Source organism: Saccharopolyspora spinosa NRRL 18395, assembly GCF_000194155.1.
GTDB lineage: Bacteria > Actinomycetota > Actinomycetes > Mycobacteriales > Pseudonocardiaceae > Saccharopolyspora > Saccharopolyspora spinosa.
Genome location: NZ_GL877878.1, coordinates 2,357,246 through 2,467,681, shown reverse-complemented (window position 1 = coordinate 2,467,681; position 110,436 = coordinate 2,357,246). Strand labels below are relative to the sequence as shown.

Genomic DNA, 110,436 nt, shown 5'->3' with positions numbered 1-110,436 from the left:
CACCTGCTCGCGCATTGCTGCGTTGCGCGCCTCCAGCTCGGCTTTTCGGCCTTCTGAATTGGTCATTTCGGCCCTCCTGGGATGATCCGCCGAACGCTAGCAACATCGGCCGTTCGGCGGAACACGAACGTGTGGGCCCCTGATTTCGGATCGCTCCGCGTTCCGTCACACACCACACCGGGCCGTCGGCAGCCCGCTCCGTAGACTGAGGCGAGCTATGCATCGCGGCGGAGCCAGGCAGCCAGCCGGCCCCAGCGTGCGAATGAACCGACCGGCACGACAAGTGAGGTGGAACGGTGACGCTGCTGGGGTCCGTGCACAGTCCGGCCGACGTCAAGCGACTTAAGCACGCTGAGCTGGTGCAACTGGCCTCGGAGATCAGGCACTTCCTGATCGAGAAGGTGTCCCGCACCGGTGGGCATCTGGGACCGAATCTTGGCGCGGTTGAGCTGACCCTGGCCGTCCACCGGGTGTTCGACTCGCCACAGGACGCCATTGTGTTCGACACCGGTCACCAGGCGTACGTACACAAGATCATCACCGGTCGGCAGGACGGCTTCGACCGGCTGCGCAAGCGCGATGGCCTCTCCGGCTACCCGTCGCGCACCGAGAGTGACCACGACCTGGTGGAGAACAGCCACGCCTCGACGGCGCTGTCCTACGCCGACGGCCTGGCCCGGTCCTTCCAGCTCAGCGGCGAGTCGCGGCACGCGGTGGCGGTCGTCGGCGACGGCGCGCTCACCGGCGGCATGTGCTGGGAGGCGCTGAACAACATCGCCGCCGACCAGGAGCGCCCGGTGGTGATCCTGGTCAACGACAACGGCCGGTCCTACTCGCCGACGATCGGCGGCCTCGCCGAGCATCTCGCCGCGCTGCGCTTGAACCCCAGTTACGAGAAGGCGCTGGAGAGCGGCCGCCGCACGCTGCGCAACCTCCCGGTGGTCGGGCGCTCGCTCTACACCGGCCTGCACGCGGCCAAGAGCGGCATCAAGGACGCGATTAGCCCGCAGGTGATGTTCTCCGATCTCGGCATCAAGTACCTGGGCCCGGTCGACGGCCACGACCTGCGCGCGATGGAGCACGCGCTGCAGATGGCCAAGTCCTTCGGCGGCCCGGTGATCGTGCACGCGGTGACCCGCAAGGGCAACGGGTTCGCCCCGGCCGAGAACGACCAGGCCGAGCAGATGCACCAGGTCAAGGTGATCGACCCGGAGACGGGGCTGCCGACCAAGCCGGCCCCGAAGAGCTGGACCGACGTCTACGCCGAGGAGCTGGTGCGAATCGGAGCCGAGCGCCCGGACGTGGTGGCCATCACCGCCGCGATGCTCGGCCCGACCGGGCTGAAGAAGTTCGGCGAGGCCTACCCCGACCGCTGCATCGACGTGGGCATCGCCGAACAGCACGGCATGACTTCGGCGGCGGGGCTGGCGATGGGCGGCTTGCACCCGGTGTTCGCGGTGTACTCGACGTTCCTGAACCGCGCGTTCGACCAGCTGCTGATGGACGTGGCGCTGCACAAGCAGCCGGTCACGGTGACCCTGGACCGCTCCGGGATCACCGGCGACGACGGAGCCAGCCACAACGGCATGTGGGACCTGTCGATCCTCGGCCTGATCCCGGGTATCCAGGTCGCAGCGCCGCGCGACGCGGTGACGCTGCGCGAGGAGCTGCGCGAGGCGGTCGCCGTCGACGACGGGCCGACCGTGGTCCGGTTCTCCAAGGGCTCGGTGATCGAGGAGGTCCCGGCCGTGGAGCGGGTCGGCGGGGTGGACGTGCTGCGCCGCGCGACCGCCGGTGAGAGCAACGACGTGCTGCTCGTCGCGGTTGGTGCGTTCGCGGAGGTGGCGGTGGCCGCGGCGGAGCGGCTCTCGGCGCAGGGCATCGGGGTCACCGTGGTCGATCCGCGCTGGGTGGTGCCGGTGCCGGGGCAGATCGTCGAGCTGGCCGAGCAGCACCGTCTGGTGGTCACTCTGGAGGACTGCGGGCGGCACGGCGGCTTCGGCTGGGCGCTGGCGGCGGCGCTGCGCGACGCGGAGCTGGACGACGTACCGATGCGCGATCTGGCGGTGCCGAACCAGTTCCTGACCCACAAGTCGCGCGACGAGGTGCTTTCCGAGCTGGGGCTGACCGAGCAGGGCATCGCCCGGCGCATCACCGAGTGGGTCGCCAACCAGCGCGGGTCCCGCGTGTCGCTGCGTGTCGCGGCCGACAACGAGCGCCCGGAAGCGGCGAACGGCTGACGCCGAAGAGTCGAAGGTCCGATTTCCATTGAAATCGCACCCGGTCGGTGTGTCGGGTGCCCGACATGCCGGAGCCTGTGGATAACACGCCGTGATTTCCATTGAAGTTGCGGCCTGGCTGCTGTGGCAGGGTGAACGTGTGCGAATCCTGGTCGTCGAGGACGAGAAGCCGTTGGCCGATGCGATAGTTCGCGGATTGCGCCGGGAAGGCATGGCCGTGGACGTCGCCTACGACGGCGAAAGCGGCCAGGAGAAGGCATCGATCACCCGGTACGACGTGCTGGTGCTCGACCGGGACCTGCCGGGCATGTCCGGTGACGAGCTGTGCAGTCGGCTGGTGTCCTCCGGCGAGCTGACCCGGGTGCTGATGCTCACCGCCAGCGGCGCGGTCGAGGACCGCGTCGCCGGGCTGTCCCTGGGAGCCGACGACTACCTGGCCAAGCCGTTCGCGTTCGCGGAGCTGATCGCCCGGGTCCGGGCGCTGGGGCGTCGCGCCACTCCGGCGCAACCGCCGCTGCTGACCGCGCTGGAGTTGGCGCTGGATTCCGCGCGGCGCACCGTGCACCGCGGGGACGGCGAGGTCGAGCTGACCCGCAAGGAGTTCGGCGTGCTTGAGGTGCTGCTGTCGGCAGGCGGCGCCGTGGTCAGCTCCGAGGAACTGCTGGAACGGGTGTGGGACGAGAACGCCGACCCGTTCACCACGACGGTGCGGGTCACGATGATGACGCTGCGCAAGAAGCTGGGGGAGCCGAGCATCATCGAAACCGTGGTCGGTTCCGGCTACCGGGTGCCGTCGGCCAGCCGCGCCGAGCACGCCCGGGACTGAGCCGATGTGCGGGGCCGCCCGATCGATCACCCGCCGCGGTCCGGGCCTGCGATGGCGGCTCACCCTGCTGGCGACGGCGCTGGTCGCCGCGGTCAGCGGGCTGTTGCTGTGGCTGGGATGGGTGCTGGTCGGCAACGTGGTGGCCGCAGTGCCCCGGTTGCCTGCGGGAACACCGGTCCGGGTGCACGGCGTGGATGTGCCTGCGGAACTGCTCGGCGAGGCGTTGCGCGACTCCGCACGGCAGCAGGTCCTGCTGATCGGCGGGTTCGCCTTCGTCGCCGTGGTGCTGGCGGCCGCGCTGCTGGCGTGGACGGTGACCGGCCGGGTGCTGCGACCGCTGCACGACGTGACCGATGCCGCGCGCCGGTTGTCCGCCGAGTCCTTGGACGAACGGATCGAGTTGACCGGTCCGCGCGACGAGGTCGCCCAGCTGGCCGACACCTTCGACGCGATGCTCGACCGGCTGCAAGCGGCGTTCGACTCGCAGCGCAGGTTCGTCGCCAACGCGAGTCACGAGCTGCGCACGCCGTTGTCGGTGATCCGCACGGAGCTCGACGTCACGCTGTCGGACCCCGACGCCGACGAGGCGGAGCTGCGCCGGATGGCCGATGTGGTCCGGGAGGCGACGGCGCGCGCGGAGCGGCTGGTGGAGGCCCTGCTCCTGTTGGCCCGCACCGAAGGTGCGGAGTTGGCGGTGCGGGAGCCGGTGGACCTCACTGGGCTCGTGGGCCGCGCTCTGCGCGCGGTGGAGCACGAGGCGCGGCAGCGCGGACTGCGCATCAAGTGTTGTGCGGAACCGGCGTTCGCCGTCGGCGATCCGGCGCTGCTGGAGCGCGTCGCGGGCAACCTGCTGGAGAACGCGGTGCGGCACAACATCGACGGTGGTTGGGTGGAGATCAGCGCCAGCAGTGATCCACAGTGGACAACCCTGCGGGTGGCGTCGTCGGGGCCGAGAATCCCGGCGGAACAAGTGGAATCCCTCTTCGAGCCGTTCCGCCGCGCAGGAGTCCAACGAACGGCCCGGAACGGAGCGGGCCTGGGCCTGTCGATCGTCCAAGCAGCGGCGAAGGCCCACCACGGTCGAGTCCGGGCGGAATCCCTTCCAGCCGGAGGCCTCTCGGTGACGATCCAACTCCCCGCCGCGCCGTGACCTGGATGACATGTAGAACATTGATGTTCTACACTCTCGTCATGAGCGAGGTGCCCGTCCGCATGCTGAACCAGGAGACGTCGAGTGTCCTGGCCAGAGTCAAGCGCGGCGAGGAAATCGACATCACCGAGCGCGGTGCCATCATCGCCAGGATCATTCCTGCGCATCCCCACCCTCTCGGCGAGCTGATCGCTTCTGGGAAGTTCCGCCCGCCGACTCTGGAGGGGTCTATGCCTCGGCCACTCGGCCCTGTTCGAACTGACGTGGACGCGGGCGCGCTCATCCGTGAGCTACGGGATGCGGAGCGCTACTAGTGATCTACCTCGACAGCGCTGCGCTCATCAAGCTGGTAAGGCGAGAACGAGAAAGCGACGCTCTGGCGGATTGGTTGGAGCAACAGCCGAATGTACCGCTGGTCGCATCTGCGCTCGTCGAGGTGGAGGTTCCGCGGGCACTACGACGGTACGAGCCGAACTTGCTCAGCGCCGTCCCCGCCGTTCTGAAGAGGATCGGCGTCTACGACATTGACGACGTGGTACGAGCTACGGCCGCTGCGTACCAAGACGTCCTGTTGTGTTCAATCGACGCGATTCACCTTGCGACGGCACATGCGATCTTCGGTTCGCACCTGACGGCATTCGTGACCTACGACCATCGTCTCCACAAGGCGGCTGAAGATGTTGGATTGCCAGTCGCACAACCAGGAACGGTTTGAACGACGCGAAAGCTGTGACCCGCCCGGAACGGAGCGGGCTTGGGCCTGTCGCCAGTCCAAGCAGCGGCGATGGCCCGCCACAGCCGAGTCTGGGTGGAACCCGTCCCAATCGGCGGCCTGGTCGTAGCAGTCCAACTCCCTTCACACAGCTCTTCCTGACACTGCCGATGTTCGTGGCCGCGGCGACCGCGTCCGCTCATCATGGCAAACGCACGGACTGGACTTCACGCACGCGAGAGGGGCGGTAGCGTTGTCGCAGCCCCGCCCCTCTCGCACGTGATCAGGCCTGGACGGAGGCCACTCCCGGGGCGAGGAAGCGCTTGCCGGTGACCTTCTCCGCGATGCCCGCGCGGTCCAGGTACGGCGTGATGCCGCCCAGCCAGAACGGCCAGCCCGCGCCGAGGAGCATGCACAGGTCGATGTCCTGCGCCTCCGCGACCACGCCCTCGTCGAGCATGATCCGGATCTCCTCGGCCAGCGCGTTCAGCGCCCGCTCGCGGACCTGCTCGGACGTCGAGGGCTTGTCGCCCTGCGCCCACAGCGCCGCGACCTCGGGGTCCACGACCTGCCCGCCCGACGCCCGGCCGCCGCCCTCCACGGAGGCGCTTCGCTCCGCTGACTCTTTGGACTCGTCGGTGATCCACACCGCGGTCTTGCGAGCGTCGACGAACCGCTGCATGTTGCCGCTGAGCCCGAACCGGTCCGGGTAGGCCGCGTGCATCGTTTCGTTGACGTGCTGGGCGACCGCCGGGCCGACCAGCTGCAGGAGCACCATCGGGGTCATGGGCAGGCCCAGCGGCTCCAGCGCGTTGTCGGCCACGTCGAACGGCGTGCCCTCGTCGATGGCCGCGATGACCTCGCCCATGAACCTGGTCAGCAGCCGGTTCACCACGAACGCAGGCGCGTCCTTGACCAGCACGCACGACTTCTTCAGCTGCTTGCCGATCTTGAACGCGGTCGCCAGCGCGGCATCGTCGGTCTGCTCGCCGCGCACCACCTCCAGCAGCGGCAGCACCGCGACCGGGTTGAAGAAGTGGAAGCCGACTACCCGCTCCGGGTTCTTCAGCTTCGAACCCATCTCGGTGATCGACAGCGACGAGGTGTTGGTGGCCAGGATCGCCTCGGGGGAGACGTGCTCCTCCAGCTCGGCGAACACCTGCTGCTTGACCGACATCTCCTCGAAGACGGCTTCGATGACGAAGTCGGCATCGGCGAACGCCTTCTTGTCCGGCGAGCCGGTGACCAGCGCCTTGAGCCGGTTCACCGCGTCCGGCGACAGGCGGCCCTTGGCGGCGAGCTTGTCGATCTCGCCGTGGATGTAGCCCACGCCGCGGTCGATGCGCTCCTGGTCGACGTCGGTGATCACCACCGGCACCTCCAGGCGGCGCACGAACAGCAGCGCCAGCTGACCGGCCATCAGCCCGGCGCCGACCACGCCGACCTTGGTGACGTTGCGCGCCAACGACTTGTCGGGCGCCCCGGCGGGCCGCTTGGCGCGCTTCTGGGTCAGGTCGAAGGAGTAGAGCCCGGAGCGCAGCTCGTCGGACATCAGCGCGTCGGTCAGCGCCTCGGTCTCGGCGGCGTAGCCCGCGTCGAGGTCGTTGCCCCGGGCCAGCTCGATCAGTTCGACTGCCTTGGTCACCGCAGGGGAGGCGCCTTGGGTGCGGGACTCGACGATGTCCTTGGCGCGGGCGACGGCGTCGTCCCAGGCCTTGCCGCGGTCGATCTCCCGGCGGGTCACGGCCTGCTCGCCGTTGACCACCCGGACCGCCCAGCGCACGGACTCCTCCAGGAAGTCCGGGCTCTCCAGCAGCTCGTCGAAGATGCCCAGCTGACGGGCCTTCGTAGGGTTGAGCATCCGGTTCTGGCTGAGCGCGTTCTCGATGGTCACCGTCACCGCGGCGTCCGGCCCGATCAGGTTCGGCAGCAGCTGGGTGCCGCCCCAGCCCGGGAACAGGCCCAGGAAGCACTCCGGGAACGCGATCGCGCCCGCGTTCGCCGACACCGTCCGGTAGTGGCAGGACAGCGCCAGCTCCAGGCCGCCGCCGAGCGTCGCGCCGTTGACGAACGCGAAGGTCGGGATCCTCGACTCGGTGAGCCGGCGGTACACGTCGTGCCCGGCCTGGGCGATCTGGTGGGCGTGCTCCCGCTCGGTGATCCGCCCGATGCCGGAAAGGTCCGCGCCCACGGCGAACACGAACGGCTTGCCGGTGACCGCGATGGCCGCGGGTTCGGCGGCGAACGCCTCGTCCAGCGCGTTGTTCAGGCTGGCCAGGCCACCCGGGCCGAAGGTGGACGGCCGGGTGTGGTCGTGGTCGTTGTCGATGGTGATCAGCGCCAGCTTGCCGGCCAGGCCGGGCACGTCGACGAGCCTGGTGAACGCCTTGGTCACCACTTCGTCGGGGAACAGCGTCGCGAAATCCGTCGTCACCGCGCGCCTCCTGCGTTGTAGTTCGGGTTCTCCCAGATGACCGTTCCGCCCATGCCGAAGCCGATGCACATGGTCGTGATGCCGTAGCGCACCTCGGGGTGCTCGGCGAAGTGCCGGGACAGCTGGATCATCAGCCGCACACCGGAGGACGCCAGCGGGTGGCCGCAGGCGATCGCGCCGCCCCACGGGTTGACCCGCGGATCGTCGTCGGCGATGCCGAAGTGCTCCAGGAACGCCAGCACCTGCACCGCGAAGGCCTCGTTGATCTCGAAGAGGCCGATGTCGTCGATGGTCAGCCCGGCGCGCTGTAGCGCCCGCTCCGTGGCGGGCACCGGCCCGACGCCCATCACCTCCGGCTCCACGCCGGCGAAGGCGTAGCCGACCAGCCGCATCCCGACCGGCAGGCCGAGCTCGGCGGCGGTGTCCGCGTCGGCCAGCAGGCAGCCCGTCGCGCCGTCGTTGAGGCCTGCCGCGTTGCCCGGGGTGACCCGGCCGTGCGGCCGGAACGGCGTCCTCAGGCCGCTCAGCGCTTCGACCGTGGTGCCCGGGCGCGGCGGCTCGTCGGCGGTGGCCAGGCCCCAGCCCCGCTTGGAGCGGGTGGACACCGCGACCAGGTCAGGCGTGATCTTCCCGGCCCGCAGCGCCTCGTCGTAGCGCTGCTGGCTGAGGGCCGCGTAGGCGTCGGTGCGCTTCTTGGTCAGCGTCGGGAACCGGTCGTGCAGGTTCTCCGCGGTCGAGCCCATGATCAGCGCCGACGGGTCGACGACCTTGTCGGAGACGAAGCGCGGGTTGGGGTCGATGCCCTCGCCCATCGGGTGGTTGCCCATGTGCTCGACCCCGCCGGCGATCGCCACGTCGTAGGCGCCGAAGGCGATGCCGCTGGACACGGTGGTCACCGCCGTCATGGCGCCGGCGCACATCCGGTCGATGGCGAAGCCGGGGACCGACTTGGGCAGCCCGGCCAGCAGCGCCGCGCTGCGGCCGATGGTCAGACCCTGGTCGCCGATCTGGGTGGTGGCGGCGATGGCGACCTCGTCGATGCGCTCCGCAGGCAGTTCCGGGTGCCGCCGCAGCAGCTCCCGGATGACCTTGACGACCATGTCGTCGGCGCGGGTCTGGGCGTACTGGCCCTTCGAACCGGCCTTGCCGAACGGCGTGCGTACGCCGTCGACGAAGACCACGTCCCGAACCGCTTGGCGGCTGCGGCTGTCGGCGGGTACCGACGCAGGTGCGGCCACGGCGTGCTCCTCACTGGCTTGGTGGATGATGCCGACCGGATCAAACGGTCTCTACCGGCGGTAGCCGCACTCTAGCGCTTATTACCCACCGGTAACCACACGGGTAGACCGTGTCGGCTGTCTCACATCCTGATCAGCGCCGCCGTCGGTGGCCACTTCTAGGCTGACCCCGTGCTGTACGTGCCTTCGGCGGTGGCACCGGACTTGGCTTCGGACCTCGTGACCGGTTGGACTGCGGACGTGGCGGGCGCCGCGACGATCGTGCCGGACGGTTGCGTCGACGTGCTGTGGATCAGTACGGGCGTGATCCGCGTTTGCGGCCCGGAAACATCGGCGTGGTCGTTCGCGCTGCCGCCGGGCACCGAGGCGGTAGGCGTGCGATTCCGCGCGGGGCGGGCGGGCAGTGTTCTCGACTTCGACACCGCCGAGCTGCGCAACAGGCGGGCGTCCCTCGACGACGTGCTCGGCTCCCGCCCCCAACGGCTCCTCGGTGACCAGATCGGCGCCGCCGAAGACCAGCGGAGCCGGCTTCGCGTCCTCCAAGACCACGCTCGCGAATGGCTCGGGGCGGCAGCTCCGGAGGACTCCGCTGCCGAGACCGTCCGGCGAATGCTCGTGCACGACAGCCGGACGACGGTCGCCGAGATGGCCGAGGCCACCGGCCTCTGCGCGCGCCAGCTGAACCGGCGATGCGTTCGGGCGTTCGGCTACGGGCCCTCGATGCTGCGCCGAATCCTCCGGCTGCAACGGTTCCTGCGCATGGCAAGGCATCCTGGCGCCCCGATCGATCTGGCAACGCTGGCGGTGGCCGCCGGCTACACCGACCAGCCACACCTTTCGCGCGACTGCCGGGAGATCGCCCGGAGCAGCCCGGGCGCGCTCGTCGGCCGCTGAAGTCCGATCCGTACACGACAGGCGGCTCGTAATAGACCAGGCTGAGGGCATGAGCGAAACCTCCGAGCGGTACCGAGCGCTGGCTGCCGAGTTCACCCGCCGAGTCGGGGCGGTGCCGGCTGACATGTGGGCGGCGCAGTCCCCCTGCGAAGGCTGGACCGCGTTGGACGTCCTGCGCCACGTCATTGATCTGCACCGCGAAATCCCCAGCTGGGCGGGTTTGACGGTCACCTTGGCGAAGGTCGTCGACGATGACCCGTTGGGAGCGTGGTCGGAGGCCCGCGACGCACTCCAAGCACTGGTCGACGATCCGCAGCGGGCGCGGCAGGAGTACGACGGGATGTTCGGCCGCACCACGGCCGAGGCGACGATCGACCGGTTCCTGTGCTTCGACCTGCTCGTGCACGGATGGGACATCGCCAGGGCCACCGGAGGGGATGAGAGGCTGCCAGCGGACGAGGTGACGAGGGTTTACGCCGATGCTCTCGCCCTCGGGGACAACATCCGGCACACGGGCGTCTGTGGCCCCGAGGTCCGCATCGCCGACGACGCGCCCGAGCAGGACCGCCTGCTCGCCTTCCTCGGCCGCAATCCGTAGTCGACGATCCCGTGCGGCGGCTCCGCGTGGAACCGCCGCACGGCGAACGTCAGTCCGTGGCCGTCGCGTGGAGAGCCTTGCTCAGGTCCTCGGCCGTGAGGTTGATCTGCCACTCGCGGGCGCCCTTGTCGCGCAGCAGCTCGGCCACGTCGTCGGCGCTGCGGTCCTCCGGCGGGGTCCAGCAGGTCCGCCGGACCAGGTCGGGGAGCAGCAGGTTCTCCACTGGCAGGTTGTTGCGCTCGGCGATCTTCGACAGCGCCGAACGCGCCGCGGACAGCCGCGCCGCGGCCGCCGGATCCCGGTCGGCCCAGCGGTTCGTCGGGGGCGGGCCCTCGTGCGGTGAGGCTGCGGCCGGCAGCTCGTCGTTCTCCAGCCGGCGCGCCGCCCGCAGGGCCTGCAACCACATCGCGGCCCGGCGCCGCTGCTGACGCCCGCCGAACACCGGCAGGGCTACGAGGTCGGCCTCGGTCTTCGGGTTGGCCTGCGCGGCCTGCACGATCGAGGAGTCCGGCAGCACGCGTCCCGGCGCGAGATCGCGATCCCGCGCGACGTTGTCCCGGGTCTCCCACAGGGCTCGAACGGCCGCCAGCTGTCGAGGACTGCGCACCCGGTGAATGCCAGACGTGCGGCGCCAAGGCTCGGCACGCGGCGGGGCGGGCGCGGCGGTGCGGACCGCCTCGAACTCCTCGTGCGCCCAGTCGAGCTTGCCCTGCCGCTCCAGCTCGTCGCGCATCGCGTCACGCAGGGCGGTCAGCAGCTCCACATCCAGCGCGGCGTACACCAGCCAGTCCTGGGGGAGTGGTCGGCGAGACCAGTCCGCCGCACTGTGGCCCTTCTCCAGCCGGTAGCCGAGCATGCGCTCCACGAGCGCACCGAGCGACACGCGCTCGAACCCGGCGAGCCGGCCAGCCAGTTCGGTGTCGAACAAGCGCGCCGGACGCAGGTCGAGCTCGGCGAGGCACGGCAGATCCTGCGACGCCGCGTGCAGCACCCACTCCGCGTCGGCCAAGGCCGGCAGCAGCGGATCGAGCGCACCGTCCAGCGCGATCGGGTCGACCAGCACGGTGCCGGCGCCTTCTCTGCGGAGTTGCACCAGGTAGGCGCGTTGCGAGTAGCGGTAACCCGAAGCGCGCTCGGTGTCCACGGCGACCGGTCCGGTCCCCGCAGTTAGTGCGTCCGCGGCCGCGTTCAACGCGGCCGGTGTGTCCACCACCGGCGGTACGCCGTCGGTGGGTTCGGTCAACAACACCGGCTCCGGGCGGTCGGACCCGACGGTCTCGGGGCTTGCAGCTTCCACGGCTACCAGACCTTACGTGCTTCGGCCCGCGCCGTGGGGCCACTCCACCCGAGCTCGTCGGGGCGACCGCCCGATGCAGGTGTGTCAGCGTCCGGTCATCGGATCACGCCGGCCCGCATGGCCAGCGCAACCATCTGTGCCCGGTCGCCGGTGCCCAGCTTGCGCCCTATCCGCGACAGGTGGCTCTTCACCGTGAGCGCGGATAGGTTCAGGGCCTCACCGATCTCCTTGTTGGATCGGCCGTCGGCCACCAACTGGAGCACCTCGACTTCGCGCCCGGACAGCTCGCGAGGCGTGTTGTCCGTTCCCGGCACGCGGGTACCGGCGGCAAGCACCGGCGCCACGCTGGGATCGGCATACACGCCGCCGTCGAGCACGCGGCGCACGCCGTCGGTGACCACCATCGGCGAGGCCGACTTCAGCAGGTACGCCTGCGCACCTGCCTGGAAGGCAGCCCGGACCGCATACGGGTCATCGGACGAAGCGAGCACCACGATCCGTGGCCAGCCCTGGCTCCGGAGTTCGGTTACCAGCTCGATGCCGGTCCCGTCCGGGAGCCCGAGATCGAGAATTGCGAGGTCGCAAGGACCGGTCGCCAGGGCGCGAGCCCTGGCTTCGGCCATAGATGCGGCCTCGTGCACCGTGCCGGCGCCCATCTGCAGCAGCCGGGCGGCGATTGCCTCCCGGAGCAGCGGATGGTCGTCCACCACGAGCACCGTGAACAGCTCTTCCCGCGGGTGCGGGACCATGTTGGCCGGCAAGGTGCCGGCTGGCGTGGTTCGAGCGGCCTGACCTAAGCCGACGGCAGCCACGTCACTACCTCCCTGGAGTCGGTCGTGCCCCCCGACCGGCACCGGGACTCTCGACCAATCAGCCGCGCCACTGATCGACCGAAAGTGGTGTCGTCGGGGGCAGCGTAACCGCCCAAGCGGGTCAGCGGGACGATCAATCGGGTATCTATCCCGATCGAGTTGTTACCTGAACATGATCGTATCGCTCTTTTGGGTGACTATGAGCTATCTCCGTAACGGCGGAGCGTGGCCAAGCGACGTAATACGAACGCGGATTGTGAAAAATTTGCGCAATCAATGGTTCGGGCGCCTCGCGGGTCTTCGCGAAAGGAAATCACGCTTCGGCGTGTCGCCCGCCTCGGGTGAGGGGATCGGTTGCGCCGAACCTTACGCGCCGGAGTCGACCGGCACAGCCGGTGATCGGGCGATCCGGATTCAGTCTCGCGAAGCTGTGCTGCTGGGCCGCCCGCCGAGCATCGAGACGCCTTCCGGAGGCAACCCCGCTGCACTCGCCATCAATTCGTGGAACGCGGCCGCGTGCGGTTCCAGTTGGGCGTCGGTGGCCGTCCAGGAGCCGCGCAGTTCCAGATCGTGGCTGCGGGTCGGGCCCGCGATGTCGCCGAACCTGGCAGATGAGGTCAGCGTGACCGTGCCGCCAAGGGCGGTCCAGGAGGCGCCGGAGTCCTCCAGTGCGTCGGTCAGCCACGACCAGCCCACCGCCGGCAGCAGTGGGTCGGTGGCCAGCTCCGGGTCGAGCTCGGCACGCAGGTAGACGACGAGCCGCAACACGCCGTCCCACGCCTCCTGGCCGTCCGGGTCGTAGAGGAGCACCAGTCGAGCGGTGGCGAGCTCGCCGGCCGGCCCGTTCGCCTCTGCGGCGAGCGCGTGCGCCCAGGGCGCCAGGCGCTTTGGTGGCCCGACCTCGCTCAGCTCGATCTCGGCCCGCGGGCGGAACGACGTCAACGCGGCAACAGCCTGCCGGAAGACTTCGGGCGTCGCCGACATCTCCGTCACGCCGCCGACTGTAGGCGGCCGAACGCGGGCAGTTGCGGAGGCACGCCGAAAGAGGGATGCGCGAGCTTCGCGCTTGACTATGCGTGGCGGCGCGGACAGCTTGGCTTTCCAGGGCGAGGGCGTGCCAGCGGCCAACGGCAGGCTCTCGGCCAGGGGCGGGCGGCAGGCGTGCGAAGATTGCCGCGCAAGCCCGGCCGGCCCGCCGCGGCGCCGTCCCGGGGACACCGATCGACGTACGGACAGCGACCTCGATGACGAATTCCGCGAACTCCGCGCCGGTCTCGGCCCGCCGGGACCTCGCCGACGCTCCCCTGCTCGTCGCCGCTCGCGGCGGTACCCCCCGGCACACCCCGGTCTGGTTCATGCGGCAGGCGGGTCGTTCGCTGCCGGAGTACCGCAGGGTCCGTGGGGGCGTGCCGATGCTGCAGGCGTGCCTGACGCCGGAGCTGGCCAGCGAGATCACGTTGCAGCCGGTGCGCCGGCACGGAGTGGACGCCGCGATCCTGTTCAGCGACATCGTGCTACCGCTTTACGCGGCTGGCATTGGGCTGGACATCGTCGCGGGCACCGGACCGGTCGTGTCGAGCCCGGTGCGCACCGCCGCCGACGTCGCCGCGCTGCCGAGGCTGGACCCGGCGCAGGTCGCTCCGGTTGCCGACGCGATCGGACTGCTGGTGCGCGAACTGGGGGAGACGCCGCTGATCGGGTTCGCCGGCGCCCCGTTCACGCTTGCCTCCTACCTGGTGGAGGGCGGCCCGAGCCGCAACCACGAACGCACCAAGGCGTTGATGCACTCCGACCCGCAGACCTGGCACGCGCTGCTGGAGCGGCTGGCGGACACGACGCTGGAGTTCCTAGAGGTGCAGTTGGCGGCCGGGGTCGATGCGATCCAGCTCTTCGACTCCTGGGCCGGGGCCTTGTCCCTGCGCGACTACCGCGAGTTCGTGCTGCCGCACAGCCAGCGGATCTTCGCAGGCATTGCGGAGATCGCGGACGTACCGAAGATCCACTTCGGGGTGGGCAGGGGCGCCCCGCCGGTGCCGACGTGGTCGGCGTGGACTGGCGGGTGCCGCTGGACGAGGCTGCGAACCGTCTGCGGGCGGCGGTGCCGGACGCGGCCGAGCCGGTGGTGCAGGGCAACCTCGACCCGGCGGTGCTGTTCGCCGGGTGGGGCGCGATCGAGCGCGAGGTGCACCGGATCCTCGGCGAGGGCAAGTCCGCCGGCGGGCACATCTTCAACCTCGGTCACGGGGTGCTGCCCACCACCGACCCCGAGGTGCTCACGCGCGTCGTTGAGCTGGTGCACGCCGCGAGCGAGCGGTGATGGCGCACCGAGTCGCGGTCGTCGGAGGCGGGATCGCTGGCCTAACCGCCGCCTACCGGCTTCGTCGCGAGCTGGGGCCGGATGCCGAGATCGTGCTGCTGGAGCAGGGTGACCGGCTCGGCGGCAAGCTCCGCACGGTCGAGCTGGCCGGTTGCCGCTACGACGTCGGGGCGGAGGCCTTCCTCGACCGGCGCGCGGAAGTCCGGCAGCTCGCGGAGGAGCTCGGCGGGCCCGAAGAGGTCGTGCACCCGGGTGCGGTGTCCGCGACGGTGCGCGCCGGCGGCCGGACCTGCTGGTTGCCCGGTGGGACCGTGATGGGCGTCCCGGCTTCGGCGGATGCGGTGCAGGACGTGCTTTCCGAAGCCGGGGTGGCCGCAGTCCGGGCGGAGGCGGATCTGCCGCCGGTTCGGCTCGGCGGCGCCGACATCTCAGTCGGCGAGCTGCTGCGCGGGCGGGTCGGAGACGAGGTCGTCGACCGCCTCGTCGAGCCGCTGCTGGGCGGCGTCTACGCGTGCAATGCGGACTTGCTCGGCTTGCGGGCGACAATTCCGGCGCTGGCCGCGGCGCTCGACGCCGGAGCGGAGTCGATCACCGCGGCCGCGGCCGCGGCACTGCCCTCGCGGCAATCGGCAGACTCGCCCAAACCACCGGTTTTCGGCGCTTTCCGCTACGGCTTCCGGGAGCTGATCGACCGGCTGCTGATCGCCGCCGACGCCCGAATACGGCTGGGGTTCCCGGTGCGGCAGCTGGCACGAACCGACTCCGGCTGGCGTCTGGAGATCGGTGCCGCGCCCAGCCCGGAGTTCCTGGATGTCGACGCCGTGGTGCTCGCAGTGCCCGCATCGGCTGCCCGCAAGCTGCTCGACGACGCCGCTCCTGCCGCAGCGGCGAAGCTTGCGGCGGTGGAGCTGTCGTCTTCGGTCGTGGTCGGGCTCGCCCTACCGCCGGACACGCGGCTGCCCGAGGCATCCGGGGTGCTGATCGCGCGCGGCGAGCAGCACGCCGACGGAACCCCGTTCACCGCCAAGGCGTTCACCTTCTCCAGCAAAAAGTGGCCGCACCTGCGCGGAGCGGACGGCGAGCTGCTCGTGCGCGGATCGGTCGGCCGGTTCGGCGAGACCACGGAGCTCCGCCTGGACGACGCCGAGGTGCTGCGCCGGGTCGCGGCGGACTTCGCGGAGCTGACCGGGACCTCCGCGGTTCCGGTGGACTCCGTGGTGGTGCGTTGGGGCGGCGGCCTGCCGCAGTACGGAGTGGGTCACCTGGACCTCATCGCCGACGTCGAACGCGCCGTGGCCGAGGTGTCGGGGCTGGCGATCGCCGGTGCCGCCTTGCACGGCGTCGGCGTCCCGGCCTGCATCGCCACCGGGTCGGCGGCAGCGACCGATGTCACGCGGGACCTCCTGCGGGCCGGTCCCTGCGAAGTGGGACGATGAGAACATGGCGCGGCTGAACTACAACGAGCTCAACGACACGATCCGCTACACCATGTGGTCGGTCTTCCGGATCGAGCAGGGCACCCTGCCCGAGGACCGGGAGAAGGCCGCGCAGCAGACCCAGGAGTACCTGGACTCGCTGGCCGAGTCCGGTGTCGTGGTCCGCGGCGTCTACGACGTCTCCGGGCTGCGTGCCGACGCGGACTACATGATCTGGTGGCACTCGGAGCGGATCGAGGAAGTACAGGCGGCCTATACCGGGTTCCGCCGGGAGACCCCGCTGGGGCAGGCATCCGAACCGGTGTGGAGCAACGTCGCGCTGCACCGCCCGGCGGAGTTCAACAAGAGCCACATCCCGGCCTTCCTGGCGGGCGAGGAGCCGCGCAAGTACATCTGCGTGTACCCGTTCGTGCGCTCCTACGAGTGGTATCTGCTGCCGGACGACGAGCGCCGCACGATGCTGGCCGACCACGGCAAGGAAGCCCGGGACTACCCGGACGTCCGGGCGAACACGGTGGCCTCGTTCGCGCTGGGCGACTACGAGTGGATCCTGGCCTTCGAGGCGGACGAGCTGCACCGGATCGTCGATCTGATGCGCCACCTGCGCGGCACCGAGGCCCGCCTCCACGTCCGCGAGGAGATCCCGTTCTACACCGGTCACCGGGTCGACGTCCCGGACCTGGTGACCCGCCTCCCCTGACGGGTACAAGGTCGCGCTATGGCGACCATTCAGATCCGGGACATCCCGGAAGAGGCGTACGAGACGATCCGCAACCGAGCACGCTCCGCTGGGATGTCGCTGCACGCGTACATGCGCGATGAAGTCGTGCGCATGGCATCGCGCCGGACGAAGGAAGAAGCGCTCGCGGCGGTCGAGGCAGCACTCGCTCACGATCGCGGCACCGGGGTGACCGTCGAGAGCATCCTCGCGGCAAAGGATGCTGATCGACGTTGAGCGAATTCGTCGTTGACGCCTCGGCCCTCGTGCTGGCAACCACAGTCGTGTCGGACGGGCCCGGCAGCTGCGCCGTCGGCTGCTTCAGGGCGAGTGCCACGCACCGCACCTTGTCGACGCAGCGGTCGGGAACGTGCTTAGAAGACAGGAGCTGGGCGGGCAGATCGAGGCGGAAGCCGCGACGACTGCGCTCCTCGCCATGAAGGACTTGGTCGACCACCGCTATCCCCACGCAGGTCGGCTCAGCCAAGCCGCGTGGGAGTTGCGTGGTGCGGTCACGTTCTATGCCGCGCTCTACGTGGCGCTGGCTGCTGGCCTGGACGTGCCGCTGCTGACAGCCGACGCGAGGCTGTCCCGCGCTCGGAAGCTCCCGTGCAAGGTTGAAGTGATCGTGTGATCGTCACTCCGCCGGAACGAGGCGGACTGCGATCGAGTTGATGCAGTAGCGCTGGTCGGTGGGGGTGGGGGTAGCCCTCGCCCTCGAAGACGTGGCCGAAGTGGCCGTGGCAGGCGGAGCACACGACCTCGGTGCGGACCACGCCGAGCGACCGGTTCTCGCGGAGGATCACCGCGTCGCTGCCGGTCGGACGCCGTCGCACGGTTCACGCCAACTGCCCGAGCAGCACCCGAGACGCGGCCATTTTCCCGGTCCAGGGCCTCGAAGAACCTCGCCCTCAACTCCTCAAAACCCACGATCCTCGCAACTCCCTGAAATCCAGGGTGTTGCGGGGATCGCTAGAACCCGCCATCTCGGGTTGGGGGCTTCTTGTGTTTCTGGTGTTAGCAGGCGAAGTCGAACTCGCCCTTCCTTGCGCCGTCGACAAATGCGGCGAACTTGACCCGCGTGGTCGACAGGATCACGGCCTTGTTGTCGCTCTCCACCAGGTGAACGTTGTCACCGTCGGCAGCGACGTGCAGGCACTCCTTACCATCGATGTGACTCCGGGTGGCCTTGACGAACCCCAGCTCAGCTCCGTTGACCACTAGCTTCATCATTTCCGTGTTCCATCTCTGGACCACGGGCCGCAGACAACAAGCTAGCCGGGCATTCCTCGGAGATCGATAGGCTAACCGGGTCGCCGCAGCTGGATCTTGCTGCTCAAGATCGGGTTCGAGTCACCGGTAATCGCATCGAAGATCTTGCCGTACTTCGTCTGTTCCCACTTGACATCACCGACGATGCTCAGCTTGTCGCGATGTACGACCTGGAACTTCCCGTCGTCGATCATGCGGGCCATATAGTCGTAGGCCCACCCGGGCGCGTTGGTTTGATCCCAAAACGCTCCGCAGGCGAAGCAGTCGAGCCGGAAGACAGCTTGCTCGATCGCGGCCGGGAAGTGCGCGGCTTGCAGGTGGACACTCTCGTAAGGATGCAAACACCGGTGCGGGGGTGCCCAGATCTGACTTGGATACTCCGGGTCGCGGCCGGCTGGTATGCCAAGGTCGTCAAAATCCATGACTAGTCCTCTCAGCGGCAGCGCCGCGTTGCCAGTGATCACGGGCCGCGGCGATCAGCGTAGCGCGCGGTATGCACATGGTGACAGAGAGCACAAGAAAGCCCCGCCCAGTAGGTGACCAGGCAGGGCAATTGGGAGAAGGTCAGCGGCCTAGAACGGGTGTTAGCTCCCGGAGCATGTAGACCCCGCACCAGCGGCTCTCCGTGTCGTTCGGGTCTGTGACTTCCCTAGCTAGCTTCTTGGCCAGCTTGCGCGGGTTCGGCACTGCTGCCACGTCCCGCGCGAGGATCTTGCATTGCCCCCAATCCAGTTGGAGGAGGCGGGAAATCTCCGACGTGAGGCAAAGGTTCCGAACCTTCTCGTCTGTCTCCAGCACCTCGATCACGGCCCGCGCGTTGTCTTCTCCTGGCGTCTTCGCCAGGATCGCCAGAGCGTTGGTTCGAAGGGTCGAGGTCTCCCCCTCCAACATCCATCGACGGATGTTGGAGAAGCTTTCTGGGTCGGCTTTGTGGATGATCGCTAGGTCTGTCGAGTGCGCGGTGGGAGCCCTGGCGATGATGTCGGGGTCTCCCTCGCGAATGGCCCGGCTCAGGTTTGCGAGCTTTGCGCCTCGGATTTTGGCGAGACCTGGGTGTGTGATGTCGCGCTTGAACACTTCGCCCCCTGCTTCCTGGATGGCTCGCTCGTACGCCTCGATGATCTCTGGAGTAGCCCGCCTGCGTCCAGTCTCCACATGACCGAGCGTGGACTTGCCGAAGTGCGTCGCTTTGGCCATGTCTTCGAGGCTCATCTTCACGTCGTTCCGAGCCTCGCGAAGGACAAGACCGATGTCTAGGTCCTCTGTAGACGACATGTAGACCCCCAAATGCTTCCAACCACCCGCCGTGATCGAGATGCTACTTCGCGGAACTGGAACTTCTAAGACGGCCCGGCCGGTGAACCGGGATTCCCCTAGCGGATCACGGGCCGCGCCCACCGGACCGGGCAGCCGCCCCCGCGTCTCGCGTCCATCCGGGCGCGGGGGCGGTCCAATATTCGCCCGAATTTTGGTCGCGGACCAGGTCTCACCGGCCGACATCAGGAACGGGGCAACTCGATGATCATCTGGGGATGCGTGATCGGTCTCGCTGCTGTGGCGAGCATCGCCCTGTGGGTGACGTTCTACTACGCCCCTGCACGGCACGCCGGTAGTGGCGAGGGTGCGCTGACGGTCGCCTATCTGGTCGCACGGGTGGAGGCCGAGACAAGCAGCGGCCGTCACCAGTTGCGGGAGCCGCGGATCGTTCAGCTACGCGGCGACCTGGCAGACGAGCTTGCCGTCGAGGAAACCCGGCACCTGCCACTAATCGAGTCTGACCGGGAAGCGATGGCGCGACACCCAGTGGCACGGCATCCCGGGATGGTGCGCCGCCTTCTAGCCGCGCTGCAACCTCTCCCTCTGACTCGGTGGGGACGGCCCCGTCCCCCCCGACCGGCACCGGGCCGTTCGGTCCAGCCCCCCGGCACGGGACGGTTCAGCGTGATGGCCGTATGGGATCGACGCGCGGCATCGCGCCGCAACCGATCCCACCGTGCCGGGGCCTTTCACTCTGTCGGCAGGCGCGAGAGAAAAAGATCATCTGCTGAGGCTGCTTGCCGGAGGTGATCGCATGGCGGAATGCAAAATGTTTGGTGGGGCAGCCGACCGCGACGGAGACTTTTGCGCCGATTGCCAATCGGCGGTGGACCCAGGTGACTAGATACCGGCCTGGCGGCGCAGATGCGCGTTCAGGGTTGCTACCGAGTCCCAAGCGGGACGGAGCAGCCAGTTGCGCCAGGCCTCGCCTTGCCCCGCGATGTCCGGCTTGATCGAGGCGTCCGGCCAGAATCCGTGTGGATAGTGCAGGTACCCGGACCACTCTTGTTTGAGGATGTCGCGGCATCGGATCGTGTCTTTGACGTCCTCGTCGGACAGGTCTAGCAGATGCTCGGGAGGGTCCTCGGGCAGGGTTTCCCACGTGCCGAATTCGAGCGGGGAAGGCAGTGGCCGCATCGTTTCGGTCCTTCCCGGACCGCGTTGCCAGTGATCACGGGCCGCGGCGATCAGCGTAGCGCGGTGTAGTGATCGTGTTACAGCGGGCACACTTCGACTTAATCCGCATCCCATGCGTACCGAAGCTCGTAGCTTTCCGCGGGCATCACCATGTCGTTGACCTCGACGAGATGCCCGTTGCTGTACGTAAGCCGCTGGACCGTCAGGACTGGCCCGCGGCCAAGGCCGAGCGCCTGCTTCTCGTTCGCATCCGGCATCTTCGCACCGACGATCTCTTCATGGTTCGTCACCGGGAACCCGAGATCTTCCAGCCGGGCAAACACACCACCGGGACCGGTGTCCTCCTCTTCAACCGCGGTTCCGCGGGTGATCTCACGCGGGTACCGGGAGACAGCGAGCATCACGGGTTGTCCGTCCGCGGTCATGACTCGGTCTCGGACGCAGACCTCCGCAGTCTCGTCCATCCCGAAGACCTCCGCGAAATCCTGCGCCGGCTCGAACCACACGCGGACCGACGTCGCCGGGGCGAAGCCCTGGACCTGCGCCTCTGCTAGGAACGCCCCTTCGTTGCGCTCCCGCCTCGCCCGGGACAAGCGCTCCCGCGAGTCGAGCCTCTTCACTACCCGAGGGGATGCCACGAACACCCCGACCCCGTGTCGCATTCGCACCAGCCCGGCATCCCGGAGCTCCGCGAGTGCTTGACGGACCGTCGTGCGCGAGGCGTCGAACCGCTGGATTAGCTCGGGTTCCGAGGGCAGCTTGTCTCCGACCGCCCAGGCACCCGAAGCGATCTCGCCTCGAAGAATCTCGGCGATCTCCTTGTAGCGGGCTGCCGCATTCATTCGGGACCTCTCACACGTCTGGGTCGTCTTGCCTGGCTCTTCATGAAATCACTTGTTGGCCGCTTGCCGAAACTCAAGCGACAAGCTTATAGTCTTACTCGTCTCAGACGAGTAAGACGACTGGTGTGAGCGAAGCTTCCAATGGATGGCCCCTCCTTGGTTCACAACACACCTACGCCCCCGCCCGAAGATCCCGAGGCTGCCTACTGGATCTGCCCGCCAGCGGAGGACTTCCGGCACGCGACGACGCAGCGACCAGGCGCTCTCCCGGTGGTGCCGAGATGCCTGTTAGCGGATCAGGGGCCGCGCACCAGCCATGCAGCCGTCTCCGCGTCTCGCGTTCATCCGGGCGCGGGGGCGGTCCAATATTCCCGACATCAGAAACGGGGCAACTCGATGATCATCTGGGGATGCGTGATCGGTTTCGCTGCTGTGGCGAGCATCGCGGTGTGGGTGACGTTCTACTGCGCCCCGGCACGGCACGCCGGTGGCGGCGAGGGTGCGTTGACGGTCGTCTATCTGGTCGCGCGGGTGGAGTCCGAGACCAGCAGCGGTCGGCACCAGTTGCGGGAGCCGCGAACCGTACGGATGCGTAAAAGACCTGGCCGATGCGCTCCCCGTCGAAGAAACCCGGCACCTACCGCTGGTCGAGACCGGGCTACCGGTCGATGACCGCGAGGCGATGGCCCGGCATCCAGGAATGATGTGCCGTCTCCTGGCCGCGCTGCACAACCTCTCCCTCTGACTCGGTGGGGACGCCCCTGGTCACTGGGCCTGCACGGTCAACATGACCGCTCAGCCCGCTGGCTCGGTGGGGACGTCGCAGTCGATCCCGACCGGTGTTTCCACCGCAACCACGTACCTGCGCCGTTACCGACAGGTTGGCCAGGTACACGGATGGTCAGGCGACGGAAGCCCCCCGACGTCGTCTGACCATCCACCCAGCTCCCCGGCACGGGAAAGCCGACCCAACCCGACACGGCGGCTGTAGCGGGATCGACGAGCGGCATGACGCCGCAACCGGACCCACCGCGCCGGGTACTGAGAGCCCCGCGTCTTTGTTGGCGTGGGGCTTTCTGCGTTCTAAGCCTCGTCCGCTGGTACTAGACGGACTGCGATCGAGTTGATGCAATACCGCTGATCGGTGGGGGTGCCGTAACCCTCGCCCTCGAACAGGTGGCCGAGGTGTCCGTGGCAGGCGGCGCACAGGACCTCGGTGCGGACCATGCCGAGCGACCGGTCCTCGCGGAGTATCACCGCGTCGCTGCCGGTCGGATCCCAGAACGACGGCCAGCCGCAGTGCGATTCGAACTTGGTGTCGCTGCGGAACAATTCCGCCCCGCAGCCGCGGCACTCGTAGACCCCGACCGTCTTGGTGTCGACGTACTCGCCCTGCCAGGCCGGCTCGGTGGCGGCTTGGCGCAGCACCGCGTACTCGTTCGGGCTGAGCTGTTCCCGCCACTCCTGCTCGGTTTTGGTGACCTTCGGGGTTCCTGGGAGCGGATCCATGCCTCCACGCTAATCCGTCCGAAGATCGACTGCACCGGTGCGGTGTCAGATCGAGTCGAATGCCACCACCGCCGATTTCGCGTCGCGGGTCGCGGCCAACTGCTCGGCTTCGGCGTCCACCTCGGTGCGCGTGGCGCCGGTCAGCGAGTGGAAGCCCAGCACGTCCACCATAAGCTTGGTGCCCGCCTTCTTGGCCCGCCAGGTGCCGACGATCTCGCCGTCGACGAGCAACGCCCCGGGGGAGCTGACCGCCCGCCAAAGCGCTTTGCGGTGTTCGGGGTCGGGCACCAGCTGCGCGCGGTCCCGCGCTTGCAGGAACGGGTCGCCGGTCGGCAGCAGCCGAACGCCGCGTGGTGACGGCGGTGAGGCGAGTGCGTCGGTGGCTTCCGGCACGAACCACGAGCGCTTGCCGTCGACCGCGACCTCGACGAGGTCCGTCGGCCAGACCGGCCGCAGCACTGCGGCGCTGGTGCCGAGGAATGCGGCGATGTCGGCGATCGAGCTTGGACCGAGCAGGCGCAGGCCGTCCCGGATCAGCACGTCCAAGCGCGCGGTCTGCTGCGGGACGCGCCACTGCGGGGCCGCTGTGATCCGCAGCCGCCCGGATTGGCGGACGAGCCGGATGCCGGCGGCCAGCCCGGTTTGCAGGTACAGCGAGTAGAAGACGTGGGTCGAACCGCAGGCCCGGCACCACGCCGAGGCCTCCGGGACGTCGCGGGTCACGGCTGCGCTCAGCGAACCCCGATCCGTCGGTTCGAGGGAGTGCTCGCGCATCGCCGCGACCGTCTTGCCGAACACGGCGAGCGGGGCGTCGACCGACTTCATGATCGGCATTCGGGCCACCACGTCCGCGTCCGACATCGGGTATAGCCGCCCGGCCAGCTCTGGGAGGTCCGCGGCGCGGTGCAGGTGCGCGCTGCCGCGCACCGACCAGCCGAGGGCCAGCGAGTCGGGGAGTTCGGCTTCGGGCACTCTCGTGCGCACCGACTGCAGGGCGGATCCTGCCGGGCTGTCCTGCACGCCGAGCGGCAGCACGGCGAGCTTCTCGGCGCCGGTTGCGGAGCGGTCCAGCTGCTGCACGGCGTGCCGGTAGGCCAGGACGCGTTCTCGGTCGATCTCGATCACCACACCTCGATTCGGGTAACGGCGCGAGCATGCCCCAAGCCCCCGACAGATCAGCCGAGGAAGGTGCTGAACACGAACAAGAACGCGTTCCAGAGCGTGAACAGCACTCCGAACAGGATCAGCACGACCACCACGACGGCCACCAACCGGCGATGGCCGTCCGCCCGGTTCACGCTCTGCGCGAAGTCGTCCACGCCGCGCAGCATGCCCTCCACAGTGGCCTCGGAGTTCGGCCGCTGCATCCGGTCGCGGTGCGCGGCGAAGGCCTGCACCTCGGGATCGTCCGGGTCGAGCCCGTGCAGATCCTCCTCGAGGCGCTCGATCTCCTCATCCCGGTCGCCACGTTCCACGGCCCCACGGTAGCTCCTGCCGCCCGTGACCTGTCGCCAGTGCGCGAAGACCAACCGAGCTCGGGCGGCTCAGCGGGTGGCGCGGTGCTGACGTGCGTGACCGCTGGCGAGGTGGCAACCTCGACAGTGTGATGACCCCGTTGATCGGCATCGAATTTTGACAGGTGACCGAGCTCGTGGCCGCACATGGTTTCTCCTGATCGCGGGAATTGCTGCTCTCCGCTGAAAACGCGCCGAGATCCCGGGTCGTGAGCCCGCCGCTCGTGTGATCACTGGATCGAGTGATTGGGGCTGCGAGCCGTCGTCCGAATCCCGCTAGGGCCCGGGGGCCGTGTTGCAGTCGCCGCGCTCCACTGAGGACCCGGGAGGCGATGATGAGCGTGCATCCGGTGGAGTCCGACGGTCCGTTCCGGCCGGAGCTGGCGGTGACGCCCCCGGAGCGGCAGCGGCGCTGGACCGTCCTATTGCGACTGATCTTGCTGATCCCGCACTTCATCGTGCTCTGGCTGATGTCCATCGCGGCCACCGTGGTGGTCATCATCGGCTGGTTCACCGCGCTGGTCCTGGGGCGGCTGCCGGACTGGATCTCGGACTTCCTGGCCATGTTCATCGGCTACCAGGCACGGGTGGCGGCGTCGTACATGCTGCTCGTCGACGAGTACCCGCCGTTCGTCGTCTCCCAGCCGGACTACCCGGTGCAGGTCGACGTCCGGCCGGCGGAGCTCAACCGGTTGGCGGTGTTCTTCCGGATCATCCTGGTGATCCCCGCCGCGATCGTGAGCGCGGTCGTCGCCCAGGGGTGGGGCATGCTGGCGTTCTTCATCTGGCTGATCGTGTTGGTGTCGGGCCGCAACCCCCGGCCGATCTTCGACGCCTCCGCGGCGGTGCTGCGCTACGGCTTCCGCACGAACGCCTACTTCTACCTGCTGACCGGCGCCTACCCGAAGAAGCTGTTCGGCGACGCTCGCGCGGAGGACAACCCGCCGCGCCAGTCGCCCGGCACCCGTCCGCTGGTGATGTCCAAGGGCGGCCGGGTCTTGCTGGTCGTGTTCATCGTGCTCGGCGTTGTCGGCCTGGTTACCAACGGCGCCGTGCAGTCGTTGAACCAGCCGGACTTCCACTACCAGTACGAATACGCGTACGGCCGCTGACGGTCACACCGCGGCTTCGGACCAGGCTCGGCGGAGGTCTGCGCGGTGAGCCGGTGGCGCAGTCGCAACTGGCGCAGGGCTTCGTCGGAGGGCGTCGCGGACATCTCCTCGCGGCCGCCGATTACCATGCGCCGGAAGGAATCGCCGCGCACGTGCACCGAGCGCGGCAGCCGCTCGGCGACGCCTTCTTGGGCGATGCCTCCGCGCGTTCGAAGAGTTGTCACCCGTTCGGGCGCAATTGTCGTGCGCATTTCGCATTCAGTTACAGATCGCAATGCCTTCATGTGACCTGTTCAGCTCGTTGGCCGATAACGGTTCGCTCAGCCAGCGGTGTCCCGTTTCTTCCTTCGGCGAGCACCATCGCAACCGTTGGTATTCGCAGAATCGCGGGAGGCGATGATGGTCCGCACCGAAGCCGAGCGTGCTCCACAAGCCCAGGGTGGCTGCAGCTGTTGCGGCAGCTGCACCGGTCCTTCCTGTGGCTGCTGCTCCAGCTGCGGCTGAACAGGGGGTCTGCCCGGGGTGCTTGCGGGATCACCCCGGGCAGACCATGCCATCGGTCGGCACGGTGCCCTCGACCAGGAATCGGCTGGCGGCCTCCGTCACGCACGGCGACCTGCCGACGGCGCCGTGCCCGGCGCCCTGCCAGCGCAGCAGCACCCCGGTCGGCATCTGCTCGGCCATGTGATCGCTGCCCATGCCCAGCAGCAGCGGGTCGTTCGCGGTGCTGATCACCGGGATCGGCGGCAGGTCAGGACGGCGCGGCGAGGGCAGCGGCTGCTGCGGGACAGGCCACGACCCGCACCAGACCATGCGCTGCGCGGCGGCTCCACCGAACAGCGGGAAGCGGTTCACCCAGTCCAGCGCGAGTTCGCTGCTGCGTTGCGGCGGCACGCGCAACGTCGTGTCGTTGCAGCTGGTGATCAGGTCGCCGTCGAGCCACGGCGGGTTCACGCCCTGCGGGGCGACCAGCGGCGCGCTGATCGCGGCGAGCTTGGCGCCATCGCCGTGGTCGGCGGCGGCCAGCGCCTCGGCCAGGGCGGGCCAGGTCGCCCGGTCGGAAAGGCCCAGCAGCATCGCCTGCACCACCCGGCCGCCGTTGACCGGGGAACCCGGTGCCAGTAGCGGCGTCGCGCGGGTCCGCTCGACGAGATCGCTGACCAGCTTCCGCGGATCGGGGCCCAGCGGGCAGCCGCGGCTGACGCAGTCGGCGGCGAACGTGTCGAAGGTCTGCTCCGCGCTCTGCGCCTGGGATTCCACCTGGCCGATGGAGTCGCGGGTCGGGTCCGGCGCCCCGTCGAGCACCAGGCGACCCACGGACCCCGGGAAGCGCTCGGCGAACGTAGTCAGCAGCCTCGCCGCCTCGCCGCGTCCGATCGCGTGCAGCCGCGGCACGCCCAGTTCGAGGCGGAGCTCTTCCAGGTCCGAGGCGGTCCGCCAGGTGTCGTAGGCCTGCAGCCGCTCGTCGAGGTCGAGCAGGCATTCCTGGCTGGCCTGCAGCACCGATTCGAGCAGCCGGTCCAGCGCGGTGCGGTCGGTGGCGCGCGGGTCGAAGCCGACGATCGCGTCGCGCTGCGCGGGCGGGACGCAGTCGGCCGGGTCGGATTCGCCGGTGCCGCGCCGGTCCATCCCGATGATGTCGAAGGTGTTGCGCAGCTCCGGCGGGAGTTGGGTGGCCAGCCGTGCCGCGAAGGTCGTGCCCGGCTCCCCGCCGACGTCGCCCAGCACCACCAGCGGGACGTGGCCGGACCCGGCGCGGATCAGCGCGATGCGAGCGGTGCCGCGTTCCGGGGATTCCGGCGCGTCCAGCGTGCTGAGCAGCCGCGCGCAGGAGAACGTCAGGCCCGCCGGCAGGTCACCGAGCTCGCCGCGGGTCCGCTCGGTGCAGTCCTCCCAGTTCAGCGAGTCGTCGCTGGGTGAGCCCAGCGGCGGGACCGGTGCCGGTTTCGGCGGCTGTGGCGCTGGGACGACCTGCTGCTCGCCGTCGTGGTAAGCGACCGCGGGCCGCTCCGATGGTCCGGCCGAGCAGGCGGCGATCACCAGCAGCAACGGTAGCAGCGCGGCCCCGACCCGGTGAGTGGTGCGCGGCACGGGTGCTCCTCGTCGGCAGGCGCGGTGGTCGCTGGACCGGGTCAGCATCGCACGATCCAGGTGAGGCCCCGGTGAGGGCCCTGACAATCAGGTGACAAACACGGCGGGCCGCGAGATAACGTGCAGCGGGAGGCGGCCATAGCAGCCGCCGCGATCGTCGGAGGCAGAGGGGCATCGTGCACGTCGCGCAGGTCGGCTCGGGGGCATCGTCCAACAGGCGACCACTGTTCAGCGTGGAGAACGTCTCCGCGCGGGCACTCGGGGCGCTCCCGCCGCCGCTGCTGGTGCTGGTGGGCGTGATCAGCCTGCAGGTCGGTGCCGCGTTCGCCAAGCAGCTGTTCATCATGGCCGGCGCGTCCGGGGTGGTCGCGCTGCGGTTGCTGTTCGCCGCGGTCGTCCTGCTGGCCGTCTGGCGGCCGTCGCTGCGGATGGATCGCCGGACGTTGGCCGTGGTCGCCGGTTACGGCGCGGTGCTCGCGGGCATGAACGTCTGCATCTACCAGGCGTTCGAGCGGATCCCGCTCGGTGCGGCGGTCACCATCGAGTTCCTCGGCCCGCTGGCGGTGGCGGTGATCGGCTCCCGGCGCAAGCTCGACATCGTCTGGGCGGTGCTGGCCGGGACCGGTGTGGTGCTGCTGGCTCGTGTGGAGGGTGGTCTCGACTGGGTCGGGGTCGCGTTCGCGCTGATGGCCGGTGCGCTGTGGGCGAGTTACATCGTGGTCGGCGCCAAGCTCGGCAGCCGGACCAGCGGCGGGTCCGGGCTGGCCCTGGGCATGGCCTTCGGCGCGCTGGTGGCGGCGCCGTTCGGCATCGCCGAGGCCGGGACGGCGCTGCTGCACCCGGCGGTGCTCATCGCCGGGCTGGTGGTGGCGCTGATGTCGTCGGTCGTGCCGTATTCGCTGGAGCTGGAGGCGCTGCGCCGGATGCCGCCTAGGGTGTTCGGCGTGCTGATGAGCCTGGAGCCCGCGGTGGCGGCGCTGGCCGGGCTCCTCGTGCTGGGTGAGGCGCTTGGTGCCTGGCAGTGGGTCGCCGTCGGCTGCGTCGTCGCCGCTTCGGTGGGTTCGGTCGGCACGACGAAGAACTCGGGCCCGAAGGACATCGGCGCCAACTGACCCGGGGACCGGCTTCGGCAGCCACGGCAAGCACCCCCGTTTCCACTGGTCGCAGCGCCAGAGATCAGCCGTTATCCGGGTGACCGCCGATTTCTCGCGAACTCGGCACCCAGCCGGGGAAACGAGCCGAGGTGATCACGGAGCGTCGCCTTGGGTGGTGGTGCGATCGGGATCAGACGGCCGGGAACTGCATGGGGCGCAGGGCGCGCATCAGGGTCAGCAGGGTCTGGTTGAGCGGGACCGGGATGTCGTGCTGCTGCGCCGCTTGGACCAGTGCGCCCGTGATGTGCTCGTGCTCGGTGGGCAGGCCCGCCAACCGGTCGTAGAGCATCGACGTTCCGTTGGTCGGCGGGAACTTCTCGATGTAGTCGGCGAGCACTTGCTCGGCGTCGTCGTGGGTCAACTGGGCGCCCTCGGCGCGGGCGACATCGACGGCCTCCGCGAGCACGCCCTTGCTGAGCTCCTGGACGTCGGGCTCGCGGAGCACGTCGAGGCGGCGCAGGGTCAGTGTGGTGATCGGGTTCGGCGCCAGGTTCGTCAGCAGCTTCCGCCACGACGCGGTGCGGAAGTCGCTCGTGGTGCGAGCCGTCAGGTCGCCGCCGGAGAGCAGCTCGACGAAGCGTTCGCCGATCTCGCCGGCCTCGACCTGCATGGTGGCGGGGGAGCGGCGCACCACGTGCCCGGGCCGCACCCGCTCGGCCGCCACGTAGATCAACGCGGGCAGCACCGGAGCCCGCAGCCCCATCCTGGCGACCGATTCGCGGTGCTCGACGCCGTTCTGCACCACCACGACCGGGGCGCGTCCGTCGTCCAGCTTCTGCAACCAGCCCGCCGCGCTCGCCGCGTCCTGGACCTTGGTCGTCAGCAGGACCCAGTCGAACTCGCTGAGCGCGCCCGGTTCGGTCACCACCGAAACCGGGATCTCCCCGGTGCGGTCCGGGGTTTCCAGCGTCAGCTCCTCGAACGGGGTCCGGACGCACATCGTCACCCGGTGCCCGGCGGAATGCGCTGCTTCCGCGAGAACCCCACCGATACTGCCCGAGCCGATCACCGCGATGCGTTGTCCTGCCACGGGCCAGAGATTACCCGTCGACGCGGGCGCTCCGGTTCACGTCGCCGTACAGCACTGCTTCGAGGTCGTAACGCGTCGGCTCGTCGAGCTGGTCGTAGTCACAGGATTCGGGCTCGCGGTCCGGACGCCACCGCACGAACTGCGTGGTGTGCCGGAACCGGCCCGGGTAGGCGCCTTCGGTGTGGTCGTAGGAGACCTCGACGACGCGCTCCGGGCGCAGCGGCACCCACGGCTGCTCGCTGCTGCTCCAGCGGTTGATGGAACCGGGCAGCCGCCGCCCATCCTCGGCGTCCGGGCCGAGCCACGGGTGTTCGCCTTCGGTGATCAGCTCCCCGAGTTCGGTGGCCAGCGCGCGCCGCTGCGCGGCCGGGAAGGCGCCGACGACGCCGACGTGGTGCAGCACGCCCCGGTCGTCGTGCAGCCCGAGCTGCAGGGATCCGACGGCGGTGCCTGGTTCGGTCTTGGCGTGCCAGCGCAGCCCGGCGACCACGCAGTCCGCGGTGCGCGAGTGCTTGATCTTGAACATGGTCCGCTTGCCCGGTACGTACTGGCCGCTGGTGGGCTTGGCGATCACGCCGTCCAACCCGGCGCCCTCGAACACCCGGAACCATTCCTCCGCAGTCTCCGGATCGTCGGTGACCGGCGTGGTGTGCAGCCCGCCGTGGTCCAGGCCGAGGCCGGCGAGCAGTTCGCGGCGCTCGGTCTGCGGCGCGGACGTGAGGTCTCGGTCGTCGAGCGCGAGCAGGTCGAAGGCGATGAAGGTGGCCGGTGTCTTCTCGGCGAGCATCCGGACCCGGCTGGCGGCCGGGTGGATGCGTTCGCCCAGCGCGTCCCAGTCCAGCCGGTCGCCGACGTCGTCGCGCCGGATCACCACGAGCTCGCCGTCCAGCACCGCGGGCCGGTCGAGGTGTTCGGTCACGGTCCGCAGGACTTCGGGGAAGTACCGGTTCAGCGGGCGGCCGGTGCGGGACTGCAGCAGCACCGGCTGCTCGGCCTGCGGATCGGCGAACACCAGGCACCGGAAGCCGTCCCACTTCGGTTCGAACAGCAGGCCGCCCTGCCGGGAGATGCCTTCTACCGGGCTCGCCAGCATCGGCTTGACCGGTGGTTGCAGTGGAAGCACCGAGTCCTCCTCAGAGCTCAGAGCTTTTTCGCGGAACGGGCTGCTGCGACGTTCCAGCGTTGCCGATTGCGCAGTATGCCCGCCGCGGAAGCTGAAAGCGCGGCGCACTCGACGAGAACTTCAAACTGGGTGCGCCCAGCAACTGGGTCCGCTTGATCGTCCTGGAGGATGGCGCTCAATTAGCCGGGTCGAAGGTGCGTGCTTCGGCGAGGCGCGATTGAGCACGAGGTCGCCCAATGCGGATGGCGTGCTGGATGCGGGGCGCGCAGCGCAGCAACACGATGCCGCGGCAGATCCGCGCCGCCGGAGCGGTCAGTGGACGCGTTGGCGGGGCGCGCGATCCAGCTGCAGGCGGATCGCCGTCGGCAGGGTATCCATGCCCAGCGACTCCCGGGCGCGCGAAAGCACCTTCTCGTCGAGTTCTTCCCAAACGTGGCGCACGTTGGTGCCTTCCTGCAACGACAGCGTCAGCCGAAGCGCCGGGCGCTGCAAGCTGCCCGACATCCGCACCCGAGCCCGCTTGACGCCGGTGACCCGCTCGGCGTCGGCTCGCACGGCTTCGGTGAGCGCCGCGCTCGTCACCGTCAGGTCGCCGTCGCCGCGCTCCAGCCGCAGGTCCGGTCGCGCTTCGGGGCGCAGCGCCCGCACCACCCACCACAGGCCGAGCACGAACAGCACGATGCCGAGCACGATCGCGACTGCTATCACCAGCTGCCCGTGGTCCCTCAGCCACTGCACCAGGATCGGGTCGGCTAGCGGGCGCTGCGCTCGGAAGGAGCCCAGCCAACCAATGCCGACCAGGAGCGCGAGGACGCCGACTACCAGCGCGAACGAGCCGAGGGCCGCTGTTGCAACGCGCTCGAAGGCCAGCCCGCGAGCGACCGGTGTTGTGCTCGGCTTGATCTCCCGCTTGGTCTCGGTCATCGCCGCTCCTTCGGTGTTGCCACCGACACCAGCACCTTCGGGGTGGTGCGCAGCGGCAGGTCCTGCACGGCGTGTTCGGCGGTCTCGGTCAGCAGGCCCCGCAGGTCGCCGGATTCCCGGAACTGCGCGGTCGCCTTCACCTGGACCCGCTTCGCCCCGGCGGTGACCGACGCACCCGCGACCCCGTCCTGGTCGCGCACCTGGTGCCCGACCAGCCGGGCCAGCGAGCGCCGGTCCGTGGTCACGGTGACCTCCGGCGCGGGGTCGTGCAGCCGGAGGTCCTTGCTCCCGGCGTTGATCGCGACGAGCACCAGCAACAGGCCCACCACTGCGACCACCGCCGCGGTGGCGAGCACCGGCGGGTCCTGCCAGGACAGCGAGCTCAGTCCGAAGTGGACCCGCTGCCAGGGGACGACGAGACCGCCGGTGCCGGGCCGCAGCAGGAACCACACCGCTTCGATCGCGAGCAGCGCCCCGGCGGCCGCGACGGCCAGGCCGAGCAGCGTGGTGATCAGGCGTACCAACAGGCGCATGGCTCACTCCACCCGCGGCGTTACGTCCGCGGGAACGAGGGCGGACACGGTCACGTCGACGGTGCGGACCCGGAAACCGGTGATGCGCTCCAACTCCGATCGCACCCGCTTCCGCATCGACGCCACGGTCCCGCGCACCGGCGCGGGATAGCGCAGCGCGACCTCCAACCGGATCCGCAGGGCGTCGTCCGGGCCGGACACCTGCGCCGTGGCGCCGTGCTGGCCCAGCCCGACACCGGCGAGCCGGCGGCGCGTCCGGGCGCTACCGGGATCCTGGTCGGCGGCGTGTTCGGCGATCTTGCGCACCACGGTGCGGCCGATGTGCAGCCGGCCCCGATCGGCGGGATCCCCGCCGCAGCCGGTGTCCTCGGCCGCGGCCTGCTCGGGGGTGGCCGTCATCGGTCCCGACCCCGGCCCCGGCCCAGGATGTCGCCGATCTCCAGCTCCCCGTCCAGGACCCGGCCGATCACCAGGCCGATGGCGCCGACCACCAGCGCGATCAGGAACCCGGTGAAGCCGCCGACCACGCCGGCGGTGCCGAGGATGAGGCCGGCGAGCAAGCCGGTCTGCGTCGCATTCATGGATGGAACCTCCTGCTGAGGAACTGACTTGGAAACTCACCGGACTCGCGGGGGCCGCTTCCGGCGCATCCACCGCGCGCGGATCCGGTGCACCAGCCCCCGAATCCCGCGCGGCCGGTGCACCACGACCACCGGCGCGTCGTAGCGGTCGCACGGCCGGCGGCCCCGGAGCTCGGCCAGCCCGGCGGCGAAGAGCTCCGGGTCACCCCCGACGTCCGGGTGGTTGGCTCGGACAAACGCGCGGATTGCTGCCCGCGCGGTGGCCGGATCGCGCTGCACAGCCCCCATCATGCGCTTCCCGCCGGTTCGTCGGTGGTGATCACGTCGGCGACGGTGATGTCCACCGGGACCTCGTCGAGCAGATCGGCCAGCGCGCTGCGGATCTCGTCGAGAATCTCCGGCAGCGGCCTCTCCAGGCGCAGCACCACACCGATCTCCGCGGCACCCACTGGGGGCAACCGGACCCCGACGACCTTGCTGCCGGGCAGGTACGACGCGATCTCGCCGAACTGCCCGCCGTGCAGCCGCACCACCGAGGGGTGGGCGAGCACCCGCTCGGCCAGTTCACCAGCGGAAACCTGCTCCGACATGTCGCAGTCGTCCTCCACGGTAAGTGGGTGGTCTGGCGGCGTCCGGGATCGCGGGCGCCGCGCCGGACATCATCTACCCGGCGGCGGTCATTCGACGCGGGAGGTGGCCTGCTGACCGGCCTCCTCGCCGTCCTCGTCGGGCAGGTGGATGTCATTGACCGCGATGTTGACCTCGATGACGTCCAGCCCGGTCATCCGCTCCACCGCGGTGATCACGTTGCGGCGCACCGCCCGCGCGAGGTCCACGATGGACGCGCCGTACTCCACGATGATGTCCAGGTCGACCGCGGCCTGCTTCTCGCCGACCTCCACCTGCACCCCGGAAGTGGAGGAAGTCCCGCTACCGCCCGGGATCCGGTCCCGGATGGCGCCGAAGGCCCGGGAGACCCCGCCGCCCATCGCGTAGACGCCGGAGATCTCGCGAGCCGCGATGCCGGCGATCTTCTGCACCACGGACGCGGCGATGGTGGTCTTGCCCTGGGAGGTCTCGTCGGCCAGGCGGGCGGGGGCGTTGCTGGCCCGGGTCTCCGGGATGCGCCGGGTATCGGTGCTCCGCTCGGTGGCCTGTGTGTCCTGCGGGGTTCCGCTGTTCTGGGCCATGAAATCCAGCTCCTTCACGGTTCCGCCGATGCCGGGCGGCTCGGCGGGGCTCGATACGAAGTTCGATGCGCGTTCCCGGCTTGATCTTCCGCGGTTGTGCGCCATATCACCCATTGTGGTCACCCGATTGCGGGCGGCGCGACGTCGACCACGCGAACCCACACGGCCGGGGTGCCCGCGCCGAGCGCCGCCTGCAGCGCGGCGGTCAGCTCCCGGTGGATCGCCTCGACCAGTTCCGGGGCGGGCAGCGGATAGCGGATCGTCAGATCCACCCGCACCTCGTCGACGTCGCCGACGCAGCCACGCAGGTGCACCCCGGGGCGCTCGGCGAGGAGTTCCAGGCACAACCGCCGCGTCAGCAACACCACCGCCTGCTGGGCGATCCGCAGCTTGCCGCCCTCCTGGTCGAGCTCCACCGGCGCCGCGCCGTGGCCGCCGCGCACCCCGCGCACCGCCGTCAGCGTGCGCTCGACCAGCCCGTGTGGCGGCTCGATCGGCAGGCTCGCGGTGCGCCGCACCTGCGCCCAGTCGGAGTCCAGCTCGGCGAGTTCGGCCTGGCAGAACCGGCAGGTCGGGATGTGCTCGGAGAGCTCCACCGGCGCGCTGTCGGCGAGGAAGTCCAGCAGCATGCCGTCGGTGCGGCCGCAGGGCAGGACCCGGTCTGGGTCGAAGGAGCGGTCAGCCATAGCGCATCTCCTTCAGTCTCGCGAGCAGCGTCACCCGAGCCCGGTGCAGCCGGGACCGGAGGGCGGTCACCGGCACGTCGAGCATCTCGGCGATCTCCTCGTAGCGCATGCCCTCCAGCTCGCGGAGCACCAGCGGGATGCGCTGCGAAGGTTCGAGCGTCGCGATCGCGCGGTGCACGCGGGCCACCTCCTCGGTGCGGAGCGCATGGCCCTCGGGACCGAGGGCCGCGCTGTCGGAGATCCAGTCGTCGGTCGGCTCCAATGGGACGGTGGGCCTGCGGCGACGCAGGCTGGCGAGGGCCGCGTTGGTGACCACCCGGTACAGCCAGGTGGTCGGTGCCGACTCGCCGCGGAACCGGTCCAGCGACCGCCATACAGACACCCACGCCTCCTGGACGGCGTCCTCGGCTTCGGCGGAATCCCCGAGGATCCGGTACGCGACCCGGTACATCTTGGTGGTGTGGCGGCGGACCAGTGCGTCGAACGCCGTCGCGTCGCCGCGTTGGGCGGCAGCCACGAGGGCCTCGTCCGAACCGGTCCCAACTGTCACGGCCGCATTCTCGCGTAACGGAGCAGGAGCAGCGATTCCGCGTGCAGTGCGGACCGCAGCTGCATCTGCCGGGGTACGGCGACGCCGCCACCCGCCGCGATGCGGCCCGCGTCGCCGCTGACCAGCAGGGGTGACAGGGTCAGGCACAGCTCATCGACGAGATCCTCGTCGACGAGGTGGCCGAACAGCGTCGGGCCGCCTTCACAGCCGATTCGGCGCAGCCCCCGCGCGTCCAGCGCGTCCAGCGCCGCCCGCAGGTCCACCCGCTCGTCGCCGGTGACGACGACGTCGGCGCCCGCGTCGGCGAGCGCGGAGCGGCGCGCCTGCGGCGCGGCGTCGCAGGTGAGCACGATCGGCGGCACCAGGGTGTCGGTGAGCAGCGGCGAGTCGGGCGGCAACGACGCGCGCGCGGTGACCAGCGCGATCGGTGGCACCTCGGCCAACCCGAGCCGCTGCCGCCGCTCGGCGCGCACCTCGGTGCGCTTGACCCCGCGATAGCCCTCGGCCATCGCCGTGCCGACGCCGACCAGCACCACGTCGGAGAGGTCCCGGATCAGCCCGAGGACCCGCTGGTCGATCGGCGCGGACAGCCCGCGCGAGCTGCCCTGGACGGTCACCGCACCGTCCAGGCTGGAGACGAAGTTCACCCGCACCCAGGGCCGTTCCGGCTGCTCCGGGTAGGAGTAGAACTCGCCCAGTTGGTCATCCACCTGCTGCGCGCCGTCGACCGGCCAGAGCTTGTCCACCACGGGTCAATCCCACCACGCGCGCCAGTCTGGCGGGTGAGCAGGAGCACGGGACCGCACGGCCGGGAAACCCGTGTTCGGTTATAAGGTCGGCGCATGAGTTCTCCCCGTCTGGTCGACCGCCGTCCCGAGATGACCCCGGACGAGCTGGTCCAGGCGATGACGCCACCGCCCATGTTCGACGCGGTGCGCTTCGACACCTACATCCCGAACCTGGACGAGCCGAGCCAGGAGCAGGCGGTTCGGGACTGCTCGGCCTTCGCCGACGGGATCAACGCCGCCGTCGGCGGCGGGTCCTGGCTGCGCGGGGTGTTCGGCCGGAAGAAGAACGACGACGTCAAGCGGGGGCTCTACCTGGACGGCGGGTTCGGCGTCGGCAAGACGCACCTGCTCGCGTCGCTGTGGCACGCCACCGAGGGGCAGAAGTCCTACGGCACATTCGTCGAGGTCACCAGCCTCGTGGGGGTGCTCGGCTTCGCCGAGACCGTCGAGCGGCTCTCGAAGCATCGGCTGCTGGCCATCGACGAGTTCGAGCTGGACGACCCGGGTGACACGATGCTGGTCACCCAGCTGATCGCGAAGCTCACCGACGCGGGCGTGCACGTCGCCGCGACCTCCAACACGCTGCCCGACAAGCTGGGCGAGGGCAGGTTCGCCGCGGCGGACTTCCTGCGCGAGATCCACGCGATGTCCGCGCGCTTCGGCGTGGTGCGGGTCGACGGCCCGGACTACCGGCACCGCGGGTTGCCGGACGCGCCGCCGCCGATGAGCGAGGACGAACTCACCCGGCTCGCGGAGGCCACCGACGGTTCGACGCTCGACGACTTCGACGGGCTCTGCGACTACCTGGCCGGGCTGCACGCCTCGAAGTACGGCCGCCTGGTCGACGGGATCACCGCAGTGCACCTCAGCGGCGTGCACGAGGCGCCGGACCAGGACGTGGCGCTGCGGCTGGTGGCGCTCGCCGACCGGCTCTACGACCGGGCCATCCCGGTGCGGGTCTCCGGCGAAGCGCTGACGGCGCTGTTCACCGACGAGATGCTGCACGGCGGCTACCGGAAGAAGTACCTTCGCGCGATCAGCCGCCTGACGGCGCTCTCCCGCGACCTCGCCAAGTCCTGATCGGGAGGGAGCGAACGGACCGTTCGCTCCCGCCAACGGCACGGACGGTCCGTTCACTCCCGCGATGGTGACGCGGCTGTTGGTGCGAATGGTCCGTTCGCTCCTGTCTATGGCGCGGGTGGTCCGTTCGCTCCCACGGTGGCGACGCGGCTGTTGGGTGCGAATGGTCCGTTCGCTCCTGTCTATGGCGCGAATGGTCCGTTCGCTCCCCTTACTGAGATGTTGCTCGCGGATCAGCGGGTGAGGACCGCTTCGATCGCGTCGAGGCCCGTGTCCAGCTCGTCCCGGGTGATCACCAGCGGTGGGGCGATACGCAGCGTCGTGTCCTGCATTTCCTTGCACAGCACACCGCGCTCGGCTAGCGCCTCGCTGGCTTCGCGGCCCGTCGGCCCGCCTGCGGTGAGCTCCACGCCGGCCCACAGGCCGCGGCCTCGCACCTCGACCGCTCCGCGGCCGACGAGTTCGCCGAGGCGCGCGTGCAGGTGCGCTCCCAGGTCGCGCGAGCGCTCCTGGAACTCGCCGGTGCTCAGCAGGCGCACCACTGCTCGGCCGACCGCGCAGGCGAGCGGGTTGCCGCCGAAGGTGGAGCCGTGCTGGCCGGGTTGCAGCACGCCGATCACGTCGTCGCGACCGACCACTGCGGACACCGGCATGATGCCGCCGCCGAGCGCCTTGCCGAGGGTGTAGAGGTCGGCGCGGATGCCGTCGTGCTCGCTGGCCAGCAGCTCGCCGGTGCGGGCGAGTCCGGATTGGATCTCGTCGGCGATGAGCAGCACGTCGTTGTCGTCGCAGAGCCTGCGCAGCCGGGGCAGGTAGTCGGCGGGCGGCACGATCACGCCAGCTTCGCCCTGGATGGGTTCGACCAGGACGGCGGCGGTGCGTTCGGTGATCGCGGCCGCGACCGCAGCGGCGTCGCCGTATTCGGTGACGACGAATCCCGGTGTGTATGGGCCGAATTCGTCGTGCGCGACCGGGTCGGTGGAGAACGACACGATGGTGGTCGTGCGACCGTGGAAGTTCGACCCCGCCACGATGATCTCGGCTTGGTTCTCCGGCACGCCCTTGACCCGGTAGGCCCACTTCCGGGCGATTTTGATGGCGGATTCGACGGCCTCCGCGCCGGAGTTCATCGGCAGCACCCGGTCGGTGCCGGTGAGTTCGGCGAGTTCGCGGCAGAACAGGCCGAGCTGGTCGTGGTGGAAGGCGCGGCTGGTGAGCGTGACGCGGCCGAGCTGCTCGGTGGCGGCGGCGACCAGGTCTGGGTGGCGGTGCCCGAAGTTCAGCGCCGAGTACCCGGCCAGGAAGTCCAGGTAGTGCCGTCCGTCCACATCGGTCATCCAGGCGCCGGATGCCTCGGCGATCACGACCGGCAGTGGGTGGTAGTTGTGCGCGCTGTACCGCTCGTCGAGCTCCCGGAACCGGGCGGCCTGCGACGACGCTTCGAGGTGCGACGGAACGACAGTCATGGCCATAAGGTTATGTCGGCGATGGCGCAGATTTCAGCCGCGAGGCATTGCTTGAAGCGTCGATTCGTTGCGTCATTTCGCAGTGTTGCGGCGGTTCGTTGTCTCAGCGGGGGAGGGTGGTCGCCCCTTGACATCATGGACCCGGTGAGTGTTCCCCGGACTGGGAAGGCGAGGCGCTGATGCCGGACAACGGTGAGTACCGGATCTACCTGGGCGCGTACACGAGCGCGGAATCGGCGGCCGACGGGATCCGGTTGGCGATCGCCGACGCCGACGGCGCTTTGCGGTGCACCGAGAGCGTCGCCGAGGCCGCCGACCCTTCGTTCCTCGCAATGGCACCCGATGGGGCGACGCTGTTCGCGGTGAGCGAGCTGCGGCAAGGCCGGGTCATCGCCTTCAAGGTGCACGACGACGGCACGCTCACCGAACTCAATTCGCAGCCGTCGCTGGGTGCCGCGCCGTGCCACCTGAGCGTGCACCCGTCCGGCAAGTACCTGCTGACCGCGAACTACCAGTCCGGGAACCTGGTGGTGCATCCGATCGCCGACGGCGGCGTACTGCGCGAGCCGTGCCACGTGGTGCAGCACAGCGGAAGCGGTCCGAACCCGCAGCGCCAGGAGGGCCCGCACACGCACCAGGTGCTGCCCGACCCGTCCGGCCGCCACGTGCTCGCGGTGGACCTGGGCACCGACTCGGTCTACGTCTACGACTTCGATGTGGACAGCGGGCACCTGGCGCTCAAGCACGAGGTTCCGCTGCGGGCGGGCGCCGGGCCGCGGCACCTGGCGTTCCACCCGGACGGCGAGCGGGCATACGTGATCAACGAGCTGGCGTCCTCGATCACCGCGTTCGGCTACGACGCGGAAACCGGGGTGCTGGAGCCGGGCCGGACGCTGTCGACGCTGCCGCCGGACTACGGGCGGCCGAACCTGGCGGCCGAGATCGTGGTGACGCCCGACGGCCGTTTCGTGTACGGGTCGAACCGGGGGTACGACAGCATCGCGGTGTTCCGCGCGGACTCCAGCGACGGGGAGTTCCGGCTGGTCGACATCCGCCCGGCGGTGGTGGCCGAACCCCGCCACATCGCGCTTTCGCCGGACGGCCGGGTGTTGTTCGTCGCGGGCCAGCGCAGCAACGACGTACAGGCGTTCGGCATCGCGGACAACGGCGACCTGACCCCGCTGCGCGAACCGGTCCCGACCCCGACCCCGGTCTGCATCCTCCCAGTGGCGTGACCGACAGGACGCGGTGGTGTGACCGACAGGACCCGGTGGTGTGACCGACAGGACGCGGGATTCGGCAAGCGCAGGCGCCACCGGGCACCACCCAGGATTCTGAGGAACCGGCGCCCAGGTTGGCGATTTCGAGCATCGAAACTGTAGCCGGTGACGGCGGTGGGATCGGGTAGGCCTGTTTCGTCAGGTCACGGGCAGTGTGGGCACCGTCCACTCTGGCCATACGGTGTGGGTGGGTGTGAGAAATACCGACGTAAGCGCCGTTGCGTAGCTGCGAAAAGTCCTCGCCGCGCAATGACATCGACCCGGAGGCGCACAGCACCACACCTGCGTCAGTGAGCGCCGATCGGCAGTCCCGAGCCACGACGAACCCCTGCGGGAGAGCTGCCGCAGGACAGCGGACGAGGATACGTCGGGGCTGCTCGCGAGTTCTCAGGCTTGAGTTTCCTCGTCGATCCACGACAGGGAGGCATCACTACCGCCGGTGATCGGCGTCGCGATGATCTCGGGCACGTCGTAAGTGCGGTGCCCGTTGATCGCCAACCCCGGTGACTGGTGCGGAAGGTGCGCTCGGGGCGGACTGCGCGGTTACGGTCGGCCGGCGCCGTAGCGGCCGTAGGCGTACTGGGTCAGTGCCGTGCGGGCCCGGCGGGCTTCCTGGCGGCGGGTCAGCCAGCCGCCCGTGGCGCCGATCGGGAAGACCCGGGCCCCGCCGTGGTACGTGCGGGCGCGGTGCCACCACAGGGAGTTGGGCTTCCTGCCGTCGGCCAGCCACACGGCGACCGCCGTCCGCTTGCCGTCGCCGACCACGTCGACCCGATCGACCTGGCTCCACGGGATCTCCCGGGTCAGGCCCATCCGGGAGATCAGCAGCCCGTCGCTGTTGATCTTCAGGTGCAGGTTCGGCAGCAGCACCTTCCCGATCGACCAGATCATGCTGATGCCCAGCAGCAGCATGCCCAACTGGAAGATCGCGACGCGGTCGTGCGAATGCCCGCCGAGGCCGTAGGTCTGGAACAGCCTGCCGGCGCCGAGGATGATCAACCCGCAGATCACCGCCGACATCGCGGCGCGGAACCGGCCGCCGGTGGCGAACACCGGACCGGGGTTGTCCTTGCGCACCCGCTGCGGCGTCCGCGTGGTCTCCCTCGGACGTGCCGGGACGATCTTGTCCCGCATCGGCGCGGGGGCGGGCGATCCCGGCGGGGGCGCGACGGACGCGGGGATGACCGGCGCGGGTGGGACCGGCGTGGGTGAAACCGGTGTCGCGTCGTGCGCCTGCGTGTAGGACCGAGTCCCGGGCTTGGGTGTCGGTTGCGGCGGCGCGGTGTCAGGCAGCGGCGCGTTCGCCGTCTGCTGCAACTGAGTCGCGTGCTGGGTGATGACGTCGCTGATCGCGGGCGGTAGCCAGGCATTGCCCTGCGGGCTGGCTTCGCCGATCTGGTCGAGCAGGTCGCTCGGGGTCGGCCGGGCGGCCGGGTCCTTCGCGAGGCAGGCCGCCAGCAGCGGTCGCAGGCCCTCCGGCGCCCGGGACAGGTCCGCTTCGGTGTGCACGACCCGGTAGAGCAGGGCCGCTGTGCTCTCTTCGCCGAATGGGCCGGTTCCGGTGGCGGCGAAGACGAGTACCGCACCGAGTGAAAACACGTCGCTGGGTGGGCCGACTTCGCTGCCGAGGGTCTGCTCGGGGGAGAAGAAGCCGGGCGTGCCCAGGAACATGCCGGTCGCGGTGAGAGCGTTGCCGGTCATCGCCCGCGAGATGCCGAAGTCGATGACGCGCGGTCCGTCCGGGCCGAGCAGGACGTTGGCCGGTTTGAGGTCGCGATGCACCAGGTGCGCGCGGTGGATGGCGCCGAGCGCTTCGGAGAGCCCGGCGCCGAGGCTGCGGACGGTGGCTTCGGGCAGCGGGCCGTGGTCCACGACGGCTTGGTGCAGCGTTGGGCCCGGCACGTATTCGGTGGCCAGCCAGGGCTGTTCGGCGTCGGGGTCGGCGTTGACCACCGCAGCGGTCCAGAATCCGCCGACCGAGTGAGCCGCCAGCACCTCGCGGCGGAAGCGCTCCCGGAACTCCGCGTCCTCGGCGAGGTCCGCCCGGATGATCTTCACCGCCACCACTCGGCCGCCTCGGGAGCGGCCCAGGTAGACGCCGCCCATCGCGCCGCGGCCCAGCCGGGCGAGCAGCCGGTAGTCGCCGACCCGGTTCGGGTCGCTGGCCAGCAACGGCTGCACAGGACCTCAGCCTCCTGCCTCGAAGATCTCGGTTCTCGTCCCCAATGAGCTTACGGATCCGCCGCGCCGGCGTGTGCAGACCCACCGACCTGCCCCGGCTGGGTGGTTCTGGTAATCGAATACTTGGCTTCGTTCCAATCCTTTCTCTGGATGGGTGTTGTCGGTATGATCCGGCGCACTGCGAGCCCGAAGGAACGATCACGTGGATCCGAGGGAGGCGCTTCGTGACGTCCACCGAGCAGGATCGTCCCGCCGTGGCGCTGCACGACGTCGGCAAGCGGTTCCCGGGGGTGGTCGCGGTCTCCGGCGTCACGCTCGCCATCCCGCCCGGCGAAGTGCACGTGTTCGCCGGGGAGAACGGGGCGGGCAAGTCGACGCTGATGAAGCTGATCGCGCAAGTCGAACAGCCCAGCAGTGGACGCATCGAACTCGACGGTGTCCCGGTCGCCTACCAGGGGCCGGGCGCGGCCCGGCGGCTCGGGGTCGTCATGGTCCACCAGGAGTTCGCGCTGGCGCCCGACCTGTCGGTGGCCGAGAACCTGTTCATCGGCCACGAACCCGGCCGCGGCGGGTGGATCTCGCGGGCCGAGGAGCGCCGCGCCGCGCGGGAACTGCTCGGCCACGTCGGTCTGGACATCGATCCGGGGCGGCGGGTGGCGCTGCTGTCCACTGCGGAGCAGCAGCGCGTCGAGCTGGCGAAAGCCCTGACGGTGCAGGCGAAAGTGCTCATTCTCGACGAGCCCACGGCCAGCCTCACCGAGCGGGAGGCCGAGGAGCTGTTCGGCATCGTCCGCGAGCTGACCGCGCGGGGCATCGCGGTGCTTTACATCTCGCACCGGCTGGACGAGATCTTCGAGATCGGCGATCGGGTGACGGTGATGCGCGACGGCGCCGTCGTCGCCACCCGACCGGTCACCGAACTGGATGAAGACCGGCTGGTGCAGCTGATGGTCGGCCGCGACGTGGAGAACCTCTACCCGCGCACCCACAACAAGCCCGGTCCGGTGCGGCTGGAGGTCCGGGGGCTCACCCGCGACGACGCCGTCCGCGACGTGTCGTTCGAGGTCCGCGCGGGCGAAATCGTCGGGCTGGCCGGGCTGGTCGGGGCCGGGCGCACCGAACTGGCGCGCGCGGTGTTCGGCGCGGAGCTGCCGGACGCGGGCACGATCGCCTTGGACGGCAAGCGGTTGCGCATCCGCGGCCCGTCCGACGCGATCGCCGCGGGCATCGGATACCTCACCGAGAGCCGGAAGACCGATGGTCTTGCCCTACCGCTGGGGGTGGATAAGAACATCACGCTGGCGAAGCTGCCGATGCGGGCCGGATTGATCGATCTCGCCGCGGAACGCAAGATCGCCGAGCGGGAGCGCGACGGCCTCCGGATCCGGGTGCCGTGGGTGGGGCGCCCGGTGCGGACGCTCTCCGGTGGCAACCAGCAGAAGGTGATCCTGGCGCGGTGGCTGGAAACCGGCGCGGAGGTGCTTTTCTTCGACGAGCCCGGCCGCGGCATGGACGTCGGGGCCAAGTCGGAGATGTTCCAGCAGATGGATTCCCTGGCCGCGCGGGGCAAAGCGGTTGTCTTCATCTCCAGCTACCTTCCGGAGCTGCTGAACATGTGCGATCGGATCCTGGTCATGCGCGGTGGGCGGATCACCGGAGAGGTCGCCCGCGCGGAGTTCTCGGAGGAACGCGTCGTCGCGCTGGCAACCGGGGCCCGCAACGTCGAAAACGGGGGCAACCATGACTGAGCAGACCAAGGCACCGTCCACTGAGGACCGCGGCCTGCTGGGCGGGCTGGGGGACCGGCTCTCCGGCGCGGTCTCGCAGGTCGCCGCGGCCGGCGCGCTGATCGTCGTGTTCATTGTGCTGTCGATCGTCGCGCCGTCGTTCCTCACCGCGGACAACCTGTTCAATCTGGGCTCGCAGACCTCGGTGAACGCGGTGATGGCGGTCGGCGTGACGCTGGTCATCATCACCGGCGGCATCGACCTATCGGTGGGTTCGGTGGCGGCGCTGTCCGGGGTGCTCGGAGTGGTGTTGATGGCCGACTACGGGTTCAACCCGATGGTGGGCATCGTCGGCGGCATAGCCGTCGGCGCGGTGGCTGGGCTGGTGAACGGGCTGCTGGTGTCGGTCGTCGGGCTGCCGCCGTTCATCGCCACCCTCGGGATGCTCAGCGTCGCCCGTGGCCTGGTGCTGATCGCCACCGGTGCGGTCGCGGTGTTCGGCGCGCCGGAGTCGTTCCGCTTGCTCGGACAGGGCGTCATCGGCGCGATCCCGATCCCGGTGCTGCTCATCGCGCTTGTCGCGGTGGCCGGGCACGTGGTGCTCACCCGGACCCGGCTCGGCCGCTACGCGTACGTGATGGGGTCCAACATGGAGGCCGCGCGGCTGTCCGGTGTCCCGGTGCGGCGCTACACCACCGCGGTCTACGTGCTCTCCGGCGCGCTGGCCGGGCTCGGCGGCATGATCGCGGCGTCCCGGATCTACTCCGGGCAGCCGAACTTCGGTGACGGCCTGGAGCTCGACGTGATCGCGGCGGTCGTCATCGGCGGGGCGAGCCTGTTCGGCGGACGCGGCACCGTGTGGGGCTCGTTGATCGGCGCGTTCCTGGTCGCGGTCATCCGCAACGGGGCGGTCCAGCTCAACATCAGCACCTTCTACCAGAACGTGCTGATCGGCGTGATCATCTGGCTAGCGGTCTGGTGGGACCGTTACCAACGACGCAAGCTCGGCGGCGACGCCGGATGAGGAATTCGTTGCACAACTCGTTTTGCGTAGGGGTGCGGTAGCGGAACCTCAGACGCTCCCTGGACTGTGGGAGCCCCTTGTCCGGCACGCGGCGAAGGGGCTGTCCTCGCCAGGAAGCGGCTGAGAACCCGCGGCGGTGCAAATTGTGGGGGCGGGCTGAGTTGCTTCGCCGCTTCAAGACAAGACCCGAACACCAACGCAGTAAGCCGCGATGAGCAAGGGAGCTCGGCGATGAAGAAGGTACTGACCGCGACGTCCGCCCTGCTTTCGGTGGCCGCTGTGCTGGGCACTGCCGCGTGCAGCGTCGGGGTGCGCGAGCAGACCGGCGGTGGTGTCCAGCAGGGCGGGCCGATCAAGCTCGCCGTGGTGCCGAAGGCGATCGGTTTCGACTTCTGGGAGAAAGTGCGGGTGGGCGCCGAGTGCGCGGGCGCCAAGCACCAGGACGTGACGGTCCACTGGGACGGGGTGCACGCCGAGAGCGACGTCAGCGGCCAGCAGAGCCTGCTGCAGGACATGCTGTCGCAGGGCGACGTCAAGGGCCTGGTGTACGCGGCGACGGACGCCAAGGCGCTGGCCGACATCAGCAAGTCCGCGCAGGGCCAGGGCACGACGGTGGTCAACATGGACTCCGGCACCACCCCGCAGCCGCCGGACGTGCCGGTGTTCGCGACGAACAACGTCGCCGCCGCCGAGCAGGCCACCGACGTGCTCGCCGAGCAGCTCGGCGGCAAGGGCAAGGTGGCGTTCATCGAGTTCCAGCCCGGCACGAGCACCAACGAGACGCGTGCCGAGGGCTTCAAGAAGGGCATGGCCAAGCACCCCGGGCTGCAGCTGGTCGCGCAGCAGTCCAGCGACAGCGACTACAACCGGGCGTTGCAGGTCACCCAGGACATCCTGACCGCCAACCCGGACCTCAACGGCATCTACGCGGCCAACGAGCCCAGCGTGCTCGGCGCGGCGGAGGCCGTGCGGCAGGCGGGGAAGGTCGGGCAGGTGAAGGTCATCGGCTGGGACACCTCGGAGGGCGAGATCCAGGGGTTGCGGGACGGCGTGATCACCGGGTTGATCGCGCAGAACCCGTTCCGGATGGGCTTCGCGTCGGTCAACGCGGCGATCGGCAAGATCCGCGGTTCCGCGGACCCGATGCCCAACCCGGACACCGGTTCGATGCTGATCACCGCTGAACCCCACCTGCGAGAACCCACCCGCCTGATTCTTCACGAGGCGACGGGCACCCGGGACCGAGCAACCGGGTCACTGGTGCCCCTAACCCATCACACGATCGAGTGGGAGTGAGGGATGTCTTCGACCGACTTGGCTTGGAGCCTGTTGCAAAATTACGCCCACCACATACCGTGATCGATCGATCACGGCTGAGATGGCCACTGGCGGACGAACGGCGGCGATCGAGACTGATTTGGTACTTCGGTTCAGCCGTTTTAGCCGAAAACGCAACAGGCTCCTTGGCCGACCGAAGGCGCCCTTTTCTCGGAGGCTTGGCGCTGACCTGGTAAAACGCTGGTCACGGGTGGTGTGACCAGCGGGTTGATCGTACGCAGTCTATACGCTGCTGACCTGCTGTGAGTACGCAGTGGGACGGTTTCGAGCCCACGTTTGTCCTACGCCGTTGATCAAGCCCTTTCCCACGCCTGCCCCATGCGGACGCGCCCCCGGAAGTGGGCCGTAGAGATCGACAACGCCCCCGCCGGAAGACCATCCGGCGGGGGCGTCATGGCCGCTTCTCTCGTGCAAGGCGCTCGCGGGGCCGACCTCCCACGTCATCGACCACCGCGATCGTGTCCCGTGCGTTCAGTTGAGCCACGGCGATCCTTCTTTCAGTCGCCGCACGATGCACTGCGCATCCGTGTCAGCACACCGCGATCCACTCAACACACGTCGGGCGCTGGCCCGTGCGCACGTATTCGGCGACGGCACGTAGAACGAGCTCGATCGGCACCTCCGTGTGCGCGTCCATCGGCGTGTGGTGAAGCCCGCCTAGCCAGTAGTCGACAGGCCCCGCATTGGTTCCGTTCGCCGGAACCATCAGCGGTTGATCCTGCCAGACGAGCGCGCCCGTCTCAGCGTCACGGACGCCCACCGACAACGCCGGTTGCTCGTACCACGGAAGGTCATCGCGAAGGCTCGACAACGTCCAGGACCACGGACAACCAAGCTCCGGATCTTGGCTCAGTTGCCGAATCGCGTCGACCAGATCCACATCCGGCGGAAGCTGCCGAACATCAATGTCGTTGCCCCGTAGCAGATCGCTCGCACTCGCCGTCATGATCCCTTCCCGTGATAGGTGTGGCTGAACGGTTTCCCGTCGGCCGTCGTTCCGTGCACGGTCATCGAGTGCCCCCGTGGCAAGAACGGTTCAAGCATGTCATGGCACCCCGTGTCTGCCCCGGCTCCGAGCCACACGGGGCGTGGTTGATCACGACTTCCTGATGTTGATCACCGGTCCGGGTCATCATCGCCGCGACCTTCATTTCGACGTGCCGCCGTAGGTCAAGCGGGCGGCGAACGCCGATCTCCTGTAGCCGTTGATCGACCATGTCCGAGAATCCGTCGGCCCCGGACTGAACCCGCGTCGGGAGCCCGTTCACACGGACGTAGCCGACCGTCGGCGAGCCCGCGCCGCGCTGCACACGTGGGGGTAAGCCCTCGTCGACGGCCCACGCCGCCGCCGCTGGATACTCCGAACCGTCGACGCCGACGACGTTCGGCGGGCGCTTCGGCGCGGCCGGGCGCTCCGGTTCCGGCGGCGCGCTCCCGGCGGCCGAGCTCGCCCCCGCGCCGATACTCCGGCGGTACTGCTCGATCCGCTCCCGGATCGCCGCCACCTTGGCGCGTGCCTCGTCGAGCTGGTCGGCCGCCGTCTCCTGCAAGCCGAGCGCTTCGAGTGCTTCCGGATCGGTCGCACCCGTCAACGCGTACCCGAGAGCGTCCCGGCCCTCCGAGCACGAAAGCGTCGCCGTCGTGATCTTCTCGGCCGCCTCGTCGAGCTTGCCGACGGCCGTCGCTAGCTTCCGGTCGACATCCTCCACCGACATCCGTGCGCCCCGATCCTGTCGCCGTCACAGTCGGACGGCCGATCATGCCGGGGATCACCGACACCGTTTCAAGATCACCCCCGCGGTTCGTGCCGGCGGTAGGCGCTCATGGTCATGAACTGCGAAAACAGGTTCAGAGTCAGCGACGAGACGCGCCCCGTCGGCTCTCGGACCATTCCCGCGTGACCGTCGACATGTGCCGTTTCCACGGGTGCGGATCGTCGGCGGCGATCTGCGCCCACACGCGGGCGTTGGCGCGGGCGAAGATGTCGACCGCCTCCGCCGACGCGGCCGTCCACGCGGGCGTCTCGGCGACCCACGCCTCCGCACTGGCGGGCGCATGCCCGTCGGCGATCAGCCGATACACCAAGGTCGCCGGGTCGATGAACGCCGCGCCCCGCGTAGGCCACGCCCAATCGATCAGGTGCGCCCGGCCGGTCCGATCGATAATGACGTTCAACGGGTTGTAGTCCGTGTGCAGCAACGTCGAGCCCGCTAGCGCGTCGAGCTCGGCCGAATCGTCGACATAAGCGCCCGACCGTTGCACCGGGCGTTTGAGCTCCGGCAGGTCCGGGCACTCGACGGCGCCGAGTCGGCACAGAACCTCGAAGACGGCGGGGAGGTCCGGCGAGCCCGGCCGGTAGTCGGGGTGACGGCCGTCGACCCACTCGACGCCGATCAAGTCCCAGCCGTCGACCTCCACGCGCCACAGCAGACGCGGCGACACGGCCGCCACGTACGGCGCGATGACGGCTCAGGCGATCAAGGTGCAGACCGTCCGGGCACTGTGCCAGCTTTACGACGTCGACGAGTCGAAAGCCGGTTACCTCGCCAAGCTCGCGAAGGAATCGAACGAGCGCGGATGGTGGACGGCGTACCGAGAAACGGTCCCGGATTGGTTCAGGCAATACATCGGACTCGAAGCCGACGCGCTCGACCTATGGACATACGAGCCTGAATATGTGCCCGGACTATTGCAATCCGCGGACTACGTCCGGGCTGCCATGCGGACCAACCAGCCGAACATGTCGAGCGATGAAATCGAGCGGCAAGTATTGTTGCGCCGTGAACGCCAAGAACGGCTTGACGGCGACCATCCGCCACGCCTCCATTTCTACATAAACGAGGCGGTAATTCGACGCACTGTCGGCGAGCGCGAGGTATGGCGCGGACAGCTTGAGCACCTTCTCGAGTCGTCCAAGCTCGATCACGTGGAATTGCGCATCGTGCCATTCTCGGCCGGTTCGCATCCGGGCATGTCCGGCGCATTCGTGATGATGCAGTTCCCGGAGGAAGCCGACCCCGCGTTCGTCTATATCGAGCATGAGCGAGGCGCGATCTAACAGGAGGACCCCGGCGGCACCGATCGCTATACGGTGATCGTCGGTGAGCTCGACCAGTGAAGCGAGCAAACCTGAGAGGGGCACACCGATGCCCGAACACCCCTACAACACGTGGCGCAAGTCGAGCCGGTCCGGCACCAACGGCGGCAACTGCGTCGAGATCGGCTTCGCCGACACCGGCCGTGCCATCCGTGACACCAAGCAGGCGGCCGACCCGAGCCGCCCGATCCTCGAGTTCAGCGGGACCGCCTTTGCGGCGTTCCTGGGCCGGGTGAAGTCGGGTGAGCTCGGCTGACCAACACCCACAACCGCGCCCCCGTCTCCGCTCGACCGTAGACGGGGGGCGCATCGCTACGCGCGCTGTACGCCACGTCAGCGACGCTTACCGCTCCGCTGCGCGGCGCGGTACCACGTACGCCGGTTTCGGTCCGGCGGCGGGTTGAAAGATCGCGATCTCGCCGTCACGCACGAGTCGCCGCCACGCTGGCGGCCGGGTGACGCCGAGCAATTCCATTGCCCGATGTCGGGTGATGAGCTCGTCCGGGTCGGTGTCGAGAATTGCAGAGTCCTGCATAACCGCAGGCATCGCGAAACCCTCTGTGTCTAGGGTGGAAATCTGGTCGTTCACGGCGCTGTTTTCTTGGTGCTGCGCTGCGCCGAATGGCAGCTCGATCCCGGCGCGGTGGCCTTTGGTGTGCTCCCGCCATACGCCCTCGGGATCGAACGAGCCGACCAGCGAGAGCCGCCGACGGGCGGTGTTCACATCCGCCACCCGCAGCCCGGCGACTTCGGAGATCCGTAGCCCCGTGTCACGACTGACCAGGATTGCCACCCACAGCCGGTACGGCATCGCGCACGTGAGCAACCCGCCCGTGTCGTCGTCGATCAGCTTGGCGCACGTGCGGAAGCTCGCACGGAGCGGACCGTCGTGTATCCCTCCCGGCCCGCGCGATCGCCTCGTGCGCGTACTCCGCCAGCGTCGGCGCGCCGGAGACCGGGGATAGGTCCGGGTCGCCGTTGTAGATGCGGGTGATCTCCCGCATTGCCTTACGGGCGGCGGCAAGCGCCTCGTCTTCACTGGGGAACGATCCGGCGCGTTCCTCGCTGCGCGTGATCGGGTGGCGGTACCGGCCGGAGTAGTTGCCGGACGGATGTTCCTCGGCCCACACCTGCTTACTCATCGCTGAACCTCTCTCGTAAGGTTCAGCGCCATGCACGACCAGGGGGCACGCGAGCCCGCGTGGGACGGCCGCGTCGAGCACGGATGTTGATCTCGTGGGGCAATCCGTGGGGCACGTCCCACGCATCACCCGTATCCGTGCAGGTCACGACCGGTCCCAACGCGGCCCCGCGAAAGGCGCCCTCCACCCCTCCCGGGGTCGGGGTGGTCGCGAGAATGTCGCGGTGGGTACCGCGATCGTTAATCCGCTCGTGCAGGAGATCCTGGATCTGGTCGGGATCTTCGCCTTCGCGCTCTCCGGCGCCCTGCTCGCCGTGCGAAAGCGCTTCGACGCCGTCGGCATCGCGGTGCTGGCCGAGGTGACCGCGCTCGGCGGCGGGCTGTTCCGGGACCTGGTGATCGGCGCCGTGCCGCCGGTGGCTTTCACCAACGTCGCCTACTTCACCACGCCGCTGGTGGCCTCGGTGGCGGTGTTCTTCTGGCACCCCAGGCTCGCCCGGATCCGGCGGTTCGTGATGTTCTTCGACGCCGTCGGCCTCGGTGTGTTCTGCGTTGCGGGCAGCATCAAGGCGCTGAACTACGGCATGCATCCGCTGGCGGCTATCGCGCTCGGCGCGGCGACCGCGATCGGCGGCGGCGCGGCCCGGGACGTTCTCGCGGGAGAGATCCCGGCGCTGCTGCACCCGAAGAGCGAGATCTACGCGGTGCCCGCGCTCCTCGGCAGCGCGCTGGTCTCGATCCTGGCAGTGGCGAACGTGCTGACGCCGATCACCAGCACGCTCGCTGCGCTGCTCGCGGTCAGCGTCCGGCTGCTCGCCTTGCGCTACGGCTGGCGGGCGCCGCTGGCCCGGGGGATGACACCGTCGTGAGCTACGGGTTCTGCCGGAGCGCTTCCAATGCTGCGTCGGCGTGCGCAGCCATCCGGAACTCGTTGCGGATCACCGAAAGCACCCGACGCTGCTGATCGATGACGAACGTGTGGCGCTTCACGGGAATGGGGCCGAACCGCCGCTTCACGCCGAACTGGCGCGCCACCATTCCCTCGAAGTCGGACAGCAGCGGGAAAGCGAAGCTGTTGGCTTCGGCGAACTTCCGCTGCTTCGCCACCGGGTCCGTGCTGATCCCGACCGGCTGCGCGCCGAGCTCGGCGAACTCCGCGGACAGGTCGCGGAAGTGGCAGCCTTCCGCGGTGCAGCCGGTGGTCATCGCCGCGGGGTAGAAGAACAGCACCACGGGACCGTCGGCCAGCAGATCGGACAGCTTGCGCTCGGTACCCTGCTGGTCCGGCAGCACGAAATCCGCCACTGCGTCGCCTTCTCGCATCCTGGCTCCTCCAAGGACTCGGGGCCCAAATCGTATGCGCACCGTAGTGACTCCCGGTGCCGGTCCGCCCGCAACCACCCATGCGCAGCAGGCGGGACGCTCCGGTCGGCCCGGGATCGTGGCGGCGCGGATGGCAGCCGTCGATGCATGGGCGGTGCTGCCGGACCAGCTTGTGGCGGAGCGGTTTTCATCTGAACCGGCGCCTGTCGCGCGTCCATCCGCAAGTGCGGCAGCGGGATCGCGTTCCGCGTGTGGTCGCGCCGCTTGGGGCCATTACGGGGGAACAGTGGCGATTTCGCGCGGAATCGCCCTTTCCCACGCGTGCCAGGCGACGTTTTCGCGCGAAGTCATCGCCTGGCACGCGGGTGCCGGAGTCAGCGCGCCGGCGCGCTGCGTCGCCCGTGCTGGATGAACAGCCCGGCCACCAACAGGAGGGCCATCAGGATTCCCATCACCAGCACTGTCCCCGAGATGCTGAGACGGTCCGCCAGCAGCGCCGTCGCCACGAGCAGCCCGCAGCCCACGGCCGTCGCCACCAGGATCGCGACGCCCGCATCGGCCATCCCGGAATGCAGGATGCCCGTCGTCACCAGGTAGACGATCAGTGGGATCGCGACGGTCAGCGCCGCGGTGACGGCGCTCACATGCGCCTTGTGGGCGCTGCTGTCGATCGCCACCTCCAGCCCGGCCCCGACCGCGGCGATCCCGGCGAATACCAAGTAGTGGCCGTAGCCCCAAGACAACGAGGCGCGCAGCGAATCGCGCAGGTGCTCGACGGCGGAGTGCTTGAAGTAGGTCCACCACATCGCGAAGATCATCAGCAGCCCGCCGAAGCCGATCTCCAGCAGCTCCGCCGACCAGCCGCCGTCGGCGACGTCCTCCTGGATCGCGGCGGTCACGGCGAGCACCACCTCGCCGAGCACGATGATCGTGAACAGCCCGTAGCGCTCCGCGATGTGGTGCGGGTGCCAGGCGGTCTGCCGGCGCTTCTCGGCGACCGCCGGAACGGCGAGTTCGGCCAGCACCAGCACCACGAATCCGACCTCCGACCACGGGTGCGGCAGCGCCAAGCGCAAGATCCAGCCAACCTGCACCACGGTCACGCCGCCCGCGTAGCGCAGCGCGGCGGCACGCCCCTCGGGATGTTGCCGGGCGGCGCGCAGCCACTGGGCCACCATCGCCACGCGCATCACTACGTAACCGATGGTCGCGATGGTGAAGTCGTAGTCGTGGAACGCCCCGGGCACCCCGGCGGCGAGTACCAGCACCCCGGCCATCTGCAGCAGCGTCAACGCGCGGTAGGCCACGTCGTCGGTGTCGTAGGCGGAGGCGAACCAGGTGAAGTTCATCCACGCCCACCAGATCGCGAAGAACACCATGAGGTAACCGATGCCGGTGGCGGCGAAGTGCCCCTCGGCGAGCCCGTGGTGCAACTGCGCGGCGGCCTGGCCGACGGCGGCCACGAAGCACAGGTCGAAGAGCAATTCCAACGGCGTGGCCACGCGGTGCTGCTCGGCGGGGTCTCGCGCGACCATTGGACGCCGCAGGGGTGGGATGTGCTCGCTCATGGTCGAAATTGTCTTCGAGGCCGACTCGAACTGCTAGGACGACGCACCAGCGGGTAGCCGGGGTACATGCCCGAACTGCCCGATGTAGCGGGATTCCGCCGGGTCGCGGAGCAGGCGACCGGTCGGCAGGTGCGCGAGGTGCGCGTGCACGACGCGCAGGTGCTGCGCGGTATCGGCGCAGATGCGTTCCAGCGCGCACTGCGGCGCAGGTACTTCGCCGAACCTCGGCGGCACGGCAAATGGCTGCTGATCGCGACGGCGGCCGCCGTGAACGCCTCGCCTGCGCCGCCGACCTTGCTGCTGCACTTCGGGATGACGGGGAGTCTCCAGTGGTGCGCCCACGGCGACGAGCTGCACCAGCACGACCGGCTCGTGTTCGACTTCGCCGCGGGTGAACTCCGCTACCGGGACATGCGGAAGCTGACCGGGATCCACCTCGCGCGGGAGCAGGACGAAGTGGACGATCTGCTGGCCGAGCTCGGCCCGGACGCGCAGGAGATCGGCACCGACGAGTTCGCCGAGCGGCTCACCCGCACCCGGCGGCGCCTCAAGCCGGCCCTGATGGACCAGGCGGTGCTCGCCGGGATCGGCAACATCTGCGCCGACGAAATCCTCTGGCGGGCCCGGATCGATCCGAACCGGTCCACCACGGACCTGGGCGCAGCGGACCTCGATCGGCTGCACCGCGAGATGCGGGCGATGCTGCGGGAGGCCGTTCGCGTCGGCCGGGTTCCGGATGGTGCGTCCTGGCTGACCGGGCACCGCGACGAGCCGGACCGGCGGTGTCCGCGATGCTCGTCGGCGTTGCGGCGAATGCGGATCGGCGGCCGCAGCACCCTGTGGTGCCCGACGTGCCAGCCAGCGTGACCAGCGGGAACCCATGCCCGGCGTGCATGCGTTCATGCGCGGACCATGTTGTAACCTGAAATTACTTCAGGGGTCAGGGGCGGATCGGGGGTCCGACCGCGTGGAGCCGGGTCCGGGGTGTGGCCCGGCTCCACGCGGACACCTTCCACCCGCAATCGTGCGATCGACGTGGCCTAGCGCACTCTTTACCGGTCGGTAACCGCTGTTTTTGGCATGATCTGGCCGACGACGGCCGTGCGTCGGCAGCGCAGCCGGAAGCGGAAGGATCGGTGTTGTGACGAAGATCGAACGCCTGGGAGTCATCGGCGGCGGGCAGATGGGCGGCGGCATCGCGGAGGTCGGTGCCCGAGCCGGCATCGACGTGATCGTGTGCGAGGTCAACGCCGAAGCCGCCCGAGCCGGCCGCGCCAAGCTGTGGAAGTCGCTCAACCACGCGGTGCAGAAGGGGAAGCTCACCGAGGCCGAACGCGACGAGACGCAGTCCCGGCTGCACTTCACCACCACGCTCGCCGACCTCGACGACAGGCACATGGTCATCGAGGCGATTGCCGAGGACGAGGGGTTGAAGCTCAAGCTCTTCGCCGAGCTGGACAAGGTGGTGGCCGACCCGGAGGCGATCCTGGCGTCGAACACCTCGTCCATCCCGATCGCCAAGCTCGCCGCCGCCACCAACCGCCCGCAGCAGGTCCTCGGCGTGCACTTCTTCAACCCGGTGCCGGTGCTCAAGCTCGTCGAGCTGGTGCCGTCGCTGCTGACCTCCGAGCAGACCGTCGAGCGGGCCGCGACGTTCGCCACCGAGCAGCTGGGCAAGGAAACCATCCGGGCCAAGGATCGGTCCGGGTTCATCGTCAACGCGCTGCTGGTGCCGTACCTGCTGTCGGCGATCCGGATGCTGGAGGGCGGTTTCGCCAGTGCCGAGGACATCGACAAGGGCATGGTGCTCGGGTGCGCCCACCCGATGGGCCCGCTGCGGCTGTCCGACCTGGTCGGCCTGGACACCCTGAAGGCCATCGCGGACTCGCTGTACGCGGAGTACGCCGAACCCACCTACGCTGCCCCGCCGCTGCTGCAGCGGATGCTCGACGCGGGTCTGAAGGGTAAGAAGTCCGGCAAGGGCTTCTACACCTACGACAACTAACCGGATCCCGGATCGGGTGAAGTGTGACGGGCCCTTTTCGTGGGTCCGCGCTGGGACCGGTCGTGACCCGCACACCGTGTTGGACCCGGGCCGGATGGATCACGGTGCAGGACGCGAACGCGATCACGGTCGGGCTCTCAACGCTCGGCGTCGCCGTGTCGGTCGCCCTCACGTTTTGGGCGCGTCGCAGGGTGACCCCGGCGGCCCGGCCCCGCTCCGAGGACGGGACGCCGCTAGTGCCCGCCGAGTAAGGCTCGCTCGGTTGCATACGCCCGGTAAATGGCTGCGCCGGGCATGAGACGCCCCCGGCCCCGTGTTCCTACTCGCTTCACGGGGCCGGGGGCGTCCTTTCTTGCGCTCGACCGGCGCGTAGAGGCCTGATCAGGCGATCGCCGCCCGGTCGCCGAGACGCCATGCGGCGTAGGTGCGGGCGAGGCGCGCCCGGTGCCGCTTGCCGCCGTCGTCGTCGGTCACGGCCCAATACGTCCACAGCCCGGCGAGGTAGCAGGCGAACGCCGTCACCGCGTCGTCGTCGACGGCCGCGAACGCCGGGAGCTCCCTGCGCGCCCACGCCTCCGCGTCGTTCGGCTCGTGCCCGGCTTCGACGAGCCGCAGCACGATGAACGCCGGGTCGATCCACGCCGCTCCGGAGCGGTGTCGTCCTGCACCGACACGGGCGAGACCGCGTGGCCCGGCGCGTCCGGGACATCCTCCGGAACGTGGTGAATGAACCGGCCCGCGGTCTTCTTCGCGACCCGCCACCCAGCGCCCACGAGTTCCCGGTGGATGCCGCGATGCCCGTAACGCCGCTTGTTCTCCTCGAAGACCGCCTGGATCGCGGCCTTGAGCTCCTCCTGCGGATCGGGGCGGGATTGGCGGGCCTGGTGGTAGAAAAACGTCGACCGGGCCAGCCCGGCAACGTCGAGCAACACCTCGAGACGATGCTCAGCCCTGACAGCGATCACGGCGGCTACTTTCGCCGTTGTTCCTGCGCTCTCAAGGCCCGCAATTTTCCCAGGTAGGCGTTCTCGGCCCGCAGCCGCTCGTTCTCCCGCCGCAGCGCTTCGAGCTCGCTTTCCTCGCCCGGGGCCTGGTCAGCGGGCTTCAGTGTCATCGAACAACCCTATCGCCGCAGCACGCTGCTCCGCGCTCAACGAACTTCGCCCAGCCATACGACTGCTCCCCGGAGATCAGAACTGAACTTCTCAGTCCAACTTCCGGGGAGCAGTTCAGTTGGCGAGAGGCGCCCTTCACCTCATGTCCGATCAGGTCGCGAGGAGGGCTTGGACCTCTTCGACCACCCGGGTCGGGTTGTCCTCCATGAGGAAGTGGCCCGCATCGGGTACCACGGTCAGGGTCGCGTTGGGGATGTCTTCTGCGAGGCGCTTCGCGAAGGTGACCGGCTGCCAGCTGTCTTCGGCTCCCCACACGATCCGTGTCGGTGCGGTCAGGGCTTTCAGCAGCGGGGCCACTCGTTGCGTCGGGGCCGAGTCGTATTGGCGCACCTGGTGTTCGAAGAACGACGCCCGGCCCATCGGTGTCCTATGTGGAGCGAGGAAGGCTTCGAGGGTGTCGCCGGCCATCCGGGTCGGGTCTGCGACCGTCATGGTCAGCTGGCGGGTCAGCATCGCCTCGAAGTCCGCCCGGGGCATGGCGGCGTAGTCGTCGAGGTGGTCTCGGATGATCTTCCGCCAGGTGCTCGACGGCCAGGAGTCGTAGCTGACCGAGTCGATCAGCATCAGGCGCTGGATCCCGTCCGGGTGGCGGGTCGCGAAGATCTGGCCGACCGCGCCGCCGATGTCGTGCGCGATCAGCGTGCAGCGCCGGATTCCCCGCTGCGTCAGCACTTCTGCCAGCAGATCCGCCTGGGCAGTGACCGAGGTGTCGCGGTTCGGCGGTCGTTCGGAGGCGCCGTAACCCAGCAGGTCGTAGGCCAGGACGCCGTGCCCCGCGGATTCGATGGCCGGGATCACGTTGCGCCAGATGTGGGAATGCGACGGCGTTCCGTGCAGGAACACGAGCGTTTCGCCGGTGCGCCCGGCGGTGTGCCGGTAGGCCAGCCGGACTCCGTCGACGATCATGTGCTGTGCAAGGATCATGCTGAGCCGTCCACGGTGATGACGATCTTGCCGAAGAAGTCCTTGGCTCCGAAGGCCTTCTGTGCTTCGGGAAGTTCCTGCAACGGATACGTCTCGGCCAGCAGTGGTGTCAGCTCGCCGTTTGCGATGTGCTGCCGGAGCTGGGCGAAGTCCTCATGGGTGCCGAACGACGAGCCGATCAGCTGCAGCTGGCGGAGGTAGACCGTGCGCAGGTCCGTCTCCACTAGCGGTCCGGCGATCCCGCCGGCCACGACGTAGCGGCCGAGCGGCGCGAGCATCCGCAGCAGCACCGGGAAGCTCGGCCCGGCCACGACGTCGGCTACGACGTCCACCCGGTCCGCAACGGCGCGCACCGCCGCCTCCAGGTCGGCTGCGCGGCGGTCCACCGTCGCATCCGCCCCGAGGCGCAGCGCGCGATCCCGCTTCGCGTCGCTGGTGATCGCCACGACGCGCGCTCCGCGCAGCGTCGCGAGCTGGATCAGCGCCGAGCCGACTCCGCCGGAGGCGCCGGTGACCACGACGGTTCAGCATGCGCATCGCCGTCGCGTAGGCGGTGGGGAAGGGCGCCAGCCGCCAGCTCCGCATCGCTGAGGTCGCTGTCGATCGGGTGGGCGTTCTGGGCGGGCACGGTGGTGAATTCGGCGAATCCGCCGTCGCGCTCGCTGCCCAGGTACTCGGTGTCGACCAGTTCCCGTTCGCCGCCGGTGTAGAGCATCGGGTCGACGATCACCCGCTCGCCCAGCCTGGACTCGGGCACGCCCGTGCCGATCTGGTCGATGCGGCCGACCACGTCGGCGCCCTGGATGCGCGGGAACTCCAGCGGCTCCCGCCGCCAGCCGGCGCTCGCCCCGGGGGCGTCGGGGGAGCCGTACGCGCCCTCGCGGGTCCAGATATCGGTGTTGTTGATGGCCGTGGCGGCGACCCGGATCCGCACCTCGCCCGGTCCGGCCTGCGGCTCCGGCACGTCCTCGCGGTACGCCAGCTTCTCCGGCCCGCCGAAGCCGGTGAGCAGCACTGCGCGCATTGGGAACACTCCGTTCGGGGTCCTGGTTGCGGCCGGGACGGGTATACCGACCGGTGTGGCTACCACCGTAGCCGTTCGCGGTCGGTCCGTGTCAACCCACCGGTCGGTATAGTCGGGACGTGGAGATGTTGGAGAAGCTGACGCCGGCCGGGCGGCGGGTGCTGGACGTGGCGGCCGAGCTGTTCTACCGGCAGGGCATCCACGCCGTCGGGGTCGAGGCGATCGCCGCCGGGGCCGGGGTCACCAAGAAGACCCTGTACGCGTGCTTCGGCTCGAAGGACCAGCTCCTCACCGCGTACCTGGTCGAGCGGGACCAGCGCTGGCGGGCCTGGCTGGAGCGGTGGGTCGCCGAGTCCGCGGGCCCGCCGCGAGAGAAGCTGCTGGCGGTCTTCGACGCGCTCGAGGCGTGGATGGACCGCGCGGACTTCCGGGGCTGCGGATTCGTCAACGCCCTGGCGGAGATCCCGGATCCGGAGCATCCGGCCCACGCCGTGATCATCGGCCAGAAGCGGTGGATGCGGCAGTACTTCGAAGAGCTCGCCGCGGCAGCGGGATTGGCCGACCCGGCGGACTTCGTGGACGGCGCCCTGCTGCTCTACGAGGGTGCGACGGTGGCCGCCTCGGCCGGCTTCCCCGACGCGGTCCGGAAAGCGCGCAGAACCGCGGAAATCCTCCTCAAGGCCTGATCAGTCCACTTCGGACACGATGGTGGTGCGCAGTGCGTCCACCGCGTGGCGGCGGTGGTCGTCGAGCAGCCGGACCAGTTCGTCGGCTCGGCGATCCGCGACGGCGGCCACGATCGCGTCGTGCTCGTGGCGGACGCGCTCGCGGTTGGTGTCGGAGTTGTAGTACACCGCGCGGTAGGCGTCCGTGGCGTCCCAGAGCGTGCGCACGATGCGCAACAGGCGGGGCATCCCGGCGGGCTCCAGCAGCGCGAAGTGGAATCGGCGGTTCGCCGCGATCATGGCCACCAGGTCGCCGCTGTCGGCGGCCTTCTCGACATCGCGCTGGGCGTCGGTGATCCGGGCCAGGCCGGCATCGCTGAGCCGCTCGGTCGCCACCACCGCGGCCTCCGATTCGAGCAGCTCGCGCATCCGGTAGACCTCCAGCAGGTCGCTCAGCGACAGCTCGGCCACCGAGTACCCCCGGTGCGGCTGGTAGATCACCTGCCCCTCCGCCTCCAGCGTCTTCAGCGCCTCGCGCAGCGGAACCCGGCTCACGCCGAGGCGCTGGGCGATGGTGTCCTGCCGGATCGGTTGGCCCGGCGCCAGTTCGCCGGACACGATGGACTTTCGGAGCTCGTCGAGGACGAACTCCTGGGTGGTGGGTGGTCGCTGCATCCCAGGCTCCCCAAGTTTTCGGGCGTCTTGACCGTCGCCCGATCAACTGTATATTGGATCCAAAATCGCGGTGATGCAAGCGGCTGCTCCGTCACCGCGCTGCACTGCTATCGGTCGGCCGGTTCGCCGGCCTGCCGGGCGGAAGGGTGGGTGCATGGAGACGCTGCCGATGGACGGCGTGGTCGTCGCGGACTTCAGCCGGGTGCTGGCCGGCCCGTACGCGACCATGCTGCTGGCCGATCTCGGCGCGACCGTGATCAAGGTAGAGCGCCCCGGCGAAGGCGACGACACGCGCTCGTGGGGACCGCCCTGGACCGAGTACAGCTCCGCCTACTTCGAGTCGGTCAACCGGGGCAAGCGCAGCATCACCCTCGACCTCGCCGACCCGCAGGACCAGGAAGCCGCGCGTCGGCTCATCAGCCGCTCCGACGTCCTGGTGGAGAACTTCAAGCCCGGCTCGCTGGCCCGCTACGGCCTGGGCCACGAGAGCGCGCGGGAGCTCAACCCGCGGCTGATCTACACCTCGATCTCCGGGTTCGGCAGCAAGGAAGGCGCGCACCTGCCCGGCTACGACTTCGTCGTGCAGGCGCTCGGCGGGCTGATGAGCATCACCGGCGAGCCCGAAGGCGCGCCGATGAAGGTCGGCGTGGCGGTGGTGGACGTGCTCACCGGCAAGGACGCGGCGCTGGGCATCATGGCCGCGCTGCGGCACCGCGAACTGACCGGCCACGGCCAGCACGTCGAGGTGAACCTGCTGTCCAGCCTGCTGGCGTCGCTGGCGAACCAGATGAGCAGCCTGCTGACGACCGGCATCGCGCCGAAGCGGATGGGCAACCGGCACCCCAGCATCGCGCCGTACGAGGCACTGCGCTGCGAGGACGCGTTCCTGGCCGTCGCGGTCGGCAACGACGCGCAGTTCCGCAGGCTGTGCGAAGCGCTGGGCTTGGTCTCGCTGGTCGGCGACCCGAGGTTCGCGACCAACGCGGAGCGGGTGGCCAACCGCGACGAACTGGCACGGCAGCTGGAGAACGTGCTCGGCGCGCGGACGGCCGCGGACTGGCAGCAGCGTCTCCAGGGCGTGGGCATCGCATGCGGCCAGGTCAACGACCTGTCGCGGGCGGTGCACTACGCCGAGTCGCTGGGGCTGCGGCCGATGGTCGATCCCGGCGGCGGCGCCGCGATGCAGGTGCGCACCCCCATCGACTTCTCCGACCACGGCAGCGCCGAGGTGACACCGCCGCCGCTGCTTGGCGAACACACCAAGGAAGTCCTCGCGTGGTTGGAGGACTCCGAGCAAGAGCTTTCCCCGCTCGTCTCAAGGAGGAGCCCGCAATGAGTGCTGGTGGAAAACGTCCCGCGTTCGACCCGCGCGATCCGCTGGGGATCAACGCCGAATTCACCCCGGAGCAGCTCGCGATCCGCGACAGCGTGCGCGCGCTGTGCCGGGACCACGTGCAGCCGCACGTCGCGGAGTGGTTCGAGCGCGGGGAGTTCCCGCAGGCCCGGGAACTCGCCCGGGAGCTGGGCAAGCTCGGCGTGCTCGGCATGCACCTGGAGGGCTACGGCTGCGCCGGACTGTCCGCAGTGGACTACGGCATCGCCTGCGAGGAGCTGGAGGCCTGCGACTCCGGCCTGCGCTCGCTGGTCTCGGTGCAGGGTTCGCTGGCGATGTTCGCGATCTGGCGCTGGGGCTCGGAGGAGCACAAGCAGCACTGGCTGCCGCAGATGGCCGTGGGCGAGGCGATCGGCTGCTTCGGCCTGACCGAGCCGGACTACGGCTCCGACCCGGCCTCGATGCGCACCGTCGCGCGCCGCGACGGCTCCGACTGGGTGCTGAGCGGCCGCAAGATGTGGATCACCAACGGCACGATCGCCTCGGTCGCGGTGGTGTGGGCGCAAACCGACGAAGGGGTGCGCGGTTTCGTCGTCCCCACCGACACGCCGGGCTTCTCGGCGCCGGAGATCAAGCACAAGCTTTCGCTGCGCGCCTCGGTGACCAGCGAGCTGGTGCTCGACGACGTCCGGCTGCCCGCCGACGCGGTGCTGCCCGAGGCCACCGGCCTGCGCGGCCCGCTGTCCTGCCTCAACGAGGCGCGCTACGGCATCGTGTGGGGCGCGGTCGGCGCCGGGCGCAGCTGCCTGGAGGCGGCGTTGGACTACGCGACGACCCGCGAGCAGTTCGGGCGGCCGATCGGTGGTTTCCAGCTCACCCAGGGCAAGCTCGCCGACATGGCGGTGCGAGTCCAAAATGGACGGCTGCTGGCGCTGCACCTCGGCAGGCGCAAGGACGCCGGGCAGCTGATCCCGCAGCAGGTGAGCTTCGGCAAGCTCGACAACGTCCGCGGCGCGCTGGAGGTGGCCCGCACCGCCCGGACCATCCTGGGCGCCAACGGGATCTCGCTGGAGTACCCGGTGATCCGGCACATGACGAACCTGGAGTCGGTGCTGACCTACGAGGGCACCAGCGAGATGCACGCCCTCACCATCGGCCAGGCCCTGACCGGCCTGTCGGCCTTCCGCGGCTGAGACGCGCTCCGCGACTTAGATGAGCGTTTCCAACCTCGGTGCCGGCCCCCGTTTGGGCCTTACCGCAGCAGGGGTGGCAGGACTCGGTGGGTCCAGTCGGTGGCTCGTTCGTAGGAGTTGGCCAGCTGCAGGAGCGGCCATTCGGCGTGGTTGCGGCCGATCAGCTGGACTCCCATCGGCAGCCCGGCCTCGTTGAAACCGACCGGCAGGTTGGCGATCGGGAGCCCGGACAGCGTCCACGGCGCGACCGTCTCCATCCACCGGTGGTAGGTGTCCATCGACCGGCCGGCGATCTCCTGCGGCCAGCGCTGGTCGACGTCGAACGGGAACACCTGCGCGCTCGGCGCGAGCAGGAAGTCGTATTCGTCGAACAGCCGCGACACCGCGGCGTACCACTCGTCCCGGCCGGTCAAGGCGCGTGCGATGTCGTCCGCGGTGAGCTGCTGGTAACCCTCGACCTCGAAGACCACCTCCGGTTTGAGCATCGCCCGGGTGACCGGGTCGGCGTGCAGGCCGATGTTGTTGCGCCCGACCATCCACGAGCGCCACAGCAGGAAGGTCTCCCAGGCCTGCTCGACCGGCAGCGGGCGCGACACCGGCTCGACCTCGCAGCCGATCTCGGCGAAGGCGCCGAAGGCTTCGGCGCACAGGTCCAGCAGGCCCGGCTCGGTGGCCAGGTATCCGTCGAAGTCGCCGACCCAGCCGATTCGGGTGCCCGCGAAGTCGCGGTCCAGGCTGCCGGTGAACAACTCGGGATCCTGCTCGATGCTCAGCGGTGCACGCTCGTCCGGACCGGCCATCGTGGACAGCAGCATCGCGACGTCGCGCACCGTGCGCCCCATCGGGCCGACCACCGAGGGCTCGCTGAGGAATCCCTCGCTCGGGATGCGGCCGAAGCCGGGCCGCAGCGACACGAGGTTGCCCCACGCCGCGGGGTTGCGCAGCGACCCCATGAAGTCGCTGCCGTCGGCGACCGGCAACATCCGTAGCGCCAGCGCGGCCCCGGCGCCGCCGCTGCTGCCGCCCGCGCTGCGCGTGGTGTCGTAGGCGTTGAGCGTGGTGCCGAACACCGGGTTGAAGGTGTGCGAGCCCAGGCCGAACTCGGGGACGTTGGTCTTGCCGATGACGATCGCGCCGGCGTCCCGCATCCGCCGCACGTGCAGGTCGTCGGTCGTCGCGAGGTTCTCGGCGAAGATCGGTGAGCCCTTCGTGGTGGGGAACCCCGCCGCGTCGGAGAGGTCCTTCACCGCGATCGGGAAACCGTGCATCCACCCCGCGCACTCGCCGCAGTCGAGTTCCTTGTCGCGCTGCCGCGCCTGGTCGATGAGCTCGGTCTCGTCGGCGCGGGAGACGATCGCGTTCACCGCCGGGTTGAACCGGTCGATGTGTCCGAGGTAGGTCTCCATCGCCTCGACGCAGGAGATCTCCCGGCGGCGGATCAGCCAGGACAGCTCCACGGCGTCCAGCAGCACCAGATCGGGGATCTGCGACGCGGGGAGTCCGGAACCCGGTGCCACGGTCACGCTGTCCTCCTGTTGTCGATCAACTCCACTGACCCTTGCGCCTCTGCGGGGTCGACGTCAACCAGGGTGGCATCCGGCCGGGGTAGACGCGTCGGCTGGGGAGAGGTGTGCGTCACGTTAGCGTTGCTAAAAATTCGGTCGGTTCCCACGCTGGTAAGACAGCACACCGCAAGCACCGAGGAGGACGCATGCCCGCAGTGGCCGTCGCCGGGCAGGTGTCGCGGACCATCGGGATCCCGCGGGTGCTGTCGTCGGTGGCCGCGGTGGTCACGGTCGGGGTCTTCCCAGTGTTCCTCGTCGGCGGCATGGGCGTGCAACTGCAGCAGGACCTCGGGTTCGGCGCGGCGCTGCTGGGAGTGGGGGCGGCAGGTTTCTTCGGCGTCGCATCGGCGTCGTCCCGGACGATGGGGTGGGTCGTCGAGCGGATCGGCGCCCGCCTGGGCATGCGGCTGGGCGCGCTGGGCAGCTCGCTCTGCTTGTTCGGCCTGGCCTGGGCACCCGAAGCGCCGTGGCTGCTGGGGCTGCTGTGGGTGGCCGGACTGCCGAACTCGCTGGTGCAACCGGCATCGAACCTGCTGATCGCCCAAGGGATTCCGGCCAACCGCCGAGGTATGGGCTTCGGCGTAAAGCAGTCCTCCATTCCGGCCGCGACGCTGCTGGCGGGGGTCGCGGTGCCCGCCGTGGCGTTGACAGTCGGATGGCGGTGGGTGTTCGTGATCGCCGGGCTGGTCGGCCTGGTCGCCGCCGTCGCGGTGCCGCGGCTGCGGGACGCCGAGCGGTCCGTCATCAAACGCGGCGACACCGCCGGTCGCAACGACGCCCGGGGCGCGCTGCTGTTGCTGGCGATTTCCGGCGGCCTCGGTTCGGCTGCGGCCAACGCGCTCGGCGCGTTCGTCACCTCGACGGCCGTCGAGGTCGGGTTCAGCCCGGCGGTGGCCGGGCTGGTGCTGTCGCTGGGCTCGGCTACCGGGCTGACGATCCGGCTGTGCGCGGGCGTGCTCGCTGACCGCAAGAACCCGAACCTGCTGCGGGTGATCACCGCGATGCTGCTGATCGGGTCGATCGGCTTCGGGCTGATGGCGGTGGGTTCGACGGTGGCATTCCTGATCGGGGTGTCCATCGGCTTCGGCGCGGGCTGGGCGTGGCCGGGGCTGCTGAACTTCACCGTCGCCAAGATCGCCCCGGACCGGGTCGCCAGCGCCACCGCGTTCACGCAGACCGGCATCTACCTCGGCGGCAGCCTCGGACCGCTGCTCTTCGGCATCTTCGCCGAACAGGCCGGACTGGCAGGCGCCTGGCTGGCAGCGGGCATCGCGGCGATCATCGCGGGTGTCCTGCTGCTGTTCATCCGCCGCTGACCTACCGCGACGCCGCCGCGCGCTGGGGCGGACCCAGTTTCAATTTGGAAATCGCGTCACGAGTCAGTGCTTGCGGGCGACACCGCCGTGGAGGAGGCAGTAGGGCTGCTTCGCGGTCGTCCGACCGGGTTCGGGGCGCCAGTCCGACAGGAACGTCGTGCCGGGCCGCACGACCTCGAAGTCGCCGAACAGCTTCTCGATCCATTCCACTTCGCGCGGCTGCAACGGGTCTGCGGTCTCCGCGTAGTGGCCCGCGAGGATGCGCATCTCGTCCGGGGCGTGGCTGCCGGTCAGGTGCGAGATCACCAGGTGGCTGCCGGGAACCAGCGCGTCGCGGTAGGTCTCGACCAGCGCCACCGGGTCGTCGGAGTCGGGGATGAAGTGCAGCACCGGCGCCATCAGCAGCCCCACCGGCTCGGCCGGGTCGAGCAGTTCGGCGGCCTCCGGGGAGTTCAGGACGGACTTCGGGTCGCGGCAGTCCGCCCGGACGATCTCGGCGCGCGGCTCGCCGGCCAGCAGCGGTTTGCTGTGCGCGACGGTGAGCGGCTCGTTGTCCACGTAGAGCACCCGGAAGTCGCGCGTGCGGCGCCGCGCCACCTCGTGCACGTGGCCGATCGTGGGGATGCCCGAGCCCAGGTCGATGAACTGGCGGACACCGTGCGCGAGCAGGTACTCCACGACCCGCCGGAGGAACGCCCGGTTCTCCCGGTACGTTTCACTGATGTCCGGCAGCTCCCGCTCCAGGCGCTCCGCGAAAGCCCGCTCGCAGCCGAAGTTGTGGCTGCCGCCGAGGAACGCGTCGTAGATCCGGGCGGCGCAGGGCCGATCGATGTCCATCTCCCGGACGGGCGGGATGCGCGTGTCGACCATGATCGTCCTCCCCCTTTTATCCGGAATCGTACAGTAGCCGATCTGTGACTCTGCGTGTTCGTAATCGGCCGGGGAGTGCTCTTGCTGATGCTCGTGCTCGCATATGACGATGGTGGTTGGAAACGACGAAATGCTGGAGGTGCTCGTGGCCGACGTCCGCGCGGTGGTGGCGACCGGGAAAGGCCGACCGGTCGAGGTGGTAACCATCAATGTTCCGGATCCGGGACCAGGCGAGGCGGTGGTGCGGGTGCAGGCGTGCGGCGTGTGCCACACCGATCTGCACTACCGCGAGGGTGGGATCAGCGACAAATTCCCGTTCCTGCTAGGGCACGAGGCCGCAGGTGTCGTCGAGGCGGTCGGCGAGGGTGTGCGCGACGTGGCACCCGGCGACTTCGTGATCCTCAACTGGCGCGCGGTGTGCGGGGTGTGCCGGGCCTGCAAGCGTGGTCGGCCGCAGTACTGCTTCAACACGCACAACGCGGCGCAGCCGATGACGCTGACCGACGGCACCCCGCTGTCGCCCGCGCTGGGCATCGGCGCCTTCGCGGAGAAGACGCTGGTGCACGCCGGCCAGTGCACCAAAGTGGACCCGTCGGCGCGTCCGGCGGTGGCCGGACTGCTGGGTTGCGGCGTGATGGCCGGGATCGGGGCCGCCGTCAACACCGGCAACGCCGGGCCGGGCGACACGGTCGCGGTGCTGGGCTGCGGTGGCGTCGGGGACGGCGCGATCGCCGGGGCCAGCATGGTCGGGGCGCGGCGGATCATCGCGGTGGACACGGATCCGAAGAAGCTTGAGTGGGCGCGCCAGGTCGGCGCCACGCACACCGTCAACGCCTCCGAGACCGACAGCGTCGAGGCGATCCGCGAGCTCACCGACGGTTTCGGCGCCGACGTGGTGGTCGACGCGGTCGGCCGCCCCGAGACGTTCAAGCAGGCCTTCTACGCCCGCGACCTGGCCGGCACCGTGGTGCTGGTCGGGGTGCCCGCCCCGGAGATGAAGCTGGAACTGCCCCTGCTGGACGTGTTCGGCCGCGGCGGCGCGGTGAAGTCCAGCTGGTACGGGGACTGTCTGCCGGAACGCGACTTCCCGATGCTGATCGAGCTCTACCAGCAGGGCCGGTTGCCGCTGGAGAAGTTCGTCAGCGAGGAGATCGCGCTGGACCAGGTGGAGCAGGCGTTCGAGAAGATGCACCGCGGTGAGGTGCTGCGTTCGGTGGTGGTCTTCTGATGGCGGTGCGCATCGATCACGCGACCACATCGGGCACGTTCTCGCTGGACGGCCAGACCTTCGACGTCGAGAACAACGCGTGGGTGGTCGGCGACGACCAGGAGTGCGTGATCATCGACGCGCCGCACGACGTCGAGGCGATCCGCCGGCTCGTCGGCGACCGCCGGGTGCTGGCCGTGCTGTGCACGCACGCCCACGACGACCACGTGCGCAAGGCACCGGAGTTGGCCGATGCGGTCGGGGCGCCGATCGTCCTGCACCCGGACGACCTGGTGCTGTGGAACCTGGTCCACCCGGACCGCCGGCCCGACCGGGAGTTCGCCGACGGCCAAGTGGTCGAGGTCGGCGGCATCGGGCTGCAGGTGCTGCACACGCCCGGCCACGCGCCGGGCGCGGTGTGCCTGTACTCGCCCGAGCTGGGCGTGGTGTTCACCGGCGACACCTTGTTCGCCGGTGGGCCCGGCGCCACCGGTCGGTCCTATTCGGACTTCGGGACGGTCACGGCGTCCATCCGGGACCGGTTGCTGCCCTTGCCGGAGGACACCGAGGTCCGAACGGGACACGGGGAGAGCACCACGATCGGCGCGGTCCGGCCCCAGTTCGAGGAGTGGGTCGCGCGCGGATACTGATCGTTCCGGCCCCGTCGTTGATCGCGAGCGGGTAGGTTTCCGCTACGACTTTCGGCGGATGAAGCGCCTCGGGGCAGTACGCAGGATCTTGGTCCGTGAGCGGTTTTGCCGCTCACGGACCCGTTCTGGCTCGCCAGCGAGCTGATCCGCGCACGGTGTGAGGCAGGTTCGATGGTCGATCATGCGCTTGGCCGCTCCGCTGTCGCGACGCCGCGGACGGGCTTGCTGGCCTGGATCACCGCGCGCCGCGTGGTGCTCGGCGATGTCGTGTTCGTGGTCGTGCTGTGCGTGTTGCACGGCTTCGACCTCTCCATCGGCGAGCATCCGCCGTGGATGGTCTGGTGGTGGCCGCTGGTGGTGAGCGTGCCGGCCACCAGCATGCTGCCGCTGCGGCGACGGGTGCCCTGGCTGGTGCTGTTCGTGCTGCTGGCGGTCACCGTCGCGCTCACCCTGCTCAAGCTCTACATCGGCGGGCTGAACCTGGTGATCCTCGTCGCGGTCTACTCGGTCTGCGTGCGCGGATCGCGGATCGCGTCGGTGGTCGCCGCGACGATCGCGATGGTCTACCCGGTCACCGAGATGGTCGTCTACGAGCTGTCGCCGGTGGAGAGCCTGCTGCGGATCGCGGGCGCGGTGGTGAACCTCGTCATGGTGATCGGCTGGGCGCGCGCGATGCAGGTCGGCCGGCGTCGCGCGGCGCAGCTGGAGCAGACCCTGGCGCTGCTCGACGACGCCCGCGACCAGCTCGCCGCCGATGCCGCGGCCGTCGAACGGGCCCGCATAGCACGGGAGTTCCACGACATCGTGTCGCACAACCTGTCCGTGGTGGCGTTGCGGGCGGGCGTCGCGCGGGCGCTGATCGACCGCGACCAGGAACACGCCCGGCAGACCTTGCAGGAGCTGGAGCAGACCTCCCGCAGCGCGCTGGGCGAGATGCGCAACCTGCTCAACGTGCTGCGCGATCGTAACTCCGCTGGTCAGGACCCGATTGACTGGCAGCCGACGCCCAGCCTGGACGGCGTGGACAAGCTGGTCGAGTCGGTGCGCGGCGGGCGCGTGGTGTGGAAGCTCGACCGGCGCGGCCAGGTCCGCGAGCTGGGCTCCGGGGTGGAGATGACCGCGTACCGGATCTTGCAGGAGGCGATGACCAACGTGCTCAAGCACGCTGGCTCCGGGCGGGCGCGGGTCCTGCTGGACTACCGGCCGGACGCGTTGCGGATCGAGGTGACCAACCACCTAGGCGGGCTGGACGCGGTGGACCCCCGACCTCTATCCGAACAGTCGGGCCACGGGCTGATCGGACTGCGGGAACGCGTTGCGCTGCTGGGCGGAACCTTGACCGCGCATCCGGTTTTGAACGGATTTCACCTTCAAGCCATGCTACCGTGCGCGGAATATTCGGACCTGCCCTGAGCCGGAATTCGGGCGGCCCGGACCGAGGAGGCCCGGCGTGGAAACTGCGGACACGACCGTCCTGGTAGCCGACGACCAAGCCATGATTCGTGCGGGGCTGGTCGCGTTGCTGTCCAACGAACCGGGCCTGCGCGTGCTGGCCGAAGCCGCCGACGGTGAAGCGGCGCTGTCCGCGGTGCGCCGCCGGCGGCCCGACGTGGTGTTGATGGACGTGCGGATGCCGGGCAAAGACGGCATCGCGGCGGCCCGCGACATCATCGCGGAAACCGGCGGCGAGACCTCGGTGATCATGCTCACGGTGCACGACCTCGACGAGTACGTCTACGCCGCCTTGCGTGCCGGGGCCAGCGGTTTCCTGCTCAAGGACGCCACGCCGGAGGAGTTGGTCAAGGCCGTGCACACCGTTGCTGCTGGGGATGCGTTGCTGTCGCCGCGAGTCACCAAGCGGCTGTTGCAGCGCTTCGCGGCGCTGGGCGTCCGCGACGCCCGCAGCGAGTTGAGCGCGCTGACCGAGCGGGAGCTGGACGTGCTGCTGGAGGTCGCGCGCGGCGGGTCGAACGCCGAGATCGCCCGGAACCTCGGGCTGGCGGAGCTGACGGTGAAGTCGCACCTCTACCACGTGATGCAGAAGCTGCACCTCAGCTCGCGTACCCAGCTGGTGATCACGGCCTACGAGACCGGCCTGGTCTTCCCGGGCCAGACCAACGTGGGCCCGCGCCGGGCCTCGGCCTGACCTGGTGCCGCAATTCCATTGAGCGTTTTCCAACCCTTTCCTGCATTGCGGTGCGGGTTCTAAGCGGCCTTCACTGATCGGACCTTCGATTTCAATGGAAATTGCGGTCAACGGGGACGGGGCCGGGCTGGGTGGCGGGGTCTAATGGGGGCATGAGCTCTGCACTGCGAGTCGGACTTGTCGGTTACGGCGTCGGCGGCGCGATCTTCCACGCCCCGCTGATCGCAGCCCACCCGTCGCTGCGGCTGGCGGCGGTCGTCACCGCCAACCCCGAGCGGCAGCAGCAGGTGCGCGCCGAGCATCCGGAGGCCGCAGCGGTTGGTGACATGGACGCGCTGCTGGGGCGCGAGCTCGACCTGGTGGTGATCGCCAGCCCGAACCGCACGCACGCCGAGCTGGCAACCGCCGCGCTGGACGCCGGGCTGCCGGTCGTGGTGGACAAGCCGTTCACCCCGACCTCGCTCGAAGGGCGGCAGCTGATCGAGCACGCGGCGGCCAAGGGCCAGCTGCTGACAGTCTTCCAGAACCGCAGGTGGGACAACGACATGCGCACTGTGCGCAAGCTGCTGGACGACGGCGAGCTGGGCCGGGTGCACCGTTTCGAGTCGAGGTTCGAGCGGTGGTCGCCGACGCCGAAGCCGACCTGGCGGGACTCCGGCGGCGCGGAGGACGTCGCGGGCATCCTCTACGACCTCGGCAGCCACCTCATCGACCAAGCCCTGCAGCTGTTCGGACAGGTCGCCGCCGTCTACGCCGAGATCGACTGCCGGCGGGCCGGGGTGCGGGCCGACGACGACACATTCATCGCGCTCACCCACGCCAGCGGCGTGCGCTCGCACCTGTGGATGAGCAAGGTCGCGGCGCGGCCGGGCCCGCGATTCCGGGTGCTCGGCGATGCGGCCACCTTCACCAAGTACGGCTTGGACCCGCAGGAAGCCGAGCTGCGCGCCGGGCGCGTGCCCGTCGACGACACCTGGGGCCGGGAACCGGAGGACTTGTGGGGTGTCCTGGGCGTCGGCGACGACGTCCGGCGGGTGCCCAGCGAAGCGGGCGACTACCTGGCGTTCTACGACGGGGTCGTCAAGGCGCTGCGCGACGGCACACCGCCGCCGGTGGACCCGGCGGACGCGGTGGCAGCCCTGGACGTCATCGCGGCGGCTCGCCGCTCCGCCGCCGAGATCACCGTCGACCGCCTCCTCTAGCGGATCGGGTGAGGCCACCCGTGCCCCAGTTAGTTGGTCACGGCTGCCCGCCACCTGCGTCGCCGAGCGCGTTGGCGCCTTCACCGGGCTTCGGGCCGACCGTATGCGGGACAGCTGTGAGCAGAACAGTCCGAAGTGCACCAGTTCATCTGTCCCGACCTGACTTGTATTGCAACGAAACGCAAGGCTTGATCACCAAACAATGCTGGGACGCCGATGCCCGGCCTGCCGGAGGACCACTCCTCCCCGATTGGCGAGCGGATGCTCCCGGACGAACGCCCTCCGCCCCGAGCGACCCTTCCTCCTCGCCAACGATGATCAGCAGCAAGAGGTCGTCGGAAGCTCCGGGCCCGACGGACGCGGAGTCGTAGTGGGCGGCGAGCAGGACCGTTCCCGTCGATGCGGTTCCCGGCAGCGTCGCCACCACGTTGTCCGCCCGGCCGAAGGTTGCCAGCCCGGCGGACGAGCGCGCGCCCACCGAACGCCTCGACCTGTAGCCCTTCCGCACGCAGCCGCTCGACGAGGTGGTCCCTGGCCCGTCGCTGGCCGCGAGCACCGCGAGCACGGCCAGCGCGCACCCCAGCCCGGCCGCCAACCGGAACCGCGTGGGGATCAACCTTCCAGTCACGGTGCGAAAGCTATGGCGGCGAGGCGCGTGGCGGAATGCGGCGCAGCACTGATCAGCTGTTGTTTTCCGCAGGATCCCCGAGTTGCGAACCAGCTGGTGCCCAGCACGCTGAATGGCGGGGTGCCGAGCATTAGGAGCCGGGATGAGCAGTGAGATCAGCACCGAAACCGCTGGGGCCACCTGGACCACCACGCCCGCCGTGTCCGAACACCTGGACGCGCAGGAGGTCGACGGGCTGCAGCTGTGGTGGCGGGCCGCCAACTACCTGTCCGTCGGGCAGATCTACCTGATGGACAACCCGCTGCTGAGGGAGCCGCTGCGCCCCGAGCACATCAAGCCCCGGCTGCTCGGGCACTGGGGCACCACGCCGGGCCTGAACTTCATCTACGCCCACCTCAACCGGGCGATCCGGGCCCGCGACCTGGACATGATGTACGTGATCGGGCCGGGGCACGGCGGCCCCGGCCTGGTCGCGGCGGCGTGGCTGGAGGGCACCTACAGCGAGGTCTACCCGGACGTCGCGCAGGACTACGAGGGCCTGCGCCGCCTGGTCACGCAGTTCTCCTTCCCCGGCGGGATTCCCAGCCACGTGGCGCCGGAGACGCCGGGCTCGATCCACGAGGGCGGCGAGCTCGGGTACTCGCTCTCGCACGCCTACGGCGCAGCCTTCGACAACCCCGACCTGATCGTGTCGTGCGTCGTCGGTGATGGTGAGGCGGAGACCGGACCGCTGGCCACCAGTTGGCACTCCAACAAGTTCCTGGACCCGGTCACCGACGGCGCGGTGCTGCCGATCCTGCACCTCAACGGCTACAAGATCGCCAATCCGACAGTACTGGCGCGCATCCCGGACGACGAGCTGCTCGGCATGCTGCGCGGCTTCGGCTACGAGCCGTACCTGGTGTCCGGTTCGGAGCCGGAGCCGATGCACCACCTGTTCGCCGCGACGCTGGACCGGTGTCTGGACGAGATCGCCGCGATCCAGCGCCGGGCCCGCCGGGACGGCCGGATGCTGCGGCTGCGGTGGCCGATGATCGTGCTGCGCACCCCGAAGGGCTGGACCGGACCGGCCACTGTGGATGGTAAGCAGGTTGAGGGCAGCTGGCGGTCGCACCAGGTGCCGATCAGCGACCCGCGCAACGACCAGGCGCACCTGCGCCAGCTCGAATCCTGGATGCGCAGCTACGAACCGGCCGCGCTGTTCGAACCCCACGGCGCGCCGGTGCAGCGGATCAAGGACCACAACCCGTCCGGAAGGCGGCGGATGAGCGACAACCCGCACGCCAACGGCGGTCTCCTGCTGCGCACGCTGCGGATGCCCGACTTCCGGCAGTACGCGGTGCGGGTGGACGAACCGGGCGCCACCATCGGCGAGGCCACCCGGGTGCTGGGCGGTTTCCTACGTGACGTGATGCGCCTGAACGAGGACGAACGCAACTTCCGTGTCTTCTCCCCGGACGAGAACAACTCCAACCGGCTCAACGCGATCCTCGACGCGACGTCCCGGACCTGGGACGCCGAAACCGAACCGGGCGACGACTCGCTCGCCCCGGACGGCCGGGTGATGGAGATCCTCTCCGAGCACACCTGCCAGGGCTGGCTGGAGGGCTACCTGCTCACCGGCCGGCACGGGTTCTTCTCCTGTTACGAGGCGTTCGCGCACATCGTGGACTCGATGGTCAACCAGCACGCCAAGTGGCTGAAGGTCACCGACCAGCTCGCCTGGCGGCAGCCGATCGCGTCGCTGAACTACCTGCTGACCTCGCACGTGTGGCGGCAGGACCACAACGGCTTCTCGCACCAGGACCCGGGGTTCATCGACCACGTGATGAACAAGAAGGCCGAGGTGGTGCGGGTCTACCTGCCGCCGGACGCCAACACGCTGCTGTCGGTGGCCGACCACTGCCTGCGCAGCAGGAACTACATCAACGTGGTGGTGGCCGGCAAGCAGCCCGCCCCGCAGTACCTGGACATGGACGCGGCGATCGTGCACTGCACCAGGGGAATCGGGATCTGGGACTGGGCGAGCAGCGATCAGGACGGCGAGCCCGACGTGGTGATGGCCTGCGCTGGCGACGTGCCGACGATGGAGACGCTGGCGGCCGTCGACCTGCTCCGAGAGCACTTCCCGGACCTGCGCATCCGGGTGATCAACGTGGTGGACCTGATGCGGTTGCAGGACGAGCGCGAGCACCCGCACGGGTTGTCCGACGCCGAGTTCGACAGCCTGTTCACCCGCGACCGGCCGGTGATCTTCAACTACCACGGCTATCCCTGGCTGATCCACCGGTTGACCTACCGGCGGCATAACCACGACAACATCCATGCCCGCGGCTACCGGGAGGAGGGCACCACGACCACGCCGTTCGACATGTGCGTGCTCAACCAGATCGACCGGTTCAACCTGGCGATCGACGTGATCGACCGGGTGCCGCGACTCGGCCCGCGCGCGGCGTACGCGCGAGAAGCGTTGCAGACCAAGCTGATCGAGCACCGGCACTACGTGTCGACGCGCGGCGAGGACATGCCGGAGATCCGGGACTGGGTGTGGTCGGCGCGATGAGGGTGCTGACCGTGAACGCGGGCTCCAGCAGCCTCAAGCTCGGGTTGCTGGACGGCGACGAGGCGGTCGCGGAGGAGACCCTGGAGCGCTGGGAGGGCGGGGCGGAGCCGATCCGCAGGTTCCTCGACGAGCACGGGGCGGACGCGGTGGGGCACCGCGTGGTGCACGGCGGCACGCGGATCGTCGCGGCGACCGTGGTCGACGACGGGGTGCTGTCGTATTTGGAATCGTTGACCGAGCTCGCCCCGCTGCACCAGCCGCGCGCGCTCGCCGGGCTACGCGCGGCGCGCACCGCTGAGCCGGACACGCCGTCGGTGGTGTGCGTGGACACCGCGTTCCATGCCGGGCTTTCGACGGCTGCGGCTACCTACGCGCTGCCCCGGGAGTGGAACCGGAAGTGGGGGTTGCGCCGTTACGGGTTTCACGGCTTGTCGCATTCCTACGCGGTGGTCCGCGGCGCGGAGCTGGCGGTTTTGCCGCCGCGGCAGGGGCGGGTGCTGTGCTGCCACCTCGGTGCCGGTGCGTCGATGGCGGCGGTGCGCGACGGCCGGTGCGTGGACACGACGATGGGTTTCACGCCGGAGGAAGGCCTGGTCATGAACACCCGCAGCGGCACCGTGGATCCGGGCCTGCTCGGCTGGCTGCTGAACACGAAAGGCGTTGCGCCACAAGATCTTTTCGACGTGCTGGCGCAGCGCTCCGGCCTGGCCGGGCTGTCCGGGGTTTCCGGTGACCTGCGCGATGTGCTGGCCGCTCGCGATAGCGGCGACGCGGACGCGACGGTGGCCGTAGACGTGTACCTGCACAGCCTGGTTCGGCACGCCGGGTCGATGATCGCGGTGCTCGGCGGGTTGGACCTGCTGGTGTTCACCGGCGGGATCGGGGAACACCAGCCGCCGGTGCGGTCGGCGGTCTGCGAAGCGCTGAAATTCGTTGGTACCAAGGTGGATTCGGGGCTGAACGAGCAGGCGACACAGGACGCCGACATCTCCGCACCCGGTGCTGCGGTGCGCACGGTGGTGGTGCAGGCGCGCGAAGACGTGGAGATCGCCCGCCAAACCCGCGCCGCAACACTGGCCACGTGACCGCTGGCACACCGAAACTGGGGGCTGGGGCGAACAGCCCAGCAGCGCGGGTCAACGTCGGCGCCGCAAGGTGGCGGCTCACGACACGCTCTCACATCCTTCGTGAACGGGAATTCCAGAGGACGCATTCTTCGCAGTAGCCGCTGCCGGGGTTCCGCCACCATTGGCAGCAGGTTGTCCGGCGGGTCCACGGGTCGCGTTCCGGGTCGAGGTCGAGTAGGTGCTCGCGACCGGTGGCCGCGCGGAGCTCGCGGGCCGTGGCGATTGCGTCGCCGGGCAGTCCCGAGCGCTTTAGCCGCCAGAGCACCGTACCGAGGGATCCGACCGGATTTCCCCAGTATTCCTGGCTTTCCGGGGCCGGCCCGCCGAGCGTGTGCAGTGCCCGGGTCAGCGGTTCGAACGCCCGGCTGAGCTGCGCCCACCATTGCTGCGGGCTGCTCTCGCCGAGCTGATCGCCGGTCGGGCGGAGTCCGGAGAGGCGGCCTTCGGTCGTCACGGCGACGTGCAGCCCGGCCAGCGAGGGGAGCGGCGCGCCGAGGTGGTACTCCGGCACTGTGGCGCAGCAGGCCAGCCAGCCGAACCGGAATGCCACCAGCACGATCCCGGCCCGGTGGTGCCGAAAGCCGCCGCGTTCCTGCCATTCCGCCACGCAGCGCGCCAGCCACGGCCCGGCCGGATCGCAGAACTCGTCCCAGGGCACCGCCGGAATGCTGGGCGAGCGGATCGTGCCCGGCCTCGGGAGGATCCGGTCGCATTCCCGGAGCCGCCCGAGCAGCACGGCCGGGGAGCAGGGCTCGGTGGTCATGGTGCGCGCTCCTGGTCGTTCCGGGGACCACAGCGTACCCGGACTTTTCTTCCTGCTTCGCATTGCGAAGACTTGACAGAAGTCCAAATTCCGTGCTGCTGGTGGAATTCGCCGGATTGGGACGCCGACATCGCCGCGCCCAATCCCCTACGGCTGCGCGGACGTGACCGACGGGAACGACTCCTCCGCGACCTTCGAGCTTGCCCCCGACCTGCGACGCGCGTACACCAGCATGCGCACGAGCCACGAGGTGAGACCGGAGCGCTGACTGTCTTGGATGCTGCCCGCACCGGAAGCCAGGTCGGCGAACCTGTGGAACAAGCCCTGGGCATTTCGGGTTCGACCAGGAACCTGACGAGGACCTGTGCCCGTGGATGAGGGCGATTTCCTGCACCGCAGGTTCCGGGGGGACTCCTTCCCGCTGGATGAGACGACCTGGTGCGCCATCGCCAAACCGGTCGTGGGCCCGGCGGCGGGCCTGGTCATCGCGCCGGAGGAGCGCAGGGCCGATCTCGATGCCGTGCTGGCTTGGACCGTGGATCGCCGCTACGCGTGGCCCGTGCGGTGGATATGGTGCCGAAGCCCTCACCAGCGTCCGGGACCTGGATACCGCTGAGGTCGAGCTACAGCGGCGCGAAAATGGCTGAGTGCCCGGTTCGGATGCGGCGCACGGGCACATTCGCCAAGCAAGTGGCAATGCCTGGGGCTCAAGGTCGGATCGCAGAACTGGGCCCAGGGTGCCGTCGGAATGCTGGGGCGCGGATCGTGTGCGGTCTCGGGAGGATCCGGTCGCATTCCCGGCGTCGCCCGAGCAGCGCGGCTGGGGGACCACAGCGTCCCCGGGCCTTTCAGCCTGCTTCGCATTACGAAGAGTGAGCATTGTGGACAGGTGGCCGACTCCTGTGCTTCCGGCGGAATTCGCCGGATCGGCTTAAGCGGAACGGCTCGCGGTGACGCTCGGTGCAGGACGTTGTGGATGTTCCTTGGTGCGTTTGTGCAGGTGGTTCGACATCTTGCGGTCTTTCGTACCGCTGATCGGCCGATTCCAGGGGTAACTCATTGTCAACAATCCGTGATTGACAGGTTGAACCGGGCGACCTAGCGTCTCTCCCCAAAGTGTCACTCGAATGGGTGATGCATGCGAGGGAGGCGTGAGCCGATGCGCAGAAACGAAATCTCCCGACGACAGCTGCTCCGCGGTGGCGCGACGGCGGCCCTAGCCCTGCCTGCGGCCGGAATCCTCGCCGGGTGCAGCTTCACCCAACCCGGCACCGGCCAGTCGGCGGGATCCACATTGGACCAGGTTCGCAAGCAGGGCTTCGCCCGCATCGCCATCGCCAACGAACCGCCATACACGCAGATCAAACCGGACGGCACGGTCACCGGAGCGGAACCCGACGTGGTCGCCGCCGTGCTGAAGCGGATGGGAATCCCGGAGATCCAGGGCGTGGTTACGCCCTACGAGTCGATGATCCCGGGGCTCAACGCGAACCGGTGGGACATCATCGCCGCCGGGCTGTTCATGAAGCAGTCGCGGTGCGGACAAATCCTCTACTCCGAACCGGAAATCGTGTCGACGGAGTCGTTCGCGGTGCTGGCGGGCAACCCCAAGAAACTGACCAACGTGGCATCCGTCAAAGCCGATCCGACGGTGAAAGTTGCCGTGCTGCCAGGCGGTTTCGAGGACGGCGCGCTGAAGACGCAGAACGTGCCGGCCGCGCAGATGGTCAACATCCCCGACGGCCGCAGCGGGATCGAGGCGGTGCAGGCCGGGCGGGCCGACGCGTTCTTCCTGCCGACCCTGTCGCTGAACTCGCTGAAGACCGACGGGATCGACATCACGCCGCCGATCCAGGACGTGCAGCAGACCGGCTCGGGCGCCGGTTTCCGCAAGTCCGACCAGGACCTGGTCAATGCCTACGACGAACAGCTGCGCGCACTGAAGGCCAGCCCCGAGTTCGACCAGATCCTCTCGAAGTGGGGATTCTCGGCGGACGCAGCCCGGAGCGTCACCCGCGACCAGCTCTGCGCCGTTGCGGGCTGACCCGGGGGAGCCCAGCGCATGTCCCAGATCCTCCCGTTTCTACCGCTGCTGCTCAACGGCCTGCTGATCACGCTCGCGCTGACCGCGGTGGGCATCGTGATCACCGTGGTCGTCGCCTTCGCGGCGGGCCTGTGCCGCATGTCGCGGCGACGCTGGCTGAGCTGGCCGGCCGGGGCGTTCATCGAGATCTTCCGCGGCACGTCGATGCTGGTCCAGCTGTTCTGGCTGTTCTTCGCCCTGCCGTTCTTCGGGGTCCAACTGGTGCCGTTCGCCGCGGCGGTGCTGGCGCTCGGGCTCAACGAGGGCGCCTACGGTGCGGAGATCGTGCGCGGTGCGATCATCGCGTTGCCGCGCGGCCAACGCGAAGGCGCGATCGCGCTGAGCCTGACCCCGTACCAGCGGCTGCGGTACGTCATCCTGCCGCAGGCGATCCCGGCGATGATCCCGCCGTTCGGCAACGTCTTCGTCGACCTGCTGAAGAACACCTCGCTGGTGTCGCTGGTGACCGTCGCGGACCTGACCTTCCGGGCTCAGATGGTGCGGGCGACAACCGGCGCCACCGCAGCCGTTTTCGGCACCATCCTGGTGCTGTACTTCGTCGTGGCGTACTTGTTGTCCATCGCGACGGCCTGGTTCGAGCGCCGGATGGACCCCGCTCGGCCCGCACCGCGGCAGCGCGGGCTCGGCCCGAGGCGGGTGGTCGGCCCATGATCTGGGACTGGTCCTTCGCGGCGAGCATCGTCCCGTCCCTCTTGGACGGGTTGTGGGTGACCGTTCAGGTCACGCTCATCGGCACGGTGATCGCGCTGCTGCTCGGGCTCGTGGTGGCTGTCGTCCGGTACTCGCGGATTCCGGTGCTGGGCAAGCTGTTCGACTTCTTCGTCCTGTTCGTGCGGGGCACGCCGCTGCTGGTTCAGGCGTACTTCGCCTTCTACGTGCTGCCCAACGCCGGGGTGCAGTTCTCGCCGCTGGTCACCGGCATCATCGTGCTCGGCATCAACTACAGCGCCTACACCGCCGAGGTCTACCGCGCCGGGATCCAAAGCGTGCCCGCCGGGCAGTGGGAGGCATCGACGGCGCTGAGCCTTTCCGCCTGGCAGCGCTGGCGTTTCGTGGTGCTGCCGCAGGCGGTGCGCGACGTGATCCCGGCGCTGGGCAACTACGTGGTGCAGATGTTCAAGGACTCGGCGATCCTGTCCGCCATCACGGTCTTCGAACTGCTCAGCCACGCGACCTCGATCGGGTCCAGTAGTTACCGCTACCTGGAGCCGCTGACCATCGCGGGCCTGCTGTTCCTGGCAGTAAGCCTGCCGGCCGCGAAGCTGATCAAACGATTGGAGCTGCGCCTTGCGCACCCGCGATGAGGACGTACAGCCGATGATCTCGTTCGCCGGCGTGGGGAAGTCGTTCGGCGACAACCACGTGCTGCGCGAACTGGACCTCGACGTGGCAGCCGGGGAGAAGGTCTCCATCATCGGACCGAGCGGCTCCGGGAAGACCACCATCCTGCGGCTGCTCATGACGTTGGAACAGCCGGACAGCGGGCTGGTCGAGGTCGACGGCGAGCTGCTTTGGGACTGTCGCAACGACGTGGGCGCGGCGGACACCCGGCGGCAGGCGGCCGTACGGCGCAAGATCGGCATGGTATTCCAGCACTTCAACCTGTTCCCGCACATGACGGTCCTGAACAACGTCACCCTGTCGCCGATCCAGGTGCTGGGAATGCCGCGGGAGGAGGCCGAGCAGCGCGCCGTCGACCTGCTGCAGATGGTCGGGCTGGAGAAGCACCTCGGCCACAAACCGGGCCAGCTCTCGGGCGGCCAGCAGCAACGCGTGGCGATCGCCAGGGCTTTGGCCATGCGCCCCAAGGTGATGCTCTTCGACGAGGTCACCTCCGCCCTGGATCCGGAGCTCATCGGCGAGGTCCTCGCCGTCATCCGGGACCTCGCCCACACCACAGCGATGACGATGCTGCTGGTGACCCACGAAATGCGCTTCGCGGAGGAGATCTCGGACCGGGTCCTGATGTTCGACTCCGGGGCAGTGATCGAATCGGGTCCACCCTCAACGATCTTCGAGAACCCCCAGCACGAAAGAACCCAACGCTTCCTAAAAGCAGTCCTCGAACGTAAGTGACCGAGGTGAGGGGCACCCTTGAGCGACTGTGCCGCTCAAGGGTGCCCCTCACCCATCACACGATCGGTCAGGAGTGGCGGGCATCGGTGGCTGTCTTGGGTCTTGTTGGCGGGGTGGTGTGCGAGGCGTCGCTGGTGTGGAGTGAACGGACTGTTCGCCTCAATAGGCGTGGCGGGCGGGCCGCTCGCTTCAGTCACCTGTGCTGATTTCGGGTTGCGGGCGTGGGGCGAACGGACCGTTCACCCCGGCCTTGCCGGGGCTTCGGTACTTCGAAGATCCGGGCGGATCCACCGCAACCGCTCGTCGCCACATCCCAAACAGCCTCTGCAGCAACCAAAAGTACTCACGTTCAGGTGCTCGGTGCCGTGGAGAATTCGGTCGCCAGTTGCCGACCGGCTCTGGCAGGTTGACGGCCGTGGTCGACGTGCAGTTATCCGAACACCGCCTTGCCGCGCTCTACGAGCTCTTCTGCCCGCCGGACGGGCGGTCGGACTTCGGGTTCTACCTGCCCCTTGTGATGTCCGCGCGGTGCGTGTTGGACGTGGCGTGCGGGACGGGCGCGCTGCTGAGCATCGCGCGGGACCGCGGCCACACCGGGCGGCTGTGCGGCCTGGACCCGGCCGTCGGGATGCTGGAGGTGGCACGGGAGCGCTCGGACATCGAGTGGATACCCGCCGACCTGGCCGGGGCACCGGCCTGGGACCAGGCGTTCGACCTGGTCGTGCTGACCGGCCACGCCTTCCAGGTGCTCCTCGGCGACGACGAACTGCACGTAGCGCTCGCAGCCGTCGCCGCTGCGCTCACCGACGACGGGAGCTTCGTCTTCGAAACCCGCAATCCGCTTGTGCGGGATTGGGAGGACTGGCACGTGCGGTACTCGGGCGAGGTGGTGGATCCGGCGGGATCCGTGGTGCGCTGCGCGTGCGAGGTCGCGATGCCGGTGGAAGGCGATCTCGTCTCCGCCACGCACACCTACACCAGTCCGGGTTGGGACCGGCTGTGGCAGAGCCGAAGCACGCTGCGATTCCTCGATCCGGAGGCGTTGTCGGCGTTCCTGGCCGACGCGGGCCTGGCGGTGGCGGAGCAGTTCGGGGACTGGGATCGCAGCCCGCTGGACTACGACAGCCCGGAAGTCATCACCGTCGCACGCCGACGCCGCTGAAATGCCGCTCGCGTTCTGCCTGGCGGCTCCGCTGGCCGCCCAACAGGAGTGGCTTTGTTCTGTCTGCCTCACCAACCGGTGTGGAGCGAACGGACTGTTTGCTTCGTTTGGTGGCGCAGATGGTCCGTTCGCTTCACACACCAGCACCTTCCAGAACACGCTCTATAGCGCATTTGGCGGCGGTTGCTCCTAGCCTGGTGGGGTGGCGTCGGCGTTGCACGTGCTGAAGCGGCTGGTGCTGGGGCGTCCGGTGCGCAGCGACCGGCTGCGGGAAATGCTGCTGCCGAAACGGCTCGCTCTGCCGATCTTCGCCAGCGACCCGCTGTCCTCCGTCACCTACGCGACACAGGAGATCCTGCTGATCCTGTCGCTCGGCGGGCTGGCGCTGCTGCACCTGACGCCGTGGGTGGCGCTGGCGGTCGTGGTGCTGCTCGCCGTCGTGGTCGCTTCTTACTGGCAGGTCGTGCACGCCTATCCCAGCGGGGGCGGATCCTACGAGGTCGTGGCGCGCAACCTCGGCCGCAATCCGAGCCTGGTGGTGGCCGCCGCGTTGATGGTTGATTACGTGATGACGGTAGCGGTGTCGGTCGCGGCCGGTGTCGACAACCTGGTCTCGGCGGTGCCGTCGTTGTACCCGCAGCGGGTTTGGATCGCCGTCGTCGTCGTGGTGCTGATGATGGCGATGAACCTGCGCGGAATTCGAGAGTCCGGCCAGGCGTTCGCCGTGCCGACCTATCTGTTCGTCGCGGCGATGGGCCTGACCATCGTCGTCGGCCTCGGGCAGGCCGCAGCGGGGCATCCGCCGGTCGCGGAGAGCGCTGGCTGGGATATCCGGCCCGAGCAGCTCGACGTCACCGGGCTCGCCCTGATCTTCCTGCTGCTGCGGGCTTTCTCCTCGGGATGCACGGCGTTGACCGGGGTGGAAGCGATCTCCAACGGGGTGCCCGCGTTCCGGCGGCCGAAGGACGTCAACGCCGGCCGCACCATGATCATCATGGGGGTGTTGGCGATCGGCCTGTTCAGCGGCGTGACCGCGCTGGCGATGATCTCCGATGTGCGGATCGCGAACAACCCGTGCGACTTGATTGGCTTCCCGGCGGACTGCCGCAGCACCGCGCAGCGCACCGTCATCGCGCAGGTCGCGGGCGCGGTGTTCGGGCTGGACAGCGTGCTGTTCTTCGTCGTGCAGGCCGGCGCGGCGCTGATCCTGCTGCTGGCCGCGAACACCGCCTTCAACGGCTTCCCGATGCTCGGGTCGTTGCTCGCGCAGCGCCGGTACCTGCCGCGCCAGTTGCACACCCGCGGCGATCGGCTGGCGCACTCCAACGGAATCGTGCTGCTCGGGTTGGTCGCGATCGCGCTCATCGCGGCGTTCGAGGGGTCCGTGACGGCGCTGATCCAGCTCTACATCATCGGTGTGTTCACGTCGTTCACGCTGAGCCAGATCGGCATGGTGAAGCACTGGAACCACCTGCTCGCCGACGCCGCCGGCGCCGCGCACCGGGCGCGCTACCACCGGTCGCGGCTGGTCAACGCCGTCGGCGCGGTGCTGACCGCGACGGTGCTGGTCGTCGTGCTCATCACGAAGTTCACCCACGGTGCCTACCTGGTGGTGATCGCGATCCCGCTGCTGTACTTCCTGATGCGGGCCATCCACCGGCACTACCGTGACGTCCGGCGCGAACTCGAACCGGAGCGTGACGGGATCACGCTGCCCAGCAGGGTGCACGCGGTGGTGCTGGTGTCCATGTTGCACAAGCCGACGCTGCGCGCGTTGGCGTTCGCCCGCGCCAACCGGCCGGACACGCTGACCGCGCTCACCGTGAACGTCGACGACGCGGAAACGCATCTGTTGCGCAGTGAGTGGGAACGGCACGGCATCGACGTGCCGCTGAAGGTGGTGGAGTCCCCCTACCGCGAGATCACCCGGCCGGTCGTCGACTACATCAAGCGGATCCGCCGCGAAGGCCCGCGCGACCTGGTGTGCGTGTACATCCCGGAGTATGTCGTCGGCCACTGGTGGGAGAATCTGCTGCACAACCAGAGTTCGCTGCGGCTGACCTGGCGGCTGCGTTTCGAGCAGGGCGTGATGGTGGTCAGCGTGCCCTGGCAACTCGACTCCAGCCACCGCCGTGAAATCGACCGCGTCCATCACCTCCCCGGCCACACCCGCCGCGGCATCACCCCACCCACCTGACCCCGGCCCCCGACTGCGCGAAATCGTCGCTTGGCGTTGCTGGACGGCGTCGTCAGGCGACGGCGGCGAGGCGGCGGTAGGAGTCGAGGCGGTCTTCGGGGTCGTAGGCCGTGGTGGTCACCAGGATCTCGTCGGCGCCGGTACGCGCGGTGAGGTCCTTCAGCGCGACGGCGACCTCGTCTGCCGTGCCGGACACGTGGCCGTCCAGCGCGCGTTCGAACTGGGTGCGCTCGCGGTCGGACATCTCGCGCGCCAGCACCTGCTCCGGTGGTTCCAGCGGCGGGAATTCGCCGCGAGTGCGGGAGAAGGCGGTCGCCCAGGCCTCGGGGACGAGCAGCCGCCTGGCCTGCTTCGCGGTGTCGGCGACCGCGACGGACCGCGCGATGACGACGTACGGCTGCGCCGCCCATTCCGATGGGCGGAAGTGCTCGCGGTAGGAGTCGATGGTGCGGATCATCCGGTCGTCGCCGTGCACCGCCGCGATCACCAGTGGCAAGCCGAACTCGGCGGCGGTGCCGGCCCCGGAGCCGGTGGCGAGCAGGAATACCGGCAGCCGCAATCCTTCGGCCGGGACGGCGTGCACCCCGGGGTACTTGCCGGGCTGCCGGGACAGGTACCCCAGCAGTTCGGCGAGCTGCTCGCCGAGCCCCTCGGCGGCGTCTTTGTCGCGCCCGAGTGCGCGCCGGATGCCGCTGGTGAAGCCCACCGAGCGCCCCAGCCCGATGTCGATGCGGTCCGGGAACAGCGACCCGAGCACGCCGAACTGCTCGGCCACAACCAGCGGCTGGTGGTTGGGCAGCATGACACCACCGGTGCCGACCCGGATGCGGGTGGTCGCGGCGGCGATGGCGGCGGCGAGCACGGTCGGCGCCGCCCCGGCCACGCCGGGCACGCTGTGGTGCTCCGCCACCCAGAACCGGTGGTAACCGAGGGCCTCGGCCTCTTGTGCGAAGTGCACGGTTTCCCGCAGGGCTCGCTGCGGGCTCTGCCCCTGCCAGATGTGCGAGCGATCCAGCACGGAAAGACGCATGGTCACACCGATGTCAACGCCCACCGAGCCGCAAGATTCCAGCCACCGCTGAGGCGAAGCACACCCCGCCGCCGGTTTCGCGATGCGAAACCCATGCCCAGGCCGCCGCTGGTGAACACTTCGCTGGGCGGTGCGGCGATATCGCGGGAAATCGCCCGGAAACACCCGAATCCACAAGCGACGCCGAGCCCGGTTCCGATGCCTGGACAGCTTTGCAGGCATCGGCGTTCTTCAGCTGTCGCGGGCGAAGTACCAGTGTTGGCCGGCGGCCCAGCCCAGAAAGCGTCGGCCGTGGCCGTGCGGGACTGTGCCACCTTCCGCGAACCGCCCGCCGTCCAGCACGTGCGCCAGCCCGTCGACCGCCGGACCGAACCGGGCGTGGAGGCCCTTCGCGTGGACTTCGTCGCTCAACCGCTGCACACGCGACAGCTGAGCCGTGGGGTCGCAGAAACTGAGCAGGAAGATGCCCTGCCGCCAGGCGTAGGCGGCGTTCTTCACCTGGATCAACGCGGAGTGGTAGTCGTCGGTGCGCTGGGCGAGCCGACGCACCACCCAGCTGAACGTCCGAGCCACCAGCTCCGGAGCGTGCTCGCGAAGCCGGTCGGACAGGGCCAGGTGGTCGATCAGCACGGCCAGGTTGTGCGTGGTCAGGATCTGGCTCTGCTCCAGCACGGCACCGTTGCGGGCCACGTAGCTCCCGGACCGACCGGCTTCCGCGGCCCGCTCGGCGCAAAGCTCGGCGAAGTCGTCCGCGGTCGCCTTTCCCCATCGGAGGACCGACCGCCGCGACCGCGTCCACCGGGATTCCGCCGGCAGGTCGTAATACGCCGCGTAGGTGGTGCCGGACATGGTCCGACTGGCCACGGCGGCGGCATCCCGCCACTTGGTGGTGAAGGTGCCCATGAAGATGTCCGCGGCGACCTCTTCGACCAGTGGCATGCGCACCCCTGCCTGGCCGGCCAGCGCGCTCAGTTCGCGGATCAGCGGGTTGGGCAGCAGGGCCTGCGGGAACGACGTGAGCGCGAGCATCGTGGCCTGCTGCAACGCGAGGTATCCGGGGCGTGAGCTGTCCCGGCGCGGTGTCCGGCAGAGACCGAGCGCTCGGGCCCAGGGGAGCTCGTCAAACCGCACCTGGTGCTCCAGGTTGAGCAGCAGGAGGCCGCGGCGGCGCCGGAAGGCGGTGTAGAGCTGCTCGTACAGCCCGGCCAGCACCGGGTCGTCGAACCGGGCCGCGATCAACCGGGAGGTGAGCTGCGGCAGCACCCGCGCGAGCACGTCACCAGAAGTGATCACGCCGCGCCGCACCAGCTCGTCCACCGGTGCTTCCAACGCCCGGGATGCCTTCTCCAGCAGGTGCGCCGGAAACGGCGTGCCCACCGGAACCGCATCGGTCCGATCGTCCTCTTCGGACACATCGACGGCGATCGGGTCGAGGGACGGAAGACCGCCCCCACCCGGGTAGCGCTCCAGCCTCGCGGCCAGCACCCCGGCCAGTGCTGCGTAGGTGGGTACCGTGGCGGCAACAGCCTGCTGCGCCCTGACATCCTCGCGAAGTTCGGACCCGACCAAGCCGTGGCGGGTCACCGTGTTGGCCAGCGCGCGGCGGATCCACCCGACATCCCGTGCGGAAAGCGCGTCGCTGCCATCGGGACAGGCCTGCAGGGCAGCGCGCAGCCGGGCGAAGTTGCCCTTTGGGTGGGCGTGTCTGCCGGTGGCCCGGTGCTCCTCGCACGCCAGCTCGTAGTCAGCGAGCCACCGAGTGCGCTGATCCGCCCAGTCCCCCGGCCAGCGCCGGCACGGCCAGCCACCGCGCACCTCGCCATCGTCGTCGAGGCTAGGCAGTTCGCCGTCCACGGTGTTGCACCAAAGGGCGACGAGCCTGTCGTAGAGCGGGTTCCACACCCCGAGCGTCGCGCGCATCGCGGCCAGCTGTGGCGGCACCCGCGCCGCCCGCAGCGAGCCGACCACCTCGGCCACCGGAACCAGCCGCACGGCCGTGCCGCTGGGACGGGCCACCGGCTCGAAACGCGGGGTGAACCGCAGCCGGTGCATCATCGGCTGCAGCTCGGCGACCAGGTCCAGAGCCTGCTCGGGGAAGCCCTCGTCCAGCAGCACCGCCGCCACGGCGAGCGCGGCTTCCTCCGGCACATCCACTCGGTAGTGGCCATCGCGCAAGGCCTTCAGCAACTCCGCTTGGCCCGCGTCGCCGAGGTACCAGCGGTTTAGCCGTCCCCTGTCGGAGTCGCCGGGAACGCCTTCCGGCAGCACGGCCAGCCGCCCGGCTTCGTCCTCCGACAGCGGCTCCTCGGCCAGGTAGCGACCGGTCGCGAAGCCACCGTGGGCGACCTCCAGCGTCACCCAGGACGGGGTGTCTGCGACCGGGACGCGGGAACCGATCGCGAGCCGGCCGCTGGCCATTCCGGAGAGCACTTCCTCCCAGCTGCGGACCTTCTCCCGCGCGCGGTCGGCTGCGTCGCCGGATTCGGCCGCCGACCTGGCCGCCGCCACGGCCTCGGCCCACCTGCCGACCGCGTAGGCCGGCGAGGCGGAGCGGAAAGTCCGATCGGACATGGAAATCTCCAACAGTCCACAGAATTGCTGCGAGACCTGGCGGCGAGGCTCGAACTCACGCCCTCCCGGTTGGAAGCCGGGTGCTCTACCGCTGAGCTACGTCAGGGTGCGGCGGAAACCGCCGCGTCGACATGGAGGCGGGACTCGAACCCGCGCCCTCCCGGTCCCAAGCCAGGTGCTCTACCGCTGAGCTACTCCACGAGAACGCCAAGATGCTAGCAAGCGAGCCATCCCGCCGAAAACCTATTTTCGGCCAAACAGGTCTCGGCGCGCGAAACCTCCTTCCATGCCACTGTGGACAGTGTCGTGGCGTCCGTGCTTCCCCTTCACGGGAATGAAGTTCATCGTTGTGCGGACAATTCACGTCATGCCGCCACCTGCGCCGAGAACTCGACCGGGCGCGACCGCCTTCGCGCAATCCCGGACGCACCCGAAGCGCTCGACCTCGACCCGCCGGTGAAGCGGACGCCCGGATCCCCGACGGGCGGCCGGGCCAAGAACGCGGTTCACGTCGCGCGCACCGCGCCGACGTGGCACGTTGATCCCGTGGAGTCGCAGGACCTGATCCGCGAGCTGTACGCGGCCGCCCCCGCCGAATTCGTCCCGGCCCGCGACCGGCACGCGGCGGCGGCCGCCGAACGCGGCGACCAAGACCTCGCAACCCGGCTCAAGAAGCTGCGCAAACCCACCGCGGCGGCCTGGGCGGTCAACCTCCTCGCCACCCAAGACCCCAGAAGCGTGGCCGCGTTCCTGGAGTTGGGCGAGAAGCTGCGAACGGCGCAGCGCGAACTGCGCGGTGACGACCTGCGCACCCTGGCCGCGGACCGCACCCGCCTCCTGCACGAGCTCACCAGCAGAGCCGCGGAACTCGTCGAGCAGCACGGCCACCGGCTCGCCGAACCAACCCGCCAACAAGTCGAGCAAACCCTGACGGCAGCCCTCTCCGACCCCGAAGCCGGGCGCGCGGTGCAAGCCGGAACCCTCGTCAAACCCCTCGAATACAGCGGGTTCGGCCTCGACGAACTCGCCGTCGCGGCCATCCGCCGCACCGCGACCCGCCCCAAGCCAAAGCGCGAGGCGGAGCCGCGCGAGGCACAGCGCAGCGCCGAGCTGCGCGAGCTCCGAGAGCAGGTGCGAAACACCGACGAGCAATTCGACGAAGCCGCCGACTCCCTGGAGGCCGCCGAGCACGACGAGCGCGAGGCCGAGCAACGCTGCGAGGAGCTGCGCGACGAGCTCGCCCGAGCGGAAGGCGAGCTGCGCGAGCTCCGTCGCAAAGCAAAAAGGGCGCGTCAGCGCCGCGAGCGCGCCCAGCACGACCGCGACGCGCTAGCGGAGCGGCTGCGCAGCGTGGAAGCGCGGGAGCGCTGAGCACGCGGTGCACGGCTACGTGATCGAGAGCAAGTGGCATTACTACGAACACCCGTGGATGGCCGAGACCGGCCACTACGTGTACGAGCCGCCGGGCGAGATCCACACCCTCGCAGTACCAGACGATTGCGACGAAATGGTCATGATCTTCAACATCGCCGGTGCGATGATCTACCTTGACGAGGCCGGTCACCGGGTGGGCTACGAAGACGTGTTCACCAAGATCGAAATGTGCCGTGCCCACTACGAAAAGGTCGGGCTCGGCGGCGAATTCGTCGACCAGTTCGTCCGTTGAGCCGCCACCGGCCCGCCCGGTCGCGGGCGGCCCAGCGCTGCCTCGGTGATCGGTCAGCTGAACAGGCGAGCCACGAACGAGGGTGATCAGATGGTCAACCACAAGGAAACGAGCCCGTCCGATCCGGCGAAAGTCTTTCCCGACAAGCATATTCCGCGCCCCCAGGTGTGCGACCTGCCCGAGCCGCCGAGCAGGCAGTGGCGCCTCATCGGGCCGGGCATCGTCGCCACCGGGGTGGGCCTGGCCAGCGGAGAATTCATCCTCTTCCCGTACATCACCTCGCAGGTCGGCCTGACGTTCGTCTGGGCCGCCCTGCTGGGGCTGATGACGCAGTACTTCCTGAACATGGAGATCGAGCGCTACACCCTGGCCACCGGGGAAACCGCGGTCACCGGCTTCAGCCGGCTGTGGAAGCACTGGGGCCTGGTGTTCGCGATCATGGCCTATTTCGCGAACCTCTGGCCGGCCTGGGCGACCAGTTCGGCGACGCTGGTGAGCTACGTCTTCGGCGGGAACGTCGCGGTGATCTCCGTGGTGATCCTCGTCGTCGTGGCGCTGATCCTGACCCTGGCACCGGCCGTCTACACGGCGCTGGAACGCGCGCAGATGCTCAAGGTGGCGGCCATCCTGCTGCTCATCGTGATCGGTTCGCTGTTCGTCATCGGCGCCAGCACCTGGGCGGCGCTGCCCAGCGTGATCACCCAGCCGCGGTTTCCCGCCGCCGAGGTCGGATTCGCCGTCCTGATGGGCGCGCTGGCCTTCGCCGGGGCCGGCGGCGGGCAGAACCTGGTGCAGAGCAACTGGATCCGGGACAAGGGATTCGGGATGGGCTGCTACCTCCCGAAGATCGTTTCGCCGCTGACCGGGGAGGCACAGGCGCGCGGCCAGGCCGGGTTCATCTTCCCGGCCACCGAGGCGAACCTGGCGCGCTGGCGGGCGTGGTGGCGGTTCGCCAACAAGGAGCAGGCGCTCACCTTCGTCGCCATCACCTTCCTGTCCATCATGTTCATGTCCCTGCTGGCCTACGCCACCGTCTTCGGCGGCGACGTGTCCAACGATGTGTCCAACGACGTGTCGTTCCTGCACGTCGAGGGCGAGCAGATGATGACTACGGCCGGGAGCTGGTTTGGCTATTTCTTCTGGGGCGCCGGGGCGTTCTCGCTGTTCGCGGCGGCGCTGGGCATCGTCGACTACACCAGCCGGCTGGCCGCCGACGTGCTGAAGACGACGTACTTCCCGAACGTCTCCGAGAGCAAGATCTACGCCGTCCTGGTGTGGGTCTTGGTGTTCATCGGCACGGTGGTCGTCGCTGCGGGGCTGGGCCAGCCGTTGCTGCTGGCCACCATCGCGGCCTGCGTTGGCGGGTTCATGATGTTCATCTACTCCGGACTGCTGATCGTCATCAACCGTAAGATGCTGCCCGCCGAGATCCGCGTCCGCGGTTACCGGTTGGCGGCGCTGGTGTGGTCGATCTTGCTGTTCGGGGTGCTCGCGGTGGTGACCGTGCAGCAGCAGCTGGACAGGCTGCTCGGCTGACCCGATCAGCTACCCGGCGAACGACGACCGGACGGACGACGGGCATGGACCCACCCAGCAGATCACGGGCTGCGAGGCGGCGGCCGTGATGGTCAGCGAGTGATCGACATGGCTGACAGATCACCGACCGCTGCGCCCCGGACGAGGAAGCCTCCGGCCGCTGGGGTCGGAGGCTCCGCCGGACCGGGAAATTCGGAAGCTCCACGTGCCAGCGCGGGGCGCCCGGTCGACACCCCCAGGGTAGCGCTCAGCGGCCGTCGCCGGGAGCTCCCCAGCTGCCGCCACCTGGGGTTTCGATGCGGACCCGGTCGCCTCGGCGCAGCGGCCAGGTGCCCTTGGCCGACAGCTGCTCCTCGGTGCCGTCCGGCCGGATCAGGACGTTTCGGCCCACCTCGCCCGGCTCGCCGCCCCGGGCTCCCGGCGGGGCGTGCTCGCGGCGTTCCGACTGGATCGTGAGCGTGCAGTCGGCGAGCGCTTCGATCTCGCGCACCAGGCCGTCACCGCCGGGGTGCCGACCCGCGCCGCCGGAGGACGGCCGGAGCTCGTAGCGCCACACCCGCAGCGGGTAGTCCAGCTCCACCGCCTCCGCAGGGGTGTTCTGGGTGTTGGTCATGCCCGTGTGCACCCCGGACATGCCCGGGCGCGCGGGGGTGCCGCCCTCACCGCCGCCGAGCGTCTCGTAGTAGCTGAACGCCGGGTCGCTGCCGCCGATGAGCAGGTTGTTCATGGTGCCCTGGCTCGCCGCCGGGACCTGGCCGGGGATCGCCTGGGCGAACGCGCCGAGGAGCACGTCCACGATGCGCTGGCTCGTCTCCACGTTGCCCGCCGCCGTCGGGGCCGGGAACGTCGGGTTGACCACCGTGCCCGCCGGCGCTTCGACGCGCAGCGCCCGGTAGCAGCCGGCGTTGGGCGGGGCGTCGGGGTCGGTGAGCATCCGGAGCACGAACATCGACGCCGACAGCGTCACCGCGAACACCGCGTTGCAGTTCACCGGGATCTGCTCGGCGGTGCCGTCGAAGTCCACCACCACCTCGTCGCCGGACACCGTCACCGCCGCGCGGATCGGGATCCCGTCGCCGATCTCCAGCACGTCCTCGTTGCGGTAGCACCCGTCGGGGATGTCGCGGATCGCCGCGCGCACCCGGCGGTCGGAGTAGTCGCATACCGCCGCCATCGCCTCGCGCAGCCGCTGCGCTCCCATCCGCTCGGCGAGCTCGCGCATCCGCACCACGCCGACGTGGTTCGCCGCGAACTGGGCGCGCAGGTCGCCACGGCGCTCCTCGGGGGTTCGCGAGTTCGCCGCGATCAACCGGACCACGTCCTCCCGTTCGCCGTCGGCATCGGCGATGCGGATCGGCGGGATGCGGACTCCTTCCATCGCGATCTCGGTTGCGGACGCCGGCATCGAGCCCGGCGCGGCACCGCCGACGTCGGCGTGGTGGGCGCGGTTGGCCACGTACCCGAGCAGCTGGTCGTCGTATCCGACGGCGGCGACGATCGTCAGGTCCGGCAGATGGGTGCCGCCCAGGTAGGGGTCGTTCACGCAGACCTGCTGGCCCGGTTCGAGCTGCCCGCAGGTGTCCAGCACGGCGCGGACGCTGGCCGGCATCGCGCCCAGGTGCACCGGGATGTGCTCGGCCTGCGCGACCATCTCGCCGTCGGCGTCGAACACCGCGGCCGAGCAGTCGGCGCGTTCCTTGATGTTGGGGGAGTAGGCCGCGCGGCGCAGCGCCACGCCCATCTCGTCGGCGATGCCGGCCAGGGCGTGGCGGAACACCTCCAGCTCGACGGCGGTCAGCTCGGTCATGTCAGCCGCACCACCAAGTTCCCCGATTCGTCCACTGTGGCCAGTTCGTCGTCGGCGAGCAGCGTCGTGGTGTCGGGCTGCTCGATCAGCGCCGGTCCGGCGACCTCGTCGCCCGGCCGCAGCACGGCCCGGGACACGATCCGCGCCCGCACCGCCCGGTCGCCGATGCCGATCTCGCGGTCCGGTTTGCGCTCCGGCTCGCCCTGGTCCCAGTCCTGCGGCGGGTCCGCGAGAACCGGCTCGCCCTGCGCGATGACCCGCAGCGTGACCACCTCGACCCGTTCGTCCCGCATCTCGTACCCGTACGACTCGCGGTGCGCGGTATGCAGCAGCTCGCTGAGCTCCGCTTTCTCGGTGACGTCGATCCGCAGCTCGTGAGACTGTCTCGCATAGCGCATGTCGGCCACCTTGGACAGCGCGATCTCCGTTGTCACGCCTTGCTTCTCCAGCTCCCGGTGCGCTTCGGCGGACAGCTCCGACCACGCTTGCGACAGTTCTTCGCGGGCATCCACCAGCACGGTGCGCGACGCCTCGAAACGCGGCGGAGCCAGCAGCAGGCCGAGCGCGCTGAGCACGCCGGGCGCGGGCGGCACAACCACGGCGGGGCAGCCGAGCTCCCGAGCCAGCGCCGTCGCGTGCAGCGGGCCCGCGCCGCCGTAGGCGACCAGGGCCAGCCCAGCCGGATCGATCCCGCGCTCGGTGCTGACCTTGCGCAACGCCCGCGCCATCGTCGCCCGGACGACCGACAGCACCCCGGCGGCCGATTCCGGCAGCGCATCCAGCGCCCGGTGCGCTGCATCGGCGTCCAGCCGCAAGCCGCCGCCGAGCTCGCGAGCCGGGTCGAGATGCCCCAGCGCGCAGTGCGCATCCGTCACCGTGGGCTCCTCGCCGCCGAGGCCGTAGCAGGCAGGACCCGGGTCGGCACCGGCGGAATGCGGGCCGACCCGCAGCGCGCCGCCGGTGTCCACCCAGGCGATCGACCCGCCACCGGCCCCCACGGTGTGGATGCCGACGGCGGGGGTCCGGAACGGCAGCCCCGCGATCTCCGACGACGTCGACACGTCCGGGCGGCCCTCGCGGATCAGGCAGACGTCGGTGGACGTACCGCCCATGTCGAAGGCGATGGCGTCGTCGAACCCGGCCGAGCGCGCGACCGCCCCGGCGGCCACCACGCCTGCGGCCGGGCCGGAGAGCAGCGTGTGCACCGGGGCCGTCGCGGCGAAGTCCACCCCGGCGGTGCCGCCGCTGGAGGTCATCACCGTGATCGCCGGATCGGGCAGGCGGGTGGTCAGGTTGGACAGGTAGCGGCGCATCACCGGCTCGATGGCCGCGTTGAGCACGCAGGTGGACGCGCGCTCGAACTCCCGGAACTCCGGCAGCAGCGCGCTGGACCGGGTGATCGGCACGCCGAGGTCGGCCAGCGCCGAGCACAGCCGCCGCTCGTGGTCGTCGCGAACATAGGAGAACAGCAGGCTCACCGCGATCGACTCGGGTTCGAGGCGGGCGACCGCGCCCACCACCCGCTCGATCTCGGCGTCGGTGAGCTCGACGATCGCCTCGCCCCGTGGGCTCATCCGCTCCACGACGGTGACCACCCGCTCATGCGGCACCAGCGGTTCGGGCTTGGTCGCGGACAGGTCGTAGAGGGCGGGGCGGTTCTGCCGGGCGATCTGCAGGACGTCGGTGAATCCGTCGGTGGTGACGAAGGCGGTGCGCGCGATCTTGCGCTCCAGCACGGCGTTGGTGGCGGTGGTGCTGCCGTGCGGGAGCAGCCGCAGCACGCCGCCGGGCAGGCTCTCGGCGACGCCGCGCTGGACCCCTTCCGCCTGGTTCGCCGGAGTGGTGGGCACCTTCACGGCCTTCGGCCGGTGACCGGGGGCGTGCACGACGACATCGGTGAACGTGCCTCCGACGTCCACCCCTGCACACGCTCCAGCCTGTCCAGACATCACAGTCACCTGCGGTCAATCATCCCGCATGGTCACCGGTCGGGCAGCTGCGCTGCGGGCGTTGCGACCGGGCGAAGAGAGCACTTAGCCCCTATTTCCGGCCAGCGGTGCAGCTGCAAATTGGATCAGTAGGGAAACCGAGGAACGATTCTCGCGCTCCCCGGGGTCGAACGGGGGCAAAATGGCAAAGCGCCTCTTCATCGCTTACTTACCTGCCGCTACGAGGCGCAGGGGGAACCGGAGTCTGCACACTCCCAACACCAGCCGCTGCAAGAAGCCGGGCGGCTGCCCGGCTGAGATCGTCTACTGATTTGGCGGTCACTCAGCGTCAGATGCCTGGCGTTGGTGGAACCCGATATCGGCGACGCAGCCAGCCGCTTCTGAAACGTATTTGCGAGCTGGGCTGGTGGGGCCTGACCGGGGTTGGCTTTGCCCGAACAGAGGGTTTTGGTCCCTGCTGCGGGAAACTGACCGGCGCGACGCTGTGTGTCGGAAAGCAGGAGATGCGATTCGCTCTTGATGCTAGGGGTAGCCGTGGCCAGGAGGATGTCCGCTGAGCGTTTGCCAGCCACCAGCGCCGTGCGTTCCACTCGCGTTCGCGCCGCTCGATACGGTTCACGGCTTCGCGCCGTCGGCGCACCGCTTCGTTCCGCCGTACGCGCTACTGATCCGCTGACCGGCGGCGGTTGGGATACCGCCGCCACATGCGTGCCATGACCCGGATATTCGCTTTCCTCGCCAGGCTGCGGGCATTGCTGGCCGTGCCCACCCCCGAATCCGGTGGCCTGGTCGAGCAGGCTCCGGTGGTCGGCGTCCGGGAGATCTTCCGGCGCTTCTGGCCCTACGCGCGCCCGTACCGGTGGTGGTGGGCGCTCGTGGTGCTGCTCGTGCTGGTCGGACCTGTGCTGGACACCGTGACTATCTGGCTGTTCAAGATCCTCGTCGACGAGGTCCTGGTGCCCAGGGACTTCGAGCTGTTCTTCGCCCTCGGCGGGGCCTACCTGGGGATCACGGTGCTGTCCGGGATCGTCGGGTTCACCGACGAATACGTGTCGACCTGGGTCGCCGAGCGGTTCCTGCTGGACCTGCGCACCGATCTGTTCGGGCACCTGCACGGGCTGTCCATCGGCTTCCTGGACCGGCGCAAGATCGGCGACATGTTGTCCCGGCTCACCGGCGACGTCTACGCGATCGAGAACCTCGTGTTGTCCGGGACGATCCAGGCGCTGTCGTACCTGTTCAAGATCGTGCTGTTCACCGGGGCGCTGTTCGTCCTGAGCTGGCGGCTGGCCGTGGTGTCGCTGATCGCGGTGCCGGCCTTCTGGGCGTCCGCGCGGTACTTCTCCCGCCGCATCAAGGCGGCTTCTCGGGAGAAGCGGCGGCGCAGCGGCACCATCGGCGCTGTCGCCGAGGAAAGCCTGAGCAACGCCTCGCTGGTGAAGGCGTACGGCCGGGAGAGCGCCGAAACTGACCGCTTCCACCGCGAGAACCTGGGCAGCTTCGCGGCCGAGATGGTGGCCACCCGGTTGCACGCGTTGTTCACACCGCTGATCGACCTGCTGGAAATCGGCGGGGTGCTGCTGATCGTCGGGCTGGGCACCTGGGAACTGTCCCGGGGCTCGATCAGCCTCGGCGGGCTGCTGGTGTTCCTCGGTTACCTCAGTCAGCTCTACAGCCCGGTGCGGGGATTCGGGCGGCTGACCAACACCGTCTACGCGGCCTCGGCCGGCGCCGAACGCATCATCGAGCTGCTCGACCAGGTTCCCGAGGTGCGCGACCCGGTCCGGCCGCGGGGCCTCGGCCGGGTCCACGGCGACGTGGTCTTCGACGACGTCAGCTTCCGGTACCCGAGCACCGACTGCGACGCCGTGCACCGCATCAGCTTCGACGTCCACTCCGGACAGACGATCGCGCTCGTGGGGGCCAGCGGGTCGGGCAAGTCCACCACGGGAAAGCTGCTGCTCCGGTTCTACGACCCGGATTCCGGCGCCGTGACCATCGACGGCGTCGATCTGCGCGAAGCCGAGCAGCAGGCGGTGCGGCGCAACATCTCGGTCGTGCTGCAGGACGCTCTCGTGGTGGACGACAGCGTCTGGGAGAACATCGTCTGGGGGCGGCCCGACGCCACCGAGCGGGAGGTGCTGGAGGCGGCTCGTAGCGCGGACGCGCACGAGTTCATCACGGCGCTGCCAGACGGCTACCGCACCAGGGTCGGGGCGCACGGACGCCTGCTGTCGGGCGGGCAGCGGCAGCGCATCGCCATCGCCCGAGCGATGCTGCGCGATGCGCCGATCCTGCTGCTCGACGAGCCAACCGTCGGGCTCGATGCGGCATCCAGCGCGCGAGTGCTGGCCCCGCTGCGCCGGCTGATGGTGGATCGCACCTCCATCGTCGTGTCGCACAACCTGATCACGGTCCGCGACGCGAACCTGATCCTGCTGCTCGACCACGGCCGGATCGCGGAGTCCGGCACGCACGCCGAGCTGATGCACCGCGACGGCGGCTACGCGTCCCTGTACCGGCTGCAGCAGCGGGACTCGACCTTGCCGCAACGGGAGCCCGCATGACCACGTCCACCGCGCCAGCACCGCTGCGCCGAGGCCAGGAGATCGCGGCCGGCTATCCGGTGATCGAACACATCCGGCGCGGCGAGGCATACGACTCCTACGACGCCTGGAGCACCCGGCGCTACAGCCGGTGCTTCATCAAGGCCGTGCGTCCCGACTGCGCAGCCTGCGCCGACGTGTGCGAAAGCCTCGTGATCGAAGGGAAGCTGCTGTTGACGTGCACGCATCCGCACATCGTGCGCGCATACGAAGTCACGGAAGCGGCGGACGGTTTGCCGGTGCTGATCATGGAAACGCTGGCCGGGGCGAGGCTGGACAGCTTGCTCGACGGTGGGAAACGCCGTCTTACCGCCCGCGAACTCGGCTACCTCGGTCAGCACGTGTGCTCGGCGATCCGCTACCTGCACGACCGTGGCTACCTGCACCTGGACCTCAAGCCCGGCAACATCATCGCGGAGTGCGGCCGCGCGCGCGTTATCGACCTGGGCCTTGCCCGGTCACCGGGCCCCAGCCGCGGCGGGGCCGGAACGCCGTGCGCGATGGCGCCGGAACAGGTTCGCGGCGGGATGCTCGGGCCGGCGACCGACGTCTGGGCCATCGGCCTGGTGCTCTTCGAAGCCGCGACCGGATTCAACCCCTTCGAGGTGCCGGGGCAGTCGCAGCGGACCGGGGCGGAGCTGTTTCCCCAGTTGGAGACGGCCGCGCCACCAATCCGCGCTGCGCGGCGGCTGCCTCGAGCGCTGGCGGATTCGATCGACGGTTGCCTGTTGTCGCACCCCGATCAGCGCCCGACGCTGGCGCAGCTCGATGCGGTCCTCGCCACGATCACCGGCGACGAGGACCTGCGGACTCTCGACGGTGCCGCGGCCCCGGAGCGCTGACCGTCCGCCCCGGGCCGTTCTTGACCGTGGACCCTCCTAGCCACAAGCTGAACCAGCGATGTAGACGGTTAGATGTCTACATCATTCGCGGTTGCCTTTCGGCCACCATGCCTCCTCGGATTTCGCCGGAGGATCAAGGAAACCGGCGAACTAGGTGTCCCCGGCGTTCGGCCTGCTCCGGTCCCGTGAGTGGTTTCGGGTGCCATCGAGGGCTGTTTTGGAAGGTGCTGGTGTGAAGCGAACGGACCGTTTGTGTCGTCTACAAAGGTGAACGGTCCGTTCACTTCACAGCGGTTGCTGTCCTGCCGGTGTCTCAAACCCTCCCTTCGCGGCCCCGCCGCCTCGCCAGTGCTCGCATAGCGGGACGGGCCGAACACGCCCGCCGGCCCCGCAGCGGAATCACCATGCCGCCCACGTTGCACCGGGCGGCGCGTTCGCGGACCGCCGAGCCGACTGCCATGCGAGCTCCGGAGAAGACGCGGAAAGCCTCGTTACTTCATCTGGAAGTCTTACGATCCTGGCGGGGAAGCGCGAGAGTGAGGATCGGGGAGGATGGCAGCACGTGATGTCGCCGCGGGTCCGCCGCTGACCCGGACACTGGCCAGGGCGGCTCGCGCGGTCACCGCGAGCGTGGAGCAGGTGGTCCGGCCGGAGGGGCTGACCTTCGACCAGTGGCTGGTGGTGGAAACCTGGCCAACGAAGAAAGCTTGGCGATGGCGGCGCTCGCGGAGCGCGCCATGATCACCGGGCCGACCCTGACGCGGCTGGTGGACCGGCTGGTCACGATGGCCCTGGTGTACCGGGAGGTGGACCAGGCGGATCGCCGCAAGGTGCTGGTCTACCTGACCCGCCGAGGTCAGGTGGTTCACCGCCGGGTTGCCTCGAAGGTCGCCGAGGTCGAGCGGAACCTCCTGGGCGGCCTCAAGAGCAGCGCAGACATCCTCGAAGCCCTGGAGGAGCTGGCCGGGCGCTGACCGAGCGGGGTCACCGTGAGCGGGCCAGCCGGAATCCCAAGTCGTCCGTGCGCAGAGTCGGGTGGCTCTTGCGGCGGCACGACGCCCGGCAGCCTCGCGGCCGGTCGCACCAGCCGCCGCCTCGGAACACCCGGTACGGGCCGTAGACCGCGGGATCGTATACGTCCCAACACCATTCCCACGCGTTGCCGATCATGTCGTGGAGTCCCCACGAATTCGGCTTCCTGGTTGCGACTTCGTGCACCTCGTCGCCGGAGTTGTCCCGGTGCCAAGCGATTTCGTCAAGCTCGCCGTAGCGGACACCGGAGGTTCCGGCCCGGCACGCGTGTTCCCACTCCGCTTCGGACGGGAGCCGGTAGCCGTCGGCCTCCCAGTCGCAGACCACGTCGTGCGCGTCGGGGTCGTCGCCGATCGAGTAGCTGGGTTCGAGCCCCGTCGCCTGCGAAAGCAGATTGCAGAACCGGACGGCGTCCATCCAGGAAACCTCGGTCACCGGGGTCTGTGGCCCCGCGGAACTCGCCGGTGCCTCGCCCCGAACGTCCCGGTAGAGCTCGCGGGTCACGGGGTGCGGGGCCAGCCGGAAAGCGGCGAATTCGACCGTCCAGCAGGTCTTCGAGCCCTCGTCACGCAGGGTGATTTCGCCGGCGGCGATAGGGATCATGTCGGGGCTCACCGCTCAGCCCGCGTCGCGCAGCCTGGCGTCGAGCGCGTCGAGGTCGGGGACGAACCAAACGTGGTCGGCCTTGTTCGACTCGTGGACGAGGGCCCGCAGGGCCGAGCTGGCCGCCAGGTGCCGGGAGATGTCGCCGACGACGACCAGGCGCACCCGGTAGGTGACGAACTTCTGCATGACCTCGCCGGCGAAGCGGGTGCCCAGGGTGAAGAAGCGCTTGTCGAGCCGGCTGGCGGGCACCGCGACCACCTCGGCGCCGGCATAGGACGCGCCGATCAGGTCCAGGGCGTCCTGCGTGGTGGTCACCGGCGGCCCGGCCGGGTCGCACACCAGCACCTGCACCCCGGCCCGCTCCTCGATCGCGTCAGGCACCGCCGACCTCCCCGGAGAGCAGGCCGTTGTCGCCGTCGAGCACGGCTTCGATCAGCTGCAAGATCTCGGCGGTGGCTCCTGCACCGCCGAGGACCACGAACTTCATGCGGTTCCGCTCCTCGTCGTGGACAGTCTGGATGCGCAGCGGGTGCGCGGGGTTGCTGGCGGAGTTCGCGCCGGCCAGCACGAGCGTGCTCAGCCGGTCGGCCGCGGCCCGGTCGACGCCGTCGATCTGCACGATGCTCGACACCTCGACAGGTGCGGCACCGGCCGATGACGGCTGCGGTTTCCCGGTCAGCTCCTCCAGGTCGGCGCGGGCGATCCGGTACTGCTTGCCGATCCGCACCGCTTTGAGTCGTCCGGAGCGGATGTAGCCGCGCACGGTGCGAACATGCAGGCCGAGCCGGTTGGCGACCTGTTCAACCGAGTACATTTCATCACTCATCGTTCTCCATGATAGTCCAGATGGGGAGTGATGAGGAAGTTTATCGCGCACGCCGCAGGGCTGCGATCGTGAGCCGGTTCGCTGCTCGACGCGCGTCGGATGCTGGGCCCATGACCGACGATCCGCAGACCGAGTGCCTCCAGCCGCACGACCGCATCGACGGTCCGATCACGCTCGCTGAGCCCGACCCGGCCTGGGTGCGGCAGTACGCGCGCGAATAGGAGCGCATCCGCGCGGCGCTCGGCCCGCTGGTCGTCCGCGCCGGGCACGCGGGGTCGACTTCGGTGCCCGGTCTCACGGCCAAGCCGATCCTCTACATCGTTCTGGCGGTCGCCGACTCGGCCGACGAAGCCGCGTACGTCCCGCACCCGGAAGCAGCCGGTTATGCGCTGCACGTAAGGGAATCCGGCTGGCACGAGCACCAGCTGCTCCGGGGCCGGAACCCGGCCGTCAACCCGCATGTGTTCTCGACCGGGTGCCCCGAGATCGAGCGGATGCTGTTCTTCTGCGACTACCTCCGTGCCCATCCGGCGCGACGTCGACGAGCGCACGAAGCGCGAACTCGCCGCCGCTCGGCGGGCGCACGTCCAGGACTACGCCGATGCCAAGACCGCCGTGGTCGAGGAGATCATCGCGCAAAGCGGCGGACGAGCTCAGCCGAGGGTGATGTCCTTGGTCTCCGGCATGCGGTAGGCGACGACGGCGCTGATCACCAGCAGCACCACGGCGTATCCGAGGAAGACGTCGCCGCGACCACCGCTGGCGAGCCAAGTTTGCAGGTACGGCGCGCTGCCGCCGAACGCTGCTGTGGCGATGGCGTAAGGGAATCCGGTGCCCGCCGTTCGCATCTGGGTCGGGAACAGCTCCGCGAATACCGTGGGCATGATCGCCGGACCGGGCGCGATCACGAGCAGCGCGATGATCATCGCCACCGCGAACTGCCAGACCTGGTCCCGGACGAGCCAGCTGAGCGGGTAGATGACCACCGCACTGCCCACCAAGGAAAGCAGCAGCAAGGGCCTGCGGCCGATGCGGTCCGAAAGCGCCCCGAACAGCGGCAACGACAAAATGAACACCGCGTTGGCCACGGCGCCGACCCACAGCGCCGCGGCCGGGTCGAGTTCGTGGATGCTGATCGCCTGCGCGGGCGCGGAGACCACCCAGGTGTAGAACACCACGGTGCTGCCGACGGTCAGCCCGATCACCCGCAGGCATGCGGTGCGCTGCTCCCAGAAGCTCCGCCACAGCGGCGGCCGGGCCGCGGTCCGCTGCCGGTCGAAGACCTGCGTCTCGGCCAGCCGCAGCCTCATCACCAGGGTGTAGAGCCCGACGACGCCGCCGAGCAGGAACGGCACCCGCCAACCCCACGCGCTCATCGCGCCCGGCGGCAGTGCCGTCGTCAACGCTGCGGCGAGGGCGGAGCTGGCCAGGATTCCGCTGGTGCCCGAAACGTAGACGAGGCTGGACCAGATCCCGCGCCGGCCCTGCGGCGCCATCTCGGCCACGTAGGTCTGCACCGCCGGCATCTCGCCGCCGTGCCCGAGTCCCTGGCACAGCCGGGCGACCACGAGCAGCAGCGCCGCGCCGATGCCGATCGACTCGTAGGTCGGCGCGATGCCGATCAGCAGGCTGCCGCCGGAGGCCAGCGCGATGGAGCCGATCATGGCGGTGCGACGGCCGAGCCGGTCACCGAACCAGCCGAACAGCAGTCCGCCCAGCGGCCGCATCAGGAACCCGACGGCGAAGATCGCCAGGCTGGACAGCACCGCGCTCGTGCTGTCGTGGGTGGGGAAGAACTGCGCGGCGAAGAACGGGGTGAACACCGCGTAGGCGTTCCAGTCGAACCACTCCAACGCGTTGCCCGCGCCGGTGCTGACGATGGTCCGCCACTTCGGTGGCGTTGCGCGCTGCTCGGTCTCGGTGGTCAATGCTGCCTCCGGATTTCTCAACGCTGACAACGGATTACGCGCGGGCCAGGCGGTGGATGGCGAGTTCGGCGTAGAGCGCAGCGCCGCCGGCGAGCACGCTGTCGTCGAAGACGGCGAACTGGGAGTGGTTGTCCGGCGCGGTGTCTGGGTCGCGGTCCGGTGGGCAGGCGCCGAGGAAGATGAACGCGCCCGGCACCTGTTCGAGCACCCGGGAGAAGTCTTCGCCGCCGGTGACGGGGCGGTCCAGCCAGGAGAACCGGTCGCCGCGAAGCTCCGTCGCGACCTGCGCGGCGAACTCGGCCTCGGCGTCGTCGTTGATCGTGGCGCGCACGTACTCGCTGAGCTCCACGTCCACCTTGACGCCGTGCGCCGCCGCGATACCGTTGCAAACGGAGGTGATCCCGTCCCACACCGCGTCCCGTGCGGACGCCGAGAACCAGCGCAACGAGCCGTCGAAGACCGCTTCGCCCGGGATCACGTTGCCCGCGTTGCCGGAGTGGAAGGCGCCGATGGTCAGCACCAGCGTCTCGAACGGGTCGATGGTGCGCGCGACCAGCGCCTGTAGCGCGCCGACCATTTCGCAGGCCGGGGCGATCGGGTCCTTGGCCCGGTGCGGGGTGGAGCCGTGACCGCCCGCGCCGCGCACGGTCACCCGCAGCAGGTCGCCGCCCGCCATGAGCGGGCCACGCCGGGTGAGGAAGGTGCCGAGGCCGTGGCGCGCGGCCATGACGTGCATGCCGTAGGCGGCCACCGGGCGGGCCCCGGAGGCTTCCAGCACGCCTTCGGCGATCATCTTCCCCGCGCCGTCGCAGCCTTCCTCGCCGGGCTGGAACATCAGCACCACATCACCGGCCAGCTCCGCGCGCCGTTCGGTGAGCAGCCGCGCCGCGCCGACCAGCATCGCGGTGTGCAGGTCGTGCCCGCACGCGTGCATCCTGCCGTCGATCCGGGAGGCGTAGTCCAGGCCGGTCCGCTCCGTCACCGGCAGGGCGTCCATGTCGCCGCGCAGCAGCACCGTCGGCCCCGGACGAGAGCCGCGCAGCACCGCGGTGATGGAGCTCAGCCCGGTGCCGGTGGTGATTTCCAGCGGTAGCCCGTCCAGCGCGGCCAGCACTTTCTCCTGGGTGCGCGGCAGGTCCAGCCCGATTTCGGGCTCGGCGTGCAGTTGCCGCCGCAATCGGACCAACTCGTTTTGCAGCTCGCGTTCGGACAACGGCCGTCTCCTCACCTCGTGATCACGTCAAGGTCATGATGACCGCCCGTCATCCGCCGGGCACAGAATGTCGGGAAACCGTTGCGGATGCGCGTTCGCGCGCCGGCCCGTTCAACCACGGACGGCCCTACCAAGACACAGCAACCGGACACACCCTGACACGCTCGCGCCAACGATGGGTGTGCAATCAATGCAGTTTCGACGTTGTTGAGCGCGACTACTCCAACGTGGAGAGGCATGATCGAAGATCATCGAAGATACAACGGCAGAAACTGACAATGACGCCCCGGTGCCACGCCCCGGGGCGTCATCATTCAGCGGTCAAAACGACCGTGCTGCACAGCACGAACGAAGGTGCTCACGTCGACAGCCAACGTCGGCCCGTGAGGGTCCTTAGAGTCTCGAATTTCGTCTAACGTGGTGGTCAGTTCGACGCAGTTGCCGTTCACGTTGCTGTACGAGCTCTTACGCCAATATTTCGGGTTCATCGTTCTGGTGCTCCTCAACTATTGTTTGTGCTATCAGATCAATCGATTTGCTCTGATTCAATGCGTATTCGCCAATCATGTCAAGCGCCTTGCGGTACGCATCGACATCATTGGAATCGGTGACGAACGCGCTCGAACTATAGTGTTCGAAGTGCACATAAGGCGGAGCGTCTGAGAACTCGTAGAGCACGAATGGTCCAGCGGTTCCCGGATGCCAGCCGGTACGTATTGGGACCACGCGAAGCGTAACGTTCGAATTTTCTGCACAGAATTTAATCAAGTATCGCAATTGGTCGATCATTGCGATACTTGACCCGATTTGCTGACGCAAGGCAACGTCACCAACAAGCACCTCATAGTGAACCGGATTCCGCTTTGTAAGGATCTCCCGGCGCGACACTCGAACCATTACACGTGACTCAACATCATGTTTCGGGTGTCCGTCAGCTTGTGCAACTCCCATAGCCGGTGTCGAAGGAACCATCGCCCAAGGCATCAGCGCCCCCGCCTCAGCGCCTGGCTCACCGACCCCCCCGTCTTGCAGCTCGCGTTCGGACAACGGCCGTCTCCTCACCTCGTGATCACGTCAAGGTCATGATGACCGCCCGTCATCCGCCGGGCACCAGAATGTCGGGAAACCGTTGCGGATGCGCGTTCGCGCGCCGGAAGGGGTCAGGACAGCGACAAGCCCAGTTCTTCGAGCGCTTCCTGCAGCCGGCCCGTTCAACCACGGACGGCCCCACCAAGACACAGCAACCGGACACACCCTGACGCGCTCGAACCAACGATGGGTGTGCAATCAATGCAGTGGAGAGGCATGATCGAAGATCATCGAAGATACAACGGCAGAAACTGACAATGACGCCCCGGTGCCACGCACCGGGGCGTCATCATTTAGCGGTCGAAACGACCGTGCTGCACAGATCGAACGAACATGGACACGTCGACAGCCAACGTCGGCCCGTCCGGGTCCTTGGAATCGCGGATAGCGTCTAATGTGGCGGTGATTTCGACGCAATCGCCATTGATGTTGCTGTAGCTACTTTTGCGCCAATTGTTCTCGTGCATCATTTTCTTGATACTCCTCCACTATGATCCGTTTAATGAAATCCATCGAATCAGCGCTGCTGAAGGCGTATTTGCTGATCATTGCAATAGCTTTGCGATACGCTTCAATGTCGTCAGAGTTTGTGACGAATGCGCCCGAACTGTAGTGTTCAAAATGAACGAAAGGTGGCGAGTCTGGGAACTCGTACAGTACGAACGGTCCGGCCGTTCCAGGATGCCAACCTACCCGCGTAGGTACTACACGGACATTAATGTTGTCGTGCTCGGAACTAGTCGTTAGCAAGTGCCGCAATTGGTCGAGCATCACATCCGATGATCCAATAGACTGCCTTAGCACACCCTCGCCGATCAGCATATCGAACTTTGCAGGGTTGCGACGCGACAGTACTTCGCGTCTCGCCAGGCGAACCATCACACGCGATTCAACCTCATGTATCGGGAGGTCGCCGCTCATTGCGATAGCTCGAACGTAATCAGCAGTCTGTAGCAGGCCTGGAATAATCATAGGCGACCAATAAACTATTGCCGACGCTGCACGCTCACTCTCGACGGCTCCCGCTAGCTGCTGCGGTATTCCAGGCATTCCAACAGTTAGCCAATTCGGCTCACTCGCGTTCTTCGCGAGATCGAGAATACGTTCACGCTCGCCCGGTTCTGTACCGAGTACAGCCAAGATCATGGCGGTTGTTTCAACACTAGGTACCCGCTTGCCAGTCTCTATCTTTGATAGATGAGACTGATCAATCGTCAGCTTTCTTGCAACCTCGCGAAGACTTATTCCGCGTTCTTTGCGAGCCTCTCGCAACGCTGCCGATAGCGCCCGTGCTCTTGGTGACCCGTTAGTAGCCATGCGATACATCCTTCGTGTCATCCGGGCGAGATCACCCGTTTAGGGCAATTGCGTGGTCATGGCCGCCTCACCCAACCTCTAGTCACCATCGATCAACCGTTGCGTCAACAGCGTACGTCCCAGGTCAATATTAGGAGGCATCATGGCGGGTCACAGCGCAGTTTCTGGTCCACCTGGCCCAGCTGTTCCGCCCGGCCAGATGCCCGAGGGTATCGGCGTGCGGTGGTTCCGCTATAAACATGGCGTCGTAGGTGAGTCGAAACGTGTCCTGCACTGCGCGGAAGAATCTAGGGATGGCACGGTGACGTCCGTGTCTGGGGAGAAGTTCCGACGCGTGCTGGTGGAGGTGTGCGAGGAGGGTGACGGGGCAGCGTGCGTTCCCTGCCTGCTAGTCGTTATTTCCAGAGCTGATCGACCGGCCGATATGCCACCCGTGGTGAGTCAGGTTCCGGCCGACACGCTTGCTGTGATGCTTGCCGAAAGCCAATGGGCCATCAGCGATGCACAGTTCAATATCGTGCGGGGGGACTACCCCCTAGCGAATCAGGTAGTGCTAGCGGATAAATTGCGGCGGCTCTCCCATGTACTTCACGTTCGGGCGCATGCCATGCGATCAGACGGGGGCACCGGGTGAGCGGATCGGGCTTGTCCGGACCAGCTCCCGCGATGGAAGGGGACGCGTGTCTGCCTGGGGTCCGGGTGGTTTGGACTGACCATCTCGGGTATGCACACGAACGCAAGCCCGGCACCATCGCGACGTCGCGATGCGGACGCAACATGGGCAAGTCCAATACGCCACCTTTCGTGAGACCGTGCCGCGACTGCATTGAAGAGGCATTGCGGGAAGAGTCACCCTCCGAAATGGCTATCGGACGGCATAGACGTACCGCATGACCCCAGACACGGCCCGGTGCCGGTCGACACTGGATATCCAAATGTCGTGCCCCCCGGCCCGGCATCGGTCCGTCGCGGCCGGTTGGCGGCAGATCCTCCAGCCGCCAACCGGCCGCACCCACGTGATTCCCTCATTTTCATACTAGTACGAACGGTATTAATGTAGTGCGAACGTCACCGCAAAGATTCAGCACAGACAAGTTGATAAATCTCACCAAGGAAGAGAGGGACGTCATATATTGTATCGCCTGCGAACTTACCGACAATGAAATTGCGATGCGGTTGCACATCGCGAAAGATACCGTAAAGTCCCGAACGCGTAACATCTACCGCAAATTTAATCTACGCAACCGTGTCGGTGCTGTGATTCTGGGATACGAGCTAGGAATCCTCAAGCCGTCAAATTCCGAGCAATTCAGAAATGTCGAATATTCGCCGATTGACCATACATCCCGCATATGTCTGCCGGTCTGTCAACAAGACATGAAAGAAATCGAAGCTTTGGCGGATCTTCTTGCCAGGCGCATGAAAAAATATCTCCACACTGAGGCCATGAGCCGACAATGGGAACAAGCGAGAAGCCGGTCCTAGTCGCGACCTCGCCACCTGTGCGATGCACGCGAGACGAGGGCGCGGTTTCCGGTGGGAGATCATCGGGTTGTTCAAGCCGTGACGGTCTGTCCAGGAGCCGCGCTCTCGTGTTCTTGGCTTCCCTGATTCGGGTTGTGCTTGACCGGCCCACCCTCACAGTCGAGTCCTTGCGGGGTCGTGTGACTCCCGGTGCGAAGACGTTCATCGAGTCCGCCTCGGCGGAGAGAAGCCGCAAGTTCCATTGAAATCGAACCTTCGATTTCAATGGAACTTGCGGACCGTCGGCGTGTCGCATCCCGACACGCCGATGCCTGTGGACAACCTCCGCAATTTCAATGGAAATCGTGGGCGGGTACGGACGTGCCAGGACCCGCAGCCTGGAAGGTCTTTGTTCTGGACGGAAACTTGCGAACCGGATATGGCGCTGGCGCCGACCGAACGGCACAGCCGCCGGTATCGAAACGGTCCACCACCTGGCCAACCTGTCCACCACCTGGGCAACCTGCCACCCACCTTCCCGCCCGAAACTACCTAAACCGGACAGGTCAACCTTGCACACGCCCCGGCACCTGTGCGATGCCCCTGCACCACAGGTGCGGGGGCATCGTCATACCTCGGCAGCACCGACGCCCCACGCCGGCACACCCCGCACCACCGCCACAACGGCACGCTTGTGCTCACTGTAAATGCGCGTATGAGCGTTGACGGCCTCTACCGCAATCCGAAGGACGTCTCCGGCACCCGCACGGCGGAGAAGGTCAGCCGGTATCGCAGCCGGAAGCCCAGCGACTCGTAGAGGCGGATGGCGTTGGTGTTCGACGCGGTCGTGTGCAGGAACGGCTTCTCGCCCCGCGCCCGGATACCGGCGGCAACGGCGAGTACGAGCCGGGTTGCCAGACCGTGCCCTCGGAATGCCGGATCGGTGCAGACCGCGCTGATCTCCGTCCATCCCGGTGGGCGCAACCGCTCGCCGGCCATCGCGATGAGCGCGCCGCCGCGCCGGATCCCCAGGTACCGGCCGATCTCGACGACGCGTGGCAGGAACGGCCCGGGGTTGGTGCGCTTGACGAGGTCGAGCATCTCCGGCACGTCAGCGGACGTGAGCCGCACCGCCTCGGCGTCCTCGGCGTCGGCCACGCCGTCGTCGACCAGTTGCACGCCGGGAAGCTGCTCCAAGACCTCCCAGCCGGGAGGGGGTGTTCGCCGCCGACCGGAGAATGCGACAACCGCCCCCGGACCGGCCAATTCCGCGACGTCCCGCCAGCCGTCCTCGTCGAACTCGTCCGGGATGGCCAGGAACGGTGCCACGTCGACCGGGTAGCGCAACACCCGGCCGTGCTTCTCGGCGAACCGGGCGTGCGGGCCGGTCAGCGAAGCCCACGCGGGATTGTCGAGCAGCGGAGATGTCATCGGCGACGTACCTCGCCCGTCCGGAACCTCATGTCCTCCACCTTTTCGCGCGACGTCACGCCGTTCAAGTGTCCGCGCCCCGCCGGTATTCCCATATCACCGGGTGGGAATCCGGTTGTGGACGAATGCGGGCGCCTGCCCACACAACCGGCTTGACGCGTCGAATGCGTCCGTGATCTGATTCTGGCAGCGTCGCGTGCCGGTGGCGGACAACGTCAGGCATGGAGGCGCGGTTTCGAAGGGTCTTCATGACCACTCTTTTCAATCACACCATCGTCGCCGCGCGCGACAAGCAGGAATCGGCATCCTTTTTCACGGAGATGTTCGACCTCCCGCCGGTGGAGCCCGGCGGCCCCTTCCTCACGGTCTACCTGGATGCGGGAGTGACGCTCCTGTTCGCCGAGCCGGGCATCGAATTCCCGCCGCAGCACTATGCATTCCTCGTCACGGAGGACGATTTCGACGGCATCTACGCCCGAATCCGAGCGGTGGGGCTCGACCACTGGGCGGATCCGCACGGAAAGCTGCCCCAGCAGTACAACACCAACCACGGGGGCCGGGGCGTCTACTTCCTGGACCCGTCGGGCCACTACCTGGAAGCGATAACCCAGCCCTACGGGGCAGATCCGCAGAAGTGACCGAAGTAGACGGTTAGTAGCAGCGCGGTGCCCGCCCGGTCCCGCATCGGGCGGGCACTGCGTCCGCGAGCCGAACCTGTTGTAGCGCTGGTGGTGGCTGGTACCGTCGGGTCAGCTTCAGGCGGAGGGACTGGTTCGCGATGGTCGACAGGCATCCCGAGGTTCCGTCCGAGGGTGAACGCGATCATGGCTTGTTGATCAGCGAGGAGCGGCAGCGCGACATGCTCTCCAAGCTCGTCGAGATCGAGCACGACATCCACCGGGCCACCCTCGATGCGGTTGGGGACGACGCCGCCAGCCGCGCCGCCGTCGAGGCGCATCTCGCCGAAATCACCGAGTTGACCCGGCAAGCCCGCCGTTTCGTCCGCAACGCGGTCACCGTCGAAGAGCGCATCGCCCACCTCGACTTCGACGTCGACGACCGGCCGGAGCGTTGACTTTCTGCCCGTAGAACAGGCGAAAACGTCCGGCACCGGGACAGGGACGGAGCCCGCAGCAGCGTCATGCAGTACGAGCTCGCTGACGGTGAATTCCGTTCCTCGAGCGTGGATCTGTTCGGGAAACCGGGCGTACTTCGCGACCGAGCCGTGGCCGGATCACCTGACCATCGAGCTGGTCGTCGAGTCTTCGGGCGAGTTCGGGGCGATCACCAGTCCGGCGCTGATCCGCACGCAGTACTAACCGGATCGTCTGCTGCTCGTGTTCAAGCGGGATGTCCTGCCCGCCGAGCCAGGGGAGGAGCAGGAGGGGCCTGCCGGATCCGACGTTCACGGGCGATCCGGACGAGGCCGTCCGGCTGTTCCGGGAGCACTGCCGGCTGCGCGCGGAGATCTTCGGTGCGGAGGAGGAAGACGAACCGCCTCCTCCGCTGGACGAAGCGGGCCGCGCCCGGTTCGGTTCTTGCCCGAGGATCAGTGCAGGGCGTGGCCGACGAGCATGGCCACCCCGAGGACCAGCGCGAGGACGGACAGGATCGCGCCGACCACGGCCAGCGGCTTGCCGCGGCGGCGGCCGGTGCAGCCGACGACCGCGAGGGCGAGTCCGGCCAGCCCGAACGGGAAGGGG

General features: G+C 68.9%; 118 protein-coding genes, 2 tRNA genes and 3 pseudogenes (2 of these 123 only partly in view). 56 read left to right on the top strand and 67 right to left on the bottom strand.

The genetic code is table 11. From position 1 onward, the window contains the following. A protein-coding gene (locus SSPN_RS43565) for a YbaB/EbfC family nucleoid-associated protein (protein ID WP_010695015.1) crosses the window boundary here: on the bottom strand, positions 1-66 show its 5' end (the start). 438 nt of this gene lie to the left of the window's left edge; 66 of the gene's 504 nt are visible here — the first part of the coding sequence; it begins with the start codon at positions 64-66; its stop codon lies beyond the left edge, outside the window. 230 nt (positions 67-296) lie between these two features. On the opposite strand from SSPN_RS43565, the gene dxs reads away from it, so the two are divergent. The 5 genes from dxs (at position 297) to SSPN_RS0112345 (ending at position 4,931) form a co-directional block, all read left to right on the top strand. Then, on the top strand, positions 297-2,240 hold the full coding sequence (gene dxs / locus SSPN_RS0112365; protein WP_010695014.1) for a 1-deoxy-D-xylulose-5-phosphate synthase: 1,944 nt from the start codon (positions 297-299) through the stop codon (positions 2,238-2,240). A 139-nt stretch (positions 2,241-2,379) separates the two neighbouring features. Beyond that, a complete protein-coding gene (locus tag SSPN_RS0112360; protein ID WP_029535251.1) occupies positions 2,380-3,066 on the top strand; it encodes a response regulator transcription factor in 687 nt (228 codons plus the stop codon). A 4-nt stretch (positions 3,067-3,070) separates the two neighbouring features. Then, entirely contained in the window at positions 3,071-4,216 is a 1,146-nt protein-coding gene (locus SSPN_RS0112355; protein WP_010695012.1) for a sensor histidine kinase, read from the top strand. Positions 4,217-4,239: 23 nt separating this feature from the next. Next, complete coding sequence (locus tag SSPN_RS0112350; protein ID WP_010695011.1) at positions 4,240-4,530, top strand: type II toxin-antitoxin system Phd/YefM family antitoxin; 291 nt, start codon at positions 4,240-4,242, stop codon at positions 4,528-4,530. After that, on the top strand, positions 4,530-4,931 hold the full coding sequence (locus tag SSPN_RS0112345) for a type II toxin-antitoxin system VapC family toxin (protein WP_010695010.1): 402 nt from the start codon (positions 4,530-4,532) through the stop codon (positions 4,929-4,931). The genes SSPN_RS0112350 and SSPN_RS0112345 overlap by 1 nt, the downstream gene beginning before the upstream one ends. A gap of 280 nt (positions 4,932-5,211) precedes the next feature. Here the strand turns inward: SSPN_RS0112345 and SSPN_RS0112340 are convergent, their stop codons facing one another. Together SSPN_RS0112340 and SSPN_RS0112335 are read right to left on the bottom strand one after the other, a co-directional pair. Then, on the bottom strand, positions 5,212-7,362 hold the full coding sequence (locus SSPN_RS0112340; RefSeq protein WP_010695009.1) for a 3-hydroxyacyl-CoA dehydrogenase NAD-binding domain-containing protein: 2,151 nt from the start codon (positions 7,360-7,362) through the stop codon (positions 5,212-5,214). After that, the gene (locus SSPN_RS0112335; RefSeq protein ID WP_010695008.1) at positions 7,359-8,600 is read right to left on the bottom strand and encodes a thiolase family protein; all 1,242 of its coding nucleotides are present in this window, start codon (positions 8,598-8,600) and stop codon (positions 7,359-7,361) included. Before SSPN_RS0112335 ends, SSPN_RS0112340 begins: the two co-directional genes overlap by 4 nt. Positions 8,601-8,771: 171 nt before the next feature. On the opposite strand from SSPN_RS0112335, the gene SSPN_RS0112330 reads away from it, so the two are divergent. After that, entirely contained in the window at positions 8,772-9,494 is a 723-nt protein-coding gene (locus SSPN_RS0112330; RefSeq protein WP_010695007.1) for a helix-turn-helix domain-containing protein, read from the top strand. Between the two features lie 49 nt (positions 9,495-9,543). Next, on the top strand, positions 9,544-10,092 hold the full coding sequence (locus SSPN_RS0112325) for a TIGR03086 family metal-binding protein (protein WP_010695006.1): 549 nt from the start codon (positions 9,544-9,546) through the stop codon (positions 10,090-10,092). Positions 10,093-10,141: 49 nt separating this feature from the next. On the opposite strand, the gene SSPN_RS0112320 is transcribed toward SSPN_RS0112325, so the two are convergent. The 3 genes from SSPN_RS0112320 to SSPN_RS0112310 all read right to left on the bottom strand — a co-directional run bounded on the left by SSPN_RS0112320 (position 10,142) and on the right by SSPN_RS0112310 (position 13,185). Beyond that, a complete protein-coding gene (locus SSPN_RS0112320) occupies positions 10,142-11,389 on the bottom strand; it encodes a ribonuclease D (RefSeq protein ID WP_010695005.1) in 1,248 nt (415 codons plus the stop codon). Between the two features lie 95 nt (positions 11,390-11,484). Next, entirely contained in the window at positions 11,485-12,201 is a 717-nt protein-coding gene (locus SSPN_RS43560) for a response regulator (protein WP_010695004.1), read from the bottom strand. 414 nt (positions 12,202-12,615) lie between these two features. After that, positions 12,616-13,185: a DUF3000 domain-containing protein gene (locus SSPN_RS0112310; protein ID WP_010695003.1), complete on the bottom strand. Its 570-nt coding sequence runs from the start codon at positions 13,183-13,185 to the stop codon at positions 12,616-12,618. Between the two features lie 260 nt (positions 13,186-13,445). On the opposite strand from SSPN_RS0112310, the pseudogene hemE reads away from it, so the two are divergent. The 5 genes and pseudogenes from hemE (at position 13,446) to SSPN_RS43550 (ending at position 17,306) form a co-directional block, all read left to right on the top strand. Further along, a pseudogene (gene hemE / locus SSPN_RS43555) lies at positions 13,446-14,518 on the top strand (uroporphyrinogen decarboxylase). After that, positions 14,518-15,954 (top strand): protoporphyrinogen oxidase, encoded by a 1,437-nt coding sequence (gene hemG, locus SSPN_RS0112290; protein ID WP_010695001.1) that lies wholly within the window; start codon positions 14,518-14,520, stop codon positions 15,952-15,954. Before hemE ends, hemG begins: the two are co-directional and overlap by 1 nt. A gap of 4 nt (positions 15,955-15,958) precedes the next feature. After that, on the top strand, positions 15,959-16,654 hold the full coding sequence (gene hemQ / locus SSPN_RS0112285; RefSeq protein ID WP_010695000.1) for a hydrogen peroxide-dependent heme synthase: 696 nt from the start codon (positions 15,959-15,961) through the stop codon (positions 16,652-16,654). 18 nt (positions 16,655-16,672) lie between these two features. After that, positions 16,673-16,909 carry a FitA-like ribbon-helix-helix domain-containing protein gene (locus tag SSPN_RS0112280; protein ID WP_010694999.1) on the top strand — a complete coding sequence of 79 codons (237 nt, stop codon included), beginning with the start codon at positions 16,673-16,675 and terminating at the stop codon, positions 16,907-16,909. A gap of 67 nt (positions 16,910-16,976) precedes the next feature. Beyond that, the gene (locus SSPN_RS43550) at positions 16,977-17,306 is read left to right on the top strand and encodes a PIN domain-containing protein (RefSeq protein ID WP_272941761.1); all 330 of its coding nucleotides are present in this window, start codon (positions 16,977-16,979) and stop codon (positions 17,304-17,306) included. A 3-nt stretch (positions 17,307-17,309) separates the two neighbouring features. Here the strand turns inward: SSPN_RS43550 and SSPN_RS50885 are convergent. The 9 genes and pseudogenes from SSPN_RS50885 to SSPN_RS0112235 form a co-directional block, all read right to left on the bottom strand. After that, positions 17,310-17,496, bottom strand: a pseudogene (locus SSPN_RS50885) (peptide-methionine (R)-S-oxide reductase); the annotation flags it as partial. A gap of 193 nt (positions 17,497-17,689) precedes the next feature. After that, positions 17,690-17,905, bottom strand: a complete 216-nt coding sequence (locus tag SSPN_RS0112270; RefSeq protein ID WP_010694997.1) for a DUF397 domain-containing protein — start codon at positions 17,903-17,905, stop codon at positions 17,690-17,692. A gap of 71 nt (positions 17,906-17,976) precedes the next feature. After that, positions 17,977-18,366: a hypothetical protein gene (locus SSPN_RS0112265; RefSeq protein WP_010694996.1), complete on the bottom strand. Its 390-nt coding sequence runs from the start codon at positions 18,364-18,366 to the stop codon at positions 17,977-17,979. 142 nt (positions 18,367-18,508) lie between these two features. Then, positions 18,509-19,219, bottom strand: coding sequence for a helix-turn-helix domain-containing protein (locus SSPN_RS0112260; RefSeq protein WP_101377239.1), 711 nt, complete (start codon positions 19,217-19,219; stop codon positions 18,509-18,511). Between the two features lie 882 nt (positions 19,220-20,101). Continuing rightward, positions 20,102-20,398, bottom strand: a complete 297-nt coding sequence (locus SSPN_RS0112255; RefSeq protein ID WP_010694994.1) for a hypothetical protein — start codon at positions 20,396-20,398, stop codon at positions 20,102-20,104. 98 nt (positions 20,399-20,496) lie between these two features. Then, the gene (locus tag SSPN_RS0112250; RefSeq protein WP_010694993.1) at positions 20,497-21,240 is read right to left on the bottom strand and encodes a GntR family transcriptional regulator; all 744 of its coding nucleotides are present in this window, start codon (positions 21,238-21,240) and stop codon (positions 20,497-20,499) included. A 1,083-nt stretch (positions 21,241-22,323) separates the two neighbouring features. Beyond that, positions 22,324-22,749: a peptide-methionine (R)-S-oxide reductase MsrB gene (msrB, locus tag SSPN_RS0112245; protein ID WP_010694992.1), complete on the bottom strand. Its 426-nt coding sequence runs from the start codon at positions 22,747-22,749 to the stop codon at positions 22,324-22,326. Between the two features lie 45 nt (positions 22,750-22,794). Then, on the bottom strand, positions 22,795-23,874 hold the full coding sequence (locus tag SSPN_RS43545) for a DNA glycosylase AlkZ-like family protein (RefSeq protein ID WP_158309560.1): 1,080 nt from the start codon (positions 23,872-23,874) through the stop codon (positions 22,795-22,797). Positions 23,875-23,924: 50 nt separating this feature from the next. Then, entirely contained in the window at positions 23,925-24,224 is a 300-nt protein-coding gene (locus SSPN_RS0112235) for a hypothetical protein (protein WP_010694990.1), read from the bottom strand. A 374-nt stretch (positions 24,225-24,598) separates the two neighbouring features. On the opposite strand from SSPN_RS0112235, the gene SSPN_RS0112230 reads away from it, so the two are divergent. Next, positions 24,599-25,375: a DUF4389 domain-containing protein gene (locus SSPN_RS0112230; protein ID WP_010694989.1), complete on the top strand. Its 777-nt coding sequence runs from the start codon at positions 24,599-24,601 to the stop codon at positions 25,373-25,375. Here the strand turns inward: SSPN_RS0112230 and SSPN_RS59620 are convergent. Both SSPN_RS59620 and SSPN_RS0112220 read right to left on the bottom strand, forming a co-directional pair. Beyond that, the gene (locus tag SSPN_RS59620) at positions 25,345-25,626 is read right to left on the bottom strand and encodes a hypothetical protein (protein ID WP_237710528.1); all 282 of its coding nucleotides are present in this window, start codon (positions 25,624-25,626) and stop codon (positions 25,345-25,347) included. The two genes, SSPN_RS0112230 and SSPN_RS59620, sit on opposite strands and share 31 nt — an antisense overlap. A 283-nt stretch (positions 25,627-25,909) precedes the next feature. Continuing rightward, positions 25,910-27,466: an alpha/beta hydrolase gene (locus tag SSPN_RS0112220; protein ID WP_010694987.1), complete on the bottom strand. Its 1,557-nt coding sequence runs from the start codon at positions 27,464-27,466 to the stop codon at positions 25,910-25,912. Positions 27,467-27,642: 176 nt separating this feature from the next. On the opposite strand from SSPN_RS0112220, the gene SSPN_RS0112215 reads away from it, so the two are divergent. After that, positions 27,643-28,578: an EamA family transporter gene (locus SSPN_RS0112215; RefSeq protein WP_010694986.1), complete on the top strand. Its 936-nt coding sequence runs from the start codon at positions 27,643-27,645 to the stop codon at positions 28,576-28,578. A 172-nt stretch (positions 28,579-28,750) separates the two neighbouring features. Here SSPN_RS0112215 and SSPN_RS0112210 read toward each other — a convergent pair whose 3' ends face one another. The 12 genes from SSPN_RS0112210 to SSPN_RS0112155 form a co-directional block, all read right to left on the bottom strand. After that, positions 28,751-29,650 carry a 2-dehydropantoate 2-reductase gene (locus SSPN_RS0112210; protein ID WP_044572863.1) on the bottom strand — a complete coding sequence of 300 codons (900 nt, stop codon included), beginning with the start codon at positions 29,648-29,650 and terminating at the stop codon, positions 28,751-28,753. Between the two features lie 10 nt (positions 29,651-29,660). Then, positions 29,661-30,773 (bottom strand): ATP-dependent DNA ligase, encoded by a 1,113-nt coding sequence (locus tag SSPN_RS0112205; protein ID WP_010694984.1) that lies wholly within the window; start codon positions 30,771-30,773, stop codon positions 29,661-29,663. 312 nt (positions 30,774-31,085) lie between these two features. Continuing rightward, positions 31,086-31,697: an alkaline shock response membrane anchor protein AmaP gene (gene amaP / locus SSPN_RS0112200; protein ID WP_010694983.1), complete on the bottom strand. Its 612-nt coding sequence runs from the start codon at positions 31,695-31,697 to the stop codon at positions 31,086-31,088. Continuing rightward, entirely contained in the window at positions 31,694-32,230 is a 537-nt protein-coding gene (locus SSPN_RS0112195) for a DUF6286 domain-containing protein (protein ID WP_010694982.1), read from the bottom strand. Before SSPN_RS0112195 ends, amaP begins: the two co-directional genes overlap by 4 nt. Positions 32,231-32,233: 3 nt before the next feature. Next, positions 32,234-32,629 (bottom strand): Asp23/Gls24 family envelope stress response protein, encoded by a 396-nt coding sequence (locus SSPN_RS0112190; protein ID WP_010694981.1) that lies wholly within the window; start codon positions 32,627-32,629, stop codon positions 32,234-32,236. Then, positions 32,626-32,811 carry a hypothetical protein gene (locus SSPN_RS0112185; protein WP_010694980.1) on the bottom strand — a complete coding sequence of 62 codons (186 nt, stop codon included), beginning with the start codon at positions 32,809-32,811 and terminating at the stop codon, positions 32,626-32,628. Before SSPN_RS0112185 ends, SSPN_RS0112190 begins: the two co-directional genes overlap by 4 nt. Positions 32,812-32,847: 36 nt before the next feature. After that, positions 32,848-33,102 carry a hypothetical protein gene (locus tag SSPN_RS0112180; protein WP_170121546.1) on the bottom strand — a complete coding sequence of 85 codons (255 nt, stop codon included), beginning with the start codon at positions 33,100-33,102 and terminating at the stop codon, positions 32,848-32,850. Next, entirely contained in the window at positions 33,099-33,401 is a 303-nt protein-coding gene (locus SSPN_RS0112175) for a hypothetical protein (RefSeq protein ID WP_010694978.1), read from the bottom strand. The genes SSPN_RS0112180 and SSPN_RS0112175 overlap by 4 nt, the downstream gene beginning before the upstream one ends. Before the next feature lie 87 nt (positions 33,402-33,488). Continuing rightward, positions 33,489-34,001, bottom strand: a complete 513-nt coding sequence (locus SSPN_RS0112170; protein ID WP_029535242.1) for an Asp23/Gls24 family envelope stress response protein — start codon at positions 33,999-34,001, stop codon at positions 33,489-33,491. A gap of 119 nt (positions 34,002-34,120) precedes the next feature. After that, complete coding sequence (locus SSPN_RS0112165; protein WP_010694976.1) at positions 34,121-34,687, bottom strand: hypothetical protein; 567 nt, start codon at positions 34,685-34,687, stop codon at positions 34,121-34,123. Beyond that, a complete protein-coding gene (locus SSPN_RS0112160; protein ID WP_010694975.1) occupies positions 34,680-35,237 on the bottom strand; it encodes an RNA polymerase sigma factor in 558 nt (185 codons plus the stop codon). Before SSPN_RS0112160 ends, SSPN_RS0112165 begins: the two co-directional genes overlap by 8 nt. Continuing rightward, entirely contained in the window at positions 35,234-35,986 is a 753-nt protein-coding gene (locus SSPN_RS0112155) for a pyrimidine reductase family protein (protein WP_010694974.1), read from the bottom strand. The genes SSPN_RS0112160 and SSPN_RS0112155 overlap by 4 nt, the downstream gene beginning before the upstream one ends. A 93-nt stretch (positions 35,987-36,079) precedes the next feature. Between SSPN_RS0112155 and zapE the strand changes: the two genes are divergently transcribed. Continuing rightward, complete coding sequence (zapE, locus tag SSPN_RS0112150) at positions 36,080-37,105, top strand: cell division protein ZapE (protein ID WP_029535241.1); 1,026 nt, start codon at positions 36,080-36,082, stop codon at positions 37,103-37,105. A 233-nt stretch (positions 37,106-37,338) separates the two neighbouring features. On the opposite strand, the gene rocD is transcribed toward zapE, so the two are convergent. After that, positions 37,339-38,577 (bottom strand): ornithine--oxo-acid transaminase, encoded by a 1,239-nt coding sequence (gene rocD / locus SSPN_RS0112145; RefSeq protein ID WP_010694972.1) that lies wholly within the window; start codon positions 38,575-38,577, stop codon positions 37,339-37,341. Positions 38,578-38,750: 173 nt separating this feature from the next. On the opposite strand from rocD, the gene SSPN_RS0112140 reads away from it, so the two are divergent. Further along, positions 38,751-39,806, top strand: coding sequence for a lactonase family protein (locus SSPN_RS0112140; protein ID WP_010694971.1), 1,056 nt, complete (start codon positions 38,751-38,753; stop codon positions 39,804-39,806). A gap of 432 nt (positions 39,807-40,238) precedes the next feature. Here the strand turns inward: SSPN_RS0112140 and cutA are convergent, their stop codons facing one another. After that, positions 40,239-40,349 (bottom strand): divalent cation tolerance protein CutA, encoded by a 111-nt coding sequence (cutA, locus tag SSPN_RS54615; RefSeq protein ID WP_010694970.1) that lies wholly within the window; start codon positions 40,347-40,349, stop codon positions 40,239-40,241. Positions 40,350-40,394: 45 nt separating this feature from the next. Next, entirely contained in the window at positions 40,395-42,032 is a 1,638-nt protein-coding gene (locus SSPN_RS0112130; protein ID WP_010694969.1) for a serine/threonine-protein kinase, read from the bottom strand. A gap of 224 nt (positions 42,033-42,256) precedes the next feature. On the opposite strand from SSPN_RS0112130, the gene SSPN_RS0112125 reads away from it, so the two are divergent. The 3 genes from SSPN_RS0112125 to SSPN_RS0112115 all read left to right on the top strand — a co-directional run bounded on the left by SSPN_RS0112125 (position 42,257) and on the right by SSPN_RS0112115 (position 46,079). After that, a complete protein-coding gene (locus tag SSPN_RS0112125; protein WP_010694968.1) occupies positions 42,257-43,780 on the top strand; it encodes a sugar ABC transporter ATP-binding protein in 1,524 nt (507 codons plus the stop codon). Beyond that, positions 43,773-44,783 (top strand): ABC transporter permease, encoded by a 1,011-nt coding sequence (locus SSPN_RS0112120; protein ID WP_010694967.1) that lies wholly within the window; start codon positions 43,773-43,775, stop codon positions 44,781-44,783. Before SSPN_RS0112125 ends, SSPN_RS0112120 begins: the two co-directional genes overlap by 8 nt. 231 nt (positions 44,784-45,014) lie before the next feature. Continuing rightward, complete coding sequence (locus SSPN_RS0112115; RefSeq protein WP_010694966.1) at positions 45,015-46,079, top strand: substrate-binding domain-containing protein; 1,065 nt, start codon at positions 45,015-45,017, stop codon at positions 46,077-46,079. 571 nt (positions 46,080-46,650) lie between these two features. Here SSPN_RS0112115 and SSPN_RS0112110 read toward each other — a convergent pair. The 3 genes from SSPN_RS0112110 to SSPN_RS43540 form a co-directional block, all read right to left on the bottom strand. After that, complete coding sequence (locus tag SSPN_RS0112110) at positions 46,651-47,001, bottom strand: Imm1 family immunity protein (RefSeq protein ID WP_044572861.1); 351 nt, start codon at positions 46,999-47,001, stop codon at positions 46,651-46,653. 127 nt (positions 47,002-47,128) lie between these two features. Then, positions 47,129-47,836, bottom strand: a complete 708-nt coding sequence (locus SSPN_RS0112105; protein ID WP_010694964.1) for a DddA-like double-stranded DNA deaminase toxin — start codon at positions 47,834-47,836, stop codon at positions 47,129-47,131. 139 nt (positions 47,837-47,975) lie between these two features. Further along, positions 47,976-48,563, bottom strand: coding sequence for an aminoglycoside phosphotransferase (locus tag SSPN_RS43540; RefSeq protein ID WP_143539516.1), 588 nt, complete (start codon positions 48,561-48,563; stop codon positions 47,976-47,978). Between the two features lie 19 nt (positions 48,564-48,582). Between SSPN_RS43540 and SSPN_RS0112095 the strand changes: the two genes are divergently transcribed. Together SSPN_RS0112095 and SSPN_RS0112090 are read left to right on the top strand one after the other, a co-directional pair. Next, positions 48,583-49,179 carry a DUF5753 domain-containing protein gene (locus tag SSPN_RS0112095; protein ID WP_010694962.1) on the top strand — a complete coding sequence of 199 codons (597 nt, stop codon included), beginning with the start codon at positions 48,583-48,585 and terminating at the stop codon, positions 49,177-49,179. An 88-nt stretch (positions 49,180-49,267) separates the two neighbouring features. Then, the gene (locus tag SSPN_RS0112090; RefSeq protein WP_010694960.1) at positions 49,268-49,474 is read left to right on the top strand and encodes a DUF397 domain-containing protein; all 207 of its coding nucleotides are present in this window, start codon (positions 49,268-49,270) and stop codon (positions 49,472-49,474) included. An 87-nt stretch (positions 49,475-49,561) separates the two neighbouring features. Here the strand turns inward: SSPN_RS0112090 and SSPN_RS0112085 are convergent, their stop codons facing one another. Continuing rightward, positions 49,562-49,942 carry a hypothetical protein gene (locus SSPN_RS0112085; RefSeq protein ID WP_158309559.1) on the bottom strand — a complete coding sequence of 127 codons (381 nt, stop codon included), beginning with the start codon at positions 49,940-49,942 and terminating at the stop codon, positions 49,562-49,564. A gap of 46 nt (positions 49,943-49,988) precedes the next feature. Continuing rightward, entirely contained in the window at positions 49,989-50,360 is a 372-nt protein-coding gene (locus tag SSPN_RS54610) for a hypothetical protein (RefSeq protein WP_101376496.1), read from the bottom strand. A gap of 223 nt (positions 50,361-50,583) precedes the next feature. On the opposite strand from SSPN_RS54610, the gene SSPN_RS0112080 reads away from it, so the two are divergent. Then, positions 50,584-51,228 carry a trimeric intracellular cation channel family protein gene (locus SSPN_RS0112080; protein ID WP_010694955.1) on the top strand — a complete coding sequence of 215 codons (645 nt, stop codon included), beginning with the start codon at positions 50,584-50,586 and terminating at the stop codon, positions 51,226-51,228. A 1-nt stretch (position 51,229) separates the two neighbouring features. Here SSPN_RS0112080 and SSPN_RS0112075 read toward each other — a convergent pair whose 3' ends face one another. Together SSPN_RS0112075 and SSPN_RS0112070 are read right to left on the bottom strand one after the other, a co-directional pair. Next, positions 51,230-51,682 carry a peroxiredoxin gene (locus tag SSPN_RS0112075; protein ID WP_010694954.1) on the bottom strand — a complete coding sequence of 151 codons (453 nt, stop codon included), beginning with the start codon at positions 51,680-51,682 and terminating at the stop codon, positions 51,230-51,232. A 374-nt stretch (positions 51,683-52,056) separates the two neighbouring features. Beyond that, the gene (locus SSPN_RS0112070) at positions 52,057-53,250 is read right to left on the bottom strand and encodes a low temperature requirement protein A (RefSeq protein WP_029535238.1); all 1,194 of its coding nucleotides are present in this window, start codon (positions 53,248-53,250) and stop codon (positions 52,057-52,059) included. Between the two features lie 66 nt (positions 53,251-53,316). On the opposite strand from SSPN_RS0112070, the gene SSPN_RS0112065 reads away from it, so the two are divergent. From SSPN_RS0112065 to SSPN_RS56650, 3 genes are all read left to right on the top strand, one after another. Continuing rightward, positions 53,317-54,117 carry an Fpg/Nei family DNA glycosylase gene (locus tag SSPN_RS0112065; protein ID WP_010694952.1) on the top strand — a complete coding sequence of 267 codons (801 nt, stop codon included), beginning with the start codon at positions 53,317-53,319 and terminating at the stop codon, positions 54,115-54,117. Between the two features lie 274 nt (positions 54,118-54,391). Further along, a complete protein-coding gene (locus SSPN_RS0112060; protein ID WP_010694950.1) occupies positions 54,392-55,255 on the top strand; it encodes a 3-hydroxybutyryl-CoA dehydrogenase in 864 nt (287 codons plus the stop codon). Positions 55,256-55,359: 104 nt separating this feature from the next. Beyond that, positions 55,360-55,506 carry a hypothetical protein gene (locus SSPN_RS56650; protein WP_010694948.1) on the top strand — a complete coding sequence of 49 codons (147 nt, stop codon included), beginning with the start codon at positions 55,360-55,362 and terminating at the stop codon, positions 55,504-55,506. Between the two features lie 130 nt (positions 55,507-55,636). On the opposite strand, the gene SSPN_RS43535 is transcribed toward SSPN_RS56650, so the two are convergent. The 6 genes from SSPN_RS43535 to SSPN_RS59610 all read right to left on the bottom strand — a co-directional run bounded on the left by SSPN_RS43535 (position 55,637) and on the right by SSPN_RS59610 (position 58,378). Beyond that, positions 55,637-55,873, bottom strand: coding sequence for a hypothetical protein (locus SSPN_RS43535; protein WP_010694946.1), 237 nt, complete (start codon positions 55,871-55,873; stop codon positions 55,637-55,639). Beyond that, positions 55,774-56,187: an IS3 family transposase gene (locus SSPN_RS62560; protein ID WP_010694944.1), complete on the bottom strand. Its 414-nt coding sequence runs from the start codon at positions 56,185-56,187 to the stop codon at positions 55,774-55,776. Before SSPN_RS62560 ends, SSPN_RS43535 begins: the two co-directional genes overlap by 100 nt. Before the next feature lie 38 nt (positions 56,188-56,225). Continuing rightward, a complete protein-coding gene (locus tag SSPN_RS43530) occupies positions 56,226-56,369 on the bottom strand; it encodes a hypothetical protein (protein ID WP_010694942.1) in 144 nt (47 codons plus the stop codon). Positions 56,370-56,520: 151 nt separating this feature from the next. Next, positions 56,521-57,354 (bottom strand): alpha/beta fold hydrolase, encoded by an 834-nt coding sequence (locus SSPN_RS0112040; protein ID WP_101376497.1) that lies wholly within the window; start codon positions 57,352-57,354, stop codon positions 56,521-56,523. Beyond that, complete coding sequence (locus SSPN_RS59615) at positions 57,351-57,872, bottom strand: zinc-binding dehydrogenase (RefSeq protein WP_237710527.1); 522 nt, start codon at positions 57,870-57,872, stop codon at positions 57,351-57,353. Before SSPN_RS59615 ends, SSPN_RS0112040 begins: the two co-directional genes overlap by 4 nt. Then, positions 57,833-58,378 carry an alcohol dehydrogenase catalytic domain-containing protein gene (locus SSPN_RS59610; protein WP_237710526.1) on the bottom strand — a complete coding sequence of 182 codons (546 nt, stop codon included), beginning with the start codon at positions 58,376-58,378 and terminating at the stop codon, positions 57,833-57,835. Before SSPN_RS59610 ends, SSPN_RS59615 begins: the two co-directional genes overlap by 40 nt. Before the next feature lie 125 nt (positions 58,379-58,503). Here SSPN_RS59610 and SSPN_RS0112030 point away from each other — a divergent pair, with 125 nt between their 5' ends. After that, entirely contained in the window at positions 58,504-59,064 is a 561-nt protein-coding gene (locus SSPN_RS0112030) for a TetR/AcrR family transcriptional regulator (protein ID WP_010694938.1), read from the top strand. Here SSPN_RS0112030 and SSPN_RS0112025 read toward each other — a convergent pair whose 3' ends face one another. After that, positions 59,065-59,718 (bottom strand): GntR family transcriptional regulator, encoded by a 654-nt coding sequence (locus SSPN_RS0112025; protein WP_010694936.1) that lies wholly within the window; start codon positions 59,716-59,718, stop codon positions 59,065-59,067. It lies immediately after the preceding gene. A gap of 154 nt (positions 59,719-59,872) precedes the next feature. On the opposite strand from SSPN_RS0112025, the gene SSPN_RS0112020 reads away from it, so the two are divergent. Further along, complete coding sequence (locus SSPN_RS0112020) at positions 59,873-61,054, top strand: CaiB/BaiF CoA transferase family protein (protein ID WP_010694935.1); 1,182 nt, start codon at positions 59,873-59,875, stop codon at positions 61,052-61,054. After that, positions 61,051-62,244: an acyl-CoA dehydrogenase family protein gene (locus SSPN_RS0112015; protein WP_010694934.1), complete on the top strand. Its 1,194-nt coding sequence runs from the start codon at positions 61,051-61,053 to the stop codon at positions 62,242-62,244. The genes SSPN_RS0112020 and SSPN_RS0112015 overlap by 4 nt, the downstream gene beginning before the upstream one ends. Before the next feature lie 59 nt (positions 62,245-62,303). Here the strand turns inward: SSPN_RS0112015 and SSPN_RS0112010 are convergent, their stop codons facing one another. Then, positions 62,304-63,767, bottom strand: coding sequence for an amidase (locus SSPN_RS0112010; protein WP_010694928.1), 1,464 nt, complete (start codon positions 63,765-63,767; stop codon positions 62,304-62,306). A 188-nt stretch (positions 63,768-63,955) separates the two neighbouring features. On the opposite strand from SSPN_RS0112010, the gene SSPN_RS0112005 reads away from it, so the two are divergent. Continuing rightward, positions 63,956-65,125, top strand: coding sequence for an MFS transporter (locus tag SSPN_RS0112005; protein ID WP_029535237.1), 1,170 nt, complete (start codon positions 63,956-63,958; stop codon positions 65,123-65,125). 63 nt (positions 65,126-65,188) lie between these two features. On the opposite strand, the gene SSPN_RS0112000 is transcribed toward SSPN_RS0112005, so the two are convergent. Then, positions 65,189-65,995 (bottom strand): SAM-dependent methyltransferase, encoded by an 807-nt coding sequence (locus tag SSPN_RS0112000; protein WP_010694924.1) that lies wholly within the window; start codon positions 65,993-65,995, stop codon positions 65,189-65,191. 109 nt (positions 65,996-66,104) lie between these two features. Between SSPN_RS0112000 and SSPN_RS0111995 the strand changes: the two genes are divergently transcribed. The 5 genes from SSPN_RS0111995 (at position 66,105) to SSPN_RS0111975 (ending at position 71,200) form a co-directional block, all read left to right on the top strand. Continuing rightward, positions 66,105-67,223, top strand: a complete 1,119-nt coding sequence (locus SSPN_RS0111995; RefSeq protein ID WP_237710525.1) for an S-(hydroxymethyl)mycothiol dehydrogenase — start codon at positions 66,105-66,107, stop codon at positions 67,221-67,223. Next, positions 67,223-67,852, top strand: a complete 630-nt coding sequence (locus tag SSPN_RS0111990; RefSeq protein WP_010694920.1) for an MBL fold metallo-hydrolase — start codon at positions 67,223-67,225, stop codon at positions 67,850-67,852. The genes SSPN_RS0111995 and SSPN_RS0111990 overlap by 1 nt, the downstream gene beginning before the upstream one ends. Before the next feature lie 171 nt (positions 67,853-68,023). Continuing rightward, complete coding sequence (locus SSPN_RS0111985) at positions 68,024-69,265, top strand: sensor histidine kinase (protein WP_083821880.1); 1,242 nt, start codon at positions 68,024-68,026, stop codon at positions 69,263-69,265. Positions 69,266-69,302: 37 nt separating this feature from the next. Further along, entirely contained in the window at positions 69,303-69,998 is a 696-nt protein-coding gene (locus SSPN_RS0111980; RefSeq protein WP_010694914.1) for a response regulator, read from the top strand. A 152-nt stretch (positions 69,999-70,150) separates the two neighbouring features. Continuing rightward, positions 70,151-71,200 carry a Gfo/Idh/MocA family protein gene (locus tag SSPN_RS0111975; RefSeq protein ID WP_010694912.1) on the top strand — a complete coding sequence of 350 codons (1,050 nt, stop codon included), beginning with the start codon at positions 70,151-70,153 and terminating at the stop codon, positions 71,198-71,200. A 145-nt stretch (positions 71,201-71,345) separates the two neighbouring features. Here the strand turns inward: SSPN_RS0111975 and SSPN_RS59605 are convergent, their stop codons facing one another. Next, positions 71,346-71,624 carry a M28 family metallopeptidase gene (locus SSPN_RS59605; protein ID WP_237710633.1) on the bottom strand — a complete coding sequence of 93 codons (279 nt, stop codon included), beginning with the start codon at positions 71,622-71,624 and terminating at the stop codon, positions 71,346-71,348. 346 nt (positions 71,625-71,970) lie between these two features. Here SSPN_RS59605 and SSPN_RS0111965 point away from each other — a divergent pair, with 346 nt between their 5' ends. Together SSPN_RS0111965 and SSPN_RS0111960 are read left to right on the top strand one after the other, a co-directional pair. Further along, positions 71,971-74,391, top strand: coding sequence for a phosphoketolase family protein (locus tag SSPN_RS0111965; protein WP_010694904.1), 2,421 nt, complete (start codon positions 71,971-71,973; stop codon positions 74,389-74,391). After that, positions 74,388-75,476, top strand: a complete 1,089-nt coding sequence (locus SSPN_RS0111960; RefSeq protein ID WP_044573842.1) for an acetate/propionate family kinase — start codon at positions 74,388-74,390, stop codon at positions 75,474-75,476. Before SSPN_RS0111965 ends, SSPN_RS0111960 begins: the two co-directional genes overlap by 4 nt. 91 nt (positions 75,477-75,567) lie before the next feature. Here SSPN_RS0111960 and SSPN_RS0111955 read toward each other — a convergent pair whose 3' ends face one another. Further along, positions 75,568-76,281, bottom strand: coding sequence for a (2Fe-2S)-binding protein (locus tag SSPN_RS0111955; protein ID WP_010694900.1), 714 nt, complete (start codon positions 76,279-76,281; stop codon positions 75,568-75,570). Positions 76,282-76,645: 364 nt separating this feature from the next. Here SSPN_RS0111955 and SSPN_RS0111945 point away from each other — a divergent pair, with 364 nt between their 5' ends. The 7 genes from SSPN_RS0111945 to SSPN_RS0111915 all read left to right on the top strand — a co-directional run bounded on the left by SSPN_RS0111945 (position 76,646) and on the right by SSPN_RS0111915 (position 83,820). Beyond that, positions 76,646-76,897: a hypothetical protein gene (locus SSPN_RS0111945; protein WP_029535234.1), complete on the top strand. Its 252-nt coding sequence runs from the start codon at positions 76,646-76,648 to the stop codon at positions 76,895-76,897. Positions 76,898-77,440: 543 nt separating this feature from the next. Beyond that, complete coding sequence (ehuB, locus tag SSPN_RS0111940; RefSeq protein WP_010694894.1) at positions 77,441-78,325, top strand: ectoine/hydroxyectoine ABC transporter substrate-binding protein EhuB; 885 nt, start codon at positions 77,441-77,443, stop codon at positions 78,323-78,325. Between the two features lie 18 nt (positions 78,326-78,343). Beyond that, the gene (gene ehuC / locus SSPN_RS0111935) at positions 78,344-79,036 is read left to right on the top strand and encodes an ectoine/hydroxyectoine ABC transporter permease subunit EhuC (RefSeq protein WP_010694893.1); all 693 of its coding nucleotides are present in this window, start codon (positions 78,344-78,346) and stop codon (positions 79,034-79,036) included. Then, the gene (gene ehuD, locus SSPN_RS0111930) at positions 79,033-79,689 is read left to right on the top strand and encodes an ectoine/hydroxyectoine ABC transporter permease subunit EhuD (RefSeq protein ID WP_010694891.1); all 657 of its coding nucleotides are present in this window, start codon (positions 79,033-79,035) and stop codon (positions 79,687-79,689) included. Before ehuC ends, ehuD begins: the two co-directional genes overlap by 4 nt. 13 nt (positions 79,690-79,702) lie before the next feature. Then, a complete protein-coding gene (gene ehuA, locus SSPN_RS0111925) occupies positions 79,703-80,461 on the top strand; it encodes an ectoine/hydroxyectoine ABC transporter ATP-binding protein EhuA (protein WP_044572857.1) in 759 nt (252 codons plus the stop codon). 415 nt (positions 80,462-80,876) lie between these two features. Beyond that, positions 80,877-81,623 (top strand): methyltransferase domain-containing protein, encoded by a 747-nt coding sequence (locus SSPN_RS0111920; protein ID WP_010694887.1) that lies wholly within the window; start codon positions 80,877-80,879, stop codon positions 81,621-81,623. Between the two features lie 274 nt (positions 81,624-81,897). Then, positions 81,898-83,820, top strand: a complete 1,923-nt coding sequence (locus tag SSPN_RS0111915; protein ID WP_101377242.1) for an APC family permease — start codon at positions 81,898-81,900, stop codon at positions 83,818-83,820. Between the two features lie 52 nt (positions 83,821-83,872). Here SSPN_RS0111915 and SSPN_RS0111910 read toward each other — a convergent pair whose 3' ends face one another. The 4 genes from SSPN_RS0111910 to SSPN_RS0111895 all read right to left on the bottom strand — a co-directional run bounded on the left by SSPN_RS0111910 (position 83,873) and on the right by SSPN_RS0111895 (position 87,622). After that, complete coding sequence (locus SSPN_RS0111910) at positions 83,873-84,850, bottom strand: LLM class flavin-dependent oxidoreductase (protein WP_044573835.1); 978 nt, start codon at positions 84,848-84,850, stop codon at positions 83,873-83,875. A gap of 231 nt (positions 84,851-85,081) precedes the next feature. Next, the gene (locus tag SSPN_RS0111905) at positions 85,082-87,421 is read right to left on the bottom strand and encodes a hypothetical protein (protein ID WP_010694881.1); all 2,340 of its coding nucleotides are present in this window, start codon (positions 87,419-87,421) and stop codon (positions 85,082-85,084) included. Positions 87,422-87,455: 34 nt separating this feature from the next. Beyond that, positions 87,456-87,527 (bottom strand) — tRNA-Gly (locus tag SSPN_RS0111900). A 23-nt stretch (positions 87,528-87,550) separates the two neighbouring features. Then, a tRNA-Pro gene (locus tag SSPN_RS0111895) sits at positions 87,551-87,622 on the bottom strand. Positions 87,623-87,877: 255 nt separating this feature from the next. Here SSPN_RS0111895 and SSPN_RS53680 point away from each other — a divergent pair. The 3 genes from SSPN_RS53680 to SSPN_RS0111880 all read left to right on the top strand — a co-directional run bounded on the left by SSPN_RS53680 (position 87,878) and on the right by SSPN_RS0111880 (position 90,623). Continuing rightward, on the top strand, positions 87,878-88,792 hold the full coding sequence (locus SSPN_RS53680; RefSeq protein WP_010694880.1) for a coiled-coil domain-containing protein: 915 nt from the start codon (positions 87,878-87,880) through the stop codon (positions 88,790-88,792). A gap of 7 nt (positions 88,793-88,799) precedes the next feature. Continuing rightward, on the top strand, positions 88,800-89,087 hold the full coding sequence (locus tag SSPN_RS43520) for a cupin domain-containing protein (protein ID WP_010694879.1): 288 nt from the start codon (positions 88,800-88,802) through the stop codon (positions 89,085-89,087). A gap of 90 nt (positions 89,088-89,177) precedes the next feature. After that, on the top strand, positions 89,178-90,623 hold the full coding sequence (locus SSPN_RS0111880; protein ID WP_010694878.1) for an Nramp family divalent metal transporter: 1,446 nt from the start codon (positions 89,178-89,180) through the stop codon (positions 90,621-90,623). A 247-nt stretch (positions 90,624-90,870) separates the two neighbouring features. Here SSPN_RS0111880 and SSPN_RS0111875 read toward each other — a convergent pair whose 3' ends face one another. Both SSPN_RS0111875 and SSPN_RS0111870 read right to left on the bottom strand, forming a co-directional pair. After that, complete coding sequence (locus tag SSPN_RS0111875) at positions 90,871-92,430, bottom strand: hydantoinase B/oxoprolinase family protein (RefSeq protein WP_010694877.1); 1,560 nt, start codon at positions 92,428-92,430, stop codon at positions 90,871-90,873. Continuing rightward, the gene (locus SSPN_RS0111870) at positions 92,427-94,379 is read right to left on the bottom strand and encodes a hydantoinase/oxoprolinase family protein (RefSeq protein WP_044572854.1); all 1,953 of its coding nucleotides are present in this window, start codon (positions 94,377-94,379) and stop codon (positions 92,427-92,429) included. Before SSPN_RS0111870 ends, SSPN_RS0111875 begins: the two co-directional genes overlap by 4 nt. Before the next feature lie 704 nt (positions 94,380-95,083). Between SSPN_RS0111870 and SSPN_RS0111865 the strand changes: the two genes are divergently transcribed. The 4 genes from SSPN_RS0111865 (at position 95,084) to SSPN_RS62120 (ending at position 98,801) form a co-directional block, all read left to right on the top strand. Further along, positions 95,084-96,946, top strand: a complete 1,863-nt coding sequence (locus tag SSPN_RS0111865; protein ID WP_010694873.1) for an ABC transporter ATP-binding protein — start codon at positions 95,084-95,086, stop codon at positions 96,944-96,946. After that, the gene (locus SSPN_RS43515; protein ID WP_010694871.1) at positions 96,943-97,827 is read left to right on the top strand and encodes a serine/threonine-protein kinase; all 885 of its coding nucleotides are present in this window, start codon (positions 96,943-96,945) and stop codon (positions 97,825-97,827) included. The genes SSPN_RS0111865 and SSPN_RS43515 overlap by 4 nt, the downstream gene beginning before the upstream one ends. A 552-nt stretch (positions 97,828-98,379) precedes the next feature. Further along, positions 98,380-98,568, top strand: coding sequence for a hypothetical protein (locus SSPN_RS62125; RefSeq protein ID WP_010694869.1), 189 nt, complete (start codon positions 98,380-98,382; stop codon positions 98,566-98,568). Beyond that, a complete protein-coding gene (locus SSPN_RS62120; RefSeq protein WP_010694867.1) occupies positions 98,541-98,801 on the top strand; it encodes a MarR family transcriptional regulator in 261 nt (86 codons plus the stop codon). The genes SSPN_RS62125 and SSPN_RS62120 overlap by 28 nt, the downstream gene beginning before the upstream one ends. Before the next feature lie 10 nt (positions 98,802-98,811). Here the strand turns inward: SSPN_RS62120 and SSPN_RS0111850 are convergent, their stop codons facing one another. The 3 genes from SSPN_RS0111850 to SSPN_RS0111840 are packed head-to-tail and all read right to left on the bottom strand — an operon-like array spanning position 98,812 to position 100,291. After that, complete coding sequence (locus SSPN_RS0111850) at positions 98,812-99,462, bottom strand: formylglycine-generating enzyme family protein (RefSeq protein ID WP_010694865.1); 651 nt, start codon at positions 99,460-99,462, stop codon at positions 98,812-98,814. Between the two features lie 15 nt (positions 99,463-99,477). Next, entirely contained in the window at positions 99,478-99,846 is a 369-nt protein-coding gene (locus SSPN_RS0111845; protein WP_010694863.1) for a DUF4180 domain-containing protein, read from the bottom strand. Next, the gene (locus tag SSPN_RS0111840; protein WP_029535230.1) at positions 99,839-100,291 is read right to left on the bottom strand and encodes a helix-turn-helix domain-containing protein; all 453 of its coding nucleotides are present in this window, start codon (positions 100,289-100,291) and stop codon (positions 99,839-99,841) included. Before SSPN_RS0111840 ends, SSPN_RS0111845 begins: the two co-directional genes overlap by 8 nt. 284 nt (positions 100,292-100,575) lie before the next feature. Here SSPN_RS0111840 and SSPN_RS62555 point away from each other — a divergent pair. Together SSPN_RS62555 and SSPN_RS58330 are read left to right on the top strand one after the other, a co-directional pair. Continuing rightward, positions 100,576-100,776 (top strand): annotated as a pseudogene (locus tag SSPN_RS62555) (GrpB family protein); the annotation flags it as partial. A gap of 34 nt (positions 100,777-100,810) precedes the next feature. Continuing rightward, the gene (locus SSPN_RS58330) at positions 100,811-100,984 is read left to right on the top strand and encodes a hypothetical protein (RefSeq protein ID WP_010694857.1); all 174 of its coding nucleotides are present in this window, start codon (positions 100,811-100,813) and stop codon (positions 100,982-100,984) included. Here the strand turns inward: SSPN_RS58330 and SSPN_RS0111825 are convergent. The 6 genes from SSPN_RS0111825 to SSPN_RS50840 form a co-directional block, all read right to left on the bottom strand. Next, positions 100,945-102,219, bottom strand: a complete 1,275-nt coding sequence (locus tag SSPN_RS0111825; RefSeq protein WP_010694853.1) for an MFS transporter — start codon at positions 102,217-102,219, stop codon at positions 100,945-100,947. The two genes, SSPN_RS58330 and SSPN_RS0111825, sit on opposite strands and share 40 nt — an antisense overlap. A 34-nt stretch (positions 102,220-102,253) precedes the next feature. Next, on the bottom strand, positions 102,254-103,432 hold the full coding sequence (locus SSPN_RS0111820) for a M20 metallopeptidase family protein (protein WP_010694851.1): 1,179 nt from the start codon (positions 103,430-103,432) through the stop codon (positions 102,254-102,256). A gap of 314 nt (positions 103,433-103,746) precedes the next feature. Then, positions 103,747-103,920: a DUF397 domain-containing protein gene (locus SSPN_RS50850; protein ID WP_010314467.1), complete on the bottom strand. Its 174-nt coding sequence runs from the start codon at positions 103,918-103,920 to the stop codon at positions 103,747-103,749. Continuing rightward, on the bottom strand, positions 103,898-104,479 hold the full coding sequence (locus SSPN_RS54595; RefSeq protein WP_148271951.1) for a DUF5753 domain-containing protein: 582 nt from the start codon (positions 104,477-104,479) through the stop codon (positions 103,898-103,900). The genes SSPN_RS50850 and SSPN_RS54595 overlap by 23 nt, the downstream gene beginning before the upstream one ends. A 335-nt stretch (positions 104,480-104,814) precedes the next feature. Further along, positions 104,815-104,988 (bottom strand): DUF397 domain-containing protein, encoded by a 174-nt coding sequence (locus tag SSPN_RS50845; RefSeq protein WP_083821690.1) that lies wholly within the window; start codon positions 104,986-104,988, stop codon positions 104,815-104,817. Then, positions 104,960-105,838 (bottom strand): helix-turn-helix domain-containing protein, encoded by an 879-nt coding sequence (locus tag SSPN_RS50840; protein ID WP_085982071.1) that lies wholly within the window; start codon positions 105,836-105,838, stop codon positions 104,960-104,962. Before SSPN_RS50840 ends, SSPN_RS50845 begins: the two co-directional genes overlap by 29 nt. A 1,059-nt stretch (positions 105,839-106,897) precedes the next feature. On the opposite strand from SSPN_RS50840, the gene SSPN_RS62550 reads away from it, so the two are divergent. After that, on the top strand, positions 106,898-107,323 hold the full coding sequence (locus SSPN_RS62550; protein WP_170121616.1) for a response regulator transcription factor: 426 nt from the start codon (positions 106,898-106,900) through the stop codon (positions 107,321-107,323). 711 nt (positions 107,324-108,034) lie between these two features. On the opposite strand, the gene SSPN_RS0111805 is transcribed toward SSPN_RS62550, so the two are convergent. Next, a complete protein-coding gene (locus SSPN_RS0111805; protein ID WP_010694840.1) occupies positions 108,035-108,733 on the bottom strand; it encodes a GNAT family N-acetyltransferase in 699 nt (232 codons plus the stop codon). A 248-nt stretch (positions 108,734-108,981) separates the two neighbouring features. Between SSPN_RS0111805 and SSPN_RS0111800 the strand changes: the two genes are divergently transcribed. The 3 genes from SSPN_RS0111800 to SSPN_RS56645 all read left to right on the top strand — a co-directional run bounded on the left by SSPN_RS0111800 (position 108,982) and on the right by SSPN_RS56645 (position 110,052). Then, positions 108,982-109,371: a VOC family protein gene (locus SSPN_RS0111800; protein ID WP_010694837.1), complete on the top strand. Its 390-nt coding sequence runs from the start codon at positions 108,982-108,984 to the stop codon at positions 109,369-109,371. A 140-nt stretch (positions 109,372-109,511) separates the two neighbouring features. Then, a complete protein-coding gene (locus SSPN_RS0111795) occupies positions 109,512-109,808 on the top strand; it encodes a hypothetical protein (RefSeq protein WP_010694835.1) in 297 nt (98 codons plus the stop codon). An 88-nt stretch (positions 109,809-109,896) separates the two neighbouring features. Next, on the top strand, positions 109,897-110,052 hold the full coding sequence (locus tag SSPN_RS56645) for a hypothetical protein (protein WP_010694833.1): 156 nt from the start codon (positions 109,897-109,899) through the stop codon (positions 110,050-110,052). A gap of 230 nt (positions 110,053-110,282) precedes the next feature. On the opposite strand, the gene SSPN_RS54590 is transcribed toward SSPN_RS56645, so the two are convergent. Beyond that, a protein-coding gene (locus tag SSPN_RS54590) for a hypothetical protein (protein WP_143539519.1) crosses the window boundary here: on the bottom strand, positions 110,283-110,436 show its 3' portion. It continues 110 nt past the right edge of the window; only the last 154 of its 264 coding nucleotides appear in the window; its start codon lies off the right edge, out of view — the gene reads right to left on this strand; its stop codon occupies positions 110,283-110,285.

Coding starts and splice junctions, on each gene's coding strand:
- SSPN_RS0112355 (WP_010695012.1), top strand. CDS start 3,071: ATGTGCGGGGCCGCCCGATCGATCACCCGCCGCGGTCCGGGCCTGCGA.
- SSPN_RS0112350 (WP_010695011.1), top strand. CDS start 4,240: ATGTTCTACACTCTCGTCATGAGCGAGGTGCCCGTCCGCATGCTGAAC.
- SSPN_RS0112325 (WP_010695006.1), top strand. CDS start 9,544: ATGAGCGAAACCTCCGAGCGGTACCGAGCGCTGGCTGCCGAGTTCACC.
- SSPN_RS0112310 (WP_010695003.1), bottom strand. CDS start 13,185: ATGTCGGCGACGCCCGAAGTCTTCCGGCAGGCTGTTGCCGCGTTGACG.
- hemG (WP_010695001.1), top strand. CDS start 14,518: ATGGCGCACCGAGTCGCGGTCGTCGGAGGCGGGATCGCTGGCCTAACC.
- hemQ (WP_010695000.1), top strand. CDS start 15,959: ATGGCGCGGCTGAACTACAACGAGCTCAACGACACGATCCGCTACACC.
- SSPN_RS0112280 (WP_010694999.1), top strand. CDS start 16,673: ATGGCGACCATTCAGATCCGGGACATCCCGGAAGAGGCGTACGAGACG.
- SSPN_RS0112270 (WP_010694997.1), bottom strand. CDS start 17,905: ATGATGAAGCTAGTGGTCAACGGAGCTGAGCTGGGGTTCGTCAAGGCC.
- SSPN_RS0112265 (WP_010694996.1), bottom strand. CDS start 18,366: ATGGATTTTGACGACCTTGGCATACCAGCCGGCCGCGACCCGGAGTAT.
- SSPN_RS0112260 (WP_101377239.1), bottom strand. CDS start 19,219: ATGTCGTCTACAGAGGACCTAGACATCGGTCTTGTCCTTCGCGAGGCT.
- SSPN_RS0112255 (WP_010694994.1), bottom strand. CDS start 20,398: ATGCGGCCACTGCCTTCCCCGCTCGAATTCGGCACGTGGGAAACCCTG.
- SSPN_RS0112250 (WP_010694993.1), bottom strand. CDS start 21,240: ATGAATGCGGCAGCCCGCTACAAGGAGATCGCCGAGATTCTTCGAGGC.
- msrB (WP_010694992.1), bottom strand. CDS start 22,749: ATGGATCCGCTCCCAGGAACCCCGAAGGTCACCAAAACCGAGCAGGAG.
- SSPN_RS0112230 (WP_010694989.1), top strand. CDS start 24,599: ATGAGCGTGCATCCGGTGGAGTCCGACGGTCCGTTCCGGCCGGAGCTG.
- SSPN_RS59620 (WP_237710528.1), bottom strand. CDS start 25,626: ATGCGCACGACAATTGCGCCCGAACGGGTGACAACTCTTCGAACGCGC.
- amaP (WP_010694983.1), bottom strand. CDS start 31,697: ATGACCGAGACCAAGCGGGAGATCAAGCCGAGCACAACACCGGTCGCT.
- SSPN_RS0112195 (WP_010694982.1), bottom strand. CDS start 32,230: ATGCGCCTGTTGGTACGCCTGATCACCACGCTGCTCGGCCTGGCCGTC.
- SSPN_RS0112190 (WP_010694981.1), bottom strand. CDS start 32,629: ATGACGGCCACCCCCGAGCAGGCCGCGGCCGAGGACACCGGCTGCGGC.
- SSPN_RS0112185 (WP_010694980.1), bottom strand. CDS start 32,811: ATGAATGCGACGCAGACCGGCTTGCTCGCCGGCCTCATCCTCGGCACC.
- SSPN_RS0112180 (WP_170121546.1), bottom strand. CDS start 33,102: ATGATGGGGGCTGTGCAGCGCGATCCGGCCACCGCGCGGGCAGCAATC.
- SSPN_RS0112175 (WP_010694978.1), bottom strand. CDS start 33,401: ATGTCGGAGCAGGTTTCCGCTGGTGAACTGGCCGAGCGGGTGCTCGCC.
- SSPN_RS0112170 (WP_029535242.1), bottom strand. CDS start 34,001: ATGGCCCAGAACAGCGGAACCCCGCAGGACACACAGGCCACCGAGCGG.
- SSPN_RS0112165 (WP_010694976.1), bottom strand. CDS start 34,687: ATGGCTGACCGCTCCTTCGACCCAGACCGGGTCCTGCCCTGCGGCCGC.
- zapE (WP_029535241.1), top strand. CDS start 36,080: ATGAGTTCTCCCCGTCTGGTCGACCGCCGTCCCGAGATGACCCCGGAC.
- rocD (WP_010694972.1), bottom strand. CDS start 38,577: ATGGCCATGACTGTCGTTCCGTCGCACCTCGAAGCGTCGTCGCAGGCC.
- SSPN_RS0112140 (WP_010694971.1), top strand. CDS start 38,751: ATGCCGGACAACGGTGAGTACCGGATCTACCTGGGCGCGTACACGAGC.
- SSPN_RS0112120 (WP_010694967.1), top strand. CDS start 43,773: ATGACTGAGCAGACCAAGGCACCGTCCACTGAGGACCGCGGCCTGCTG.
- SSPN_RS0112115 (WP_010694966.1), top strand. CDS start 45,015: ATGAAGAAGGTACTGACCGCGACGTCCGCCCTGCTTTCGGTGGCCGCT.
- SSPN_RS0112105 (WP_010694964.1), bottom strand. CDS start 47,836: ATGTCGGTGGAGGATGTCGACCGGAAGCTAGCGACGGCCGTCGGCAAG.
- SSPN_RS0112095 (WP_010694962.1), top strand. CDS start 48,583: ATGACGGCTCAGGCGATCAAGGTGCAGACCGTCCGGGCACTGTGCCAG.
- SSPN_RS0112090 (WP_010694960.1), top strand. CDS start 49,268: ATGCCCGAACACCCCTACAACACGTGGCGCAAGTCGAGCCGGTCCGGC.
- SSPN_RS54610 (WP_101376496.1), bottom strand. CDS start 50,360: ATGAGTAAGCAGGTGTGGGCCGAGGAACATCCGTCCGGCAACTACTCC.
- SSPN_RS0112075 (WP_010694954.1), bottom strand. CDS start 51,682: ATGCGAGAAGGCGACGCAGTGGCGGATTTCGTGCTGCCGGACCAGCAG.
- SSPN_RS0112070 (WP_029535238.1), bottom strand. CDS start 53,250: ATGAGCGAGCACATCCCACCCCTGCGGCGTCCAATGGTCGCGCGAGAC.
- SSPN_RS0112065 (WP_010694952.1), top strand. CDS start 53,317: ATGCCCGAACTGCCCGATGTAGCGGGATTCCGCCGGGTCGCGGAGCAG.
- SSPN_RS43530 (WP_010694942.1), bottom strand. CDS start 56,369: ATGACACTGAAGCCCGCTGACCAGGCCCCGGGCGAGGAAAGCGAGCTC.
- SSPN_RS0112040 (WP_101376497.1), bottom strand. CDS start 57,354: ATGATCCTTGCACAGCACATGATCGTCGACGGAGTCCGGCTGGCCTAC.
- SSPN_RS59610 (WP_237710526.1), bottom strand. CDS start 58,378: ATGCGCGCAGTGCTGCTCACCGGCTTCGGCGGGCCGGAGAAGCTGGCG.
- SSPN_RS0112030 (WP_010694938.1), top strand. CDS start 58,504: ATGTTGGAGAAGCTGACGCCGGCCGGGCGGCGGGTGCTGGACGTGGCG.
- SSPN_RS0112025 (WP_010694936.1), bottom strand. CDS start 59,718: ATGCAGCGACCACCCACCACCCAGGAGTTCGTCCTCGACGAGCTCCGA.
- SSPN_RS0112020 (WP_010694935.1), top strand. CDS start 59,873: ATGGAGACGCTGCCGATGGACGGCGTGGTCGTCGCGGACTTCAGCCGG.
- SSPN_RS0112015 (WP_010694934.1), top strand. CDS start 61,051: ATGAGTGCTGGTGGAAAACGTCCCGCGTTCGACCCGCGCGATCCGCTG.
- SSPN_RS0112005 (WP_029535237.1), top strand. CDS start 63,956: ATGCCCGCAGTGGCCGTCGCCGGGCAGGTGTCGCGGACCATCGGGATC.
- SSPN_RS0112000 (WP_010694924.1), bottom strand. CDS start 65,995: ATGGTCGACACGCGCATCCCGCCCGTCCGGGAGATGGACATCGATCGG.
- SSPN_RS0111995 (WP_237710525.1), top strand. CDS start 66,105: ATGGTGGTTGGAAACGACGAAATGCTGGAGGTGCTCGTGGCCGACGTC.
- SSPN_RS0111990 (WP_010694920.1), top strand. CDS start 67,223: ATGGCGGTGCGCATCGATCACGCGACCACATCGGGCACGTTCTCGCTG.
- SSPN_RS0111985 (WP_083821880.1), top strand. CDS start 68,024: ATGGTCGATCATGCGCTTGGCCGCTCCGCTGTCGCGACGCCGCGGACG.
- SSPN_RS0111975 (WP_010694912.1), top strand. CDS start 70,151: ATGAGCTCTGCACTGCGAGTCGGACTTGTCGGTTACGGCGTCGGCGGC.
- SSPN_RS0111965 (WP_010694904.1), top strand. CDS start 71,971: ATGAGCAGTGAGATCAGCACCGAAACCGCTGGGGCCACCTGGACCACC.
- SSPN_RS0111960 (WP_044573842.1), top strand. CDS start 74,388: ATGAGGGTGCTGACCGTGAACGCGGGCTCCAGCAGCCTCAAGCTCGGG.
- SSPN_RS0111955 (WP_010694900.1), bottom strand. CDS start 76,281: ATGACCACCGAGCCCTGCTCCCCGGCCGTGCTGCTCGGGCGGCTCCGG.
- ehuB (WP_010694894.1), top strand. CDS start 77,441: ATGCGCAGAAACGAAATCTCCCGACGACAGCTGCTCCGCGGTGGCGCG.
- ehuC (WP_010694893.1), top strand. CDS start 78,344: ATGTCCCAGATCCTCCCGTTTCTACCGCTGCTGCTCAACGGCCTGCTG.
- ehuD (WP_010694891.1), top strand. CDS start 79,033: ATGATCTGGGACTGGTCCTTCGCGGCGAGCATCGTCCCGTCCCTCTTG.
- ehuA (WP_044572857.1), top strand. CDS start 79,703: ATGATCTCGTTCGCCGGCGTGGGGAAGTCGTTCGGCGACAACCACGTG.
- SSPN_RS0111915 (WP_101377242.1), top strand. CDS start 81,898: ATGCTGCTGCCGAAACGGCTCGCTCTGCCGATCTTCGCCAGCGACCCG.
- SSPN_RS0111910 (WP_044573835.1), bottom strand. CDS start 84,850: ATGCGTCTTTCCGTGCTGGATCGCTCGCACATCTGGCAGGGGCAGAGC.
- SSPN_RS0111905 (WP_010694881.1), bottom strand. CDS start 87,421: ATGTCCGATCGGACTTTCCGCTCCGCCTCGCCGGCCTACGCGGTCGGC.
- SSPN_RS0111880 (WP_010694878.1), top strand. CDS start 89,178: ATGGTCAACCACAAGGAAACGAGCCCGTCCGATCCGGCGAAAGTCTTT.
- SSPN_RS0111875 (WP_010694877.1), bottom strand. CDS start 92,430: ATGACCGAGCTGACCGCCGTCGAGCTGGAGGTGTTCCGCCACGCCCTG.
- SSPN_RS0111870 (WP_044572854.1), bottom strand. CDS start 94,379: ATGTCTGGACAGGCTGGAGCGTGTGCAGGGGTGGACGTCGGAGGCACG.
- SSPN_RS0111865 (WP_010694873.1), top strand. CDS start 95,084: ATGCGTGCCATGACCCGGATATTCGCTTTCCTCGCCAGGCTGCGGGCA.
- SSPN_RS43515 (WP_010694871.1), top strand. CDS start 96,943: ATGACCACGTCCACCGCGCCAGCACCGCTGCGCCGAGGCCAGGAGATC.
- SSPN_RS62125 (WP_010694869.1), top strand. CDS start 98,380: ATGGCAGCACGTGATGTCGCCGCGGGTCCGCCGCTGACCCGGACACTG.
- SSPN_RS62120 (WP_010694867.1), top strand. CDS start 98,541: ATGGCGGCGCTCGCGGAGCGCGCCATGATCACCGGGCCGACCCTGACG.
- SSPN_RS0111850 (WP_010694865.1), bottom strand. CDS start 99,462: ATGATCCCTATCGCCGCCGGCGAAATCACCCTGCGTGACGAGGGCTCG.
- SSPN_RS0111840 (WP_029535230.1), bottom strand. CDS start 100,291: ATGAGTGATGAAATGTACTCGGTTGAACAGGTCGCCAACCGGCTCGGC.
- SSPN_RS50850 (WP_010314467.1), bottom strand. CDS start 103,920: ATGAACCCGAAATATTGGCGTAAGAGCTCGTACAGCAACGTGAACGGC.
- SSPN_RS50845 (WP_083821690.1), bottom strand. CDS start 104,988: ATGCACGAGAACAATTGGCGCAAAAGTAGCTACAGCAACATCAATGGC.
- SSPN_RS50840 (WP_085982071.1), bottom strand. CDS start 105,838: ATGGCTACTAACGGGTCACCAAGAGCACGGGCGCTATCGGCAGCGTTG.
- SSPN_RS0111805 (WP_010694840.1), bottom strand. CDS start 108,733: ATGACATCTCCGCTGCTCGACAATCCCGCGTGGGCTTCGCTGACCGGC.
- SSPN_RS0111800 (WP_010694837.1), top strand. CDS start 108,982: ATGACCACTCTTTTCAATCACACCATCGTCGCCGCGCGCGACAAGCAG.
- SSPN_RS0111795 (WP_010694835.1), top strand. CDS start 109,512: ATGGTCGACAGGCATCCCGAGGTTCCGTCCGAGGGTGAACGCGATCAT.